The organism is Pseudomonas sp. Irchel s3h9, from assembly GCF_900187475.1.
Lineage (GTDB): Bacteria > Pseudomonadota > Gammaproteobacteria > Pseudomonadales > Pseudomonadaceae > Aquipseudomonas > Aquipseudomonas neuropathica.
Genome location: NZ_FYDH01000019.1, coordinates 1 through 115,343, shown reverse-complemented (window position 1 = coordinate 115,343; position 115,343 = coordinate 1). Strand labels below are relative to the sequence as shown.

At 58.8% G+C, this 115,343-nt stretch carries 93 protein-coding genes, 2 tRNA genes and 6 pseudogenes (1 of these 101 running past the window's edge); 53 read left to right on the top strand and 48 right to left on the bottom strand.

Features of this window, described 5'->3' with window-relative positions; genetic code table 11:
* On the top strand, window positions 1-1,201 hold the 3' portion of the coding sequence (locus tag CKW26_RS26420) for a phenylacetate--CoA ligase family protein (protein ID WP_095050743.1). Its footprint begins 101 nt before the window's first position; only the last 1,201 of its 1,302 coding nucleotides appear in the window; the start codon falls outside the window, past its left edge; it ends in the stop codon at window positions 1,199-1,201.
* Window positions 1,189-2,103 (top strand): GNAT family N-acetyltransferase, encoded by a 915-nt coding sequence (locus CKW26_RS26415; RefSeq protein WP_095050742.1) that lies wholly within the window; start codon window positions 1,189-1,191, stop codon window positions 2,101-2,103. The genes CKW26_RS26420 and CKW26_RS26415 overlap by 13 nt, the downstream gene beginning before the upstream one ends.
* 70 nt (window positions 2,104-2,173) lie before the next feature.
* Here the strand turns inward: CKW26_RS26415 and CKW26_RS26410 are convergent, their stop codons facing one another.
* On the bottom strand, window positions 2,174-2,701 hold the full coding sequence (locus CKW26_RS26410; RefSeq protein WP_007918129.1) for a hypothetical protein: 528 nt from the start codon (window positions 2,699-2,701) through the stop codon (window positions 2,174-2,176).
* A gap of 383 nt (window positions 2,702-3,084) precedes the next feature.
* Here CKW26_RS26410 and CKW26_RS30605 point away from each other — a divergent pair.
* From CKW26_RS30605 to CKW26_RS26335, 16 genes and pseudogenes are all read left to right on the top strand, one after another.
* Window positions 3,085-4,215: pseudogene (locus CKW26_RS30605) on the top strand (cache domain-containing protein); the annotation flags it as partial.
* Window positions 4,216-4,548: 333 nt separating this feature from the next.
* Window positions 4,549-5,076 (top strand): annotated as a pseudogene (locus tag CKW26_RS30600) (methyl-accepting chemotaxis protein); the annotation flags it as partial.
* Between the two features lie 237 nt (window positions 5,077-5,313).
* Window positions 5,314-5,760: a DUF411 domain-containing protein gene (locus CKW26_RS26400; RefSeq protein WP_095050740.1), complete on the top strand. Its 447-nt coding sequence runs from the start codon at window positions 5,314-5,316 to the stop codon at window positions 5,758-5,760.
* The gene (locus CKW26_RS26395; RefSeq protein ID WP_095050760.1) at window positions 5,760-6,194 is read left to right on the top strand and encodes a YqaA family protein; all 435 of its coding nucleotides are present in this window, start codon (window positions 5,760-5,762) and stop codon (window positions 6,192-6,194) included. The genes CKW26_RS26400 and CKW26_RS26395 overlap by 1 nt, the downstream gene beginning before the upstream one ends.
* Window positions 6,195-6,281: 87 nt before the next feature.
* Complete coding sequence (locus CKW26_RS26390; RefSeq protein WP_095050739.1) at window positions 6,282-7,331, top strand: alpha/beta fold hydrolase; 1,050 nt, start codon at window positions 6,282-6,284, stop codon at window positions 7,329-7,331.
* A 13-nt stretch (window positions 7,332-7,344) separates the two neighbouring features.
* On the top strand, window positions 7,345-8,298 hold the full coding sequence (locus tag CKW26_RS26385) for a D-2-hydroxyacid dehydrogenase family protein (RefSeq protein ID WP_095050738.1): 954 nt from the start codon (window positions 7,345-7,347) through the stop codon (window positions 8,296-8,298).
* 583 nt (window positions 8,299-8,881) lie between these two features.
* On the top strand, window positions 8,882-10,468 hold the full coding sequence (gene glgA, locus CKW26_RS26380; protein ID WP_095050737.1) for a glycogen synthase GlgA: 1,587 nt from the start codon (window positions 8,882-8,884) through the stop codon (window positions 10,466-10,468).
* A gap of 18 nt (window positions 10,469-10,486) precedes the next feature.
* Complete coding sequence (gene treZ, locus CKW26_RS26375; RefSeq protein ID WP_095050736.1) at window positions 10,487-12,289, top strand: malto-oligosyltrehalose trehalohydrolase; 1,803 nt, start codon at window positions 10,487-10,489, stop codon at window positions 12,287-12,289.
* The gene (gene malQ, locus CKW26_RS26370; protein WP_095050735.1) at window positions 12,286-14,364 is read left to right on the top strand and encodes a 4-alpha-glucanotransferase; all 2,079 of its coding nucleotides are present in this window, start codon (window positions 12,286-12,288) and stop codon (window positions 14,362-14,364) included. The genes treZ and malQ overlap by 4 nt, the downstream gene beginning before the upstream one ends.
* Complete coding sequence (locus tag CKW26_RS26365) at window positions 14,361-17,129, top strand: malto-oligosyltrehalose synthase (RefSeq protein WP_095050734.1); 2,769 nt, start codon at window positions 14,361-14,363, stop codon at window positions 17,127-17,129. Before malQ ends, CKW26_RS26365 begins: the two co-directional genes overlap by 4 nt.
* Before the next feature lie 27 nt (window positions 17,130-17,156).
* Entirely contained in the window at window positions 17,157-17,471 is a 315-nt protein-coding gene (locus tag CKW26_RS26360) for a DUF2934 domain-containing protein (RefSeq protein ID WP_095050733.1), read from the top strand.
* A gap of 224 nt (window positions 17,472-17,695) precedes the next feature.
* Window positions 17,696-19,855: a glycogen debranching protein GlgX gene (glgX, locus tag CKW26_RS26355; RefSeq protein WP_095050732.1), complete on the top strand. Its 2,160-nt coding sequence runs from the start codon at window positions 17,696-17,698 to the stop codon at window positions 19,853-19,855.
* A gap of 1 nt (window position 19,856) precedes the next feature.
* Entirely contained in the window at window positions 19,857-20,855 is a 999-nt protein-coding gene (locus CKW26_RS26350) for an acyl-CoA dehydrogenase family protein (RefSeq protein ID WP_095050731.1), read from the top strand.
* Window positions 20,852-21,610 (top strand): PIG-L deacetylase family protein, encoded by a 759-nt coding sequence (locus CKW26_RS26345; protein WP_095050730.1) that lies wholly within the window; start codon window positions 20,852-20,854, stop codon window positions 21,608-21,610. The genes CKW26_RS26350 and CKW26_RS26345 overlap by 4 nt, the downstream gene beginning before the upstream one ends.
* Window positions 21,607-22,206: an SAM-dependent methyltransferase gene (locus CKW26_RS26340; protein WP_095050729.1), complete on the top strand. Its 600-nt coding sequence runs from the start codon at window positions 21,607-21,609 to the stop codon at window positions 22,204-22,206. The genes CKW26_RS26345 and CKW26_RS26340 overlap by 4 nt, the downstream gene beginning before the upstream one ends.
* Complete coding sequence (locus CKW26_RS26335; RefSeq protein WP_095050728.1) at window positions 22,203-22,889, top strand: glycosyltransferase family 2 protein; 687 nt, start codon at window positions 22,203-22,205, stop codon at window positions 22,887-22,889. The genes CKW26_RS26340 and CKW26_RS26335 overlap by 4 nt, the downstream gene beginning before the upstream one ends.
* Before the next feature lie 9 nt (window positions 22,890-22,898).
* On the opposite strand, the gene CKW26_RS30000 is transcribed toward CKW26_RS26335, so the two are convergent.
* Window positions 22,899-23,042 carry a hypothetical protein gene (locus CKW26_RS30000; protein ID WP_156685515.1) on the bottom strand — a complete coding sequence of 48 codons (144 nt, stop codon included), beginning with the start codon at window positions 23,040-23,042 and terminating at the stop codon, window positions 22,899-22,901.
* A 3-nt stretch (window positions 23,043-23,045) separates the two neighbouring features.
* Between CKW26_RS30000 and CKW26_RS26330 the strand changes: the two genes are divergently transcribed.
* The 4 genes and pseudogenes from CKW26_RS26330 to CKW26_RS26315 all read left to right on the top strand — a co-directional run bounded on the left by CKW26_RS26330 (window position 23,046) and on the right by CKW26_RS26315 (window position 28,881).
* Window positions 23,046-23,804, top strand: a complete 759-nt coding sequence (locus CKW26_RS26330) for a PIG-L deacetylase family protein (protein ID WP_095050759.1) — start codon at window positions 23,046-23,048, stop codon at window positions 23,802-23,804.
* A gap of 194 nt (window positions 23,805-23,998) precedes the next feature.
* Window positions 23,999-24,781, top strand: a complete 783-nt coding sequence (locus CKW26_RS26325; protein WP_095050727.1) for an endonuclease/exonuclease/phosphatase family protein — start codon at window positions 23,999-24,001, stop codon at window positions 24,779-24,781.
* A 193-nt stretch (window positions 24,782-24,974) separates the two neighbouring features.
* A pseudogene (locus tag CKW26_RS26320) lies at window positions 24,975-27,492 on the top strand (autotransporter outer membrane beta-barrel domain-containing protein).
* 321 nt (window positions 27,493-27,813) lie between these two features.
* Window positions 27,814-28,881, top strand: coding sequence for an autotransporter outer membrane beta-barrel domain-containing protein (locus CKW26_RS26315; protein WP_095050726.1), 1,068 nt, complete (start codon window positions 27,814-27,816; stop codon window positions 28,879-28,881).
* A gap of 124 nt (window positions 28,882-29,005) precedes the next feature.
* Here CKW26_RS26315 and glgB read toward each other — a convergent pair whose 3' ends face one another.
* The 3 genes from glgB to CKW26_RS26300 form a co-directional block, all read right to left on the bottom strand.
* Window positions 29,006-31,237 carry a 1,4-alpha-glucan branching protein GlgB gene (glgB, locus tag CKW26_RS26310; protein WP_095050725.1) on the bottom strand — a complete coding sequence of 744 codons (2,232 nt, stop codon included), beginning with the start codon at window positions 31,235-31,237 and terminating at the stop codon, window positions 29,006-29,008.
* A 2-nt stretch (window positions 31,238-31,239) separates the two neighbouring features.
* Complete coding sequence (gene treS, locus CKW26_RS26305; RefSeq protein ID WP_095050724.1) at window positions 31,240-34,581, bottom strand: maltose alpha-D-glucosyltransferase; 3,342 nt, start codon at window positions 34,579-34,581, stop codon at window positions 31,240-31,242.
* 147 nt (window positions 34,582-34,728) lie between these two features.
* Complete coding sequence (locus tag CKW26_RS26300) at window positions 34,729-36,726, bottom strand: alpha-1,4-glucan--maltose-1-phosphate maltosyltransferase (RefSeq protein WP_095050723.1); 1,998 nt, start codon at window positions 36,724-36,726, stop codon at window positions 34,729-34,731.
* Between the two features lie 217 nt (window positions 36,727-36,943).
* Here CKW26_RS26300 and CKW26_RS30115 point away from each other — a divergent pair, with 217 nt between their 5' ends.
* Window positions 36,944-37,102, top strand: a complete 159-nt coding sequence (locus CKW26_RS30115) for a hypothetical protein (RefSeq protein ID WP_003224520.1) — start codon at window positions 36,944-36,946, stop codon at window positions 37,100-37,102.
* Window positions 37,103-37,227: 125 nt separating this feature from the next.
* Here the strand turns inward: CKW26_RS30115 and CKW26_RS26295 are convergent, their stop codons facing one another.
* A complete protein-coding gene (locus CKW26_RS26295) occupies window positions 37,228-37,740 on the bottom strand; it encodes an MgtC/SapB family protein (protein WP_095050722.1) in 513 nt (170 codons plus the stop codon).
* A 124-nt stretch (window positions 37,741-37,864) separates the two neighbouring features.
* Here CKW26_RS26295 and CKW26_RS26290 point away from each other — a divergent pair, with 124 nt between their 5' ends.
* From CKW26_RS26290 to mapR, 3 genes are all read left to right on the top strand, one after another.
* Entirely contained in the window at window positions 37,865-38,113 is a 249-nt protein-coding gene (locus CKW26_RS26290) for a DUF3203 family protein (RefSeq protein ID WP_095050721.1), read from the top strand.
* Window positions 38,114-38,308: 195 nt separating this feature from the next.
* Window positions 38,309-39,739 carry a cytochrome c oxidase accessory protein CcoG gene (gene ccoG / locus CKW26_RS26285; RefSeq protein WP_095050720.1) on the top strand — a complete coding sequence of 477 codons (1,431 nt, stop codon included), beginning with the start codon at window positions 38,309-38,311 and terminating at the stop codon, window positions 39,737-39,739.
* Window positions 39,740-40,233: 494 nt separating this feature from the next.
* Window positions 40,234-41,643, top strand: coding sequence for a GntR family transcriptional regulator MpaR (gene mapR / locus CKW26_RS26280; protein WP_007919188.1), 1,410 nt, complete (start codon window positions 40,234-40,236; stop codon window positions 41,641-41,643).
* 149 nt (window positions 41,644-41,792) lie between these two features.
* Here mapR and CKW26_RS26275 read toward each other — a convergent pair whose 3' ends face one another.
* From CKW26_RS26275 to tpx, 7 genes are all read right to left on the bottom strand, one after another.
* Window positions 41,793-42,539 carry an SDR family oxidoreductase gene (locus CKW26_RS26275; protein WP_064587387.1) on the bottom strand — a complete coding sequence of 249 codons (747 nt, stop codon included), beginning with the start codon at window positions 42,537-42,539 and terminating at the stop codon, window positions 41,793-41,795.
* A 178-nt stretch (window positions 42,540-42,717) separates the two neighbouring features.
* Window positions 42,718-44,799: a bifunctional diguanylate cyclase/phosphodiesterase gene (locus tag CKW26_RS26270; RefSeq protein ID WP_095050719.1), complete on the bottom strand. Its 2,082-nt coding sequence runs from the start codon at window positions 44,797-44,799 to the stop codon at window positions 42,718-42,720.
* Between the two features lie 343 nt (window positions 44,800-45,142).
* Window positions 45,143-46,615, bottom strand: a complete 1,473-nt coding sequence (locus CKW26_RS26265; protein WP_095050718.1) for an efflux transporter outer membrane subunit — start codon at window positions 46,613-46,615, stop codon at window positions 45,143-45,145.
* Complete coding sequence (locus tag CKW26_RS26260) at window positions 46,612-49,719, bottom strand: efflux RND transporter permease subunit (RefSeq protein WP_095050717.1); 3,108 nt, start codon at window positions 49,717-49,719, stop codon at window positions 46,612-46,614. The genes CKW26_RS26265 and CKW26_RS26260 overlap by 4 nt, the downstream gene beginning before the upstream one ends.
* 142 nt (window positions 49,720-49,861) lie before the next feature.
* Entirely contained in the window at window positions 49,862-52,963 is a 3,102-nt protein-coding gene (locus CKW26_RS26255) for an MdtB/MuxB family multidrug efflux RND transporter permease subunit (protein ID WP_095050716.1), read from the bottom strand.
* Window positions 52,960-54,264 carry an MdtA/MuxA family multidrug efflux RND transporter periplasmic adaptor subunit gene (locus CKW26_RS26250; RefSeq protein ID WP_095050715.1) on the bottom strand — a complete coding sequence of 435 codons (1,305 nt, stop codon included), beginning with the start codon at window positions 54,262-54,264 and terminating at the stop codon, window positions 52,960-52,962. Before CKW26_RS26250 ends, CKW26_RS26255 begins: the two co-directional genes overlap by 4 nt.
* A 175-nt stretch (window positions 54,265-54,439) precedes the next feature.
* Complete coding sequence (gene tpx / locus CKW26_RS26245; RefSeq protein WP_007914372.1) at window positions 54,440-54,940, bottom strand: thiol peroxidase; 501 nt, start codon at window positions 54,938-54,940, stop codon at window positions 54,440-54,442.
* 343 nt (window positions 54,941-55,283) lie between these two features.
* Between tpx and CKW26_RS26240 the strand changes: the two genes are divergently transcribed.
* Window positions 55,284-55,709: a YciI family protein gene (locus CKW26_RS26240; protein ID WP_095050714.1), complete on the top strand. Its 426-nt coding sequence runs from the start codon at window positions 55,284-55,286 to the stop codon at window positions 55,707-55,709.
* A 253-nt stretch (window positions 55,710-55,962) separates the two neighbouring features.
* On the opposite strand, the gene CKW26_RS26235 is transcribed toward CKW26_RS26240, so the two are convergent.
* Complete coding sequence (locus CKW26_RS26235) at window positions 55,963-56,331, bottom strand: DUF6124 family protein (RefSeq protein WP_095050713.1); 369 nt, start codon at window positions 56,329-56,331, stop codon at window positions 55,963-55,965.
* 645 nt (window positions 56,332-56,976) lie between these two features.
* Here CKW26_RS26235 and CKW26_RS26230 point away from each other — a divergent pair.
* Both CKW26_RS26230 and CKW26_RS26225 read left to right on the top strand, forming a co-directional pair.
* Complete coding sequence (locus CKW26_RS26230; protein ID WP_095050712.1) at window positions 56,977-58,605, top strand: J domain-containing protein; 1,629 nt, start codon at window positions 56,977-56,979, stop codon at window positions 58,603-58,605.
* Window positions 58,602-59,597: a DUF3829 domain-containing protein gene (locus CKW26_RS26225; RefSeq protein ID WP_095050711.1), complete on the top strand. Its 996-nt coding sequence runs from the start codon at window positions 58,602-58,604 to the stop codon at window positions 59,595-59,597. Before CKW26_RS26230 ends, CKW26_RS26225 begins: the two co-directional genes overlap by 4 nt.
* Window positions 59,598-59,646: 49 nt before the next feature.
* On the opposite strand, the gene CKW26_RS26220 is transcribed toward CKW26_RS26225, so the two are convergent.
* The 4 genes from CKW26_RS26220 to CKW26_RS26205 form a co-directional block, all read right to left on the bottom strand.
* Window positions 59,647-60,321 carry a DUF3313 domain-containing protein gene (locus tag CKW26_RS26220; protein WP_077572687.1) on the bottom strand — a complete coding sequence of 225 codons (675 nt, stop codon included), beginning with the start codon at window positions 60,319-60,321 and terminating at the stop codon, window positions 59,647-59,649.
* A gap of 903 nt (window positions 60,322-61,224) precedes the next feature.
* Window positions 61,225-62,199, bottom strand: coding sequence for a hypothetical protein (locus tag CKW26_RS26215; RefSeq protein WP_095050710.1), 975 nt, complete (start codon window positions 62,197-62,199; stop codon window positions 61,225-61,227).
* A gap of 219 nt (window positions 62,200-62,418) precedes the next feature.
* Window positions 62,419-62,898, bottom strand: coding sequence for a DUF934 domain-containing protein (locus CKW26_RS26210; protein ID WP_095050709.1), 480 nt, complete (start codon window positions 62,896-62,898; stop codon window positions 62,419-62,421).
* Entirely contained in the window at window positions 62,895-64,565 is a 1,671-nt protein-coding gene (locus CKW26_RS26205) for a nitrite/sulfite reductase (protein ID WP_095050708.1), read from the bottom strand. Before CKW26_RS26205 ends, CKW26_RS26210 begins: the two co-directional genes overlap by 4 nt.
* 339 nt (window positions 64,566-64,904) lie before the next feature.
* Here CKW26_RS26205 and ccoN point away from each other — a divergent pair, with 339 nt between their 5' ends.
* Window positions 64,905-66,332: a cytochrome-c oxidase, cbb3-type subunit I gene (gene ccoN / locus CKW26_RS26195; protein ID WP_095050758.1), complete on the top strand. Its 1,428-nt coding sequence runs from the start codon at window positions 64,905-64,907 to the stop codon at window positions 66,330-66,332.
* Between the two features lie 18 nt (window positions 66,333-66,350).
* On the top strand, window positions 66,351-66,569 hold the full coding sequence (locus CKW26_RS26190; RefSeq protein WP_095050707.1) for a CcoQ/FixQ family Cbb3-type cytochrome c oxidase assembly chaperone: 219 nt from the start codon (window positions 66,351-66,353) through the stop codon (window positions 66,567-66,569).
* A 409-nt stretch (window positions 66,570-66,978) separates the two neighbouring features.
* Here CKW26_RS26190 and CKW26_RS26185 read toward each other — a convergent pair whose 3' ends face one another.
* Window positions 66,979-67,470, bottom strand: a complete 492-nt coding sequence (locus CKW26_RS26185) for a hypothetical protein (protein ID WP_095050706.1) — start codon at window positions 67,468-67,470, stop codon at window positions 66,979-66,981.
* Window positions 67,471-67,682: 212 nt separating this feature from the next.
* Between CKW26_RS26185 and CKW26_RS26180 the strand changes: the two genes are divergently transcribed.
* Window positions 67,683-68,375, top strand: coding sequence for an aspartate/glutamate racemase family protein (locus CKW26_RS26180; RefSeq protein ID WP_095050705.1), 693 nt, complete (start codon window positions 67,683-67,685; stop codon window positions 68,373-68,375).
* A gap of 1 nt (window position 68,376) precedes the next feature.
* Here the strand turns inward: CKW26_RS26180 and CKW26_RS26175 are convergent, their stop codons facing one another.
* The 14 genes from CKW26_RS26175 to CKW26_RS26105 form a co-directional block, all read right to left on the bottom strand.
* Window positions 68,377-68,895 (bottom strand): GNAT family N-acetyltransferase, encoded by a 519-nt coding sequence (locus CKW26_RS26175; RefSeq protein WP_095050704.1) that lies wholly within the window; start codon window positions 68,893-68,895, stop codon window positions 68,377-68,379.
* Between the two features lie 175 nt (window positions 68,896-69,070).
* Window positions 69,071-70,051, bottom strand: coding sequence for a LysR family transcriptional regulator (locus tag CKW26_RS26170; protein WP_095050703.1), 981 nt, complete (start codon window positions 70,049-70,051; stop codon window positions 69,071-69,073).
* A gap of 186 nt (window positions 70,052-70,237) precedes the next feature.
* Window positions 70,238-71,185 (bottom strand): peptidylprolyl isomerase, encoded by a 948-nt coding sequence (locus CKW26_RS26165; protein WP_095050702.1) that lies wholly within the window; start codon window positions 71,183-71,185, stop codon window positions 70,238-70,240.
* A complete protein-coding gene (locus CKW26_RS26160) occupies window positions 71,182-71,652 on the bottom strand; it encodes a YbjN domain-containing protein (protein ID WP_095050701.1) in 471 nt (156 codons plus the stop codon). Before CKW26_RS26160 ends, CKW26_RS26165 begins: the two co-directional genes overlap by 4 nt.
* Before the next feature lie 17 nt (window positions 71,653-71,669).
* A complete protein-coding gene (locus CKW26_RS26155) occupies window positions 71,670-72,299 on the bottom strand; it encodes a DNA repair protein (RefSeq protein WP_095050700.1) in 630 nt (209 codons plus the stop codon).
* A gap of 17 nt (window positions 72,300-72,316) precedes the next feature.
* Entirely contained in the window at window positions 72,317-74,020 is a 1,704-nt protein-coding gene (locus tag CKW26_RS26150; RefSeq protein WP_095050699.1) for a putative porin, read from the bottom strand.
* Window positions 74,021-74,059: 39 nt separating this feature from the next.
* Complete coding sequence (locus CKW26_RS26145; RefSeq protein ID WP_007915486.1) at window positions 74,060-74,764, bottom strand: energy transducer TonB; 705 nt, start codon at window positions 74,762-74,764, stop codon at window positions 74,060-74,062.
* 3 nt (window positions 74,765-74,767) lie between these two features.
* Entirely contained in the window at window positions 74,768-75,193 is a 426-nt protein-coding gene (locus CKW26_RS26140; RefSeq protein WP_003201710.1) for a biopolymer transporter ExbD, read from the bottom strand.
* 11 nt (window positions 75,194-75,204) lie between these two features.
* Window positions 75,205-77,001 (bottom strand): DUF2341 domain-containing protein, encoded by a 1,797-nt coding sequence (locus CKW26_RS26135; protein WP_095050698.1) that lies wholly within the window; start codon window positions 76,999-77,001, stop codon window positions 75,205-75,207.
* 14 nt (window positions 77,002-77,015) lie between these two features.
* Window positions 77,016-78,614 (bottom strand): ShlB/FhaC/HecB family hemolysin secretion/activation protein, encoded by a 1,599-nt coding sequence (locus CKW26_RS26130; RefSeq protein WP_095050697.1) that lies wholly within the window; start codon window positions 78,612-78,614, stop codon window positions 77,016-77,018.
* 56 nt (window positions 78,615-78,670) lie between these two features.
* Window positions 78,671-79,282: a transposase gene (locus CKW26_RS30595; protein ID WP_080750810.1), complete on the bottom strand. Its 612-nt coding sequence runs from the start codon at window positions 79,280-79,282 to the stop codon at window positions 78,671-78,673.
* Between the two features lie 281 nt (window positions 79,283-79,563).
* On the bottom strand, window positions 79,564-80,772 hold the full coding sequence (locus tag CKW26_RS26115; RefSeq protein ID WP_177409295.1) for a DSD1 family PLP-dependent enzyme: 1,209 nt from the start codon (window positions 80,770-80,772) through the stop codon (window positions 79,564-79,566).
* A gap of 74 nt (window positions 80,773-80,846) precedes the next feature.
* A complete protein-coding gene (locus tag CKW26_RS26110; protein ID WP_176471353.1) occupies window positions 80,847-82,175 on the bottom strand; it encodes a D-arabinono-1,4-lactone oxidase in 1,329 nt (442 codons plus the stop codon).
* A 76-nt stretch (window positions 82,176-82,251) separates the two neighbouring features.
* On the bottom strand, window positions 82,252-82,608 hold the full coding sequence (locus tag CKW26_RS26105; protein ID WP_095050693.1) for a cytochrome c5 family protein: 357 nt from the start codon (window positions 82,606-82,608) through the stop codon (window positions 82,252-82,254).
* A gap of 349 nt (window positions 82,609-82,957) precedes the next feature.
* Here CKW26_RS26105 and CKW26_RS26100 point away from each other — a divergent pair, with 349 nt between their 5' ends.
* The 4 genes from CKW26_RS26100 to CKW26_RS26085 all read left to right on the top strand — a co-directional run bounded on the left by CKW26_RS26100 (window position 82,958) and on the right by CKW26_RS26085 (window position 87,131).
* Window positions 82,958-84,583 (top strand): NADP-dependent glyceraldehyde-3-phosphate dehydrogenase, encoded by a 1,626-nt coding sequence (locus tag CKW26_RS26100; protein ID WP_095050692.1) that lies wholly within the window; start codon window positions 82,958-82,960, stop codon window positions 84,581-84,583.
* Between the two features lie 130 nt (window positions 84,584-84,713).
* Window positions 84,714-85,064: a DUF3302 domain-containing protein gene (locus tag CKW26_RS26095; RefSeq protein ID WP_095050691.1), complete on the top strand. Its 351-nt coding sequence runs from the start codon at window positions 84,714-84,716 to the stop codon at window positions 85,062-85,064.
* 5 nt (window positions 85,065-85,069) lie between these two features.
* Entirely contained in the window at window positions 85,070-86,029 is a 960-nt protein-coding gene (locus CKW26_RS26090; RefSeq protein WP_095050690.1) for an HlyD family secretion protein, read from the top strand.
* A gap of 61 nt (window positions 86,030-86,090) precedes the next feature.
* Complete coding sequence (locus CKW26_RS26085) at window positions 86,091-87,131, top strand: FUSC family protein (RefSeq protein WP_177409294.1); 1,041 nt, start codon at window positions 86,091-86,093, stop codon at window positions 87,129-87,131.
* Window positions 87,132-87,134: 3 nt separating this feature from the next.
* Here CKW26_RS26085 and CKW26_RS26080 read toward each other — a convergent pair whose 3' ends face one another.
* On the bottom strand, window positions 87,135-88,028 hold the full coding sequence (locus tag CKW26_RS26080) for a DMT family transporter (RefSeq protein ID WP_095050689.1): 894 nt from the start codon (window positions 88,026-88,028) through the stop codon (window positions 87,135-87,137).
* Between the two features lie 138 nt (window positions 88,029-88,166).
* Between CKW26_RS26080 and CKW26_RS26075 the strand changes: the two genes are divergently transcribed.
* Window positions 88,167-88,604: an Lrp/AsnC family transcriptional regulator gene (locus CKW26_RS26075; protein WP_064381847.1), complete on the top strand. Its 438-nt coding sequence runs from the start codon at window positions 88,167-88,169 to the stop codon at window positions 88,602-88,604.
* A 57-nt stretch (window positions 88,605-88,661) separates the two neighbouring features.
* A complete protein-coding gene (locus CKW26_RS26070; RefSeq protein WP_095050688.1) occupies window positions 88,662-88,979 on the top strand; it encodes a YceK/YidQ family lipoprotein in 318 nt (105 codons plus the stop codon).
* Between the two features lie 86 nt (window positions 88,980-89,065).
* Here CKW26_RS26070 and CKW26_RS26065 read toward each other — a convergent pair whose 3' ends face one another.
* Entirely contained in the window at window positions 89,066-89,737 is a 672-nt protein-coding gene (locus CKW26_RS26065; protein WP_007915443.1) for a Bax inhibitor-1/YccA family protein, read from the bottom strand.
* 122 nt (window positions 89,738-89,859) lie between these two features.
* Here CKW26_RS26065 and CKW26_RS26060 point away from each other — a divergent pair.
* A tRNA-Ser gene (locus CKW26_RS26060) sits at window positions 89,860-89,947 on the top strand.
* 186 nt (window positions 89,948-90,133) lie between these two features.
* Window positions 90,134-90,361 carry a hypothetical protein gene (locus CKW26_RS26055; protein WP_095050687.1) on the top strand — a complete coding sequence of 76 codons (228 nt, stop codon included), beginning with the start codon at window positions 90,134-90,136 and terminating at the stop codon, window positions 90,359-90,361.
* Between the two features lie 33 nt (window positions 90,362-90,394).
* On the opposite strand, the gene CKW26_RS26050 is transcribed toward CKW26_RS26055, so the two are convergent.
* On the bottom strand, window positions 90,395-90,664 hold the full coding sequence (locus CKW26_RS26050; protein WP_095050686.1) for a hypothetical protein: 270 nt from the start codon (window positions 90,662-90,664) through the stop codon (window positions 90,395-90,397).
* A 342-nt stretch (window positions 90,665-91,006) separates the two neighbouring features.
* On the opposite strand from CKW26_RS26050, the gene CKW26_RS30110 reads away from it, so the two are divergent.
* Window positions 91,007-91,201 carry a hypothetical protein gene (locus CKW26_RS30110; protein WP_177409293.1) on the top strand — a complete coding sequence of 65 codons (195 nt, stop codon included), beginning with the start codon at window positions 91,007-91,009 and terminating at the stop codon, window positions 91,199-91,201.
* A 193-nt stretch (window positions 91,202-91,394) separates the two neighbouring features.
* Here the strand turns inward: CKW26_RS30110 and CKW26_RS26040 are convergent, their stop codons facing one another.
* Entirely contained in the window at window positions 91,395-91,745 is a 351-nt protein-coding gene (locus CKW26_RS26040; protein WP_095050685.1) for a hypothetical protein, read from the bottom strand.
* 113 nt (window positions 91,746-91,858) lie between these two features.
* On the opposite strand from CKW26_RS26040, the pseudogene CKW26_RS26035 reads away from it, so the two are divergent.
* The 3 genes and pseudogenes from CKW26_RS26035 to CKW26_RS26025 all read left to right on the top strand — a co-directional run.
* Window positions 91,859-92,443: pseudogene (locus CKW26_RS26035) on the top strand (RecT family recombinase); the annotation flags it as partial.
* Between the two features lie 56 nt (window positions 92,444-92,499).
* Window positions 92,500-93,672 (top strand): annotated as a pseudogene (locus tag CKW26_RS26030) (Heme peroxidase); the annotation flags it as partial.
* Window positions 93,673-94,002: 330 nt separating this feature from the next.
* Window positions 94,003-94,203, top strand: a complete 201-nt coding sequence (locus CKW26_RS26025) for a hypothetical protein (RefSeq protein WP_256579966.1) — start codon at window positions 94,003-94,005, stop codon at window positions 94,201-94,203.
* A 123-nt stretch (window positions 94,204-94,326) separates the two neighbouring features.
* On the opposite strand, the gene CKW26_RS26020 is transcribed toward CKW26_RS26025, so the two are convergent.
* From CKW26_RS26020 to CKW26_RS26010, 3 genes are all read right to left on the bottom strand, one after another.
* Window positions 94,327-95,127: a putative phage abortive infection protein gene (locus CKW26_RS26020; RefSeq protein WP_177409292.1), complete on the bottom strand. Its 801-nt coding sequence runs from the start codon at window positions 95,125-95,127 to the stop codon at window positions 94,327-94,329.
* Between the two features lie 101 nt (window positions 95,128-95,228).
* Window positions 95,229-95,783 (bottom strand): hypothetical protein, encoded by a 555-nt coding sequence (locus CKW26_RS26015; RefSeq protein WP_095050683.1) that lies wholly within the window; start codon window positions 95,781-95,783, stop codon window positions 95,229-95,231.
* Window positions 95,784-95,890: 107 nt separating this feature from the next.
* Complete coding sequence (locus tag CKW26_RS26010; RefSeq protein ID WP_095050682.1) at window positions 95,891-96,541, bottom strand: hypothetical protein; 651 nt, start codon at window positions 96,539-96,541, stop codon at window positions 95,891-95,893.
* 51 nt (window positions 96,542-96,592) lie between these two features.
* Between CKW26_RS26010 and CKW26_RS26005 the strand changes: the two genes are divergently transcribed.
* Window positions 96,593-96,934 carry a hypothetical protein gene (locus CKW26_RS26005; RefSeq protein WP_177409291.1) on the top strand — a complete coding sequence of 114 codons (342 nt, stop codon included), beginning with the start codon at window positions 96,593-96,595 and terminating at the stop codon, window positions 96,932-96,934.
* Here the strand turns inward: CKW26_RS26005 and CKW26_RS26000 are convergent.
* Window positions 96,918-103,346: an ATP-binding protein gene (locus CKW26_RS26000; RefSeq protein WP_095050681.1), complete on the bottom strand. Its 6,429-nt coding sequence runs from the start codon at window positions 103,344-103,346 to the stop codon at window positions 96,918-96,920. The two genes, CKW26_RS26005 and CKW26_RS26000, sit on opposite strands and share 17 nt — an antisense overlap.
* Before the next feature lie 1,251 nt (window positions 103,347-104,597).
* On the opposite strand from CKW26_RS26000, the gene CKW26_RS25990 reads away from it, so the two are divergent.
* Window positions 104,598-104,927 carry a hypothetical protein gene (locus CKW26_RS25990; RefSeq protein ID WP_095050679.1) on the top strand — a complete coding sequence of 110 codons (330 nt, stop codon included), beginning with the start codon at window positions 104,598-104,600 and terminating at the stop codon, window positions 104,925-104,927.
* A 233-nt stretch (window positions 104,928-105,160) separates the two neighbouring features.
* Here the strand turns inward: CKW26_RS25990 and CKW26_RS30590 are convergent, their stop codons facing one another.
* Both CKW26_RS30590 and CKW26_RS29870 read right to left on the bottom strand, forming a co-directional pair.
* The gene (locus tag CKW26_RS30590; RefSeq protein ID WP_093433088.1) at window positions 105,161-105,400 is read right to left on the bottom strand and encodes a YceK/YidQ family lipoprotein; all 240 of its coding nucleotides are present in this window, start codon (window positions 105,398-105,400) and stop codon (window positions 105,161-105,163) included.
* A gap of 89 nt (window positions 105,401-105,489) precedes the next feature.
* Window positions 105,490-105,654 (bottom strand): annotated as a pseudogene (locus tag CKW26_RS29870) (phosphate-starvation-inducible PsiE family protein); the annotation flags it as partial.
* A 264-nt stretch (window positions 105,655-105,918) separates the two neighbouring features.
* Here CKW26_RS29870 and CKW26_RS25975 point away from each other — a divergent pair.
* The 3 genes from CKW26_RS25975 (at window position 105,919) to CKW26_RS30105 (ending at window position 107,553) form a co-directional block, all read left to right on the top strand.
* Entirely contained in the window at window positions 105,919-107,130 is a 1,212-nt protein-coding gene (locus CKW26_RS25975; RefSeq protein WP_095050678.1) for an MFS transporter, read from the top strand.
* Complete coding sequence (locus tag CKW26_RS25970; protein WP_095050677.1) at window positions 107,105-107,314, top strand: hypothetical protein; 210 nt, start codon at window positions 107,105-107,107, stop codon at window positions 107,312-107,314. The genes CKW26_RS25975 and CKW26_RS25970 overlap by 26 nt, the downstream gene beginning before the upstream one ends.
* A gap of 68 nt (window positions 107,315-107,382) precedes the next feature.
* The gene (locus CKW26_RS30105; protein ID WP_177409290.1) at window positions 107,383-107,553 is read left to right on the top strand and encodes a hypothetical protein; all 171 of its coding nucleotides are present in this window, start codon (window positions 107,383-107,385) and stop codon (window positions 107,551-107,553) included.
* Window positions 107,554-107,555: 2 nt separating this feature from the next.
* On the opposite strand, the gene CKW26_RS25965 is transcribed toward CKW26_RS30105, so the two are convergent.
* Both CKW26_RS25965 and CKW26_RS25960 read right to left on the bottom strand, forming a co-directional pair.
* Complete coding sequence (locus tag CKW26_RS25965; protein ID WP_095050676.1) at window positions 107,556-107,969, bottom strand: cupin domain-containing protein; 414 nt, start codon at window positions 107,967-107,969, stop codon at window positions 107,556-107,558.
* Window positions 107,970-108,092: 123 nt separating this feature from the next.
* Window positions 108,093-108,992: a transcriptional regulator GcvA gene (locus CKW26_RS25960; protein ID WP_095050675.1), complete on the bottom strand. Its 900-nt coding sequence runs from the start codon at window positions 108,990-108,992 to the stop codon at window positions 108,093-108,095.
* 107 nt (window positions 108,993-109,099) lie between these two features.
* Between CKW26_RS25960 and gstA the strand changes: the two genes are divergently transcribed.
* The 3 genes from gstA (at window position 109,100) to CKW26_RS25945 (ending at window position 112,371) form a co-directional block, all read left to right on the top strand.
* Window positions 109,100-109,711, top strand: a complete 612-nt coding sequence (gene gstA, locus CKW26_RS25955; RefSeq protein ID WP_095050674.1) for a glutathione transferase GstA — start codon at window positions 109,100-109,102, stop codon at window positions 109,709-109,711.
* Window positions 109,712-109,797: 86 nt separating this feature from the next.
* On the top strand, window positions 109,798-110,178 hold the full coding sequence (locus tag CKW26_RS25950) for a RidA family protein (protein ID WP_095050673.1): 381 nt from the start codon (window positions 109,798-109,800) through the stop codon (window positions 110,176-110,178).
* A gap of 204 nt (window positions 110,179-110,382) precedes the next feature.
* Window positions 110,383-112,371: a U32 family peptidase gene (locus CKW26_RS25945; RefSeq protein ID WP_095050672.1), complete on the top strand. Its 1,989-nt coding sequence runs from the start codon at window positions 110,383-110,385 to the stop codon at window positions 112,369-112,371.
* 113 nt (window positions 112,372-112,484) lie between these two features.
* Here the strand turns inward: CKW26_RS25945 and CKW26_RS25940 are convergent.
* Window positions 112,485-112,559 (bottom strand) — tRNA-Gln (locus CKW26_RS25940).
* Window positions 112,560-112,878: 319 nt separating this feature from the next.
* Here CKW26_RS25940 and CKW26_RS25935 point away from each other — a divergent pair.
* Window positions 112,879-113,907: an alpha/beta fold hydrolase gene (locus CKW26_RS25935; protein ID WP_095050671.1), complete on the top strand. Its 1,029-nt coding sequence runs from the start codon at window positions 112,879-112,881 to the stop codon at window positions 113,905-113,907.
* A gap of 54 nt (window positions 113,908-113,961) precedes the next feature.
* On the opposite strand, the gene CKW26_RS25930 is transcribed toward CKW26_RS25935, so the two are convergent.
* A complete protein-coding gene (locus CKW26_RS25930; protein ID WP_095050670.1) occupies window positions 113,962-114,318 on the bottom strand; it encodes a DUF6124 family protein in 357 nt (118 codons plus the stop codon).
* Between the two features lie 119 nt (window positions 114,319-114,437).
* Entirely contained in the window at window positions 114,438-114,803 is a 366-nt protein-coding gene (locus CKW26_RS25925) for a DUF6124 family protein (RefSeq protein ID WP_095050669.1), read from the bottom strand.
* Between the last annotated feature and the right edge of the window lie 540 nt (window positions 114,804-115,343).

Genomic DNA, 115,343 nt, shown 5'->3' with positions numbered 1-115,343 from the left:
CCTGGATGAACTTCCGGTAATTGATCCACAACAATACTGGGCAAGTAGCGAAAACCTGGAACAATGGCCGGTACTGACCTCAACGGTCGAACGCGCCCTGGTATTCAAGACCGGTGGAACAACCAGCGCCGGTAAACTTTCAGTATTTACCCGCGAAGAATGGCAGACACTTGTGCGGGACTTCGGCAGCCATCTCGCCGGTCAACTCAATCCCGGCGACCGGGTGGCGAACCTGTTTTTCGTCGGCGACCTGTACGCCAGTTTCATTTTTATCCACGACGCCCTGGCGCACGAACCGGCGGGTGTTACCGAATACCCGTTTACCGGCGACGTCGACCCTGCGGTGCTGGCCGACTCGATCCGCCAACACCGGATCAATGTGCTGGCCGGCGTACCCGCACAATTGCTGACATTCGCCGGCGTGCTGGAGCGTCAGGCGCGAACCCTGGGCGAAGTCGAGACAATCCTTTACGGCGGAGAAAGCCTGTTCACCGGACAATTGCAGGCGTTGCACCGGGTGTTTCCCAACGCGCGGATTGCCTCTATCGGTTACGCCAGTGTCGACGCCGGTTTCATCGGTGCCGCAAGCCGCGATTGCGCACTCGGCGAGCATCGGATGCTGGCCAGCCACAGCGTGCTGGAAATCGTCGATGAACACACCGGTGAAGTGATCGAAGAATGCGACCGAACCGGGCGACTGCTGATCACCAACCTCACCCGCCGACTGATGCCGCTGATCCGCTACCCCGTGGGTGATCTCGCTTGCTGGCGAGAGCCGGCTACCGCGTCGATGCGCAAGTTCGCCTTGAAGGGCCGCAGCGCCAGCAGTCAGCGGGTGCGCGTGAGCAGCCTGACTCTGTTGATCGAAGACATTGCCGCAATCGTCGCACGCATCACCGCCAGCGACGACTGGCAACTGGTCATCAGCCAATCGGCCAACGTCGATATCGTATGCCTGAAATGGCTACCCGACACGCTGACGGCCGAGACCGCTGACGCCAACACGACCTTGCAGCGTGCACTGATCGAGCAATACCCGCTGATCATGCAACTCTGCGCTGAGCGCTTGATCGAGTTGCAGATTACCCATTGCACACCCGATGAACTCGCTCGCCATCCGCGTTCCGGCAAGCGCCAACGCGTCGTCGATCTGCGTGTCTACGCCACGCCCGGACCGGAGCAACGTCCATGGACAACTTGACGCTGCGCAGTTATCGCCGATCCGACGCCAGGGCGATCAGCCATCTGTTTCGGGAAATCTATGGTGACCACTACGTGCAGCCGCACGTGTATTTGCCGTTGATGATCAATCAGAACCATGGCGAGGGTCGCTGGCATTCGCTGGTGGCGGAATCCGGGAAAAAAATCCTCGGCCACGCCACGTTGTGCAGAAACGCGGGATCGCCTACGGCGGAACTGGCGTTGAGCGTGGTCCATCCGTCAACACGCGGGCAGAACATCGCGACGCAGTTGGGCATGCGGCTGTTGATCCATGCCCAGGCACTTGGTTGCCACGGCGTGACCATCAAACAGGTGACGCAGCATCTCTACACCCAACGCATGGCTGACCGACTCGGTTTTTGCAGCACCGGGTTGTTGCTTGACTACGTACCCTCACCGTTTGGCGAGCCACTGCCGGAGTCCATCGTCATCGGCTACACCCCTGTGGAAGGCTATCGCCGCCCGCTCCCGGCATTGTCCTGGCCGCAAAGCTGTCACGATTTCATGGCGCATTTGTGCGGCGTATACGGAACACACGACAAAGAAGCGCGTTGGGTGGGAGAGCCGATGCAGGTTGAACAATGCTCAGGACGTTATGACGTGGTGCTGAAAAAACTCGACGCCGGCTTGCTTCAACAGCTACGACGACTGCCCGAACACTGGATGATCTCGATCAGGCTAAGGCTGGCAACAGGCTTCGCCAATGCCGTGGATAGCCTGTCGGCAATGGGCTTCGTCTTCACCGGGATTGCCCCGAATGAACGGGGCGCTGGATGGTTGGCTTTGTTTCATCGAGGCTATCGCGCGCGATCGCTGGAGCTGCGCTGCCCACACCTGCAACGACTGCATGATCAGGCTCAACAACGCGTCGCAGCACGCTGAAGCGAGGCGTTGCCGGGTTTTTGCACATCAACCAGCCCGTTCAAGCGTTGAGCGGGCTAAACGGTCAGCCTCAAGCTTTGGCTTTGACACCTTCATCGACCGGTTTCGCGGCGTTGCCTTCACCGTAGGTCTTGAGGTTCTGCAGGACATAGATCGCTTTCTTGAACTCGGGAATCAGACTCTGGCCGTAAGCGTTGCCATTGAGGCCATTATTCTGAATGGCGTCGAGCTGGGTCGCGAAATACTCCAGGGCGTTGAATTTGGCATCGATATCTTTGGTCACGCCAAAACGGTCGAACTTGTCACCGGCGTTCTTCAAGGTAAACGACGTGATCTCGGAGATCAGGCCGCGGCTGCGCAGCATCTCGCTCAGATTTCCCAATTGCTTTACCGAAACATTCGCAGGATCAAAGCCCTTGATGGCCTTGCGCATGCCCTGCTTGTCCATTTCAGCGGTATTCAGCGCGGTGGGATTGGTACCGACCTTGGTCAGCATCTGCTGCACTTTGATGCTCTGGGCCACTTGTTTTTTCGCGCCGGTGTTACGAACCATAACGCCTGCCTTGCTCTCCCAGCCGCCGACAATACCGATCGTCATGAAAAGACTCCCTGTGAAATGAACATAAAAAGTATCCGTATTGAACGGCAATAATGGACGCGAGTATCGGCGGGCGAATTGATGGCACCAACCTATTTCTGCACATTTTTACAATTCTTGTACATTCTCGATACAAAAGCCAATTAGCCCGTAACGACTGCCCCGAAGCTGTCATGGCAATGCAATGAAATTTGCTTTTTCGAGCGCTAATAGGCACTGATCAGCCGCTATGTATCAGCCATGGTACTGACCAGTCATCGGCACGCGCATTTTTTAGGACGCGAGTACCTAAAGCTTCCAGGCACCACGACGATACGCTGTAGATACCCGCACTGTTCTATCCCCGCCCCCTAATAAGAAACGCTGCTCAAGGACCGGTCTCCATGCCCGCATTCCGCACTATTCAGGCTCGCTACACGCTGTTTCTGGTTCTGTTCATCCTGCTGTTGTCGGTGTTGACCGTGGTCGGCATCAGCCAACTGGTCGCCCCCAAGTTGCGTCACACCGAAGAACAGGTGGTACTCAACCGCATCGCCGAAGTCGCCGAGCAGATTCAGGGCGAGTTGAACAAAGTGCAGGCGCAACAGCGCAGCATCACCCAGACCATCCCGCTGCTCGACAGCACCGCCATCGACGCGGTGCTGCCAGGTCTGGTCGATCAATACGGCGAGCTCAAAGTATTCGGCGGCGGGATCTGGCCTCTGCCGGGGCAACGTGAAGCCGGGCGCAACAAATTCAGTACGTTCTGGCACCGCGATGCCTCGGGCAAACTCGCCGTCAACACGTTCTGGAACAGCGACGCGGCGCCCAACTATTACGACCAGAGCTGGTACAAAGGCGGCATGGCCACACCACGCGGTCAATGCGCCTGGGCGGCGGCGTATAAAGACGACGCCAGCGCCGAGCCGCGCACCAACTGCGCCATGGCCATCCAGAAAAACGGCAACGCGTGGGGCGTGTCGACGATTGACGTCACCCTCGGCTTCTTCAACGATCTGGTGGCGCGCAAGGAAAAAGACCTCAACGCCGAGATGCTGATCGTTGAAGCCGACGGCAAGATCATCAGTAACAGCTCGCGCATCAGTGGCCCGATCGTGCTGAAGAACATCAGCGAACTGGCCGGCACGTCGACTTTCGCCAGCCAAGTCAAAGCCGGGCTGCAAAGCCGCGATCAGGCGCAGCGCATCGAGTTCGATAACAACGGCGAAGCCAGCACGTTCTTCATGCGGCCGATTGAAGGCACGCCGTGGTTCCTCGCCACGGCGCTGCCGACGAAAATGCTCACCGCCCAGCGTGATGACGTCCTCAGCACCTTGAGCCTGTTGCAGATTCCACTGGTGATCCTGCTGGTGCTGTTGCAGGTCTACGCGATTCGTCAGTTGGTGCAACGCATGAAAGCCTTGAAAGCCAATATCGATTTGCTGTCCAGCGGCGATGCTGACCTGACCCGGCGCATCACCATTCGCGCCGAAGATGAACTTGGCGCCATCGGTCACTCGGTGAACACCTTTATTGCCTACCTGCAAAACATGATCGGTGAAGTCACCCAGGCTACCGGCGCCATGGCCTCCAGCCTCGACAACCTGCAACGCACCTCGGCACACACCAGCCAGATTCTGTTGCGTCATGCTTCGGAAACCGATCAGACCGTTACCGCCATCACCGAAATGAGTTCGACGGCAGAAAGCGTTGCGCAGAACGCCGCCGAAACCGCCGCGTTTACCCAGCGCGCCAATGAAAACGCCGACCGTTCGCGGGTGGTGGTGGGCGAAGCGACCAACAGCGTGGTCGCGTTGATCGATGAAGTGGCCAGTGCCACACACAAAGTTGAAAACATGCAGCAGGACGCCCAGCGGATCACCGAAATTCTCGGGGTGATCGGCGCGATTGCCGGGCAGACCAACCTGTTGGCGCTCAACGCGGCCATCGAAGCGGCACGCGCCGGTGAACAGGGCCGTGGTTTTGCCGTGGTTGCCGATGAAGTGCGTGCCCTCGCCGCGCGCACCCAGGCCAGCACCTCGGAAATCAACGAGATGTTGACGCGTCTGACTCAGGGCGTGAGCTCGTCGGTCAGCGCCATGGAAAACACCCAGGCCAGTTGTCAGTCCGCCGCCGACGCGACCGCACGGGTCAACTCCGGTCTGGATGAAATGGCCGGTTCGGTCAGCCACATCAACAGCCTCAGCACCCAGATCGCCACCGCCGCCGAGCAGCAAAGCGCCGTGACCGAAGAAATCAACCGCAGCATGGTGCAGATCCGCCACATGGTCGATGAGCTGGTGCAGAGTGGCAAAGCCAGCGAACTCAACACTCACCAGTTGCTTGAAGCCAACAGCCGGGTGAGCGCGATCATGGGGCGTTTCAAAGTGCGCTGATCGAAGCTCCCATAAGGGTTCTCTGCCCAACAGATAATCCTTGTGGGAGCGAGCCTGCTCGCGAAAGCGATCTTTCAGTCCCCGCTTCAGTGTTTGAACTACCGCATTCGCGAGCAGGCTCGCTCCCACAGGTTGGTGCTGCGTTTTGCAACAACTGGAAACATTGCGTTGATGCCCGGCGGCAAAAACCGGTCAAAATGCGTGCTTTCCGATTGTCACCCGAGCCGAGAATCCGTTATGCGAACCCACCTGCGTCTGCTCGCCCTGAGCGCCCTGTTCATCTCCGCAATGGCCCAGGCCGCCGACCTGATTCCGATCGAAGTCCATCGCGATGCCAATTGCGGCTGCTGCAAAAAATGGATCAGCCACCTCGAAGCCAATGGCTTCAAAGTCGAAGATCACGTCGAAAACGACATGAGCAGCTTCAAGCAGCAACATGGCGTACCGCCGCGTCTGGCCTCGTGCCACACCGCGATCATCAACGGCAAATTCGTCGAAGGCCATGTGCCCGCGGAACAGGTTCTGGCCCTGAGCAAGCGTGACGATCTGCTCGGCGTCGCCGCACCGGGCATGCCAATGGGCTCGCCGGGCATGGAAATGGACGGCATGAGTGATGCTTATCAGATTATCGGCCTGAAGAAAGACGGGGCTGACGTGGTCGTGGCGGATTACCCGGCCCATTGATCATCGCGGCGTACGGCGGCCTGTTTCTCGCCGCTTTCGGCGCGGCGACCTTGTTGCCGCTGCAATCCGAGGCGTTACTGGTCGGCCTGATCGTCAGCGAGCGTTACTGGCTGTGGGGGCTGCTGGCGGTGGCGACACTGGGCAATGTACTCGGCTCGCTGGTCAACTGGTGGCTGGGGCGCGGGATCGAGCGCTTTCAGGATCGGCGGTGGTTTCCGGTCAGCCCCGCGCACATGGCCAAAGCGCGCAAACACTATGAGCGCTACGGTCACTGGTCGTTGCTGCTGAGCTGGTTGCCGATCATTGGCGACCCCCTGACACTGATTGCCGGTGTCATGCGCGAACCACTCGGGCGCTTTCTGTTGATCGTCACCCTGGCCAAAGGTGCACGTTACGGCGTGCTGGCCCTGCTGACGCTGGGGTGGCTGGGTTGAACGTTCGGGCGCGGGCATTGCCTGTGTTTAACGTCGGCGTAATCCGCTCGTTCCAGCATCGGCCGATTTCAAACGGAGTTTGACCTTATGTCTGTCATGTTTTCCCGTTGGCTTCCCTCCCTGCTCCTCTGCGCCGCCCTGCCCCTGTCGGCGCAGGCTGCGACGTCAAGCGAAGCGACGCCGGAAGGCCCGGCCTATGGCCCGGAACTGCAAGGCTTCGATTATCCCTACACCCTTAAACACTTTGCCTTTCAGTCACAGGGCGAATCCCTGCAGATGGGTTACATGGACGTCGCCGCTCACGGCAAGGCCAACGGCCGCACTGTGGTGCTGATGCACGGCAAGAACTTTTGCGCAGCCACCTGGGACAGTTCGATCAAGGCCTTGAGCGAGGCCGGTTACCGGGTGGTCGCACCGGACCAGATCGGCTTTTGCACCTCCAGCAAACCCGACAACTATCAATACAGCTTTCAGCAACTGGCGACCAACACTCAGCAGTTGCTCAAAGCGCTGGGCATTCAAAAAGCCACGCTGCTCGGTCATTCCACCGGCGGCATGCTCGCCACGCGTTATGCCTTGCTGTTCCCCGAGCAGGTCGAGCAACTGGCGCTGGTCAACCCGATCGGCCTGGAAGACTGGAAAGCCCTCGGCGTGCCCTATCGCACCGTGGATCAGTGGTATCAGCGTGAGCTGAAAGTCACTGCCCAAGGCATCCGTGATTACGAACGCACCACTTACTACGACGGCCGCTGGAAACCGGAATTCGACCGTTGGGTAGACATGCTCGCCGGCCTGAGCAAAGGCCCGGGCAAGACTCAGGTCGCGTGGAACTCAGCGCTGATCTACGACATGATTTTCACCCAGCCGGTGTATTACGAGTTCAAGGACCTGAAGATGCCGACCCTGCTGCTGATCGGCACCTCCGACACCACGGCCATCGGCAAAGACCTCGCGCCGCCTGAGGTGAAAGCGAAAATCGGCCATTACGACGTACTCGGCAAACAAGTGGCCAAGCTGATCCCGCAGTCGACGCTGGTGGAGTTTCCCGGCATGGGCCACGCGCCACAAATGGAAGAACCGGCACAGTTCCACAAGGCCTTGCTCGGCTGGCTGAATACAACCAATCCCGTTCGTTGATGAGGTAAGGCTGATGGCGGTGCAGATTGCAGTGATCGATGACTGGCAGGACGTGGCCCGCGACGTGGTCGACTGGTCGGTGCTCGATAGCCTCGGTGAGGTGACGTTCGAGCACGATTACCCGGCGGACAATGCCACACTGGCCGAGCGACTGGGCCGCTATCAGGTGATCTGCGTGATGCGCGAGCGCACGCGCTTCGATGAGGATTTGCTCAAGCGTTTGCCTCATCTGAAGTTGCTGGTCACCGGCGGCATGCGCAACGCAGCGCTGGATATGCAAGCGGCCGCCAGGCTGGGGATCAAGGTTTGCGGCACCGACAGTTACAAGCATGCCGCGCCGGAATTGACCTGGGCGCTGATCATGGCGGCCACGCGCAATCTGGTGAACGAAGCCAATGCCCTGCGCGACGGTCACTGGCAGCAAGGGCTGGGCGGCGATCTGCATGGCAAGACCCTCGGGATTTTGGGTCTTGGCAGCATCGGCCAGCGCGTCGCGCAGTTTGGCCAGGTGTTCGGCATGCGGGTGATTGCCTGGAGCGAAAACCTCACCGCCGAACGCGCTGAACAGGCTGGCGTGACGTACGTGAGCAAACAGGCATTGTTCGAACAGTCCGATGTGTTATCGGTGCATCTGGTGCTCAGCGAGCGCAGTCGCGGGCTGGTCGATGCGCAGGCACTAGGCTGGATGAAGCCGACGGCCCTGCTGGTCAACACCGCCCGCGGGCCGATTGTCGATGAGGCGGCGCTGATCAAGGCGTTGCAGAAACAGCAGATCGCCGGGGCGGCGCTGGACGTGTTCGAACAGGAACCGCTGCCCGCGATGCACCCGTTTCGAACGCTGGACAATGTACTGGCGACGCCGCATGTCGGGTATGTCAGCCGGCAGAACTATGAGCAGTTCTTTTCGCAGATGATCGAGGATATTCAGGCTTGGGTGGCTGGTCATCCAATCCGTGCGCTAAATTAACCCCCACTGTAGGAGCTGCCGAAGGCTGCGATCTTTTGATCTTCGCTTTTAAATGCAAAATCAAAAGATCGCAGCCTTCGGCAGCTCCTACAGGTGTTGTCTGTGGTCAGCCGATCAACTAACTGCCCGCACCACAACAGTGCAACCGCACTTCCCGCTAGCACAGAATCGTGACCGATCAGTCACCGTTTTAGCCCTCCCTCGCAGAAAAACCTGCACTTCGTCGGTGCGTTCCCCCCTCAAAAGCACGGTCGGCGTGGCCTGCCAACCGATTGTCGAACAATTTACCCATTTGCTCCGCCCCGCTCTAGGATCTGGCCTAGACTGACTTTCGCGGGGTAAAACCGACCGGTCACATCGCGGAAAAAAAGTCGAAACTTTTGCGCGCGGCGGCTGGTCATCTGAAAGACAGGGCCATAGCGACTGGTGCAATCCTTGCAACGGCCCGTTCACCCATTCTGCTTGCGCGTGTTGGGTAGCGTTTGCTCACCGATGCGTGGCGCGTTTGCGCCCGGCCACAGGACTTGGCCATGGACATCGCTTGTTCAAGACAAGAATCAGATCAACGAGACGGGAGATTCATATGATCAGTGCGGCATTGGAAATTCAGGGAGAGCGTGCTCAGCAGGCGGTTGGTGAATCGAGCACCATCAGTGTTCCTGGCAGCCGACAGATCAACATCCCCGGCACAAAAACGCTGACTCCGGTAGCGAGCCAGAACCCCAACAAGAAAAAAGTGTTGTTCGTCACCTCGGAAATCGCCGATCTGGTCAAGACCGGTGGTCTGGGTGACGTCTCCGCTGCCCTGCCCCGGGCCATGGCCCATCTGCACGACGTGCGCGTGTTGATCCCCGGTTACCCGCAGGTGATGCACAGCGAAAATCCGATCCATATCATCGGCGAACTGGGTGGCCACGCAGCGCTGCCACCATGCAAGATCGGGCGCATGGACATGCCGGACGGTCTGGTCATCTATGTACTGATCTGCCCCGAACTCTACGAGCGCGAAGGTTCGCCCTACGGCGCCAACAACGGCCGCGACTGGCCGGATAACCACATTCGTTTCGCCCGCCTCGGTCTGGCCGCCGCCGACATCGCCGCCAACCTCGCGCAAATTCACTGGTGCCCGGATCTGGTGCACGCCCATGACTGGCCGGCCGGTCTCGCGCCTGCCTATATGCACTGGCGCGGGCAGCGTACGCCCACCCTGTTCACCATTCACAACCTCGCCTATCAAGGCGTGACCAGCCTCGGCTCCTGCCCGGAGCTGGGGATTCCAGCCCATGCCCTGCAACAGGAAGGCATGGAGTTCTACGGCAAAATGTCGTTCCTCAAGGCCGGCATGGCGTATTCAAGCCATATCACCACGGTCAGCGCCACTTATGCGCAGGAAATCACCACCCCGGATTTCGGCTGTGGCCTCGACGGCTTTCTCGCCGCCAAGACCCAGCAAGGTTTGCTCAGCGGCATCCCCAACGGCATCGATGAGAGCTGGGACGCTGCGACCGATCCGCACCTGTTTGCACCGTTTGCAATTGGCGACTGGGAAGGCAAAGCGATCAACGCCGCGCACGTGCGTGAGCTGTTCGGCCTCAACGATTCCACCGGACCGCTGTTCGCTGTGGTGTCGCGACTGGTCTACCAGAAAGGTCTGGACCTGACGATAGCGGTATCCGAATACATCGTGCAGAACGGAGGCCAGATCGCAATCATCGGTCGCGGCGAACCGGAAGAAGAACAAGCCATGCGCGAACTGGCGCTGCGCTTTCCTGGGCAGATCGGTGTGCGCATCGGCTTCAATGAAACCGACGCCCGGCGCATGTTCGCCGGCAGCGATTTCCTGCTGATGCCTTCGCGTTACGAGCCTTGCGGTTTGAGTCAGATGTACGCCCAGCGCTTCGGCTCGCTGCCGGTGGCGCGCAATACCGGCGGTCTGGCCGACACCATTGAAAACGGCGTCACCGGTTTCCTCTTCGATGAGTCCACCGCTGAAAGCTATCAAGAGGCCCTGAGCCGCGCGTTCAAGGTATTCGCCTTCCCCGAACTGCTCAACGCCATGCGTTGCCGCGCAATGGCTGCGCCGTTCAACTGGTGCAAAGCGGTTGAACCGTACGCCGAACTCTACGAACAACTGGTCGCCAAGGCGCTGGGTAAAGCTCACCACAAATAACCAGGGAGGTTCACCACGATGCCGTTACGGTCTACTGAAACCTGGCCCCACGGCGCGATCATGCTAGACGCCGAACACACGCAATTTGCGCTATGGGCGCCGGATGCGTTTTACGTGAGTGTCGAACTTGAAAACGGCCAGTCGCTGCCGATGCTGCCTCAGGCAGAGGGCTGGTTTGTGATCAAGGCCCGCTGTCCGGCGGGCACCCGCTACCGCTACAACATCGACGGCGAACTGGAGGTGCCTGACCCGGCCTCCAGAGCCCAGGATGGCGACCTCGACCGCCAGAGTGTGGTGGTCGATCCTCTGGCTTATCAATGGCGACACACGGCCTGGCACGGTCGGCCATGGAGCGAAGCAGTGATCTACGAGTTGCACGTCGGTGCGCTCGGTGGTTTCGCGGAAGTCGAACAACATCTGGCGCGCCTTGCAGGCCTGGGCGTCACCGCCATCGAACTGATGCCGCTGGCGCAGTTTCCCGGCGAGCGCAATTGGGGCTACGACGGTGTTTTGCCCTTCGCCCCGCAAGCCTCCTACGGTACGCCGGAACAACTCAAACACCTGATCGACAGCGCCCACGGCCATGGTCTGGCAGTAATTCTCGACGTGGTCTACAACCACTTCGGGCCGGACGGCAATTACCTGCACCGTTACGCCAAAGGCTTTTTTCGCGAAGACAAGCACACGCCGTGGGGCGCGGCGATCGATTTTCGTCGCAGCGAAGTGCGCGAGTTCTTCATCGAAAACGCGCTGATGTGGCTGCTCGAATACCGTTTCGACGGCCTGCGCCTCGACGCCGTGCATGCCATTGAGGATCCGGATTTTCTCAGCGAAATGGCCCGACGTATCCGCGCGCAGATCGATCCCAGTCGGCATGTCTGGCTGACCGTGGAAAACGAACTCAACCAGTCGAGCCTGCTGGAATACGACTACGACGCGCAGTGGAACGACGACGGCCATAACGCCCTGCACGTCCTGCTCACTGGCGAAACCGATGCGTATTACGCCGACTACGCCGCACAACCCACCGAACAATTGGTGCGCTGCCTCAGTCAGGGTTTTGTTTTCCAGGGCCACATCACCCGCCATGGCGAACCACGCGGCGAACCCAGCGAACACCTGCCCTCCACGGCGTTCGTGCTGTTCCTGCAAAACCACGATCAGATCGGCAACCGTGCGTTCGGCGAGCGCCTGCATCACCTGGCCGATCCGCGTGCCGTGCAGGCAGCGACCGTGTTGTTACTGCTGTCGCCGATGATTCCGCTGATGTTCATGGGCGATGAGTTCGCCGCCGAGCAGCCGTTCCTGTTTTTCACCAGTCATCACGGTGAACTGGCCAAGTTGGTGCGCGAGGGCCGCCGCAATGAATTCGCCGCGTTCAGTGCCTTCACCGATCCGCACAAACGCGAGCAGATTCCCGACCCGAACGCCGAAAAAACCTTTCACGCCTCACAGCCCAGGTTGATCGGCAATGGCAGCGTGAAACAGCAGGAAACCCTCACGCTGTACCAGAAGCTGCTGCAATTTCGCCATCAATACATCATTCCACATCTGTCCGGCACGCAAGCGCTCGGCGCCCATATGCTCGGTTATGGCGCGGTCAGTGCGCGCTGGCGTCTGGGCAATGGCAGCGAGCTGCGAATTGACCTGAACCTCAGCGACACGCCAGTGGTCAACCCTCCACAGACCGAGGCCGTGTGGTTGTTTCAACAGCCATCCAGCGTCGATCTATCGGAATCGGGCGAACTGCCCGCGTATTGCGCGCTTGTCAGCCTCACGGCCGCAACCCCTTTGCAACCTCTGGATGGAGAGCGCCTATGAGCGATGCGCAACTGGAAATACTTGCAAGCCGCGCCGGCCTTGCCGTCGACTGGATCGACGCCAACGGCCGCCCGCAAAAAGTCGCCCCGGCGGTGCTGCGCAATGTTCTGATCGGACTCGGCCACCCCGCCAGCACCGCGCAGGAAATCGACGCCAGCCTGCTGGAACTGCAAGCTGCCCAACAAGACCGGCACTTGCCGCCGCTGCTGACCAGCGATGTCGGCGTCGGCCTCGATCTGGGTCGGTATTTCGCCCCGCAAACCCCGTGCGAAATCCACCTTGAAGACGGCTCGCGGCTGGACCTGAAACTGGACTCTGAAGCGGTACTGCCGGGACTGATTCCGGTCGGCTATCAACAGGTGCACATCGGCGATCAATACTTCACCTTGGCCGTGGCGCCTGAGCGTTGCTTCAGTGTCGGCGATGCGGTGGATAATCCGATTCCGCGTGTTTGGGGTCTGAGTGCGCAACTGTATTCGCTGCGCCGCCCCGGCGACGGCGGCTTCGGTGACACCCAAGCGTTGGAGGATCTGGTCCGCGTGGCCGGTGAACGCGGCGCCGATGCGCTGGCAATCAGCCCATTGCACGCCATGTTCAGCGCCGATACCGGGCGCTACAGTCCTTATTCGCCGTCCAGTCGTCTGTTCCTCAATCCCCTGTACGCCGCCCCCGGCGCGATTCTCGGTGAGCGCGCTTTGCGCGATGCGATCGACGCAACCGGCCTGGCCGAGCAGTTTGCGCAACTGGAAGACCTGACCCTGATCGACTGGCCAAGCGCCGCCGACGCCAAGCAAAAACTCTTGCAAGCGTTGTACGAAGGTTTCATCGCCGGTGACCACCCACTGCACCCGGACTTCGGCAGTTTCCGCCATGCCGGTGGCGAAGCACTGGAAAACCACTGCCGTTTCGAAGCGATTCAGGAAATGCGCGCCGCCCGTGGTGAAAACCTCGACTGGCGGCAATGGCCGGAACACTGGCACGACCCACGCGGCGCAGCGCTCGAAGCGTTTGCCGAGGAATATGCCGAACGCATCGGCTACTTCGCTTTTTGCCAATGGCTGATCCACCGTTGCCTGGAGCGCGCGCAAACCGCTGCACGCAGCGCCGGCATGGGCATTGGCCTGATCGCCGATCTGGCGGTGGGTGCCGATGGCGCCGGGAGCCAGGCCTGGAGTTTCCAGGATGAATTGCTCGCGTCGCTGACCGTGGGTGCGCCGCCGGACATTCTCAATCGCTCGGGCCAGGGCTGGGGCATTTCCGCATTCTCGCCGGAAGGTCTGATTCGCAATGGCTTTCGTGCCTTCATCGACATGCTGCGCGCCAACTTCGCCCATGCCGGCGGCTTGCGCATTGACCATGTGATGGGCCTGCAACGCTTGTGGGTGATCCCCAACGGCGCGGCGCCGGCCGATGGCGCGTACCTGTATTACCCGGTCGATGACTTGCTGCGATTGCTGACCCTCGAATCCCATCGCCACCAGGCCATCGTCCTCGGTGAAGACCTCGGCACGGTGCCAGATGGCCTGCGTGAAAAGCTCATCGCCCGCTCCATGCTCGGCATGCGCGTGCTGCTGTTCGAGCAGGACAACACCTTTTTCAAACCGATTCTCGACTGGCCGGACAACGCCTTGGCAACCACCAGCACCCACGATCTGCCAACGCTCAACGGCTGGTGGCATGGTCGTGATATCGACTGGAACGCACGCTTGGGTTTTGTCGATGCCAACGGTGAAATCGAATGGCGTCATCACCGCCAGCGTGAGCGCGAAGGCCTGCGCAACGCGTTGAGCCAGGACCCGCAAAACTTTCGCGAGGAATCCCACGAGGCCGATCAAGTGGTCGATGCCGCTGTGCGTTTCCTCGGCCACACCCGCGCGCCGTTGGTGCTGTTGCCGCTGGAAGATGCGCTGGGCATCAATGAACAGGCGAATCTGCCCGGCACCATCGACACCCATCCGAACTGGTCACGGCGTTTGCCCGGCACCAGTGAAGCGCTGCTCGATGGCGCGGATGCGGCGCGACGTCTGGAACTGCTCGCTTGCGCGCGCCTGCAGGCTGCCGAGCGTGACCAATGAACCAAACGCTCATCCAGCCCCTGCGTGCGACATTGCGCCTGCAATTTCATAAAGGTTTTACCCTCGAACACGCGGTGCCATTGGTGCCGTACTTCGCCCGGCTCGGCATCAGCCATATTTATGCCTCGCCGCTGCTCGCAGCGCGGGCCGGTTCGATGCACGGCTACGACGTGGTGGACCCGACCCAGGTCAACCCGGAACTTGGCGGCGAGCCGGCGTTACGGCGCTTGGTCAGCACGTTGCGCGAACACAACATGGGCCTGATCCTCGACATCGTCTCCAACCACATGGCGGTCGGTGGCAGCGACAACCCGTGGTGGCTTGATCTGCTGGAATGGGGACGGCTGAGTCCTTATGGAGAGTTCTTCGACATTCAATGGCATTCGCCGGACCCACTGATGGAAGGCCAGTTGCTGCTGCCGTTCCTCGGCAGCGATTACGGCGTAGCCTTGCAGGAAGGCACGCTGAAACTGCACTTCAATGCGCAGACCGGCAGTTTCCATGTCGAGCACTACGACCATAACTTCCCGGTGTGCCCGAATGATTACCCTGAGCTGCTGAAATCCACGGATGCACTGAAGCCGTTGGCCGATCGCTTCGGCGCCCTCAGCTATCAGACCGATGCCCATTCACTGGCGATGCCGCTGAAAGAACAACTGCGGCAACAGGCGACAGACCCGCAGATCCTCGAAGCGATCCAGAACAACCTGCAGCACTACGACTCGACCACCGAAGACGGCTTCCACAAACTGCATGAGTTGCTCGAACGTCAAAGCTATCGCCTGGCGAGTTGGCGCACGGCGGCTGACGACATCAACTGGCGGCGCTTTTTCGACATCAACGAACTCGGCGGGCTGCGCGTTGAGCGCCCGGCAGTGTTCGAAGCCACCCACGGCAAGATCTTCCAGTTGATTGCCGAAGGGCTGGTCGACGGTTTGCGCATCGACCACATCGACGGTCTCGCCGACCCGCGCGGTTACTGCCGAAAACTGCGCCGCCGGGTTGATCTGCTGGCGCCGGGCAGGCATCTGCCGATCTACGTCGAGAAGATCCTCGGCGCCGGCGAAACCCTGCACCGCGACTGGGCGGTGGATGGCACCACCGGTTATGAATTCATGAATCAGCTGTCGCTGCTGCAACACGACCCGGACGGCGAATTTGTGCTCGGTGACCTCTGGCAACGGCGTACCGAACGTCCGGCCGCGTTCATCGAGGAAGCGCAACTGGCGCGCCAGCAGATCCTCAACGGCTCGCTCGCCAGCGATTGCGAAAGCGTCGCCCAGGCGCTGCTGCAAGTCGCCCGCGATGACCTGATGACCCGCGACCTGACCCTCGGGGCGATCCGCCGAGTGCTGCAAGCGTTGATCGTGCACTTCCCGGTGTATCGCACGTACATCAGCGCCATGGGCCGCTCCGCGCAGGATGAAAAGTTCTTCCAGCAGGCCATGGACGGCGCGCGACAGAGCCTCGGTGAAGGCGACTGGCCGGTGCTCGACTGCGTTGCCGCCTGGCTTGGCGGTACGCCATGGCGGCGTAAACCGCGCGGGCGTTCGCGCAAGATTCTCAAGCATGCCTGCGTACGCTTTCAGCAACTGACCTCACCGGCAGCGGCCAAAGCCGTGGAAGACACCGCGCTGTATCGCTCCGCCGTGCTGCTGTCGCGCAATGACGTCGGCTACAACACCGAACAGTTCAGCGCTCCGCTCAGCGACTTTCATGCGGTCAATCAACAACGGCTGAGTGAATTCCCCGACAACTTGCTGGCCACCGCGACCCACGATCACAAACGTGGTGAAGACACCCGCGCACGTCTGGCCGTACTCAGTGAACGCAGCCATTGGTACGCCGAGCAGATCGAGCTGTGGCGCGCCCTCGCCCGTCCGGTGCGGGTGGATGATCAGATGCCATCGAGCGGCGATGAGCTGATTCTCTATCAAGCGTTGCTGGGCAGTTGGCCGCTGCAACTGCGTGACGACGACCAGGCGGGTTTCGCCGATTACGCCAAGCGCATCTGGCAATGGCAACAGAAAGCCCTGCGTGAAGCCAAGCTGCAAAGCAGTTGGAGCGCACCGAGCGAAAGCTACGAAAACGCCGCGCAAGCGTTCACCGAAAAACTCCTCACCGGTGAGGAAGGCGAACTGCTGCGCGCCGCGCTGAGCAAGACCGTCAACAGCATCGCCGCCGCCGGCGCGCTCAATGGCTTGGCGCAAACCTTGCTGCGCATGACCGTGCCGGGTGTGCCCGATTTGTATCAGGGCAATGAGTTCTGGGACTTCAGCCTGGTCGATCCGGACAACCGCCGGCCGGTGGATTACGCCGCTCGCGAACACGCTTTGCAGGAGCCATTGCCACCTGTGGAGTTGCTGGCGAACTGGCGTGACGGGCGTATCAAGCAAGCCTTGATTGCCCAAGTGCTGAACCTGCGCGTGGAGTATGCCGAGCTGTTCCGCCGGGGCAGCTACCAGGCCCTGGAGGTGCTCGGCAGTCAGGCGCACAACGTGCTCGCGTTTGCCCGTGAGCACGCCGGCAAGCAGGCCATCGTGATCGTGCCGGTCCGTTGCGCGACCCTGCTGGAAAACGGTGCTGTACCTCAGGTCGATGCGCTGCGCTGGGGCGATACGCGAGTGGTTTTACCGTTCGCCGCCTCTGCGACAAACCTGAAGGGACTTTTTTCAAGCAGCGCAGTCACAAAAAACAGGGAGCTGAATATCAGCGACGCGCTGGGGGATGTCCCGGTCAATCTCTTTATCCAACACTTAACGTAAGCATCAGTTCAGTTCAGGAGCATTGCGATGAGTACCGACGATAAACGCATCCGCGAATTCGCCTATCAAATCTGGGAATCGGAAGGTAAGCCCGAGGGGCATGAAGAACGCCACTGGGAAATGGCGCGCAAGCTCGCCGAAGCGGAAGCGCTGGCACCGAAGAAACCGCCGAAAGCCACCGGCAGCAAACCGGCTCGCAAGACAGCCGAGGCCAAGGCCCCGGCCGCCAAGCCGAAACCACCGGCCAAAGCCAAACCGGCCAGCGCCGCCAAAGTGATTCCCCCGGGCGAAAAGCCTGCCGAGAAAAAGCCTCGGGCGCCGCGAAAGCCTTCGGCGATCTGACGCTTTAACGACGATTGAACTGAATGGCCGTGTGGCGGGTTCGCTCGCCACCGAGGGCTCACTCGCCCTGAAGAAACCCACCAATCCCCTGTAGGAGTGAGCCTGCTCGCGATAGCTATCTGACATTCAACATTGATGTCGCCTGATAGACCGCTATCGCGAGCAGGCTCACTCCTACAGGGGGATGTGTAAGCCCAGAAATTACCCGTTTTGCAGGAGCAATCATGACCCGTCCAAAGAATACCGAACCCACCGCGCACGCCGAGCCGTCGAGAATCCGTGAAGGCCTGCCCTTCCCGCTCGGTGCGACCTGGGATGGTCTGGGGGTGAACTTTGCTCTGTTTTCCGCCAACGCCACCAAGGTCGAACTGTGCATCTTCGACGATGCCGGCGAAGTTGAACTCGAACGCATCGAACTGCCGGAATACACCGACGAGATCTACCACGGCTACCTGCCTGATGCGCACCCGGGGCTGATCTACGGTTACCGCGTCTACGGCCCGTATGACCCGGCCAACGGCCACCGCTTCAACCACAACAAATTACTCATCGATCCGTACGCCAAGCAACTGGTCGGTCAACTGAAATGGTCGGAAGCGTTGTTCGGCTACACCATCGGCCACCCCGACGCCGACCTCAGTTTCGATGAGCGCGACAGCGCGCCCTTCGTGCCCAAGTGCAAAGTCATCGACCCGGCGCACACCTGGGGCAACGACCAACGCGTCAGCGTGCCGTGGGACAAAACCATCATTTATGAAACCCACGTGCGCGGCATCAGCATGCGTCACCCTTCGGTACCGGAGAACGTACGCGGCACCTTTGCCGGGCTGATGGTCGACGACGTGCTCGAACACATTCGCAAGCTCGGCGTGTCTACCGTCGAATTGCTGCCGATTCATGCCTTCGTCAATGACCAGCATCTGCTGCACAAAGGCATGACCAATTACTGGGGTTACAACAGCATCGCGTTCTTCGCCCCGGACCCGCGCTACCTGGCCAGCGGCAAGATTGCCGAATTCAAGGAGATGGTCGCGCACCTGCACGAAGCCAACCTCGAAGTGATCCTCGACGTGGTCTATAACCACACCGCCGAGGGCAACGAGCAAGGCCCGACCCTGTCGATGCGCGGCATCGACAACGCCTCGTACTATCGCTTGATGCCCGACGACAAGCGCTACTACATCAATGATTCCGGCACCGGCAACACCCTCGACCTGAGCCACCCGTGCGTGCTGCAAATGGTCACCGACTCGCTGCGTTACTGGGCCAGCGAGATGCACGTCGACGGTTTCCGTTTCGACCTGGCGACGATTCTCGGCCGCTACCACGACGGTTTCGACGAGCGTCACAGCTTCCTCGTTGCTTGCCGTCAGGACCCGGTGCTGCGTCAGGTGAAGATGATCGCCGAGCCATGGGACTGTGGCCCCGGTGGTTATCAGGTCGGCAACTTCCCGCCGGGCTGGGTCGAGTGGAACGACAAGTTCCGCGACACCGTGCGCGCGTTCTGGAAAGGCGACGACGGCCAGGTTGCCGATTTCGCCAGCCGCATGACTGCCTCCGGTGAGATGTTCAACCAGCGCGGGCGGCGGCCGTACTCCTCGGTGAACTTCATCACCGCGCACGACGGTTTCACTCTCAACGACCTGGTCTCTTACAACGACAAGCACAACGAAGCCAACGACGAAAACAATCAGGACGGCAGCAACAACAATCTGTCGTGGAACCATGGCGTCGAAGGCCCGACCGACGATCCTGAAATCAATGCCCTGCGCCATCGGCAGATGCGCAATTTCTTCGCCACCCTGCTGCTCGCCCAAGGCACGCCGATGATCGTCGCCGGTGATGAGTTCGCCCGCACTCAGGACGGCAACAACAACGCCTATTGCCAGGACAGCGAGATCGGTTGGGTCAACTGGGACCTGAGCGAGGACGGCAAGGCATTGCTGAAATTCGTCAAGCGCCTGATCAAGCTGCGCCTGGCTTATCCGATCCTGCGTCGCGGCCGCTTCCTGGTTGGCGAATACAACGAGGACATCGGCGTCAAGGACATCACCTGGCTGGCGCCGGATGCCACCGAGATGACCACCGAGCATTGGCACGATGCGCACAACCGCTGCCTGGGCATGTTGCTCGACGGCCGCGCGCAGGAAACCGGGATTCGCCGCAAGGGTGCGGATGCGACGCTGCTGCTGGTGGTCAACGCCCATCATGACATCGTCAATTTCACCCTGCCGGAAGTACCGGAAGGCAGTTTCTGGACCTGCATGATCGACACCAATCAGCCGTCGATCCGTGGTCAGGAACGCTTCGATTTCGGCCACGAATACTCGGTCACCGGGCGCTCGCTGCTGCTGTTCGAACTGCAACGTGATGAAGAAGACTGATATGGACCTGCACCGTTATCTGAGCCGACGACCAACGGATTATCCGCACACCGCAGCCCTCGGCGGGTGCCTGCGGGCGCTGGTCGAGGCCGGGCTGGATCGTCTGCCGTTACCGGGCAGTGGCCGCACGCTGGAGCGCTTTCAGCAGTTGGCGGAAGTCGGCGGGCATGACCTGGGTCTGTGCAAACTGTTTGAAGGCCACACCGACGCGCTGGCGATCATTGAACAACTCGGCGGCTCACCTACGCCGGGCAGCACTTGGGGCATGTGGGCAGCGGAGCCACCGCAAGCACGAGTCAAAGTCAGCCCAGTCGGGCACATGGTCGCGCTGCATGGACGCAAGGCATGGTGCTCCGGCGCCGCCGTGCTCAGCCACGCCTTGCTCACCGCCTGGGATGGCGACGATCAGCAGCAACTGGTCGCCGTCGCCCTCGACCAACCGGGCGTCACCGTCACCGAGCAAGGCTGGCAAGCGGTGGGCATGGCGGCTACTGGCAGCGTCGAGGTGCTGTTCGACGGTGCCGAAGCGCAGGCCATTGGCAATCCCGGCGACTATCTGCAACGCCCGGGTTTCTGGCAGGGCGGGATCGGTATTGCCGCGTGCTGGTACGGCGCCGCACGGCAAATCGCCGACGCGTTGCGCATCCAGTGTGAGCAACGCCCGGAACCGCACGCTCTCGCCCATCTCGGCGCGGTCGATAGCGCCTTGCAGGCCGCGGCGGATGTGTTGCGCTTCAGCGCCTTGCACATCGATGCGCACCCGGAAGACAACGCCGAATTACTCGCCCGTCGTGCCCGCGCGGTGGTCGAGCAGTCGGCTGAACAGGTGATGCGTGAGGTCGGGCGCGCCCTCGGTGCCGGGCCGTTTTGCAAGGATCGCCACTTTGCCCGGCTCAGCGCTGATCTGCCGGTGTTCCTGCGCCAGAGTCATGCCGAACGGGATCTGGCCGCGCTCGGGCAAATGGTGGCCGGGCACTCCGCGGAGGCATGGGCGCTATGAAAACCAATCCGATTGTCGGCCAGGGCACCAGCCTGCACCAATGGCAGGCTTCGCGGCATCTGGCGGAACTGGATAGCATCGACATCCTCAGTCTGGTGCCTCCGGGCGCGCGGGCGGTGATTGTCGCGCCGCACCCGGACGACGAAGTGCTCGGTTGTGGCGGTTTGCTGCAATTGCTCGCTGAGGCCGGTCGGCCTTTGCAACTGATGTCGGTCACCGACGGCAGCGCCAGTCATCCCGGTTCAAGTCGCTGGCCGGTGGAACGTCTGAGCGTGGTGCGCCCGCAGGAATCGGCCGAAGCGCTGCGTCGTCTCGGTCTGCCGATGCATCGGGTGAAGTGGCTGCGCGGTGGCTTCAGCGACACCCAGGTGGCGGCTCAGGAAGCGGAGCTGGTCGATTTCATCGAACGTCATCTGCGTCCCGACGACGTGCTCTTTACCACGTGGAGCGAGGACGGACATTGCGACCACGAAGCCGTCGGCCGCGCCAGTGTCGAGGCTGCCCGTCGCGTCGGTGCGACTTGCCATGAACTGCCGGTGTGGACCTGGCACTGGGCAACTCCGGAAGACGCCTTCGTACCGTGGCAACGCGCACGCAAGATTCTTCTGACGCCGGCGCAAGTCGCGCGCAAACGCCACGCGGTGCACGCTTTCGCCAGTCAACTGGAAGGCGATCCTGACGCCGGACTCGGTCCGGTGCTCGCACCGTATGTGCTCGATCGCCTCTTACAGCCCTTCGAAGTGGTGTTTCTATGAGTGTCGAGGATCGCTATTTCGACGGTTTGTTCGCCGGCAACGATGACCCATGGGCGTTCCGTGAGCGCTGGTACGAGCAGCGCAAACGCGCGATCACCCTCGCCGCCCTGCCGCGTCCGCACTACCGGGCAATCTTCGAACCGGGTTGCGCCAACGGCGAGTTGAGCGCCGAACTGGCCGCGCGTTGCGATCGGTTGTTGTGCTGTGACACGGCCAGTGCGGCAGTGACTCTGGCGCGCACGCGGTTGAGCGTGTTCGACCACGCCGAAGTGCGGCAAAACCGTCTTCCGGGCGACTGGCCGGAGGAAAAATTCGACCTGATCGTATTTAGCGAGATCGGCTACTACCTGGATAGTCAGGATCTGACAGAAGTGATCCGTCGAGCCAGTGATTGCCTGACTGCCGACGGCCAGTTCCTCGCCTGTCACTGGCGTCCGCCCATTGACGGCTGCCCGCTGAATGCGCGGCAGGTTCACGACCTGATTCACGAAAAACTGCATCTGCCCCGTCTGGTCTTGCATCAGGAAGCGGACTTCATCCTTGAGGTGTGGAGCCGCGAACCGCGCTCGGTGGCGGCACTGGAGGGCTTGCGATGATCGGCATTCTGATCCCGGCGCACAATGAGGAAGACTTGCTCGACGACTGCCTGAGCGCGGCCATGCGCGCCAGCCGCCACGGTTTGCTGGCCGGTGAAAAGGTTGAAGTGTTGGTGGTGCTCGACAGCTGCACCGACCGCTCGGCGCAGATTGTCAGTCGCTATCCGGTGCTGAGCCTGCACATCGACGCACGCAATGTTGGCCAGGCCCGGGCGGCCGGCGCGCAGCTATTGCTAGAGCGCGGCGCGCGCTGGATCTCTTGCTCGGACGCCGACAGCCGCGTGGCCGACGACTGGCTGGTGGCGCAACTGGGGTTGGGCGCGGACGCGGTATGCGGTACCGTCACGGTCGAACGCTGGCACGAGTCGTTCGATGAAGCGGCGCAAATCCGCTATCACCGGCATTACCATGCCAGCGATGGCCATCGGCATATCCACGGCGCCAATCTGGGCATCGCCGCCGACGCCTATCGCTGGGCCGGGGGCTTTAAACCGCTGGCCTGCGACGAAGATGTGCAATTGGTGCGGGAGCTGGAACTCGACGGCGCGAACATCGCCTGGAGCCATCGCCCGCAAGTGCTCACCAGCGCGAGGTTCGACAGCCGTGCGCGCGGTGGCTTTGGTGACTATCTGCGAAACCTGGCACAGATGGAGCAAAAAAAAGCGGATCAGATTGATCTGTGACGCGACGAACTACGCTTCATGAGCAATACTCTGCTGCGCGGCAATCCAGGGTTCGGAGCGTCGCTGGGCAATCAACCAGCCTTCACGGGTCGGCGGCGTCTGGCAATCACCGCCAAACGCACGACTGAGGGCGAAACAACACAAGGACGTCACACCATGAAACCGTTAACCCTCAGCGACAGCAGTTCGTCGGCGCAAATCTGGAACAGCGCCCCGCAACTGGACAACATTCCGGTCATCAATACTTTAAGTCTGGTACCCGCCGGCGCCCGCGCCGTGGTCATCGCGCCGCATCCGGGCGATGAAGTGGTCACCTGTGGCGGTCTGCTGCAATTACTCTCCAGCCTCGGTCATCCGTTGCAATTGCTCTCGATCACCGATGGCAGCGCCAGCCACCCGGGTTCGCGGCAATGGTCGGAAAAACGCCTGAGCGTGTTCCGCCCGCAGGAAAGCGTCGAGGCCCTGCGCCGTCTCGGCTTGCCAATGCACAGCCTGAAATGGGTGCGCGGTGGTTTCACTGACAACGCTCTGTGCGAACAGCAAGCGCAAGTGACCGAATTCATCAGCCGCTACCTGCGCCCAGGCGATGTGGTGTTCAGCACCTGGCGCGGCGATGGCAACGACGACCATGAAGCTGTGGGTCGGGCCAGCGCGCATGCAGCGGAACAAGCCGGGGCGACCTTCCACGATGTACCAGTCTGGGCCTGGCACTGGCCCGAGCGCGACCAGCAACTGATCCCTTGGGAACGCGCGCGCAAACTGCGCCTCGACACCTGGACCGTCGCGCGCAAGAGCCACGCCACCCATGCTTACGCCAGTCAGCTCAAGGGTGAACCGGCGATTGGTATTGCACCGATGCTGCCGCCGGTGATTCTCGAAAGAATGCGCCTGCCCTACGAAATCGTGTTTGTCTGACGCCGTTTCGGGTGGGAGCGAGCCTGCTCGCGAAAGCGGTGGTTCTACCAACTTATGTATTGGATTTACCGACGCCTTCGCGAGCAGGCTCGCTCCCACAGGAATTGGGTTGTCATCAACCATGATTTGCAAGGAACTGCCGCACCTCGCCATCAGTCGCATGAATAAGCGGCCCGCAATCCAGAGGAGTGAACGTGTCCAGCGAACCCAAGCGTCATGTTGCCGACGCGCCTGTCATTCATCGTCTTAGGGTGCTGACGGTCAACACCCACAAAGGCTTCACCGCGCTTAACAGGCGATTCATCCTGCCGGAGCTGCGCGAAGCGGTGCGCAGCACCTCGGCCGATCTGGTGTTTCTGCAAGAAGTGGTGGGTGAACACGAACGGCATTCGAACCGTTACAACGAATGGCCACAAACCTCGCAATACGAATTTCTCGCCGACAGCATGTGGAGCGATTTCGCCTACGGGCGCAATGCCGTCTACCCCGACGGCCACCATGGCAATGCCCTGCTGTCGAAATACCCGATCCGTGAATACCGCAACCTCGACGTGTCGATCACCGGCCCCGAGCGCCGTGGACTGTTGCACTGTGTGCTCGACGTCCCGGGTCACACCGAGGTCCACGCAATCTGCGTGCACCTGAGTCTGCTCGAAAGCCACCGGCAATTACAGCTGCAACTGCTCTGTCAATTGCTCGAATCGCTGCCCGACGATGCCCCGGTGATCATCGCCGGCGACTTCAACGACTGGCAGTTACAGGGCAACGCCGCCCTCGCCCGTCGTGACTACCTGCACGAAGCGTTCGAGCGCCACCATGGGCGCCCGGCCAAGACCTACCCGGCGCGGTTTCCATTGCTGCGACTGGACCGGATCTACCTGCGCAATGCCAGTAGTCATGACCCGCAGATCCTCGGCAACAAGCCGTGGACGCATCTGTCCGATCACCTGCCGCTCGCGGTAGAGGTGCATCTGTAAGCGCATTTCTGACAAGACCGTCCGTCAGCCATGCTTGAACCGCGAGGAAATTCATCTACACCTAAAAAAGCTCAAGGAGTAGCGCATTCAATCCGTTAGATCATGGACTTGATGTAAGGCATCAACTGTAAACGATGCCTAGACCATGACACGCTCAGGGATGAATTCCCCGAATTTGCCGTAGGGAATGACCATGCCGCGCTACTCCACGCACTTGCTGACATTACCGCACGCCTTGCTCCTGCCTGCTTCCTTGCTGATTTTGACCAGCCACCCCGTTTCAGCGGCCTGCACGCTCGTGCCCGGGCCGGGCAATGACAATTTCACCTGTGACAGCGGTACCAGCGGTTCGCTGACGGATCTCGCCGGCAACAACAGCCTGACATTCGCCGCTAACGGCAGCGGTCAGATCAATGGCAGCGTGACCTTCGGCGCTGGAGCCGACCGGGTCGAAATCAACTCCGGCGTGATTACCGGCGCGGTCAATCAGGGCAACGGTATCGATGACTTTGTCATGACGGGCGGCTCAATTGGCTCGTTGGCTCAAGGCGACAGCCGCGATACGTTCTTGATGAACGGGGGCATCATCGTCGGCGCCTTTGAGGATGGCGACGTCGCGCGCATGACGGGCGGCACCATCGGCCGCGTGGACATGAAACTCGATAACAATATTTTTGACCTGTCGGGCGGGCAGATTATTGGCAATCTGGTCACCGGTTTCGGCACTGACACCATTATCGTTTCCGGTGGCCGCATCGGCGGCAACATTAGTGTCAGCGGCGGCAACGACAGCATCACGGTGAGCGGTGAGCGGTGGGGAAATCGTCGGCGAGGTTCGCGCCAGCGTGGGTGATGACCGTTTGCTGTGGGATGGCGGCGGCATTATCCGTTCGACGATCCTCATGGACGTCGGCAATGACACCGTCACCCTGCGCAATCTCGACGATAATATTCTTGCGCTGACGCCCAGCGTTAATGGCGGCGTCGGTAGCGATACCCTGTCACTGGATAACACCCGCACGGCCCTGCCCGCGAGCTTCATCAATTGGGAAGCGGTGAGCCTGGTTAATGGCTCGCAACTCGATCTGGGGTCGTCAGGACTGGTGCTGGGGGACGCCGGCACCGGCAGTGGCGTGTTGAACATCGATACCCGCAGCACATTGTTTGCCACACAAGGTACGGTGGCATCGGCGGTGGCGGGTCAGCCAGTGACGCTGAATAACGCGGGGATCATCGATTTGACCCGCAATAACAGCCGCACTGACGATACGCTGACCGTACAGGGCAACTACGTCGGTAACAGCGGCCAGTTACGCTTGCAAAGCTTGGTCGGTGGCGATGATTCACCGAGTGACAAACTGGTGGTCAACGATGGCAGCTTAAGCGGCGGCACGGTGATCACGGTCAGCAACCTCGGCGGACTAGGCGGCCTGACCGAGGTGAACGGCATCCAACTGGTGCAGGCGCAAGGCAGCACGCTGAGCAGCAATAACGCCTTCACCCTCAATGGCCCGGTGTCGGCCGGAGCTTACGATTACTATCTGTTCAAAGGAGGTGTCACTGCCGGCACGGAAAACAGCTGGTATCTGCGCTCCGCCATCGTTGCGCCGCAGCTGGTGAGCGCTCCCAACCCCGATCCAACGCAGCCGCCCATCCTGGTGCCGGTGGTCGCTACCCCCGTAGCGGCGGCGACGCCGGCCGGGAGCCCGCCGTTGCCGGTATTGCCCGCAGCCGTTGCGGGAGCCGAACCGATCCCTTTGTATCGCCAGGAAGTCCCGACTTGGTCGGTGTTGCCGCCCGCTGCCGCGCAACTGACGCTTAACGCCCTGGGCACCTTTCATGACCGTCATGGCGATCAACGCCTGCTCGCGGAAACCGGTGCATTCGGCGCCGGATGGGGCCGTGTCTATGGTAAAAATCTCGAGCAGACCTGGGCCGGCACGGTCACGCCGCGACTGGATGGCTCGCTCAATGGCTTTCAGGTCGGCAACGATCTGTACAGCTCGCAGACGTCCGGCAGCCTGAATCAGCGCTTGGGTTTCTTTGTCGGTCACAGCCGCTTGCAAGGTGATGTCGACGGTTTCAACGAAGGCTTTCAGCACAACAGCGCCGGCAAGATCAAACTCGAGGGCGACAGCTATGGCCTGTACTGGACGCTGACGGCGCCCACCGGCGGGTACCTCGATACCGTGGTAATGGGCACTCGCTTCGACGGAGACAACCATTCCGATCGCGGGGTAAAACTGGACAATCGCGGGCACGCCCTGACGTTGTCCACCGAGGCCGGTTACCCGTTGCCGATCAATGACACCTGGGTGATCGAGCCGCAGGCGCAGCTCATCCATCAGAAAATCTCCCTCGACAGCCAGAACGACGGTATTTCACGCGTCTCGTTTGATTCCGACGGCGCCTGGACCGCTCGCCTCGGCGCACGCCTCAAAGGTCGATATCAGGTCAGCGGCCTTCCTGTCGAACCGTACCTGCGCGCCAATGTGTGGCATACGTTTTCCGCTACTGACTCGGTCACGTTTGGCGACAACGATGTGATTTCCAGCGAACGGAAATCCTCGACAGCGGACATCGGCCTGGGCGTAGTGTTGACCCTTGATCGCGCGGTCAGTGTGTACGCCAGTACCGATTACACCAGCAATATTGACAGCAATGACGTGCGCGGCGTGGTGGGCAACCTGGGCATTCGCCTCAGTTGGTAGACCTTCCGTCGACAATTTAAACTCTCTACCTTGCGGCTCTCAATGCGTTCTTCCATACAAACAACCACTTAGTTATGTGCAGAAAAACAAACGCTTGCAAAGCCTGTTTTGCCACTACCGCTCATCGTTCAATTTCTTGACGGCGGCGCGCGACTCTTCTTATCTCTACCTTACTACCCCCGGAATCACTACCGGGACGAGCCTTCGGACACTCGCGAAATCGAGCGGCCACGGTTCGCCCCGCTCCATTCGGTCGCCCCTCGTTCGGGGTAGGAGAGACGCCACATTGAGATGCCGCATGCGCCTGCAAGGTAGACCTCCATGAGAACTTCAATCACCCCACACGAGATCAAAATCACTTTCTGCACAGTGTCGAGTTCTATCTTGCTGTGCTCATCCATGGAGGCGCAGGCCGGTCCTGCGGCGGATGAAACGACCCCGTGGTACCGCGCGGATGTGCCCGTGATGACGTTGCCCGCCACCGTCATCACCCCCGGCTCACAACGCTTCAGCCCACGGCCCGATCTGCAGGGCATACGCTTGATTACCGAAGACCTCGCACCGTCGGCCTGGGACGAGTTGTACGGTAGAAGCGCCCGTCAGGCGCAAACCGATGTGCTGTCGTCAGGCTACGCAATGCCCGGCAGCGGCGACTTCAAAGGGCCAGCCGTGTTGACCGTACAAGGTGGCGGGCATACCCAGACCATCGGCTTGATCGGCGGCGTCAATCAGATTCAAGCCAATGGCAACGGGGTGCTCACTAGTCGCGCCTTGGCCGATCCGAACACTGACACCCTCAATCTACAAGGCCAGAGCCTCGGGGCCTACTACAGCCTCACTGGTGCGCAAGGCTGGCACGTTGATCTGTCGGCCAGCGGTGGCCGGGTCAGAGGTTTCAGTCGCAACGGCCAAGGCGCCCGGCAAGCCACCGAAGGCAGCGCCATGACCTTCTCGGTCGAAGGCGGTTTTCCGATTGGCTTGAGCGACAACTGGGTGGTCGAACCGCAGGCGCAATTGATCAATCAACGCATCACCCTCGACACGCCGTACGCCGGCTCGGGCAATGCGTCCTCCACCGATCTGACCGCCTGGAGCGGCCGCGTCGGTGCCCGTTTGAAAGGCAGTTACGATTTGAATGGTCTGCCGCTCGAACCCTATGTGCGCACCAACCTGTGGCACACCGTTTATACCGGCAGCACGGTGACGCTGGATCAGGTCGACAAGATCAGCAGCAGCCGCAAGTCATCCACCGTTGAGTTGGGACTGGGGCTGGTGGCGCGGGTAACGCCTGTGGTGAGTCTGTATGTCAGTGCCGATTACAGCAGTGATGTCGATGACAATGATTTGAACGGGATCATTGGCAGCCTTGGGGTGCGGATGCGCTGGTGAGCGTTGAGCCGGATTTTGGAGGTGTCTGAACTGGCGCCTTCGCGAGCAGGCTCGCTCCCACATTTGGAATGTATTTCCCCTGTGGGAGCGAGCCTGCTCGCGATGGCAGCGACGCGGTCTCGGATCAGCCCTCTGGCTTGAGGATCAACACCGCCAACGGCGGCAGATTCAGCTCCAGCGACAACGACTGGCCATGACTCGGCACTTCCTCGGTAAACGCCCCGCCGCCATTGCCGTAATTGGAACCGGCATAGGTGTCGGCATCGCTATTGAGCAATTCAGTCCAGCGCCCGGCAAACGGCACACCCACGCGATACGCCTGACGCGGCACCGGCGTGAAGTTGGCCACCACCAGCACCGGTTTACCTTCCTTGCTCCAACGCAGCCAGGCATAAACGCTGTTGATCGCATCGTCACCGATCAACCACTGGAAACCCTGCGGCGCGTCGTCCTGATCGTGCAGCGCCGGCTCTTCGCGATACAGCCGATTGAGATCGCCGACCAGTTTCTGCACGCCCTTGTGCTCAGAATACTGCAGCAGATACCAATCCAGTTGCTGATCGTGATTCCACTCGCGCCACTGGCCAAACTCGCAGCCCATGAACAACAGCTTCTTGCCCGGGTGCGTCCACATAAAACTCAGATACGCGCGCAGGTTGGCGAATTTTTGCCAGCGATCGCCGGGCATCTTGTCGATCAGCGAGTGCTTGCCGTGCACCACTTCATCGTGGGAAATCGGCAGGATGAAACGCTCGGACCAGGCGTAGACCAGACCAAAACTCAACTCATTGTGATGATGCGCGCGGTACACCGGATCCTGCTGAATGTAATGCAGCGAATCGTGCATCCAACCCATGTTCCATTTGTAGGCAAAACCGAGACCGCCCTGCTGCGTACTTTGGCTGACACCCGGCCACGCGGTTGATTCTTCAGCGATCACCAGTGCGCCCGGCGCTTCCAGTTCGACCACGTCGTTCAAATGCCGCAAGAAGTCGATGGCCTCCAGATTTTCCCGGCCGCCATGGCGGTTCGGCACCCATTCGCCAGCCTTGCGCGAATAGTCGCGATAGAGCATCGAGGCCACCGCATCGACGCGCAGGCCGTCGACATGGAAATGCTTCAACCAGTGCAACCCCGAAGCGAGCATGTAGCCATGTACTTCGGTGCGGCCGAGGTTGTAGATCAGCGTGTCCCAATCCTGATGAAAACCTTCCAGCGGGTTGCCGTATTCGTACAGCGCGGTGCCGTCGAACTGGGCGAGACCATGAGTATCGGTTGGGAAATGCGCCGGCACCCAGTCGAGAATCACGCCGATCTCGGCCCGGTGGCAGGCGTCGACGAATTCAGCGAACTGCGCCGGCGAGCCGTACCGCGCACTCGGGGCGAATTGCGAGAGCAGTTGATAACCCCAGGACCCACCAAACGGGTGCTCCATGATCGGCATCAGTTCGATGTGAGTGAAACCCAGTTCCTTGACGTAGGGAATCAAGCGTTCGGCGAGTTCCGGCCAGGTGTACTGGCGGGCGACTTCACCGAGATCATCCAGTTCGCACTGCCACGAACCGGCGTGCAGTTCGTAAATCGACAGCGGCGCGGAATGCTTCTGGCGGTCACGGCGGCTGCTCATCCACTCCTGATCCTGCCAATCGATCTGCAGTGGCTCAGCGACTTTCGAGGCGGTGTCCGGCGGCAGACTGGTGGCCAGCGCCATCGGGTCAGCCTTGAGCGGCAGGATCCCGTGAGCGCCAAGAATTTCATATTTGTACAGCTCGCCTGCTTGCAGGCGCGGGATGAACAATTCCCAGACCCCGGACGGATGCCGCAAGCGCATCGGATGGCGGCGGCCGTCCCAGACGTTGAAATCCCCCACTACGGATACGCGCCGGGCATTCGGCGCCCACACGGCAAAACGCACACCGTCGACGCCATCAACGGTTTTCAATTGCGCGCCGAGACAGGCGCTGAGATCACGGTGATTGCCTTCGGCGAACAGATACAAATCCATTTCACCGAGTAGCTGGCCAAAGCTATAAGGATCCTCTGCAACCTGTTCGCCGCCGGCCCAGCGCGTGCGCAACTGATACGGCCGCGCCTGATCGAAATGGCCGACAAACAGCCCCGGCGTTTCGGTTTGCTCCAGCGGACCGCGTTCTTCACCGCTGTCCTTGTCCAGCACCACGACACTCAGCGCTCCGGGCAGATAAGCACGAATGAACTGCCCGCCAGCGCCATCGCCGTGCGGGCCGAGAATGGAAAAAGGGTCGTGATGTTCAGCGCGGACCAAGGCATCAATATCTTTCGCCGAGGGCAGCAATGTTTCTTTAACCGCACCCTGTTCCTTGTTCGAGAAACTCATGACTACTCTCCACCAAGATCGGAAAAGGGTTTAAGCCCCGTCAATAACCCATACAAACCGTGCAACGGCACGGGCAGCCACGTGGGGCGATTTTCGGCTTCATAGGCCACTTCATAGGCCGCCTTCTCCAGGCCGAACAACGCCAGCGCGGCGTCGGCACCTTCAGGATCTTGCCAGGCATGATCAAGACTAGCTGCCGCGCGGCGATATGCCTGAACAAATGCCTCGCGGGCCTCACGCAGATAGCGCTCGGCGACTAGACGCCGCGCCGTTTCAGACTCGGCGCTGTGGTCAACGTTGTGCACGTTGATGGTCATTGCGGCCGCATAATCGAAGGAGCGCAGCACGCCGCTGACATCCTTGTACGGACTGTGTTTGCCACGACGCTCGCCCAGTGGCCGCGCCGGTTCACCCTCGAAGTCGATCAGGTAGGCATCGCCCTTGATCACCAGCACCTGACCCAAATGCAGATCGCCGTGGACGCGAATGCGCAAACCGCCGACGGCTTTTTTCGCCAGATCCTGCACGTGCGTGAGGATGGTTTTCTTCTCGTCGATCAGGCGTTTGACCAGTTTCTGATCCGCCGCATTGAGTTCGCCCTGATGCTGCTTGAGCAGTTTCAGCGCGTGTTCGACCTGCGCCACAACATCCTTGCCGGTGGCCTGCATGTCCTTGGCCGTCGACACCTGTGGGGCGAAGTCGGCATTGTCGGTGGGCGCGGCGAGCACCTTGTGCATCTCGCCCAGACGCTGACCGAGCATGCCAGCAAAATCCTTCAGCTCACTAAGGGCGTTGTAATGCTGTTCCTGTTCGGACATGGCATCGGCCAGCTCATCGCGCAGCGCCCGTTCAAGGTTGTTCTGCGTCCATTCCCAGGCGTCGCCCTGATTGCTCAGATAGCCTTGGGCGATCATCAGCAGATTGTCTTCGCCCTTGGCATCGCGGCGAATCACCGAGCCGAGCAGCGGAGAGATATTGGCAAATCCAGCCTCGGTCAGGTAAGCGCTCATCTCCAGTTCCGGGTGTACGCCAGAAGCGACTTTGCGTATCAGCTTAAGTACCAGGCTATTGCCGATCACCACCGAACTGTTTGATTGCTCGGCAGACAGATAACGCACTTCCGACTCGGCACTGAGGCCAAGCGTTTCCAGATGCGGCGTCGGTGCAAAGCGGATTTCGCCTTCGCTCGACTCCAGCACGGCGTTGTTCTGCATGCCTTGCAGCACCGCACGAATAAACGTTTCAAGGCTGAACGCGTCAGTAATCAAGCCGACCTGTCGCACTCGGCGTACACGGGACAAGGCCAATTGCTGCGGCAACGCCGGGCCGACCTGATCTTCGGAAATAAAACCGAACGGCAACTGATAACGACTGGTCTGCCCGCCGCTGGTGACTTCAATTTCGCTGAGCAGCACCGGATGCTGCGCATCGCCGAAACGCACGCCGTAGGCCAGATGCACCTTGTCGATGGCCGCGTCCTTGCCGGCGAACCAGCGGCGATTCTGCAGCCAGCTCGGCAGGATGCTTTGCTCCAGCGTCGTGCGCGACGGCGCTTCGAGCAATTCTTCCATGCGTTTTTTCAGCACTAGGGTGGTGAAGTCCGGCAGGCTTTGCGCCGGCTCCACGTGCCAGCTCGGCATCTGATTTTCCGCAGCCAGTGCAAACCAGTAGAAACCGTACGGCGCTAACGTCAGAAGAAAATTCAACTGGCCGATCGGCGGGAAGGCGTTACCGCCGAGCATCTCCACCGGCACCATGCCGACGTAGGCCGACAGGTCCAGCTCCACTGCTTGCGCACTGCGCGAAACGTTGGCCACGCAGAGAATGACTTCGTGTTTGCCATCGGCATCGGTGAATTCACGGGTGTAGGCCAACACGCGACGGTTGTTCGGCGAGAGCATTTTCAACGTGCCACGGCCGAACGCCTTGGACTGTTTGCGCACAGCGAGCAAGCGTCGGGTCCAGTTGAGCAGCGAATGCGGATCGCCGGACTGGGTTTCGACGTTGACCGACAGATAGCCGTATTGCGGGTCCATGATCGGCGGTAGCACCAGGCTGGCCGGATCGGCACGGGAGAAGCCGCCGTTGCGGTCGATCGACCACTGCATCGGCGTACGCACACCATCGCGGTCGCCAAGGTAGATGTTGTCGCCCATGCCGATCTCGTCGCCGTAATACAGGGTCGGCGTGCCCGGCATCGACAGCAGCAGGCTGTTGAGCAATTCGATGCGGCGGCGATCACGCTCCATCAACGGCGCCAGGCGACGGCGAATGCCGAGGTTGATCCGCGCGCGACGGTCAGCAGCGTAGTAATTCCATAGATAGTCACGTTCTTTATCGGTGACCATTTCCAGGGTCAGCTCATCGTGGTTGCGCAGGAAAATCGCCCACTGGCAGTTGGCAGGAATTTCCGGGGTCTGGCGCAGAATATCGGTGATCGGGAAGCGATCCTCCTGAGCCAGCGCCATGTACATGCGCGGCATCAACGGGAAGTGAAACGCCATGTGGCATTCATCACCGTTAAGGCCCGCCGCATCGGTATCACCGAAGTACAGCTGAGTGTCTTCGGGCCATTGGTTGGCCTCGGCGAGTAGCATGCGATCGGGGTAATTGGCGTCGATCTCGGCGCGGATCTGCTTGAGGACGTCGTGGGTTTCCGGCAGGTTTTCGTTATTGGTGCCGTCACGCTCGATCAGGTACGGAATCGCGTCGAGGCGCAGGCCGTCGATGCCCATGTCCAACCAGTAGCGCATCACCGAGAGCACGGCTTTCATCACTTGCGGATTGTCGAAATTCAGATCCGGTTGGTGCGAATAGAAACGGTGCCAGAAGTACTGGCCGGCGACCGGGTCCCAGGTCCAGTTGGATTTTTCCGTATCGAGGAAAATGATCCGCGTGCCGTCGTATTTCTGATCGTCATCCGACCACACGTAAAAGTCCCGCGCCGCCGAGCCGGGCTTGGCCTTGCGCGCACGCTGGAACCACGGGTGCTGGTCGGAGGTGTGGTTGATGACCAGTTCGGTGATCACCCGCAAGCCACGCTTGTGCGCCTCGGCGATAAAGCGCTTGGCGTCGGCCATGGTCCCGTAATCGCTGTGCACGCCACGGTATTCGGCAATGTCATAGCCATCGTCGCGACGTGGCGAGGGATAGAACGGCAACAGCCAGATGGTGTTTACGCCGAGGTCAGCGATGTAATCGAGTTTGGCGATCAGGCCGGGAAAGTCGCCGATCCCGTCATTGTTGGAGTCGAAAAACGATTTGACGTGAACTTGATAGATCACCGCGTCCTTGTACCAGAGCGGGTCTTTGATAAAGGTGGCTGCCTTGGGTTTCTTCGCCATGTGAAACTCCTGCTGAATGCTTTAAAAGCGCCCCACGATGATCGTTCCCCCGCTCCGCGTGGGAATGCCGCCATGGACGCTCTGCGTCAGTTTCTGGGACGCGGAGCGTCCCGGGATGCGTTCCCACGCAGAGCGTGGGAACGATCATTACGTAGCGGTAATTCGCCAGATGCCGAATGGCTGGTACGCCGGGTCGATGCGCATGAACTGATACTTGCCGTGCCAGTCCCAGCGATGCCCGTTCATCAAGTCTTCGCCATGGGTCGTCGCATCGTCGGGCAGGCCCATTTCCCACAGCGGCAGTTCGAAATTCGCCTCCTGCACGTTGTGCGGATCAAGGCTGACCGCGACCAGAATGAAGTTGCTGCCGTCAAAGCTGCGCTTGCCGAAATACAGAATGTTGTCGTTCCAGGCGTTGTAGACCTTCAGACCCAAATGCGTGTGCAGCGCCGGGTTCTGCCGGCGGATGCGGTTTAGCTGGGCGATCTCGGCAATGATGTTGCCCGGCGCGGTGAAGTCGCGGACGCGGATCTCGTACTTCTCCGAGTCGAGGTATTCCTCTTTGCCCGGCACCGGTGCCGACTCGCACAACTCGAACCCCGAATACATGCCCCACAAGCCTGAACCCATGGTCGCCAGCGCCGCACGGATCAGAAAACCCGCGCGCCCGGATTCGTGCAGGAATGCCGGGTTGATGTCCGGCGTGTTAACAAAGAAATTCGGCCGGTAGCATTCGCGCCACGGCGATTCATTCAGCTCAGTGAAATACGTCGCCAGCTCAGCCTTGCTGTTGCGCCAGGTGAAATAGGTGTAGCTCTGCGTGTAACCGACCTTGCCCAGCCGCGCCATCATCGCCGGCGTGGTGAACGCTTCGGCGAGGAAGATCACTTCCGGGTACAACGCGCGAACATCGGCGATCAACCATTGCCAGAACGGCAGTGGTTTGGTGTGCGGATTGTCGACGCGAAAGATCTTCACGCCCTCTTCGACCCAGCCAATAACGATGTCGCGCAACTCGACCCACAGGCTCGGAATGGCGTCCGGCGCATAGAAGTCGACGTTGACGATGTCCTGATATTTCTTCGGCGGATTCTCCGCGTATTTGATCGTGCCGTCCGGGCGCCAGTTGAACCAGCCCGGATGCTGCTTGAGCCACGGGTGATCCTGGGAACACTGAATGGCGAAGTCGAGGGCGATTTCCAGACCGTGATCGGCGGCGGCAGCGACCAGTCGACGGAAGTCCTCGCGAGTGCCGAGTTGCGAGTGAATGGCTTCGTGGCCGCCCTCCTCGCTACCGATGGCATAAGGGCTGCCGGGATCATCGGGGCCGGCGGTCAGGGAATTGTTGCGCCCCTTGCGATGGGCGCGGCCAATCGGGTGGATCGGCGTGAAATAGAGCACGTCGAAGCCCATGTCCTGAATCATTGGCAAACGCGCGTGCACATCGTTAAAAGTGCCATGACGGTGGGGATCGTCGGTGATCGAGCGCGGAAACAGTTCGTACCAACTGGCAAATTCGGCCAGTTCGCGTTCGACGTCTACCGGGAATTCCGGACTGACGCTCAGGTAGGCACGGTGATCGGCCTCAGCCATCAACTGCGCACTGCGCGAGTGCAGGAACAGCGCGACCTGCTCGGTTTCGAGCAGCCCGGACAATTCATGGTGCAACGCGGCGAGCTGTTCGCTGAGCTGACCTTCGCTGCGCTCGGCGGCCTGTTGCACCATGCTCCGGCCTTCCTGCAACTCCAGCGACACCGGTACAGCAGCATTGTGTTTCTTCTCCAGTTCATACTGAAAACTGGCGAATTGGTCGATCCACGCCTCGATGCAATAGAGGAAGCGCCCTTGGTGTTCAGGGCGGAACTGGCCTTGCCAGCCGTTATTGCCCTGATCGGTCATGACCTCGCTTTGCCAGGTGTCTTCGCCTTCCTCGCGCCAGCGGATGCGCACCGCGAGTTTGTCGTGACCGTCGGCAAACACCTTGCTGGTGACCACCACCTCACGGCCGGCAATCGACTTCACGGCGAACTGCCCGCCATCGAGGGTCGGCATGGTGTTTTCGATGGCAATGCGCGGCAGCAGCAACGCCTGCGACAGCGGCATGTGCGGGTTGTAGCTCAGTTCAGAAGGTCTTTCAGCAGTCATTGAGCATCTCTCCTTAACGCCCCAAGGACGCTCTTGTGCCGGATCAGTGTTCACAACGAAGCGCCTGCCCCGAAATGAACTCACTTAGGTTCCGAGCGACCGGCGCCGGGAAAAGTTCAGATGAAATTGCCGTGTCAGAAAAGCGGATCGAATTGCGTGCAGGGTGGTCAATCCACTTAAGCACTTCTCACGCCATGTGCCACACGGAGGTCATCAGATGAATATCCCGATCCCGGCCGAAACGCCCGATCCGAACATCGACAAACCCACGCTGCCCGAGACCGAGCCGCAGCCAATTCCCGAGCAGGAACCACCCGGCACCACGCCACCGCCGAAAGAAGAACCACCAACGACGATGCCACCAGTCATCGTCTAACTGATCATTCCCACGCTCCGCGTGGGAATGCAGCCCCGGACGCTCCGCGTCCCAAAGCGGACGCGGAGCGTCCATTGAGGCATTCCCACGCAGAGCGTGGGAACGATCAACGTGGCAACGATCAGTCAGTGATCATCAGTCTTCTCCTCTTCTTTTTCGAAGAGTTTTACGATGCGCGGCATCACGCTGAAAATCCCCAGCGCCAAAAAGGTACTGAGCAGCGCCGTCGCTTCCCGGCCCAACCCGGTCGCCACACCAATGGCCGCCGTCATCCACAGCCCGGCAGCGGTGGTCAGGCCTTTGACATGGCCTTCATCGCCTTCCTTGTTTTTCAGAATAGTCCCGGCACCGAGAAAGCCGATCCCGGCAATCACCCCTTGCACCACGCGACTCATCGCATCCGATTCCGCCCCCGACGTCTGCGGCACCAGCACAAACAGCGCGGCCCCGAGCGCCACCAACATATGCGTGCGCACCCCGGCAGCCTTGCCCTTGTGCTCGCGTTCAAAACCGAGAATGCCGCCCAGAATGGCGGCCATCAGCAGGCGCACGGTGATGCGCGTCAATTGCGACGCATCCGCGACGTCGGCGAATTCCGCCTGCAGGGTTTGCCACACTTCATGCCACCACGCGTTCATCGTGCAGTCCTTGTTATTGGGTCTATAGAGGATGGACAGCGACGACCATTAATCAGTTGCGCAGAACGATCAGCGCAGCGTGCGCCCTAACATTTCAGACACCCCTGAAAAAAGGACTGCCCTCATGCCCGTTCGAATCGATCAATCCAACCCCGAACAGAAAGTGTGTTTTTTCACCGTTGAACATGGCGAGGAAATTCGCATTTGCGACACCCTGGAAGTCATGACGGATAGCGAAAAATCCATGTCATTCGTGGAAATAGAAGGCCGGCGCGTTTACATCAGCGAAAAAGAAGCCGATGCCTTGACCGTTGCCGGTGCCAAGGACGGTCGCAAACACCTGAAAGCCGACGACAGTGATTCGGTGATTTGACTGACCCTGATCAACACCCCGCGCAAACGTCTGCGATAGGCGTTTGCGCCTTTGTCTGCGGGCTGCTTCAAGTTGTCGCAGGCGTTGCGCAGAATCGCATCTGATCCGCTTTTTATTGAAATAGCTGAGTCTGTTATGCAAACAGATCGACGCTCATAGTGCTCTGGCCTGATGGAGGCTGATGAGCGAATAACCATGAGCGAACAAATCCCCGTCCGAACCGTAGAAGCATCTCCAACTATCAAAAGTGTGCCCGCACGCCCAATGAAGGCGACGGCCAAGTCCAGCGACAACCAGATCCACACCCGCAGCTTCACCGGCCTGTTCCGCACCTTGCGCATGAGCGGCGCGGGATTTCTGTTCGTGCTGTTTTTCGGCACCGTGTGGCTGAACTGGGGCGGACGTCAGGCGGTGCTCTGGGATCTTTCCGAAAGCAAATTCCACATCTTTGGCGCGACGTTCTGGCCGCAGGATTTCATCCTGCTTTCCGCGCTGTTGATCATTGCCGCGTTCGGCCTGTTCGCCATCACCGTGTTCGCCGGCCGGGTCTGGTGCGGTTACACCTGCCCGCAAAGTTCGTGGACGTGGATTTTCATGTGGTGCGAGAAGATCACCGAAGGCGAACGCAACCAGCGCATCAAACTGCAAGCCGCGCCGTGGAGCCTGAACAAATTGGCCCGACGCGCGGCCAAGCACACCCTGTGGCTGGCGATCAGCGTGCTGACCGGCCTGACCTTCGTCGGTTACTTCACGCCGATCCGGCCACTGGCCGAAGAACTGCTGACCCTGCAAATTGGCGGCGTCAGTCTGTTCTGGGTGCTGTTTTTCACCGCCGCCACCTACATCAACGCCGGTTGGCTGCGTGAAGCGGTGTGCATGCACATGTGCCCGTATGCGCGGTTCCAGAGCGTGATGTTCGACAAGGACACCCTGGCGATTTCCTACGACGTGGCCCGTGGCGAAAACCGTGGCCCGCGCAAACGCGACGTGAAACCGCTCGAGGCCGGCCTGGGTGATTGCATCGACTGCCAGTTGTGCGTACAGGTCTGCCCGACCGGCATCGACATCCGCGATGGCCTGCAGATGGAATGTATCGGCTGCGCGGCGTGCATCGACGCCTGCGATTCGATCATGGACAAAATGAACTACCCGCGCGGTTTGATCCGCTACAGTTCCGAGCGCGAATTGCAGGGTGGCAAGACTCACCTGCTGCGTCCGCGTTTGATCGGTTACACCGTGGTGCTGGTGGCGATGATCGGCGCATTGGCATTGGCGCTGGTCGAGCGGCCGATGGTCTCGCTGGACGTGACCAAGGATCGCGGGTTGTTCCGCGAGAATGGTCAGGGCCAGATCGAAAACATCTACACCCTCAAAGTCATCAACAAGACCCAGCAGCGCCAGGACTACAACCTGAGCCTGGTGGATGGCGACGGCTTCCAGTTGCAGGGCAAGACTGAACTGAGCCTGGCCCCGGGGGAAATTGTCGATGTGCCGGTGTCGGTGGCGATGACCACGGAACGCCCGGCCAGCAGCTCGCAGACCTTGAGTTTCAAGATTGTCGACAGCGATGAGCCTGAGGTTTACAGCGTGGCGAAGAGCAGGTTTGTTGCGCCGATGAATCGCTGAGCCGTTAGAATCCGCTCCCTCACCCCAGCCCTCTCCCGGAGGGAGAGGGAGCCGACCGAGGTGTCTGTCGCTATACATCGACCTGACAGACCGAGTCGATTATGGATTCAGCAAAGCACTTTCAGGCCGAGTCGATTACGGACTTAGCAAAGCACATCAAGCCGAGTCGATTACGGATTTAGCAAAGCACTTTTCAGGCTGAGTCGATTACGGACTTAGCAAAGCACATCAAGCCGAGTCGATTACGGATTTAGCAAAGCACTTTTCAGGCTGAGTCGATTATGGATTCAGCAAAGCACTTTTCAGGCTGAGTCGATTGTGGATTTAGCAAAGCACTTTTCAGGCTGAGTCGATTGTGGATTCAGCAAAGCACTTTCAGGTCGGTGTAGTTCGCAAGCATCCCCCAATCAGTCCCCTCTCCCTCTGGGAGAGGGCTAGGGTGAGGGGCAGTTCCCCTGACACACCTCATCATCAACCAGCACCAAGGCTCCTCGATGAAACGCTACGAAAAATTCGCCGACGACATCGCTGAACTGATCCGCTCCGGCGTCCTTGGCCCCGGCCAGCGCGTGCCCTCGGTGCGTTACGCCAGCCAGACCTACGGGGTCAGCCCGTCCACGGTGTTCCAGGCCTATTACCTGCTCGAACGCCGTGGCCTGATCCGCGCCCGGCCGCGCTCCGGCTATTTCGTCAACACCCATGCACCGAGCCCGTTCTCGGAGCCGGTGATCAGCAGCCACGTCAACGATTCCACCGAAGTCGACGTCAGCGAACTGGTGTTCTCGGTCCTCGATTCGATCAAGGACCCGAGTACCGTGCCGTTCGGTTCGGCGTTCCCCAGCCCGACCCTGTTCCCGTTGCAGCGCCTGTCGCGTTCGCTGGCCAGCGCGGCCCGCGAGATGGACCCGCGCATGGTCGTCACCGACATGTCGCCGGGCAATCCGCAACTGCGCCGGCAGATAGCCCTGCGCTACATGGTCGGCGGCCTGATGCTGCCGATGGAAGAGCTGCTGATCACCAACGGCGCCCTTGAAGCGTTGAACCTGTGCCTGCAAGCCGTCACCGAACCGGGCGATCTGGTGGCCATCGAAGCCCCGGCGTTCTACGCCAGCCTGCAAGTGCTCGAACGGCTGAAACTCAAAGCCGTGGAAATTCCCGTGCACCCGCGCGATGGCATTGACCTCGGCGTACTTGCGCAAACCCTCGAACGCCATCCGATCAAGGCCTGCTGGTGCATGACCAGTTTCCAGAACCCGATGGGCGCAACCATGCCCGAGGCGAAGAAACAGGAACTGGTCGAACTGCTGCGCCGCCATCAGGTGCCGCTGATCGAAGACGACGTGTACGCCGAACTCTATTACGGCCAACAAGCACCGAAACCGGCCAAGGCGTTCGACACGGAAGGTCTGGTGATGCACTGCGGTTCATTCGCCAAAAGCCTCGCCCCCGGCTACCGCATCGGCTGGGTCGCTGCCGGGCGCTACGCGCAGAAGATCGAACGACTGAAACTGATGACCTCACTGTGTGCGTCGATGCCAGCGCAAGCGGCGATTGCCGACTACCTGCAACACGGCGGTTATGACCGGCACCTGCGCAAACTGCGTTACGCACTGGAAGAACAGCAGAGCGCGATGCTCGCGGCGATTGCCCGCTACTTCCCGGCGCAGACGCGGGTCAGCCAACCGGCGGGCGGCTATTTTCTGTGGCTGGAACTGCCACCGCAAATGGATTCGCTGAAGTTGTTTCAGATGGCACTGGCGCAGGGGATCAGCATTGCGCCGGGGCCGATCTTTTCGCCGACGCAGCGCTTCAGGAATTGTATTCGGTTGAACTATGGCAGCCCTTGGACCGAGGATTCGGAAAAGGCCATGGAGACATTGGGGCGGATTGTGCGGTCGTTCTGAAAGATTGTTGCTGACTGCACTGGCCCCATCGCTGGCAAGCCAGCTCCCACAGTGTTCTATGTCACCGCGTATGTTGTGTACGACACAGAAACCTGTGGGAGCTGGCTTGCCAGCGATGGGGCCGGATCAGGCAACACAAATCCCAACGATCAGCGCCCGCCACCCAAATCAACAAATGTCCCGGTCGCATAAGAAGCCTTATCCGACAACAACCAGACAATCGCCTCCGCCACTTCATCCGGGCGCCCGCCACGGGCCATCGGAATCGCCGACTCGAGCTTGCTGACCCGATCCGGATCGCCGCTCAAGGCGTGGAAATCGGTATAGATGTAACCCGGGCGCACCGCGTTGACGCGAATCCCCTCGCCCGCCACTTCTTTGGACAAGCCAATGGTGAAGGTGTCGAGCGCACCTTTGGAGGCCGCGTAATCGACGTATTCGTTTGGCGAACCGAGACGCGCGGCCACCGACGACACGTTGACGATGCTGCCACCCTGCCCGCCGTGCTTGGGCGACATGCGCAGGATCGCGTGTTTGGCGCAGAGAATCGGCGCCAGGACATTGGTTTTCATGATTTTGAGGATGCGGAATTCGGACATTTCGTCGACCCGCGATTTGTGTCCGACAGTGCCGGCGTTGTTCACCAGCGCGGTGACCCGGCCCAACTCGGTGTCGACCCGATGGAACAATGCGATCACTTCGTCTTCGATGCTGACGTCGGCACGCACGGCGATGGCCTGGGCGCCCAATGCGCGAACTTGCTCGAGCACGCTTTGCGCAGCTTGCTCATCCGACTGATAGTTGATGCATATCCGATAACCTTGCTCGGCAGCCAACAGCGCCGTAGCGGCGCCAATCCCGCGCCCGCCACCGGTGATCACAATGACTTTATCCATGCTGGCCTTTCCCCCAAATGCACACGTAACAGTCGGGGGGAAGAATAACCGCCATTGGCGGGTTTTGCATGAGGTCTGTTGTGTCGGGCCGGACGCCTTCGCGAGCAGGCTCGCCCACAGGGGTGTGCATTCCAAATGTGGGAGTGAGCTTGCTCGCGAAGAACGACAACGCGGTCGATCAGACCGCCGCTGACTGCTCACTGCGCGCAATATCCTGCATGAATTTTTCCGCCGGCATCGGATGCCCGAGCAGATAACCCTGCAACGAATCACAGCCCAGTTCAGTCAGAAACGCCTGCTGCACACCGGTCTCGACACCTTCAGCGACAATGCGCAAACCCAGTGCCTGCCCCAACGCGACAATCGCCGAGACAATCGCCGCATCATCGCTGTCATGCTCCAGATCGCGCACAAAACCGCGATCAATCTTCAGCTCATTGGCCGGCAACCGCTTGAGGTACATCAGGCTGGAATAACCGGTGCCGAAGTCATCGATCGACAGGTCGACGCCCATGTCCGACAGTTCCTGCAACACCATCATGCTCGCATCGGCATCGCTCATCGCTGTGGTTTCGGTGATTTCCAGGGTCAGGCTGTTGGCCGGCAAGTGGTGAGTAGCCAACGCCTTGGCCACGCTGCGCACCAGTCCCGTGTGGCAGAACTGCAACGCCGACAGATTCACCGCGATACGCCAATCGGTGTAACCGAGCACGTACCATTCGCGCATCTGGCGGCAGGCTTCGTTGAGCACCCAGTCGCCGATCGGGATGATCAGCCCGGATTTTTCGGCCAGGTCAATGAACTTGTCCGGCATCAGCATGCCGTGAATCGGGTGTTGCCAGCGCAACAGCGCTTCAGCCCCGACCGGGCGGCCGTTGGCGGCGTCGAACTTGGGTTGGTAATGCAAGCTGAACTGGCTGTGTTCCAGCGCCGCGCGCAGGTCCTGCAACAACTGCAACTGCTTGCGCGCGTTGTTGTTCATCGACGCATCGAAAAAGCTGTAACCGTTTTTGCCGCCGCCCTTGGCGTGGTACATCGCCGCGTCGGCGTTCATTAGCAATTCCTGCGCGGTCTGGCCATTGCCCGGGTACAGGGCGATGCCGACGCTAGCGGAGATCTGCAAGTCATGCTCGGCAACGCGGAATGATTGTGCGATCAGACCGACCTGACGCGCCGCCAGTCCCAGCGCATCATTGGGTTCGCTGAGGCGCACCAGTAACACGAATTCATCGCCACCGATCCGCGCCAGCGTGTCGAGGCTGCGCAAGTCTTCACGCAGACGCACGCCGACTTCGCGCAACAACTGATCACCCATGTGATGACCGAACGCATCATTAACCGGTTTGAAGCCGTCCAGATCGATGAACATCAAGGCAAAGCAGCCGCCCTGCTCGTTGACCTTTTTCATCGCCTGATTGATCCGGTCGTCGAGCAACATGCGATTCGGCAGGCCGGTCAGGGTGTCGTGCAAGGCCAACTGCGTGAGTTCACGGTTGGCGACGGTCAACGAATGCGCCAGATCGGCAGTGCGCGCTTCAAGCCGTGCGTCGAGGATCGAGGTGAGCAAGGCAATCGACAGCACCGCCAGCGTGGTGATCAGCACCAGGCTGTCGAGGCCGTTGCCCTTCAAACCGCTGACGGTGGCACCGCAGAAACTGCCGTCTGGAAATTGCGCGGCGGCCATGCCGGTGTAGTGCATACCGACAATGGCGATACCCATGATGACCGCTGCGCCGCCGCGAATCAGGCGCACATACGGCGAGTGCTTACGCAGGCGAAAGGCAATCCACAGCGCCGCTGCCGACGCGCCGACCGCAATCAGCAACGAAGCGCCGAACAGCGTCGGGTCGTAGTCGATCCCCGGCGTCATGCGCATCGCCGCCATGCCGGTGTAATGCATGGCACTGATCCCGGCGCCCATGATCAGCGCACCGAAGGCCAGTTGCAGAACCGGCAGTTTCGGCTGGCTGACCAGCCACAAGGCGAACCCGCAGGACAACACGGCAATCAACAGTGAGAGCGCGGTCAGGGTGATGTCGTAGCCAAGGTCGATCGGCAGTTTAAAGGCAAGCATGCCAATGAAATGCATCGACCAGACGCCGATGCCCATGGCAAACGCACCGCCGGCAGTCCAGAAATGCACCGCGCGGCCCTTGGCCGTGGCAATGCGACCGGTGAGGTCGAGCGCAGTGTAGGAAGCAAGAATCGCCACGCACAACGAAATAAAAACCAGGGTGGAGGAATAACTACCGATGAGCATGGGATTTCTCGTGGCCACCCAACGCGGACTGCGTCCATTCTCGGTCGGGCAAATGCGGCGATTGTACTGATTGCACAGAAGAACGCACTGACAAAGTGAGCAATTGGCCATCAAGCCGATGAAACGCTTGCTTGATTGTTCGGTAAGGCTCTGGAGTGGGCCTTTCTGCAGCTTGCGCAACTCACTGTGGGAGCGAGCCTGCTCGCGAATAGGCGCGTTGATCGTTCCCACGCTCCGCGTGGGAATGCAGCCCGGGACGCTCCGCGTCCCTTCAAAGCCAAACGCGGAGCGTCCGTTGAGGCATTCCCACGCAGAGCGTGGGAACGATCAGTGAAGCCAGCCTTCAGCGGGTGTTATCACTTACATCCAGTTGCCCATCCCAACCGCCGCCCAGCGCTGCGATGAGTTGCACGCTGGCAATCAAGCGGCTTTGCAGAATGTTCAGCACATTGCGCTCATTGCTCAACGCTGTCGCTTGCACCACCACCACATCGATATAGGCAATCAACCCGGCCTTATACTGGTTTTCCGTCAGGCGCAGGGAGTCGCGGGCCGCATCGAGGGCTTCCTGGCGCACCGCCGCTTCGTCTTCGTACACCTTGAGTTGCACCAGGTAGTTTTCCACCTCGCGGAAACCGTCGAGCACAGTCTGGCGGTACTTGGCCACGGTCTGGTCGTACACCGCTTCGGTGCGGTCGACTTCTGCCGAACGAATGCCACCGTCAAACAGCGGCAGCGCCAGTTTTGGCCCCACCGACCAGAAGCGGTTCGGCAGGCTGACCAGGTTCTGCGAGGTACTGCTGCTGTAACCGCCGCTCAGACTCAGGCTCAGGTCCGGGTAATACGCCGCTTTGGCCACGCCGATATTGGCGTTGGCGGCAATCACCGAACGCTCTGCCGAAGCGATGTCCGGACGCCGCTCAAGCAACTGCGAGGGCAGGCTCAACGGCACCTGCGGCAGCTTTGGAATGGTCTGTACTTCGGCAATGTTGAAGTCCGCCGGCGCCTGCCCGGTCAGCACGGCAATGGCGTTTTCGAACTGCGCGCGCTGCCAGATCAGGTCGACCAGATCAGCCTGGGTGCTTTTCAGTTGCGTCTGCGCCTGCGCCACTGCATCACGCCCGGAAACCCCGGCGCGGTACTGATTCTGGGTCATTTTCAGCGAACGTTCGTAAGCGGCAACCGTGGCTTCGAGCAGGCGTTTTTGCTGATCGATCACGCGCAGTTGCAGGTAGTTCTGCACCAACTCCGACTGCTGGCTCAGGCGCATGGCGGCCAGATCGGCAAAACTGGCCTGAGCACTGGCCTCATCGGCTTCCAGACCACGGCGCAATTTGCCCCAGACATCGGCTTCCCAACTGACGCCAAGTTCGGCGTTATAGGTGTCGCGGATGCCACTGGAGGAACTGCTCAGGCTCGAACTGCTGCTGCCGGTGCCCTGACTGGAGCGGGTCTTGCCCAGGCTCAAGTCTACTTTGGGATAAAACGCGCCACGGGCACTGCGCACCAAGGCCTGAGCCTGGCGGTACTGGGCTTCCGACTGCGCGACGGTCTGGTTGGAATTGTTGAGTTTTTCGATCAGCCCGTTTAGCTGCTGATCGCCATACAACTCCCACCACGCACCACGGGCCAGCGAGTCGCTCGGGTTGGCCTGGGTCCAGCCCGCGGCTTCCTTATACTGGGAGATTTCGGCCGTCTGCGGGCGTTGATAGTCCGGGCCGACGGCGCAGGCACTGAGCATCGCCACGCACAGTGACAGGCTCAGCAAGCGCGAGCCCCGAACAGTGGCCAGATTGATAAGCGAACGGTCAGTCATAGCGGAGTTTCCAGAGCGGCGTCAGTACGCACGCCACGCCATTTGTTGAAACGGTGGCGCAGCTTGTCGAGATAGAGGTAAACCACAGGCGTGGTGTAAAGCGTCAGCACCTGACTGAAGATCAGCCCGCCGATGATGGTGAGGCCCAGCGGCTGGCGCATTTCCGCGCCCTCGGCCCGGCCGAGCAGCAATGGCAAGGCACCGAGAATCGCCGCCAGCGTAGTCATCAGGATCGGTCGTAGCCGTTGCAGACAGGCGCTGCGGATCGATTCCAGCGGGGTAAGGCCCTGATGCCGTTCCAGTTGCAGCGCAAGGTCGATCATCAGAATGGCGTTTTTCTTCACCACGCCAATCAGCAGGAACAGCCCGAGCAGCGAGATCAGGCTGAACTCGCCGCCCAGCGCATAGATCGACAGCAACGCACCGACACCGGCCGACGGCAGGGTCGACAGAATCGTCAGCGGATGGATGTAGCTTTCATACAGCACGCCCAGCACCAGATACACCGCCAGCAACGCGCCGAGAATCATGAACGGCTGGCTCTTCTGCGTCGCGGCGAAGGCGTCGGCAGTGCCGGCCATTTTCGCGATGACATCTTCCGGCAGGCCGAGCTTGGCAATCGCCCGCTCGATCGCGGCACTGCCCTGCTCCACCGTCACGCCTTCGGCCATGTCGAAGGAAATGTCTTCGGAGGCGAACTGGCCTTCGTGGCTGACGCGGTCGTCTTCCAGGCTGTTTTCGTAATGAGCGAACGTCGACAGCGGCACCCGCGCACCGTCAGCGGTGATCACCTGCACTTGCTTGAGCGTCACCGGATCCTGGGCGTATTTCGGATTGACCTCCATCACCACCTGATACTGGTTGAGGCTGTCGTAGATCGTCGAGATCTGCCGCTGGCTGTAGGCGTTGTTCAGCACCGCCGTGACCATGTTCATGTCGACACCGAGGCGTTTGGCCTGGTCGCGGTCAACAATCAGCGTCACTTGTTGCGCCCCGGCGCCTTCTCGGGCATCAATGGCGGTCAGTTCGGGCAGGGCTCGCAATGCCGCGACCACTTTCGGGAACCATTTACGCAACTCGCCGAGGTCGGCGCTTTGCAGGATGTAGCTGTATTGCGAACTGGTCTGCTCGCGACCGCCGCCAAATTGCAGATCCTGGTCGGCCATCAGCATCAACTGCGCACCGGGCACTTTGGGCATTTCCTTACGCAGACGCTCGATGACTTTCTGTGCCGACAGTTGCCGCTCCTTGATCGGTTTTAGACGCACAATCATGAACGCGTTGTTGGTGCCGTTGCTGCCGCCAATGAACCCGGCGACGCTTTCCACTGCTTCGTCCTTGAGCACCGCGCGGCGGAAGATTTCCATTTTCGGCTGCATCACGCTGAACGACAGGCCGTCGTCGCCGCGCACAAAACCGATCAACTGGCCGGTGTCCTGCTGCGGCATGAATGTTTTCGGCACCACTACGTACAGCGCGACGTTGACGCCGACGGTGATCAGCAGGCTGAGCAACGTCAAGCGGCGGTGACGCAACACCCAATCGAGGCTGGTGGCGTACTTGCCGACCATCCAGTCGTTGGTGCGGCGGCTCCAGCGTTGCAGGCGATTTTCCTGCCCCGGCGTGTGCGGCTTGAGCCAACGGGCGCAAAGCATCGGCGTCAACGTCAGCGAAACCACCAGCGATACGACGATGGCCGCCGCCAGGGTGATGGAAAATTCGCGAAACAGACTCTCGACAATCCCGCCCATAAACAGGATCGAGAGGAACACTGCGACCAGCGAAACGTTCATCGACAGCAAGGTAAAACCGACTTCCTTGGCCCCGAGGTACGCGGCCTGCATCGGTTTGACGCCTTCGTCGATGTGCCGCGAGATGTTCTCCAGCACCACGATGGCGTCGTCCACCACCAATCCTGTAGCGAGGATCAGCGCCATGAGCGAGAGGTTGTTCAGCGAGAAACCGTAGAGGTACATCACCGCAAAGGTGCCAACCAGCGACACCGGCACGGCCAGTGTCGGAATCAGCGAGGCGCGGAAGTTACCGAGGAACAGGAATACCACCAGAATCACCAGCGCCACGGCAATCAGCAAGGTCATCTCGGCTTCATGCAGCGTCGCCTTGATCACCGGCGAGCGGTCCATGGCAAGATTCAGCTTTACGCTGGCCGGCAACACCGCTTGCAAAGCCGGCAGTTGCGCCTTGATCTCGTTGACCGTCTCGATGATGTTGGCGCCAGCCTGGCGGTTGATCACCAGCAGCACCGCCGCGTCATCGTTGAAGAAGCCGCTGTTGTAGCGGTCTTCAACGCCGTCGCTGACCTTGGCCACGTCCTTGAGGCGCAGCGCGGCGCCGTCGGCGTAGTGGATGATCAGTGACTCGTAATCCTTGGCTTTCTCCAACTGGTCATTGGCCTGGATCTGCCACAGGCGTTGACCGTCCTCGACCGAACCCTTCGGCCGGCGTACGTTGGCATCGGCGATGGTCTTGCGCACATCGTCGAGCGCTACACCGTACTGGTTCAGCGCCTGCGGTTCGAGCTCGATGCGCACCGCCGGCAGCGAACTGCCGCCGATCTGCACTTCACCGACGCCCTGCACTTGCGACAGGCTCTGGGACAGAATGGTCGAGGCCAGATCGTAGAGCTGGCCTTTTTCCAGCACATCGGAAGTCAGCGACAGCACCATGATCGGTGCCTGCGATGGGTTGACCTTCTTGTAGGTCGGCATACTGCGCATGCCGCTTGGCAACAGATTGCGCGAAGCGTTGATCGCCGCCTGCACTTCCCGCGCGGCACCGTTGATGTCGCGGTCGAGATCAAATTGCAGAATGACCCGGGTCGAACCCTGACTGGAGCGGCTGCTCATGGTGTTGACGCCGGCGATTGCGCCGAAGGAACGCTCCAGCGGTGTGGCCACGGTGGACGCCATGACCTCCGGGCTCGCGCCGGGAAGGCTCGCCTGCACGACGATCACCGGGAAATCCATTTGCGGCAGTGGCGAAACCGGCAGCAGGCCGAAGCTGACACCGCCGAGCAGCATGATCGCCAGGCTCAGCAGCATCGTCGCGACCGGGCGCTTGATGAAAGGACCGGAGAGGTTCATTGACCGCGATCCCCAACGTCACACCAATCCCCTGTAGGAGTGAGCCTGCTTGCGATAGCGGTGTGTCTGTTTACATTGATGTTGCAGGTGCCGGCCTCATCGCGAGCAGGCTCACTCCTACAGGGGTTATGTGTTCGGACAGTCATACCGACACCTCTTCGGCATCCGCATTAGTCTTGCCAAAGCGCCGGCCGAGGCGGTCGAAATACAGGTAGATCACTGGCGTGGTGAACAGCGTCAGCACCTGGCTGACCAGCAAACCGCCGACCATCACCAGACCCAGCGGCTGACGCAATTCAGCACCTGAGCCCGTGGCGAGCATCAACGGCACCGCACCAAACAGCGCCGCCAGCGTGGTCATCAGAATCGGCCGGAAGCGCAACAGCGCCGCCTGATAGATCGCCTGTTCCGGCGCCATGCCTTGCGTGCGCTCAGCATCGAGGGCGAAGTCGATCATCATGATCGCGTTTTTCTTGACGATACCGATCAGCAAGATGATGCCGATGATCGCGATCATGCCCAGATCATTGCCGCTGAGCAGCAACGCCAGCAAAGCACCGACGGCCGCCGACGGCAAGGTCGAGAGAATGGTGATCGGGTGAATGTAGCTCTCGTACAGCACGCCCAGCACGATGTACATGGTCACCACCGCCGCCAGAATCAGCAGCAAGGTGCTCGACAGCGAAGCCTGGAACGCTTCGGCCGCGCCCTGGAACTGGGTCTGCACGCCGACCGGCATGCCGATGTCCTTCTGCACCTGTTCAATGATGTCGACCGCATGCCCCAGCGCCACACCGGGCGCGAGGTTGAACGACATCATTACCGCCGGGAACTGGCCAATATGGGTGATCGCCAGTTGCGCCTGACGCTCCTCGATATGAGCCAGACTCGACAGGCGTACCTGCGCGTCATCGGTGGTCTTGACGTGAATCTGGTCCAGCGCCTGCGGGCCGATCTTCTCTCCGGCCTGGGCTTGCAGCACCACGCGGTACTGGCTCGCCTGGGTGTAAATGGTCGAGATCTGCCGCTGGCCAAAAGCGTCATAGAGCGCATCGGTGATGTTCGCCACCGAAACACCAAGGCGTGAGGCGGCATCGCGATCGATCACCAGATAAACCTGCAGGCCCTTGTCCTGCAAATCACTGGCAACGTCAGTCAGTTCCGGCCGCTGGGCTAGCGCTTCGACCAGTCGCCCGCTCCACTGGCTGAGCAGTTCGGAATCCGGCGAGGACATGCTGAACTGATACTGGGTCCGGCTGACACGGTCTTCGATGGTCAGGTCCTGCACCGGCTGCATGAACAGGCGGATGCCGACCAGTTTGTCCAATTGCGGTTGCAGGCGCGCAATCACTTCAGTGGCGCTTAGATCGCGATCGCCATGGGGCTTGAGGTTGATCAGCAAGCGGCCGCTGTTGAGCGTGGCGTTATCGCCGTCGACACCGATGTAGGACGACAGGCTCTGCACCGCCGGATCTTCAAGAATGATTTTCGCCAGTTGCTGCTGACGCTCGCCCATCGCCGCGAAGGAAATCGATTGCGGCGCTTCGGAGATGCCCTGAATCACCCCGGTGTCCTGCACCGGGAAGAAGCCCTTCGGCACCACCATGTAAAGAAACACGGTCAACGCCAGTGTGCCGATAGCCACCAGCAAGGTCAGCGGCTGGTGCTTGAGCACCCAGCGCAGCATCCGACCGTACTCGGCGATCATCCAGTCGATGACAGCGCCGCTGGCACGGTAGAAACGGCCTTGCTCGTGTTCTTCAGGTTCACGCTTGAGCAGACGCGCGCACATCATCGGCGTCAGGGTCAGCGAGACCACCAGCGAAATCAGGATCGCCACGGCCAGGGTGATGGCGAACTCGCGGAACAGCCGCCCGACCACGTCGGCCATGAACAACAGCGGAATCAATACTGCGATCAGCGATAGGGTCAGGGAAATCAGGGTGAAACCAATTTGCTTGGCACCTTTGAGCGCGGCCTGCATCGGGCTGTCGCCCTCTTCGATGAAACGCGCAATGTTCTCGAGCATGACGATGGCGTCGTCGACCACAAAACCGGTGGCAATGGTCAGCGCCATCAAGGTCAGGTTGTTGACCGAGAAGCCGGCCAGATACATCACGCCGAAAGTGCCGATCAGCGACAGAGGCACGGCCACCGACGGAATGATCGTGGCACTGGCGCGCCGCAGGAACAGAAACGTCACCATCACCACCAGGGCGATGGCGATCAGCAATTCGTGTTGCACGTCAGTGACCGAGGCGCGGATGGTCTGCGTGCGGTCGGTCAGCACCGTCACTTCGAGGCCGGCCGGCAGGTTGTCGGTGATGCTCGGCAGCAGCGCCTTGATGCGGTCGACCACTTCAATGACGTTGGCACCCGGCTGACGCTGGATGTTCAGCAATACCGCCTGATTCTGGTTGGCCCACGCAGCGAGACGTTCGTTCTCGGCGCCATCGACAATTTCCGCCACGTCCTTGAGCCGCAACGGCGCGCCGTTCTTGTAGGCGAGGATCAGGTTGGCGTAATCCTTGGGCGAGGTCAGTTGGTCGTTGGCGTCGAGCATCGACACCCGCGTCGGGCCGTCAAAGTTGCCCTTCGGCTGGTTGACGTTGGAAGCACTGATCAAGGTGCGCACGTCCGCCAGGTTCAAGCTGTTGGCCGCCAACGCTTCCGGGTTGACCTTGATGCGCACGGCCTGACGCTGGCCGCCGGCAATGCTGACCATGCCGACGCCGCTGATCTGGGCGATTTTCTGCGCCATGCGCGTATCGACCAGGTCATTGAGCTTGGGCAGCAGCATGGTTTTCGAGGTAATCGCCAGGGTCAGGACCGGGGTGTCCGCCGGGTTGACCTTGTTGTACACCGGCGGTGCCGGCAAATCGGTGGGCAGCAGATTTGTCGCGGCGTTGATCGCGGCTTGCACCTGCTGTTCGGCGACGTCCATGTTGATGTCGAGGCTGAAACGCAGGGTCAGCACCGACGCACCGCCGGAACTGGTCGAGGCCATTTGCGTCAAGCCCGGCATCTGCCCGAACTGCCGCTCGAGCGGTGCAGTCACGGCACTGGTCATCACGTCCGGGCTGGCGCCGGGATACAAGGTCATGACACGGATGGTCGGGTAATCAACCTGTGGCAGCGCCGACACCGGCAGCAGGCGGTAAGCGATCAGGCCGGCCAGAACAATGGCCAGCATGCTCAGGGTGGTGGCTACCGGTCGGAGGATGAACAGCCGCGAAATGTTCATGCGCCCTTCTTGGCCTTGTCGGTGACAGCAGCGTCAGTCGGGGTGGCGGCAGATTTGCCTTGCAGGTGTTCGGTCGGGGTGGTCGGCACTTGATTGCTGTCGTTGACCACTTCCACTTCACTGCCCTCCTTCAGACGGTCAGTACCTTCCAGCACCACGCGGTCGCCGGCAGCCAGGCCTTCGGTGACCACGGTGTTTTCGCCATCACTGGCGCCGATCTTCAATTGGCGAATGGTGACTTTCTTGTCGCCATCCAGTGCATAGACGAAGGTGCCGTTGGTGCCGAACTGGATGGCCGCCGACGGTGCCAGCACCACGCCTTTCAGCGTGTCAGCGAGCAAGTGAACGTTGACGAACTGGTTGGGGAACAGCGCCTGATCACGGTTATCGTAGCGGGCCTTGAACTTCAAGGTGCCGGTGGCAACGTCGATCTGGTTGTCGAGGCTTTGCAGAACGCCGGTGGCTTGCAGTTTGCTGTCGCCGCGGTCCCACGCCTCCGCCGGCAGCTTGGCGCCGCTGCGATAGCGGGCGAGCACGGTTTCCAGGCTGTTTTCCGGCAAGGTGAAAGCCACACTGATCGGTTGCGTCTGGGTGATCACCGCGAGGGACGTGGTGTCGTTGGCGGTCACCAGGTTGCCGACGTCGACCTGGCGCAGGCCGACACGACCGGCAATCGGCGCGCGGATCTTGGTGAATTCGAGATTGAGCTTGGCGTCGTTGACTGCGGCCTGGTTGGTCTTGACCGTGCCCAGATACTGACCGACCAGCGCTTCGGCGGTGTCCAGCGTCTGTTTGGCGATGCTGTCCTCTTTGTACAAACCGCGATAACGCTCGACGTCGACCTGAGCGTTTTTCAGTTGTGCCTGATTCTGCAGCAGAGTGCCTTCGGCTTGCAGCAAGGCGTTCTGGTACGGGCGTGGGTCGATCTCGGCCAACAGGTCACCGGCCTTGACCATCTGCCCTTCTTCGAAATTGATCTTGACCAGCTCGCCGCCCACCCGGCTGCGCACATTGATGGTGTTGAGCGCGGTCACCGTGCCCAGCGCCTTGTAGTACAGCGGGAAGTCGCCAGTAACCGCCGGCGCCACGCGCACCGGAATCGGCCCGGTGCCGCCTCCGAAGCCCGGCCGCATCATCCCCGAACGCCCGGTGTGCCCGGCCGCCTTGTCAGCGCCCTCTTTGTGGGCTGAACCGGCGGGCCAGAATTTCCAGCACAGGACGGCGATCACCAACAAGACCAGCAGGCTGATCAGCCAGCGACGGGAGTTACGAGGGGACGATTGCATGGAGTCATTAACCATTGGGCGCGTGGGCTTCTTTTACGGGAGGCTGAACGATAAGCACTGGTGGGGAATTAGCAAAGCAGCTTTACCGGCAATTTACTTACACCTTACGTTTCAAGGTGTGAGGCAAAACACTGATACACAAATGAAAACGGCCTGGACAGGGCCAGGCCGTTAACAATTGTAAAAGCGCTTACTTGAGAACGGACAGTGCCGCTTCGTAGTTAGGCTCTTCAGCGATTTCCTTGACCAGTTCGCTGTGCAGGACGTTGTCGTTTTCGTCCAGCACCACAACGGCGCGAGCGGTCAGGCCTTTCAGCGGGCCGTCGGCGATGGCTACGCCGTAGTTCTCGATGAACTCGGCACCGCGCAGGGTCGACAGGTTTTGGACGTTTTCCAGACCTTCGGCGCCGCAGAAACGCGCTTGGGCGAACGGCAGGTCAGCCGAGATGCACAGCACCACGGTGTTGGCGATGTCGTTGGCCTGAGCGTTGAACTTGCGCACGGAAGTGGCGCAGGTCGGGGTGTCGACGCTTGGGAAGATGTTCAGCACTTTGCGCTTGCCGGCGAAGTCTTTCAGGGTGACGTCGGACAGATTGCCGGCAACCAGAGAAAAGGCTGGCGCCTTGGAACCGGCTTGTGGCAACTGGCCGTTGACTTGAACCGGATTGCCTTTAAGGGTGACTTGAGCCATGACTTGAGTCCTTCTGATGTTTTGATTGGAAAGCATGCAAGAGGCCGAAGTTAACCACGAAATGGTCCGACGACCTATGCCCTGTTTGGAAATTGTTGGGTGCCTGCGCGAAAAATTGTATACAAAACCACAACCATCCCCCTGTAGGAGTGAGCCTGCTCGCGATAGCGGTGTGTCATATACGCAAATGTTGAATGACACATCGCTATCGCGAGCAGGCTCACTCCTACAATTAGATCTGCGGTGTGAAAAATTCTCCGCACTTTTACCAGAGACCCTGTCGATTCAAGTGTGGCCCGTTCGACTAAGCAATGAATCCCACCAAACTCACGGAGTAACCGCCATGCGCTTCATGATCCTTGTAAAAGCCAGCGTCGACTCGGAAGCCGGCATCATGCCCAGCGAAGAGCTGATCACCGCGATGGGCAACTTCAACGAAGAACTGGTCAAGGCCGGCATCCTGATCGATTGCGATGGCCTGCACCCGAGTAGCAAAGGTGCTCGCGTGCATTTCTCCGGTGACAAACGCACGGTCATCGACGGGCCGTTCATCGAAACCAAAGAACTGGTGGCCGGCTACTGGATCTGGGAAGTGAAATCAAAAGAAGAAGCCATCGAATGGGTCAAGCGCTGCCCCAACCCAATGTCAGGCGATTCTGATATTGAAATCCGCCAGATATTTTCTGCAGAAGACTTCGGCGCTGAGTTCACTCCTGAAGCGCGGGAACAGGAAGAGCGTGTCCGCGAACAGGCCAAGAAAAACAGCTAAACCGGATATCACATGTCGGAGCTGCCGAAGGCTGCGATCTTTTGATCTCAAAAAGCAAAGTCAAAAGATCACAGCCTCATTTCATTCGACAGCTACAGAATCGATCACTCGGGCATAGAGCGGATCTTGATCGTTCCCACGCTCTGCGTGGGAATGCCTCAAGGGACGCTCTGCGTTCCAGCTTGCGAATTTGACGCAGAGCGTCAAGGGCTGCATTCCTTTGCTGCGCGTGGGAACGATCATTCAAGAGCGATCAGTTCTTGAGTTCGACGTGATCCAAGGCTTGATTCACAGCAAGTTCCCCCAGCATGACAACCTGTGCGATCCCCAATGCAGTCTTGCGCTGCGAGGTTTCCAGCGAGGCGGCGAAATTCATCAGCATTTCGCTGGCCGAGCCGAGGGTTTCGCTGGCGTTGGCGAGCAGGGATTCAGTGTTGTACCTGGGATTGGCGAGGTACATGGGTTCCGGCTCGTTGGCGCTGGACATGATATGGGCGCTGGGGTTGAGGTAGAAATCGAGCGCGCGGTCGGCGGCTTCGTGAAGTTTTTTACTGTCGACTGAGGCGTAGGGGGATGTGGTGTCGGCGTCTGATTCTGGGGGGTTGGGTGTTGGCTTTTTCATGGTGTTTTCTCTATCCGAACGGTGGAGCTGGTCCATTCGGCTTCCGGTCGAATGGGTGGCAGCTGTACGCAGGCTGGAAACCCGGGGGACAGAGAAACCCGGACGACCCGAAGGTCCCCCACGCACAGCCGCCATAACTAAGTACGCACCAAAAAAGGTGCGCAAGCATACGTCATGAACGGTGCTGTTGCGTTCAGTTTTCCCCCGGGGTTTCCAGTCCCGGTCGCTGATTTGGCAGCGACGAACACAGGCTAGAGACCCGACGTCCGACGGACAACCTGAAAACCTTGTGGGAACGTTCCCCAAATTCCAAACAACGCTTAAACATCCCGAATTGAAATACGCATATGTAGGAGCAGCCGAAGGCTCAAGCCGCGATCGGACGAACCTTTGATTTTGCATTTAAAAAACACGATCAAAAGATCGCAACCTCGTGTCACTCGCCAGCTCCTGTCGCCAGTGCGCCGTCCGCTTGCAGGGTCAGTTGGCGGGTGATGCCCGGCAACGGCGGCAACCCGTACTGCCGCTGGTTTGTCGGCCAATAAGCAACAGCTGAGGACTTTTCCACGCGAAACAGGTAGGGTGCGCAAAATCAAAGTGCCATCACTGGACCGCGTCGCAGGTTTTCATGGAGTTGTACACGCAATGAGTTGCTGGACCGTCCTTGGCCTTACGGCCGACGCCGATACGCGCAGTATCAAACGCCAATACGCTGCCCTGCTCAAACAGACCCGCCCGGACGAAGACGCCGAGGGCTTCCAGCGCCTGCGTGACGCCTATGAGCAAGCCCTGAATTACAAGGAATGGGCGCAGGCCAGCGAGGACCACGGGGCTGATGAAGACGCCTGGGATTTGACCGGTCTGACCGTAGTCGAAGTCGATGCCTTGCAGCAGGCGACGCGCTCGCTGGCCGACACCAGCCTTGCACAATTGCAACAGCGCCATGCCCTCGCCGTTGAGCAGGGTTGCGCGCATATCCTCGAAGAGACCCTGCTGCAGCATTGCATCGAGCACCCGGATACATCGGCGCCGATGGTCGATTGGGCGGTGCAGACGTATCACTGGTTCAGTGCCTGGCAGCGGCTGGAACTGGACGAGGAATCCATCGAACATTTGCTCGATCACCAGCGGGAACGCATGACTCGACCGCTGCGTGATGCCCTCGAACGTGAGGACAGTGCGGCCTTTTTGCAGGCCTACGCACAGTGCGCGCAATACCTCTGGCTCGACGCTGAAGTGCACCGGCAGTGGTTCAACCTGTTCCTCAGTCGATTGCTACTGGACTGCGAATACTGGTCTTCCGCTATTTTCGAGCAGGTTTGTGCGGGCCAGGGCTGGCATTCCGGCCCGGCCAACCGTTGCCCGAAAGATGAATGGAAACGTCTGGTCGCGCGCCATGAGGCTCCGATTTTTATCGCGCAACAGCGTCAACTCGCCGAAGAGCCGCCCGCCACCGCCGAACACCGCGCCGCCCGCCTGCTGCTCGGTACTGGCCCGTTCAGCCAGCGTCGAGCATTGGCCCGGCGCCTGCGTGAGAAAGATTGGGAGCATTGCCGACATTTGAGTTCGGCGCTGTATGCCAATCATCCGAAGGTCTGCGCGGAATTGCCCGGTGGCACCGCGTTTTTCTGGCGCGACTGGGAACTGAAACGCGGCGAATGGCCGACCTACGTTGGCGTGGTGCTGGCCTGCCTGATCGGTGCATTTACTCATTTCATCCCGCTGGGGCTGCGCGTCACCGGGCTGATCAATATCGTCATGACCTCAACAATCGTGTTTGGCGTGATCGCTGCGGGCATCAACTGGCTGACGCACGAACTGGCGCACACCCATTGGCTGCTGGATGACCGCCTCAGCGCGCGGTTGTGGCCGGGTTTTGCCAAGGACGCTGCGCCGTTCGGCGTACTGCGCGATCTGATTCCCTGCGCATTGATGGTGGCCGGGCTCAGCTGGTTTTTCGGCCCCATCGCTGGCGTCGTTTATGCGGCCACGCTGGCCAGCGTGGGTTTGATTCGTCGCCGTCAGGTCAAGCCACACACGTCCTGGGAAAAGACCAACCTGCCGGTGAAAATCGGCCTGACGCTACTCGGCGTTGTCACCCTGGTGCTGGTACTGGGTGTGTTCAAAGTGGCCGCCAGCCAAGGCACGGTCAATCGCAATCAGGGCCTGCAACCCTGGGCGGAGCGTTTGTGTAGCCGGTTGCCGGCGAGTTCTTTCGATTGCGGCGCCCCGGCCACCCGCGAGCAGTGGTATCCCGCGGAGGCAAGGCCATGACGTCGAGATTCATGTTTGTCAGCGGCGTAGTGGTCGTTCTGGTGGTGATGGGGCTGTCGAGCGCGACCCGACCGTTCCTGAAGCTCGACCTGTGGCTTGATCAGCGCGACTCAGTGGTGACCGCACAGGCCAATGCGTTGAGTCCGATCATTGCATGCGTCAACCGTGTCGATGTGCACTGGCGCAACGCCTACGACAAATTCGAGCGTCCGCGACCAGCAGGTAATGCATTCGATAGTTATCTTGCTGAGGCTCGGGATTTCGACAACACGGATGCGTACACCGTGCAGAACATCCAAAAGGATCTCTGCCTCAGTCATATCAACGAAAAACTCGAACTCTTGGCCTATCAGCCAGTGCTTTCGCAAAAAGTCCGTGACTACGCGCAAGCACTGCAGGGCGCGGCGGTGATCTTTACGCCGGAGCGACTCGACAGAAGTGCGAACTTTTATGCCACGCCGCTCGCCCGGTTGTCACAGGGCTCGGAGCAAATCCAGGCCGCCAGCAATGCCTACATCAACGCATCGACAGCCTTGCGAGAGGAACTGCTGCCACTTGATGTGGCACAGCGCTCCGAGCAGCTCAAGCTGCTGGAAGCGCGGGTGGGCAGGGAGATTCATTGGTCTCTGCTGGCGTACATGATGCAAGCCCGGGAGACATTGGAGCTGCTCGAAGACGGGATGAAACACCGCACCCTGACCCCGCAAGCCGTGGCCGATACCACCGCCGATCTGCAACAGGCGTGGAATCGTCGCGCGCCCTTCATCGCTCTTCGCGAGGGTGGATTTCGAAACAAGGACGATGACGCGCGGGAGCTGTGGCGGCACATCAGTGCGCCAGCGCAAAGCTATCTCGACGCGCTGAACACCCTGCATAAGGACTGGCAGAACCACGCCGAACCGCAACGCTTGAGCGACGATTACTACGCCGTCACCCATGGCTACGACGCCCTACTCAGCCAATACAACCGCCAGGCACGCGCCAATTTCTGAGGGTGTGCACAGGCCGGACGGTCCTCGCGGACAATCCGGCCTCGTGCGCTTACTTGGCTTTCTTGAGCTTCAGATACGACTGACGCAGGTCTGAGGCCCAGCCATCAATGACGGGTTTGACGTCATTGGTGCTCATTGCCTGCGAATCATTTTCCAGTGGCTTGCCGGTGCCTTTGCGCACCACTTGCGCGACGACCTTGTTATTCGCGCCATCGAGGAACACCGCTTCGGTGGCCAACGTAGTTTCCTGATCACGAATACCGCTGGCGGTGCTGACCGCAGCGGCGACCAACGCAATCGGAATTACCTCGTAAGCATGCAGGCCTTCGGTGGAGCTGCTCACGGCGGTGATTGCCGCACGCACCACAATCACGCCCGGGCCAGGACCGGTGGCCAACGGCAAGTCTTTGCCGATCTCACGCTTGAGCGCCTGATCGTAGTAGGAAGTGATGCCATTGAGGGTTTGCTGGGAGATTTTCGCGGTCGGTTGCGGTTTCGGGTAGAGCTGAGTCGGCTCGATGTACACACTGGTGAATTTCCTGACGTCGACCTTCGGATCGATCCAGCGCATCACCTCGGCACCGGACGGGGATTTGGCCTCCTTGAGCTGGCTGTAGTCTTTGAGGAATCCTGAGTACTCTTTCGGGTCGACGGTTTTGCTGGAACAACCTACCACTGCGAGGGTGGCAAAACACAGTGTGCCCATCATCACTGCTAGCTTCATGCTGTAACTCCTGTCAGAAGGCCGAAAACTTTGCCCGGGGGAATTACAGGTATAGCTAAAACTTCAGTAATTGCGATTGCACAGCACAATATTCACGCAAGGCTGCGCGGAGGATCACAAGCGTCATTTGAAAGACGTCGAGCATCCGGCAACGCTGCATCGAGCTCTTGGCCATTGGTGAGCTTCAAGAATCCGCTGCACTGGAACAAGCTGAGCTAGAACGCCCGCAAGTGCTGTTGCAGGGGTGGAAGAAGATGAACATGGGCGATCCGGCGCTTAAGTGACCGGCTGGAAATTGTCTTCCCTCACCCTAGCCCTCTCCCAGAGGGAGAGGGGACCGATTGGGGGATATTCAAGAGTTCCGCCGACTTGAGCGAGTGCCTTTGAATCCATAATCGACTCGGTCTTTCACGTCGGTGCAGGACGCCAGACAACTCGGTCAGTCCCCTCTTTCAGAGGTAAATAGAGGGGACCGATTCGGGATGATTCGAGAGATACACCGACGTGACCGGTTGGCTTTGAATCCATAATCGACTCGGTCTTCCACGTCGGTGCAGGACGCCAGACACCTCGGTCAGTCCCCTCTTTCAGAGGTAAATAGAGGGGACCGATTCGGGATGATTCGAGAGATACACCGACGTGACCGATTGGCTTTGAATCCATAATCGACTCGGTCTTTCACGTCGGTGCAGGACGCCAGACACCTCGGTCAGTCCCCTCTTTCAGAGGTAGATAGAGGGGACGATTGGGGGAGATTCGAGAGATACACCGACGTGACCGATTGGCTTTGAATCCATAATCGACTCGGTCTTCCACGTCGGTGCAGGACGCCAGACACCTCGGTCAGTCCCCTCTCCCTCCGGGAGAGGGTTAGGGTGAGGGGCTTTTCAGGGGTTCACCCCGTTACCAGGACGAAGTCTCACCACTGCGCAACGCCATCTCCCGCCGACTGTTGATGTGCATCGCCTTGATCAGCGACACCGTGCCCACCAGCAAAATCGCCGCCCCCAACAGGAAGTCGATGTTGTACAGCTGGAAGTCCTGCACCGGCCCGATCAGCAGCACCCGCACGATCGCGGCGCCCAACAGCGTGGCAAGGAAGTCGATCCCCGGTTCATTGCGGTAAAACACCAGCAGTAACGGCAGGCACAACACCAACAGCAGCAACAACACCACCACCTTGAACGAACCTTTGCGCTCGACGCTGAAGGCACATTCGTGCGGCCCGTACGCCTTGTAATCCTCGTCGCGGATCATCGAGGTTTTCTCGTTGATGTAGTCGACGCGGTTGTACTTCTGGATCGGCGTGAAGGTGTTGGACATCTCCATCAACGTGGTGATGTTCTTGAAGCGCAGATCAATGCGCTCGCTGCCCTTGAGGTAATAAAGCACCGGTTTATAGCCGTAGCGATAAGTGTCGAAGGGGAATTCGGTGACCTGACCCTGGACACCGATCGGCCGTGGTTCGAGTTCGGCGTAGGCACTTTTATTGGTGGCGGAAAGGTTGCGGCTCAGCGGCTGCACCTTGACCTGCTCAAGGAAGATCGGCGTGACGCCGTAGGACCATTGCAACGGTTCCAGACGCAGACGCAGTTCGTTGCGGCTGAGGTCGTAACGGTTGAAGGTGCGTTCCGAAACCACCAGGGAACCGCTGAGCATGAACTCGCCGCGCAGGTTGTTGGTGACGCGCAAGGTCAGTTGGTCCTTGCCCAGCAACGCCGCTTCCGTGGATGGCGGCGTGCCGCACCACGCGGTGCTTTCGCCGACACCGCCGAGTTGGCCGTCGCGGTTTTCCTTGAATACATAAAAGTAACTGGCCCACAGCGTCACCATTAACAGCAACGCTGTGAGGCCGAGGATTTTTTTGCCCGGACTCACTGATCAGACTCCCTTCTTCGGTTCCATCGTCCAGCCGAAAACCCGCTGGCGACGGCGACTCTACCAAAAGGCCACCACTCACCCAAGGGAAAATGCCCGATTCAGGAGGTTTCTAGGGGTTTCCCCGGTGTACTTCGAAGAACAAAAGATCGCAGCCTGCGGCAGCTCCTACACGGGATCCACTGTAGGAGCTGCCGCAGGCTGCGATCTTTTCAAGCGTCAGCGCCGTCGGAACAACGGACGTGGTTCGATGACTGAGCGGCCGTAGAGCACGCTCATTCCGGCCAATCCTTTCAGCGCATCCTCAGCCGATTTGTCCTCACGCACCGCGAAACTGTCGAACCCGCACTGGCGCATATGGCTGAGCTGATCACGCAAGACATCGCCAATCGCGCGCAACTCCCCTGCCCAGCCGAACCGGCTGCGCAGCAGATACGCCTGACTGTAAGCACGCCCGTCGCGAAAGTTCGGGAAATCCAGGGCGATCAGTGGCAACGAGGCCAACCACGGCACCAGGCTTTCAACCTCATCGTCCGGGCCAAGCCACACCGCATGAGTCGACGGTGATTCCAACCAGTGCGTCAGCGGCAACATCAGCAAACCTGCAGGCCTTGGCGTCGATGGCTCACGCACTAGCGTCCACGGATCGTCCGTCACTATTCGCGCTACGCCCTGCTCCAGCCGCAACAAATTATTCATACCGCCTCCAGCGTTTTCGGATAAACCCGCTCTTTGAACGGCTCCAGGCCAATCCGCGCGACGGTGTCGACAAACAGTTCCTCGTGCTCGCGATAGCGCACAAACGTACCGATGATCCGCTCGATCACCTGCGGCACTTCCGCAGCACTGAACGACGGGCCGATGACTTTGCCCAACGCGCTGTTTTTGCCCTGGGCGCCGCCGAGGGTGATCTGATACCACTCGCTGCCGTTCTTGTCGACGCCGAGGATGCCGATATTGCCGATGTGATGGTGACCGCAGGCGTTCATGCAGCCAGAGATGTTCAGGCTGATATCGCCGAGATCATGCAGGTAATCGAGGTTGTCGAAGCGTGCCTGAATCGCCTGGGCAATCGGGATCGATTTGGCGTTGGCCAACGCACAGAAATCGCCACCGGGGCAGGCAATGATGTCGGTGAGCAGGCCGACGTTGGCGCTGCCCAGGTCGTGTTTGCACGCCAGTTGCCACAACGCATAGAGGTCGGTTTTCGGCACATCGGGCAAGACGATGTTCTGCTCATGGGCGATGCGAATCTCGCCAAAACCGAAACGCTGCGACCAGTCGGCCACCGCCAGCATCTGCACAGCGGTGACATCCCCCGGCGGCGCCGCCATGCCCGGTTTGGTCGACAGCACCACGCTGGTGTAGCCCGGCACCTTGTGCGGCTGCACGTTGCGCGCGACCCAACGGGCAAACGCCGGGCTTTCGGCCAAGCGCGTGCCGAAGTCCAGATCGGTGTCGGCCAGGGTGTGATAAACCGGCGGCACGAAGGCGCTGGCGACCCGCTGATATTCGGCTTCGGTCAACTGCGCCGGGCCGTCCTTGAGATGCCGCCATTCCTCTTCGACTTCCTTGGCAAACGCCTCAATGCCCAGTGCCTTGACCAGAATCTTGATCCGCGCCTTGTACTTGTTGTCACGTCGACCATGGCGGTTGTACACCCGCAGCACGGCCTCAACGTAGGACAGCAAATGCTGCCACGGCAAGCCTTCGCGGATCTGCAAACCGAGAATCGGCGTGCGCCCCAGACCACCGCCGACGATCACTCGCAGAAGCATCTGCCCATCGCGGCCGGGGTAAAGGTACAGACCGATGTCGTGCATCATGATTGCCGCGCGATCCTGCTTCGCCGAGCAAATGGCGATCTTGAATTTGCGTGGCAGAAACAGGAATTCCGGGTTGATCGTCGACCACTGCCGCAGAATCTCGGCCAATGGGCGCGGGTCGATCAACTCGTCCGCCGCGACCCCGGCGAACGCCTCGGTGGTGATGTTGCGCACGCAGTTGCCGGAGGTCTGGATCGCATGCATGTTGACCTGCGCCAGACGTTCGAGGATATCCGGCACGTCGCTCAGTTCGATCCAGTTGAACTGCATGTTCTGCCGCGTAGTGAAGTGACCGTAACCACGATCGTAATCGCTGGCGATACTCGCCAGCGTGCGCATCTGTTCGGCGCTCAAGGTGCCGTAGGGAATCGCCACGCGCAGCATGTAGGCGTGCTTCTGCATGTACAGGCCGTTTTGCAGACGCAGCGGCAAAAACTCCTCTTCGCTCAATTCCCCGGCCATGAAGCGCTCGACCTGATCGCGAAACTGCGCAACACGCTCGAACACCAGCGCCCGGTCGTAATCATCGTATTGATACATGCCTGCCACCTCATCAGTTATTCCTGTGGGAGCGAGCCTGCTCGCGAATGCGGTGTGTCAGGCAACTGCATTGTTGGCTGACACACCGCATTCGCGAGCAGGCTCGCTCCCACAGTTTTCTTCAGAGCACTATGACGAAGCAGCGCAGCGCGTTACAGATTCACCTGAACTCATAAAAACCATATCAGGGCGCGGCAGAACGCCGCAGTCAGCCCTTTAATCTGATCCGCACAAATCAAAGATTCCTGAGCCTGTTTTGTTTCTGGCGGGGTTTCTACAGTGCAACTCATGCCAGACCGGGTGGCCTGGCAAGACTTTGCAACCGTGGATGAACTGACCATGAGCACAGCAACAATCGGACAGGCTTATAACTACAAGGTCGTCCGCCAATTCGTCATTGCCACAATTTTCTGGGGTGTGGTGGGCATGGCGATGGGCGTGTTGATCGCCTCGCAACTGGTGTGGCCAGAGATGAATCTGGACCTGCCGTGGACCACCTTCGGCCGACTGCGACCGCTGCACACCAGCCTGGTGATTTTCGGTTTCGCCGGCAGCGCGCAATTCGCCGCCAGCTACTACGCAGTGCAGCGCACCTGCCAGGTGCGGCTGTATTCAGACAAACTCGCCGCGTTCACCTTCTGGGGCTGGCAATCGGTGATTGTGGTCATGCTGATCACCCTGCCGCTGGGGTACACCACCACCAAGGAATACGCCGAGATCGAATTCTCCGGCGCGGTGTGGATGGCTGTCGTCTGGGTCGCTTACGCCATTGTGTTTTTCACCACCGTGGTGCAGCGCAAGACCAAACACATCTACGTCGGCAACTGGTTTTTTGGTGCGTTCATCCTGGTGATCGCCATGTTGCACGTGGTCAATCACCTGTCGATTCCGGTGGACTGGTTCAAGTCGTATCCGGTGTATTCCGGCGCCACCGATGCGATGGTGCAGTGGTGGTACGGGCACAACGCGGTGGGTTTCTTCCTGACCACCGGGTTCCTCGGCATGATGTATTACTTCGTGCCGAAACAGGTCAATCGGCCGGTGTATTCGTACCGGTTGTCGATTGTGCATTTCTGGGCGCTGATCACCCTGTACATCTGGGCCGGGCCGCACCATTTGCATTACACCGCGCTGCCGGACTGGGCGCAGTCGCTGGGCATGGCCATGTCACTGATCCTGCTGGCGCCGAGCTGGGGCGGGATGATCAACGGCATGATGACCTTGTCCGGCGCCTGGCATAAGTTGCGCACCGACCCGATCCTGCGCTTCCTCGTGCTGTCGCTGGCGTTCTACGGCATGTCGACCTTCGAAGGGCCGATGATGGCGATCAAAACCGTCAACGCCCTCTCCCACTACACCGACTGGACAATCGGCCACGTTCACGCCGGCGCGTTGGGCTGGGTGGCGATGATCACCTTCGGTGCGACTTATCACATGGTGCCCAAAGTGTTTGGCCGCGAGCAGATGTACAGCACGCCGCTGATCAACCTGCACTTCTGGCTGGCGACCATCGGCACGGTGTTGTACATCGCTTCGATGTGGGTCAACGGCATCACCCAGGGCCTGATGTGGCGGGCGATCAACGAGGACGGCACGCTGACCTATTCATTCGTCGAGGCGCTGCAGGCCAGTCATCCGGGGTTCATCGTGCGCTTTGCTGGCGGGGTGTTCTTCCTTACCGGGATGTTGCTGATGGCCTACAACGTGTGGCGTACGGTGCGGGTGGCCGACGTTGCACTGGCGCGCAGTGAAGCGCAGATCGCCTGAGGCAGGGAGCCGCTCGTGATGGAGATTTTCTTTGATGTGTTGGGCGTGATGTTTCTGTGGCTGGCGGTTGAGTACTGCTTGCGACGGGAGACGGCGGACAGCCTGGATGAAGCGAGTATGGTGCCGTTTGCCGATGATCCGGAGGTGGCGCGGCGGGTGGAGCTGGCTACCGGGAAAACCGTGAAAGCGGTGGCGCCGGAGGTGGCGAAGCCGGGGTGGGTGAATCTTGATATGTGAGGGGTGTCAGTCGGGCAGCCCTCACCCTAGCCCTCTCCCAGAGGGAGAGGGAACTGACCGAGTTGTTTGTTCAGGGCACGTCGACCTGCAATATCTAAGGTGAATGCAATCTCACAAACAATGAAGATCGGCTCCCTCTCCCCCTGGGGGAGAGGGAACTGACCGAGTTGTTTGTTCGGGTTACGCCGACTTGAAATATCTAAGGTGAATGCAATCTCAAAAACAACGAAGATCGGCTCCCTTTCCCCCTCGCCCCCTGAGGTAGAGGGAACTGACCGAGTTGATTATTCGAGTTACGTCGGCCTGAAAAATCCAAGGTGAATGCAATCTCATAAACAACGAAGATCGGCTCCCTTTCCCCCTCGCCCCCTTGGGGGAGAGGGCTGGGGTGAGGGGGTAGCTCTTGATCTTAACTACGATCGCGAGGAATCAGGCTCTGCAACTGCTGGGCGAGGAAGTTGGCGTCAAAGGCAAACGTATCCGGATCCTTCAGCCCATTAGTCTTGCGCCACTGCCACGTGCCGTCCGGCAATCCCACCAGCGAAATGCTGCCATACCGCGCCGCCGTCAGCCCCATCACCGCAAGCGAAATCTGCCCCGCGCTGCCCATCACATCCGGCACGAACTCCACCGGTTTGCCGGCAATCACGATGCTCAGTTTCTCGGTCTTGAAGGTCGATGTTTCCACCGGTGTACTCGGCCCGAACGCGACATAGGCCTCGCGACTCACCTCCAGCAGATTCGGCGCCTGCACCGGCTCCAGCCATTGCTGAATATCGGCGAACAGCGCGGTAATCCGCGTGGCCCAAGCAGCCGATTGCGTCTCGAACAGTTGCTTCTTGTGCGCTTCGCTCTCGGCGTAATGACGAAGCATCTCGCCCAGTTGCTGTACATCGTCCATAGCGGTGTTCCTCGGAAAGGACCTGCAATACTCGATAGTGGCAGATACCAGCCGCTACGTACGATTAAGCTGCAGCAAGCCCGACGCAGCACCATGACACTTGGGTGAAACTTCAGCAGTACAGTCACTTGCTGCTGGCATCGAAGCATGAAGAAAAGGAAACTCCGGGCAGACCTGAACGCTCGACACTGTCATTTGCCTGAGGACATCCAATGCGCACCATCGGCCTGATCGGCGGCATGAGCTGGGAATCCAGCGCCGAATACTATCGACTCATTAATCAGCAAGTCCGGGATCGTCTCGGCCCGTTGCGCTCCGCGCAGTTGCTGATGCACAGCGTCGATTTCGGCCCTGTCGAACAGGCCCAGCACGCCGGGCGCTGGGACGATGCGGCGGCAATTCTGGTCGATGCTGCGCGCAGGCTGGAAGCGGGAGGCGCGGAATGTGTGGTGCTGTGTACCAACACCATGCACAAGGTCGCCGAGCAGATTCAGGCGGCGATCAGCATTCCGTTCCTGCACATTGCCGAACCGGCCGCGCAGGCTGCCCAGGACATTGATGCGCGCACCGTCGGTTTGCTAGGCACGGCGTTCACCATGGAACAGGACTTTCTCAAGCAACGTCTGGTCGCCAAGGGTTTGACCGTATTGGTGCCGGACGAAACAGAGCGTAAGGATGTGCACCGGATCATCTACGACGAACTTTGCGTCGGCGTGATCAATGAACAGTCGCGACAAATCTATCAGCGGGTGATCGAATCCCTCACCGCGCGTGGCGCGCAGGCGATCATCCTCGGCTGCACGGAAATTGGCATGTTGATCAAACCCGAACACAGCGCCCTGCCCCTGCTCGACACCACCGAACTGCATGCGCAGTCGGCGGTGGCGTTCGCGCTGGGCGCCTGACTCAGGTTTTCGGGCGAGTGCGCAGGCGGGCCATGCTCAGGGTGTCGACCCATTGCCCGTCGCGCACCGCGTAATCGCGGAACAGGCCTTCGTCCTCGAAACCGAACTTGCGGTAGAGGCCGATGGCCGCTTCGTTGTCGGCATAGACCGTGAGTTCGACACGGTGCAGATTCATCCAGTTGTCGGCAACCTCCAGCGCCGCCGCCAACAGCGTCGAGCCCACGCCTTTGCCCTGCCACGCCACCGCAACGCCCATACCGAAACTGCCAGCGTGCGCCCGACGCATCCGCGAATACGCCTCCAGCCCGAGGTTGCCGATCACCACGCCCTGATGCAGCGCAACCAGCTTCACCGCCCGTTCGTTGTCCGCCAGCAGGCGCTGGCGCCAGACCTCAACGGACTGAAACGGCATCTGCAGCACCTGCCGCGCCACGGCCGGGTCGTTGTAGAGCGCAGTGATACCCTCGATGTGGGATTCGTTGAAGCGTTCGAGGTGGATGGCGGGGTTGTGGTCTGGCATGGCGGATCCTTCCTGGATCGATGAGTGGCCGTCCACTCTAAACCGCTGAACACCTCATCTGCCATAGGTGAACACTTGTAGGAGTGAGCCTGCTCGCGAAAGCGGTGTGTCAGTCAACATTGATCAATCTGACACACCGCTTTCGCGAGCAGGCTCACTCCTACAGAGGAATGCATCAGGGCTGGAACCATTCGTGACGTTCATTGAAGGTGTGGTGGATGAGGTCGGTTAGGGTCTGCACTTCGGCCACATTCTGCGAATCGGCATTGACCGCCAGCCATGCCTGCAATTGCATCGGCTCTTTAAACAACCCCGGCAGCGCGATCAGGCCCCTATCAAACCGGCTCATGTACGCCGGCAACAACCCGATGCAAGCGCTGCAACGAATCATCTCCAGCATCAACTCATAAGACTGCATCTGCACCACCCCGGCCAACCGCTGTTCAACCAACTCATTCCACGGACGAAAACTGTCGATTTGCCGATCATGCTGCCATTGCACCAGCATGAAGTCGGCGAGGTCGTCGGGGGTGTCCGGGCGGGCGGTGACGCGGGAGTAGCGTTTGGCGATGTGTGGCAGGTAGTCGAGGCGTGCCAGCGCTTGCGGCTCGCTGGTGGCGAAGGTCGGTCCGGGGTGTGGGGTTGCGCCGTGGGCGAGCCAGAGAACGATGTCGGCGCTGACGGCACGCAGGGACAACTCGCTGTCCAGCGCGATGATTTCCAGGCGTACGCTGGCGTTGCGCCGCAGCAGCGCGATGAGGTCGCGGCCGAGGATGTCGTGGAGGATCGATTCGGCGACGGCGAGGCGGATCAATGGTTGCTCGATCACCGGCAGTTTGCGTTCGTTGGCCAGCGCTATGAGTTTGGCCTGTAGCTGTTGGCCTTCGCGAGTGAGGCTCAAGGCGCTGCCCTGAAAGCTGAACAGGGTGTGTTGCAGTTCTTGCTCAAGCTGGGCCAGTTGTTTGCGCAACAAGGTTGCGCGCACGTTGAGGCTGCGCGCGGCTTGCATGAAGCAACCGCAGCGGGCGCTGACGAGGAAGTATTGCGCGACTTCGCTGTCAATGGTCGCAGCATGTGCGAGCCACGGTTCGCTGTGGTCGTGCGGCCAGTGGTAATCGTGGTTGCCCTGTCGTCCTGCGGGTTCGGTGAATGACATCGATGACTCCCTGTCGATCTTTGTATTTTGCTGGCTTCCAGCACTTTTAACTATTTCTGAACCCAGTGGAGATCCTGTGGGAGCTGGCTTGCCAGCGATGAGGCCGGAAGATCCAACATCATGGGTGACTGATAAGCCGCCATCGCTGGCAAGCCAGCTCCCACAGGTCACTCAGTGAAGGTGAAATCAGTGTTTTTCCTCCAGGACTTTATTGAGCTCGGCGCCGTCGATGCTCAGCGTGGCGGTGTTGAGCATGCCGTCCAGATAGGCTTGGGCAATCTGTTCCTGGCGTTGCGCCCGCAAGGCCTGGGTCAGTTGATCGCGCAGTTCGTCGAGGGTCGCCAGACGCGCCGGTTGTTGCTCGGTGAGTTTGATCACGTGGAACCCGGCGGCGCTCTGGACGGGATCAGAAACCGCGCCAACCTTGAGCCGCGCCACTGCACCACGCACCTCCGGGACCAGTTGCGGCAACGGTTGCAGGCCCGTATCGCCGCCGCGTTCAGCGGTGACACGATCCTGTGAATACTGAGTGGCCAGTGCGGCAAATTCCGCCGGCGTTGCCTGAGCTTTCTTGCTCAATTCAAGCGCCTGCTTGCGCACCGACTCAAGATTCTGCGGATCATTCACCCCAAGGAAAATCTGACTGACCCGATACAACGCCGGCGTCTGCCAATTCGCCTTGCCTGAGTCATAAGCCTGCTGCAACTCAGCCGCACTCGGATAATCCGCCGGCACCTCACTGACCGAACGCAAGTAATCACGGAACACGATCTGCTCAGTCGCTGCCCGGGTCTGCCGCGCAACCTCGGGACGCTGCGCCCAACCCTGCGCATCAGCCTGCTCCAGCACCGCTTTCTCGGCCAGACGCGTGCGAATCCACCGTTCCAGCGCCTCACGATTACCGCGCAATTGTTCGCGGGTTTCCGGCGGAACTGTAGCCAGCAACGCCTGAAGTTCCGCAGGGGTTACCTGCTGATTACCCAACCGCGCCACCGCCGGCCCCGTTGCAACCGCCGTCACCGACGACGATTGCTGGGCGGCGACCGGGTCACTGCCCGGCCGCACCACCAGCGCCACGGCCACCACCAACAGCGCCACTGCAGCAGCGCTGATCACCATGGCAGGCTTTTTCACAGCGCGACTTCCTCTTGCTCGGCGACAGCCACTTTCGCGGTGGATGCTTGCGCAGCTTGAGTGAAATCACGCAGATAAACGATAAATTCCTGCAACAGGCGATCCCACAATTCCAGGTTGCCGCGCAGGTGATCGTTGCTCACGCCCGCTGCCACGACCACATCCATTTCCATCACCAGAAACTCGCCCTGCAACGACAAACGCGCAAAACGACGGCTCGCGTTCCACTGCTCGGCCACACCCTGTGGCAACTCACCCTGCACCCGCAGCGCACAGCTGAAAGTGAAATCGACGTAACTGCCCTGCTCCACCGCCGGATTGCCGAATCGCACGGCGTAACCAATGCCCTGACTGGCGCTGAGCAACTGAACAATACCGTTCTGCTCGGTTTCGTTGACGCGATAACCCGCAGCTTGCAGGACTTCGGTCAGAGATTTTGGCGATACGTGGCTGATCAATTGAGTCATTACTTCTTCCTTGTCTATCAGTGCGTGAGCGCGGCTTGCGGCGCGTCGAATTGAGTCTTGTAGAGGTCGTCGCCAAACCCCTGGGCCAGTTCATCGAACTTGACCCGGGCGCTGCCCGCGAAGGGCTGGCGGATCTTCATCACCTCGGCCACGTCGATGTTTTCGTAGGCAGTGAGGATCTGCTTGGCGACGCCGTACATCTGCTGATTCTTGACTGAACATTGCTGCACTTGTGTGTCACGTTCAGCCAATTGCGCTTGAAGCTTAGACCGTTCTGCTTCTTTGGCACGGGCCAGCACCAGCAACTCGTCATAGGCCTTTTTGAACTTGCCGGTCTGCTCGGCACTGGCCGCTACTTGTGCCTGCGCCTGGCTGTGCAGGCTCTGCTGCTGCCCGGCCAGTTGCTCGGCGACGCCTTTGGCCTTGGCCAGCTCAGCGCTCAATTGCTTGATTTGCGCCTGCGCAGCCTTGACCTCGTTCTGCGCCGCCAGTTGCGCGGCGCTGGCCTGGGCCTGCTGACTTTGCAGGGCCTGCAACTGTTGCGTGGTGCTGCGCAATTGCGTGCGCAGGCGCTCTTCCATGCCTTCGGCATTCACCCCGGTGGCAATCAACAGCCCGAGCCCGAGCAACACAAATCGCGTTTTCATAACCCTCTCCCGGCGCCTTAGAAGCGCGTGTTGATCTCAAGCTGCAAGACGTCGATGTCGAACGGCGCGCCGTACACCGCTTCGGTACTCATCCAGCGACCGGTCGCGTAAACGTTCTTCGCCAGACCGTAGTTGCCGCCGATGAAATAACCCTTGGCGTTGGTGCCGCCGAGGTGGAACGACGAGTCGTTGAAGCCATCCGGCAAGGCATCCGGCTGGATGTACTTGTAGCCAGCGAACATGTTCCAGTCGCCCTGCTTTTTCAGGTCCAGCGCGCTGCCGAGGGTGAACTGCACCATCCACGCATTGGCGCCGCTTTCAATGTCGCCGTTGCTGTCGAGGTTGTTGACGATCTGCCCGGCCGAGCGCTTGCGCATGTCGCCTTCGTCGTAGGCGAGGTTGTGGATGTAGTTGCCCTGGCTGCGCAGTTTGAAATCTTCTGGCAGGTCAGCATCCCAGACCATGTTCAGATCAAGCAGGTTGAATTCCGAAGCGAGGCCAACAAACTGCGGCTGCGGCGTGGTGGTCGGGTTGAGCGGGTTCGGCGTGATGTCGCGCAGCAGGAACACGCTGTTGCCCTTCTGCATGAACGCTGCGCGGCTGCCATCGCTGTCGCAACCTGGCGCGCCGGCCCACGGTTCGCAAGGGCTGGAGCGCTGGCCTTGAATGTCGTCGAAGCGGTAGTACGCCAGTGCGCCTTTCAAGCGGTTGTTGCTGTTGATCGCCCACTTGGCGCCGATCTGCGCGCCGTACAGCCACTTGTTGTCGCTCTCTTCCTTGTCAAAGCCGTTGCTGCTGGCGGTGTCGTTGGTGTAGTCCACCGGGAACGCACCGACGGTGCCGAACACACCCCAATCGCGGTTGAGCTTGTGGTCGAAAATCGCTGCCACGCCGTCGAAATTCAAATCGTTGGAATAGAGCATGTCGGTGGACATGAACGGGTTGGCAAAGCGCCCGCCGGTAAGGGTCAATTCATCCGTAGGCTTCCAGTTGAGGTAGCCCTGATCGAGCCAGATGTCCTTCTTGGCGAAACCGCCGCCGAGGTTTTGCGTGGTCGACACCGGGTTGTTGTCCGAACCGGTGCCGATACGAATACCGGCGGTCCATTGCGGCGAGATCTCCGCTTTCATGCCCAGTCGCGCACGAATGCGGAATTGGTTGGTGCGGTCTTCGCGGGTGTTGAGCAGCGGCGGCAGATTGGTGCTGCTGTTCGGGTTAACGTCGTACGGGCCATTGTTGTTGAGCTTGGCGAAGTCGACGATCTCGTTGCTGTTGCTGTCCGAGTAGTAGCGCGATTCGTTGCGCAAGCGAATGTCGCCGTCGAAACTGATGCGCGCAGCCCATTCCGGGAAGCTGTTGGGCGCGGCCCAGTTTTCCTGTTTGGCGGTGGCCATGACTTCGGCTTTGACCTGGTCGCGGATCTGGTCGCGCACCGCTGCCGGCACGTATTGCACTCGGACGTCGCCCGGCGCAGCGACCGGCCCGGCCGCGACTGCGGTGGATGCGGCGGCCTGTTTGGCCTGGGCCGCTTCGTTCTGCGCCTGAGCGATCAGCGCGTCGGCCTTGTCCTGTTTCAGAATGCCCTGCTCGACCAGCAAGCGGATCAGATTGATCGTGGCGTTCTCCGAGGGCGCAGGCGCAGGCGCTGCCACGGCCTGACCGACCAGGGTCGCAATGACCATGCCGACCGCCAGGGACAATCGATTCACGTTGGAAATCATCTGCACACAACTCCTTTTGGCAAAGCGTAAATAAGTGAATTAACCCGGACGCCGCCCTTGCAGGGACAGGCGCACAGGCAAAGTGATGGAGGCCGGTGGCCGTTCGCTCAGCGCCGGGGCACCGCGCAGCGCCGCCAGCACCTGGGTATCGATTTCGGGATTGCCGCTGGACTTGATCAGCTCGACCCGGGTGATCTCGCCAACGCTGCTCAGCCAGACATCGGCCTGCAGCGAGAACGCGAGGTTGCGCAGCTCAGGGTTCTCACGGAGCAAACGCTGGAAGGTGAACGCCAGAAACTGGCTGTACGTCCCCGTGCCCAGACGCCCGCCGCCGGTCCCGGCCATGCCGCCGCCCTTGCCCGCGCCAATGTTGAAAGCGTCGTTACCGGACTGCGCATCGCCGTCCATTTGCATCGGATTGGCCAGATCGTCCGCCGGTGATGGCGGTGCTTCTTCCTCGGGCTTGACCTCTTCCGGTTCCGGCGTTGGCTCGGGCTCGACGACTTTTTCTTCGACCGGGGTTTCCGGCTCCGGCGGTTTTTCTGGCGGCGGTGGTGGCGGAGGTGGCAACGGAATGATCGTTGGCACCTTCGGCGCTTCGCGGCGGATGCCGCTCATGTCGTTGGCCCACTGCCACAGAAACCACGCAGCGAGCGCGCCGATCAGCAAGCCGGCGCCCCACTTCGCGTAACGCAGCGCTGGCTTTTTCACCGGCAGCGGCTCGATCGGGAGTTGTGCGGTCATGACTCAGCCCTGACTCGGTTTGCCGGTCACAAGACCGACCTGGGACAGTTCGAGCCGGCGCAACAGATCCAGCACTTCGATGACTTTCTGGTATTGCACCGTGGCGTCGCCGCGCACGATCACCGGGAAATCCGGGCTCTGCGCTTTCTCGATGCGCAGGCGCTCTTCCAGTTCGGCCAGCGTCACCGGGTAGGCATCGAGGAACACCTGGCCGCCGTCGTTAACCGAGATCGCCTTGGTCTTGGCCTCGGACAGTGACACCGAAGCGCTGGCCTTGGGCAGGTTGATCTGGATCCCGGAGACCTGCGCGGTGGCGGTGAGGATGAACATCACCAGCACCACCATCAGCACGTCGACCAGGGGCGTGATGTTGATGCTGTCCACCGCGGCATCGTCATCATCGTCGTGGGAGGCATTTACAGACGCCATGTCAGTGCTCCTCAGGCCGGTACGGAGTGGTTGGCGTGATGGCCGCGATGCGACGCTTCACTGAACTGGCTCTCGCCGTGCATCTCCGCCAGACGGGTGATGAACTCGTCGACGAACACGCGCATGTCGGCGCTGACTTCCTTGTTGCGGGTGATCAGGCGGTTGTAGCCAAACAACGCCGGGATCGCGACGAACAGGCCCATGGCGGTGGCGAGCAAAGCAGCAGCCATACCGGGAGCGATAGCGTTGATGTTGACGTCGCCGGCCATCGCCGTGCCGAGGAACACCACCATGATCCCCAGCACGGTGCCGAGCAGGCCGATGTACGGGCCGCCGGCGATGGCGTTGGACAGGGTCGAGAGTTTCGAACTCAGTTGCTGGTTTTCGCGGGTGCGCACGCCGTCCATGGAGCAACGAATGGCTTCGATGGTGGCCGCTGACACCGACGAGGTATCGGCGCCCTGCTCGCGACGGGTGCGGATCTCTTTCACCGCTACCAGATACAGACGCCACAGCGACGAATGCTGCAGACGTTGGGCGAGTTGCGCGTCGTCGGCGAACATCTCCAGACGCGTGCCGACTTTGGCGAACTGCACGCGGAAATCTTCGTTGGCGGCAGTGACACGGCTGAGGCTGCGGTTCTTGCGCAGCATGATGATCCACGACTGGAACATCATCAGCACCAGCACGGCGATGATCACCCAGGCGTCGATGGGCACGGCGTTGAGCAGGAAACCGAGGCTGCCGAAACCGAAACCGGACTGTTCTTCGTCGACACCGTAAGCCACCAGTTTCGACTCGGCACCTTGCGAGGTGGCATCGGCCAGCAACAGCGCTGCCGGACGTGACACTTTCGACAGGCGCAATTCATCGATAGCGCCCACGAACGGCTGGAACGGGCCTTCGTGCACGTCAGCGCCGATGGCCATGACCGAATTGAAGGCCGGCATCGCCTGGGCAAGCGTGGCAGCTTCGCGACCATTGATGAACAGGGTCACTTTGGAACCTTCAGCAGTCAGCGCAACGTGCTGCCATTGGCCCGGATTCAGCGCTTGCGTGGCGACGGCGCGTTGGCCATCGATCTCCACAAACGGCACGCCTTGGTTTGCTCCGATCAATAGACTGTTGGCGCCTTCGCGACGGGCGAGAATCAGTTGCTCGCCACTGGCCTGATCAAGTCGCAGCCAGGCACTGAAGGTGAATGCGCTACCAGCGTTGTGTTGCAGCGAAGGACTTGCCGGCAGCAGCAACGGCTGGCCGCTGAACTGCAAGGCGCGCCCTACTACACCGTCAATCGCCGCGCCGGTCGCGCTTTGTGCGGTATTGCCGTAGGCCGTGGTGTCTTTGGCCGGGGTGCCGGTGGCGCCGTCGAAGTGATACAGCGCGGTGTAATTCGGGTCAAAGGTCAGCTGGCCGTTGCCGGTCGCCGGGGCCTTCTGATTGCCGTAGTACATCCAGATGTCCTGGCGCTGACCGCCCTCGACATTCGGTACATCGACCCAGATCAGCGCCATGCCCATCAGCGCATCAAAACTTTCGACCTGGTGGTTGAGCACGGTTTTGTCATCGGCGGCGACAAAGCGCAGGTCCGCGCCGTCCTCTTTCACCCCATCGAAGGTGAAGTTGCCGGTGTGCAGGCGCACCAGCAGCGCAGTGCGGCCAAGAGCCTGATTGATCGCCGCACCTTGCGGCGTGGTGTCGACGGCGATCTGTTTGCGGTAGTGCCAGTCGTCCTGCCACCAGGCCTGAGCCGTGGCCGGGAGCACGAAGCCCAGGCAGATCAACAACGAAAGGAAGAGGCGCTGCATGAACGTGCTCCTTGTCAGAAAGTGGCTTGAAGGTTGAAGTGCAGGCGCGATTCCTGCTTCGAGGTGTTCGGCCCTTCGAGTAACGGATAGCCCCAGTCGAGGCTGCCGGACAGCCATTTGCTCAGACTGGCGCGAGTGCCGAGGCCGACGCTGGCCAGGGCGTAATTGGCGTCCTGATCCGGCAGTTCGTCGCGCAGGTAAAGTTGTGCGCCTTCGGCAAAGGCATAGAAGCGCCAGTCCTGCATCCACGTGCCGGCGTACTTGGCCAGCGACGGCGTGCGCAGTTCCTGGCTGAGCAGCAAGCCGTCATCACCGGTGCGTTCGGCGGCCAGATAGCCGCGCACCGAAGTCGCGCCACCGGCGGAGAATTGTTCATTGGAAACCAGTGGCCCCGAGGCCAACTGGAAAGCGGCTTTGCTCGCGCTCTGCCAGTCGCTGTCGAAGGTCCAGGTGTAGTTCGTGTCGCCCTTGAGCACGGCAAAACTCGGTTTGGCGCGGTAGCGTTTGTAGTCGAAGTCTTCGTCGGAACTGCCGTAGCCGAAAATGCTACGAGTGGCGGCTACCAGGCTCAGACCGAGGCCGAGCTGGCTCTTCTCGGTGTAGCGATAGCCGTTGTAGGCGAAGGTGAACGGCGCATATTGCAACGGGACTTTGTCGCTCTCACCGGACAGGGTCAGGCGTTCGTCGAAGTCCTTGAAGTCGATGCCGGCCGACAGCGAGTTCGACCAGTTGCCGCTGGAGGGCAGCGTATAAATCGCCGAGACGCCATAGGAATGGCCCTTGCCGAGCACGTTGCTGCCACCGATGGTGGCGACGTTGCTGTCGGACTGGTAACCGGAGAACTGCACGCTCCAGCGATCCGTCAGCGGCGCGGTATACGAACCCGACCAGACCTTGGCGTTGTCGGTTTCCTGCGGCGCGGTAAAGTAAGTCAGGTTGATGCTGTGGCCGAGTTGCCAGAGGTTGTTGTAACCGAGGCTAGTGACCGTGCGCAGCTTCTCGGTGTCGGCGCTGTAATCGTTGTTGAGGCCAACACTAGCGGTCCAAGGGTTCTGGTCTTCGACCTGCAAATCGACGTCCATGGTGCCGGGGCGCTGACCTTCGCGCACCAGCGGCATCACCTGTCGGCCCGGGGTTTTGTTGAGCTGTGCGAGTTCGCCCTGAACCTTGGCGAAGTCCGGTACCTCGCCTTCTTTCAGCGCCGGGACGTCGTCGCGAATATCCAGCGGCGAATAGTGTTTGGCGCCGACCACACGCACCCGGCCGACCTTGGTTTCGCTGACTTGCAAGTAGACGATGCCGTCGGCCACCGCTTGCTCCGGCAGCTCGACGAACACCGATTGATAGCCACGCTCCTGATAGGCCTTCTGCAAGGCGTCCCGCGCGCCTTCGATATCCGTGAGGGCTTTTTGCGGGCCGAGAAACGGGTACACCGCCTCTTCGATCGCCCGTGCATCGAGCACGGTGTTGCCGCGCACGAAGTATTCGTTGACGTCGACCAGACGCTGCGCCGCCGCGTTGTTGGCGGCCTCCTCGGCCAATGCCGGCTGCGCGCCCGCCGTCACCAGCAGCCAGCCCCACAGCGCCAGCCGTGACTTGAAAATCGGTTCCACACTACCCCCTGAATTCGCGATGACCTGTTGGCGTTTCGAACGCCGCGTGTATGGCGTCAATTGCTGGCTGTCGAGGCGCAGGCGTGTTTGCCCAGCCACGTGTGCAAAAGCGCGAAGTTCAGCGAGAACTCGGGCATTTGCAGCAACGCGCCGCAGAACACTTCGCCGATGATTTTTTGAATGAGCAGCACCGCGCGCGGCTCATTGAGCAACGTGGCGATGTCGCGACTGAGGGCGTTGAAGCTCCAGACTTTCTGGTTCAGGCCCAGGCCAACGAACCAGCGGAACAACAGGTTGTAATTGAGCTGTTCATACAGTTGCTGCTCGCTGGGCACCGAATACAGCAGTTGCAGAAGCAGAATGTGCATGACCGTTTGCGCGGGGATCAGCATGCCCGGCTCGGCATTGAGGTCGTGCAGGAGGTCGCGGTGGGCGTCGAGCAAGTCGTCGATCTGCGGGCGCAGCAACACCAGCGAATGGCCCGGCGGAATGTAGCTCGACACCTCTTTCAAGGCGCCCTGCCAGTCATCCTGCGAGACAATCCAGACCCACGGCGCGCCGTAGCGATACACCGAAACCGGCTTCTTGCGCGCGGCTTCGACGATCTTCGACAGGCGTTGATCGAGTTCCTGCATGCCCACTTTCGAGTAGCGTTCCATAGTCCCCATTGCCTCACTCCCGGCGTCCCGCCTCGGCTTGTGAAAAGCGCCCCGTTGGGCCCCTCAAGCGCGTTACATAGGCATGACCGGACTGGCGATGTGCTACCGAACTTTTGTCATAAAAGCTTCATTACAGAATTTGGCAATGAGATAGGACATACATCGAGAACCCTGTGGGAGCTGGCTTGCCAGCGATAGCGGTCTGTCAGCGAAGTAAAGGGTTGCTGACATGACGCCATCGCTGGCAAGCCAGCTCCCACAGGGTTTTGCAGTGTTTGGGTGATTTGGGGTTAGGTGTAGACCGGCCAAGTGTCGACTATTTTGCCGCCGCGCACGGCGAGCAGGTCGCCGAATTGCAGGAGCACGGCTTCGGTCTGGGTCGGGCGCAGGAAGACTTGATCTTCGATGGTCAGCCCCACGGCGTTGGAGCCATTGACCATCTCTTGATTTGAGCTGCGTCCGTAGACGCTGTTGCTCTGTAAACCCTGGGGCGATTCGAACTCGGCCATCCAGTTACCGCCGTAGATGAAATAGGTCTGGCGCTGATTCTGATCCCACCACGACAACAGCTTCGACTTGTCATCCAGTGCCGGAATATTCACCGCGCCTGTGCTTTTCAAGACTGGCGTGGCGATGTAGGTCGCGGGCACATGCTCGGCCAGCGAAGGCAAATCATAGTGCGTCGGTTTGAGCATCGCCGTGCCCACGGAAACCTCGGTACTCAGTTTCTCGTTTTCGTGAATGCGATAACTCGGGCTGCCGGCGGTATTCAGGCACAAACCGTCGTGCCACAACGCCGGGAACTGCTGCCGGGTGAAATCGACGCAACGCTGATAAATCACCATGACCTTGGCGAACAATTCCTCCGGTGAGCCGAGTATTCCCGGTACACCCATGCCCACAAACGGGTCATAGCCCATGAACCCGGCGAATTCCAGATGCTGCGGGTTGGCGCTGATCAGCGTGAGCATCTGCCCAAGGACATTCACATCACTGACCCCGCCACGATGCAGGCCGACATCCAGCTCGATGTTGATGCGCATCCGTGTGCCCAAACCCTGCGCCAGCGCGAGGTATTGCTGCAATCGCTCTGGCCCGTCGAGCAGCCATTGCAATTGCTTCGCCGGATCGAAAGAGCCTTTGTGGGATTGATAAAACAGCTCGGCCGAGCGTACCGGCAATGGCTTGCCGAGCAAAATGTCGGACTGCGGAAACACCTGTGCATCGTGATTGAGGAACGGCTGATGGAACGACATCAGCTTTTGTGTTCCGGCCCGTTGCCCGATGTAGCTCAACAGTCCCGGTGACGGCAGCGACTTTTCCACCAGCCGCAGGTGTTTGCCGCCGCGTTTGATCGACTGCATCACCACATCAATGTTGTGATCGAGGCGATCCAGATCGATCAGCAGCACCGGGCGCATAGGCCCCTTTTCCTTCAATTCCTTGTTCAGCGCCCGGAAGTATTCGCTGTACGGCGCTCCGCGATCGCCCGGCCGCAGCCACGCGCCAACGCCGACCAACAAAGCACCGCCACCCAACGTGCCGAGCAGAAAATTGCGCCGATTGACCGCCATCAGCTCACCCCCAATATCGACGCCAGATGCGCATTGAGAAACCGTCCACTCGGATCCAGCGCCTGACGCACGTCGACAAATTCACGCCAGCGCGGATACAGCGGTTGCAGGTTCTTCGCGTTGAGCGAGTGCAACTTGCCCCAATGCGGCCGGCCGTTGTACTTCCAGAAGATCGGCTCGACCGCCGCGAAGAAGTTGTGATGATCCATCTGATAATGCTGGTGTACCGAGATCGAACAGCTGTCGCGGCCCTCGAACATACTCAGCGGAATGTCGTCAGCCTTGACGTAGCGGTACTCGATGGGAAACCAAGTGCGCAGGTCCTTATCCTGAATCAGCTTGAGGATTTCGCGCAGGCAGGCCGGTCCGTGTTCGGCAGGCACTGAATACTCCATTTCGTTGAAACGCACGGTGCGCACATTGGCGTAGATGTCGAAGGAGTCGCCGACGCGGTCATCGAAACTGGCCAGATGGCGCAGGCTGTTGAGCAGCGTGCGGCGCAGGTCGGGAAAGTCGCTGCCGTATTTGTCGATCTTCTCGATCAGGGTGACGAACTCGTTGCCGCCCTCTTCTTCCGGGCTGATCGGCGGCGTCGCCGGGTCGTCGGTTTCGTTGAGGGCGATGGACAAGGCGTAGTCGGAATGCGTGACGACGAGCATTTCCCAGTGCTGGTTTTCACGGGTGTTCTTGTCGAGGTCTTCGAGCAGTTCCTCGGTCTTGGCGATCCACTGGCGTTCGCGTAGGCGGTATGCCTGGCGGTTTTGCAGACGGATTTTAGTGGCGACACCGAGCGCACCGAGGGAGACGCGGGCGGCGTTGAATACTTCGGGGTGGCGCTGGCTGTCGCAGTCGAGCACCTCGCCATTGGCCGTGACCAATTGCAGTCCGCAGACGTGGGCCGAGTAGGATTGGAAGTTTTTCCCTGTGCCGTGGGTCGAGGTGGCAATGGCCCCGGCCAGGGTCTGGTAATCGATATCGGCCATGTTCTGCAGGGCTTGGCCGATGTCTTTCAGTGGCTGGCCCATGCGCGACATGGGCGTGCCGGCGGCGAATTCGGCTTGCAGGGTTTTCGCATCGTGATCGAGCAGACCGCTGAAATAGCTCAGCGACAACAGCGTGCCGTCGGTGGGCACCAGCGCGCTGAAGGAATGCGCCGAGCCGACCGGGCGAATCTTGCCTTGCGCTTGTTTGATGACGGCTGTCAGTTCATCGAGATTTTTCGGCGCCAGCCGCGCCGCCGGCAAGCAACTCTGCCCGCCCGACCAGTTGCGCCACGGAATCAGCCGTGGCGCGCGCAGCAATTGACCCAACGCCGGATGACTCGCCAACGCACTGAACGCGCCGACGATGCTTGCCCGTTGCAACAACTGACGCCGTGTCAGATCCATCGTCATGCCGGGCACCTTATTGTGGGAGCGGCTGGTCGGCCATGAAGCCGATCAGTTGCAGGAATTGCTCTTCCGAACATTCGACGCACTGGCCCATCGGCGGCATGCCGTTATAGCCGTTGATGGCGTGGTCGAGCAGCGTGTCGGTGCCTTGCTGGATGCGCGGTTCCCAGGCTTTGTGATCACCGGTGAGCGGTGCGTTGGCGGCGGGATTGGCGTGGCAGAGCTGGCAGCTGTTGGCGTAGATCTGCGCCAGTGCCGGGTCGTTGGGCATGGCGTTGTTGGGGATGGTGACCGGGGGTTTGGGGTCTTCGCCGCAGCCAGACAACGCCATGGCCAACGCCAGCATTAAAGTCCGTCGAATTGCCCGCATAGCGACCTCGCTTATTGTTGTGAACACACCTTACGGCAGCGCCTGCAACGGGTTGAGGGCATTGCAGGCCAGAGAGGGGGGCAAACGGGGCCAGCTCTCCCCCCGATGATCGTTCCCACGCTCTGCGTGGGAATGCCTCAAGGGACGCTCCGCGTTCCAATGGGACGCAGAGCGTCCCGGGCTGCGTTCCCACGCGGAGCGTGGGAACGATCATCAAGCCTGTCCGCTCTGCTGTGCGCCTTTGCGTGACATTCGGGTGACATTTGCGGGTTTAAATTCCGGCGCATTCAGGCGTATAACCTGTGAAGGCTTTTTGATCTGCATACGGACATCAACACGGGGTAGCGACATGACCACAGCAAACATCCTTGGCAACCTGTTCCCTTCTGTCAGCGACATCCCGGAAAAATACCGCCTCGACGCTCAGGTCGAGCAACGCGAATACCTGGTCGACGGCCAGTTGCGCCGCTGGGACGGCCCGCTCGCCACCGTGCGCAGCCCGGTCTATCTGAAAGGCGATAACGGCGACGAACAAGTCATCCTCGGCAGCACGCCGCTGCTGGACGCCGACACCGCGCTCACCGCCCTCGACGCTGCCGTGCGCGCCTACGACCGGGGCCAGGGCCTGTGGCCGACCATGCGCGTGGCCGAACGCATCCAGCACGTCGAAGCCTTCCTCGGCCGCATGCGTCAGCAACGTGACGCAGTGGTGAAACTGCTGATGTGGGAAATCGGCAAGAACCTCAAGGACTCGGAAAAAGAGTTCGACCGCACCTGCGACTACATCGTCGACACCATCAATGCGCTCAAGGAACTCGACCGCCGCTCCAGCCGTTTCGAGCTGGAACAGGACACCCTAGGGCAGATTCGCCGCGTGCCGCTCGGCGTCGCCCTGTGCATGGGCCCTTACAACTATCCGCTGAACGAAACCTTCACCACGCTGATCCCGGCGCTGATCATGGGCAACACCGTGGTGTTCAAACCGGCCAAGCTCGGCGTGTTGCTGATCCGCCCGTTGCTCGAAGCCTTCCGCGACAGCTTTCCCACCGGCGTCATCAACGTGATTTACGGCAGTGGCCGCGAAACCGTCAGCGCGCTGATGGCCAGCGGCAAGATCGACATCTTCGCCTTCATCGGCACCAACAAAGCCGCCAGCGACCTGAAAAAACTCCACCCAAAACCACACCGTTTGCGCGCCGCGCTGGGTCTGGATGCGAAGAACCCGGGCATCGTCCTGCCGGAAGTCGATCTCGACAACGCCGTCAGCGAAGCGGTCACCGGTTCACTGTCGTTCAACGGTCAGCGCTGCACCGCGCTGAAAATCCTCTTCGTGCACGAGGATGTGGTCGATAGCTTTATCGAAAAATTCAACGCCAAACTGGCCACTCTGAAACCGGGCATGCCATGGGACAGCGGCGTGTCGCTGACGCCGCTGCCGGAGTCGGGCAAGGTCGATTATCTGCATGGTTTGGTGGCCGACGCACGCGCCAAGGGTGCCGAAGTGGTCAACCCCAACGGCGGCGAATCCCGCGAGTCGTTCTTCTACCCGGCAGTGCTGTATCCGGTGAATCCGCAGATGCGCGTCTATCAGGAAGAACAGTTCGGCCCGGTGGTGCCGATTGTGCCGTACCGCCATCTCGATACCGTGATCGACTACGTGCTGGAGTCGGACTTCGGCCAGCAGTTGAGCATCTTCGGCACCAACCCGGTGGCGGTCGGTCGTCTGGTTGACACCTTCGCCAACCAGGTCGGGCGGATCAACCTCAACGCGCAATGCCAGCGCGGGCCGGACACTTACCCGTTCAATGGCCGCAAGAATTCGGCGGAAGGTACGCTCTCGGTACACGATGCGTTGCGGGTGTTCTCGATCCGTACGCTGGTGGCGACCAAGTTCCAGGACAGCAACAAGGATCTGATCAGCGAGATCATTCGCGGGCGTGATTCGAGCTTCCTGACCACCGACTACATCTTTTGATCAACTGTCACGCGGATCGTGAATAAGCAAAAAGGCGACGGCAACCGCTTCTGATCCAAAGTCGCCAAGCGCCCGGCAAATCAGTGGCTACACTGATGCCAGCACTGTGCTGGATGCCGGGAGCTTGACCATGCTGGATTACTTTGCGCTAGGGGTTTTGGTGTTTGCCGGGCTCGTACTGTTTTACGGGATCATCGTGTTGCACGACATCCCCTATGAGATTGCCGTTCATCGTAACCACCCGCATCAGGATGCGATCCATGCCACTGGCTGGGTCAGTCTGTTCACGCTGCATGCGCTTTGGCCCTTCCTGTGGATCTGGGCGATGGCCTATCGAGAAGATCGCGGCTGGGGCTTCGGTGACGGTAAATCCGTGCAAAACCATGTCGTTCGCCTGGAGCAACAGGTGGTCGAACTGCAAGGACGCCTCGAACGACTCGAAGCGCTGAATGCCACTGCTCCCAACAACCGGGAGGGCTGAACACCATGGATCTGCTCCTTATCCTGACTTACGCCGCGATTTGCGTCGCAGTGTTCAAGATCTTCCGTATCCCGCTGAACAAATGGACGGTGCCCACCGCCGTACTGGGCGGCATCCTGATGATCGGCGCCTTGATTTTCACCATGAACTACAACCATCCCTACTCTGAGGTGGCGCGCACTTACTTCGTTTCCGTGCCGGTCATCCCCATCGTCAGCGGCCAGGTGATCGACGTGCCGGTGAAGGGTAACGAGCCGCTGGAAAAAGGCGACGTGCTGTTTCGCATCGACCCCACGCCGTTTGCCAACCGGGTGAAATCCCTCAAGGCGCAATTGATCGCAGCCAAAGGCGATCGCTACCGGATCACTGAACTGATCCGGCGCAACTTCGGCACCCAGCGTGAATTGGATGCGGCCATCTCCCGCACCGATGATCTGCAGGCGCAGCTGGACAACGCCCAGTTCGAGCTGGACAACACCACCGTCCGCGCACCGAGCAAAGGGTTCGTTACCCATGTCTCGTTACGGCCGGGGATGATGGCGAGCAAGTTGCCGCTGCGTCCATCGATGGTGTTCATTCCAGAAGAGGGCCAATACTTTGCCGCGTGGATGCGCCAGAACAGCCTGTTGCGCCTGACCGTCGGCGATGAAGCAGAAGTCGCGTTCGATGGCATTCCCGGCAAGGTTTTCGCCGGCCGGGTGAAAAACGTCATCGGGGTGATTGCCGAAGGTCAGGTACAACCTTCCGGCACCCTGATCGGCTACACCGGCTCGCCGCCGGCCGGGCGTGTGCCAGTGATCATCGAAATCACCGATCCGGCCTTCGCCCAGTACAGCAAGCTGATGCCGGGCGGTGCTTACGGGCAGGCCGCGTTGTACAGTCAGCACTTCCATCACATTGGCACGATGCGCAAAATCCTCCTGCGTATGGCAGCATGGATGAATTACATTTTTCCTTTCCATTGACCTGAAGTCCAATCACGAGAGGCCCGCACTGAGTACTTACAGCACCCATCGACTTCCGCCCTTGCTGCGCCGTGTCCTGCGTCCGTTGCTTGATCCTTATCGACGTTACCGGCACGCGCGGCTGATCCATGCGGTGCGCGTTGCCCTCGGCTTGCTGGCGACAATCCTGCTGACCACCGGCATCAATCTGCCCCACGGTGAATGGGCCTCGGTGACCATGCTGGTGGTGATCGGCGGTTTACAGCACCACGGCAACATCGGCAAAAAAGCCGCCGAACGCGCCACCGGCACCTTGATCGGCGCCGGCGTCGGTTTGTTGCTGGTGGCGCAGCAGGCGTGGCTCGGCATGCCGTGGCTGACGTATTTTGCGATGGCGGTGGTCTGCGGTTTCTTCTCTTACCACGCGATTGGCAAAGGGGGTTATACCGCCCTGCTCTCAGCGATCACCGTGTTCATTGTCGCCGGGCATGGTGACAATCCGATCACCGACGGCTTGTGGCGCGGCGTCGACATTCTGATCGGCATCGCCCTCGCCCTGGCCTTCTCTTTTGCCCTGCCGCTGTACGCGGTGTACTCGTGGCGCTACAACCTCGCCGATGCCCTGCGTGATTGCGCCACGGTGTATGGACGCATCATCAGCGGCCAACCGGTCAGCGCCGATGAGCATTTGAAACTTATGGGCCGACTCGGCGCGGTGATGGTGCAATTGCGCTCGCTGATGCCGTCGGTGTCCAAGGAAGTGAAGGTGTCCATGACCGAACTCGATGCGATCCAGCGCAACTTGCGCATGTGCATCAGCACGCTGGAGATCCTTGGCAACACGCGACCGGATGCCAACGACCCAGAAGCCATGGCGCATCTGCAATCAGCGCTGAAGGCCGAGCACCGGCAGATTCGCGTGCAACTGATCGGCATGGCCCGGGCGCTGAAAACCGGCGCTTCGCAACGCCTGGACAAGCCGCTCGAGTTGCCGGAAGCCAACCTCGATGCGCCGGTTTACAGCACGCTGGATGGCTACCGACTGTTGACCCGGCAACTGGCAGCGAACATCGGCGAGATGCGCCAGCGCCTGGCGAAAACCGCGCCGCGCTGGAACATTTGAAGGTTACTGCGCGGCCAGTCGCCGCGCTTTCAGCCCCCAACCTTGCTGCATGCCGGCGGCGGCCAACAGGATCGCCGCGACACCGACCCACTGCAGGGTTTCCAGACGATGGCCGAACGCGAACCAGTCGACGAAGATCGCCGCGATCGGGTAGATGAACGACAGTGCACCGGTCAATGCGGTCGGCAATTTCTGGATCGCGCCGTACAGCAACACATACATCAGACCGGTGTGGACGATGCCCAATGTGACCAGGCTGGCCCAGGCACTCGGCTCATGCGGCAACGCGCTGAAATGCGCAAATGGCGCCAGCAACAGCCCCCCGGTGCAGACTTGAATCAACGCAATCAGATGCGGTGGCGTGCCGGTCAGGCGCTTGATGATCAACGCGGCAATCGCATAGAGAAACGCCGCGCCCAAAGCCAGTGCAATGCCCAGCAGATAGTCGTTACCGCTGCCGCCCTGCGTGCCATGGGCACTGACAATCGCCAACATGCCCATGAACGAAATCGCCAGCCAGAACAGCTTTTGCAAGGTGATTTTCTCGCCAAGAAACAGCGCCGCCAAACCGACCAGCATGAATGGCTGCACGTTGTACACTGCCGTACCGATGGCAATTGAGGCCTTTGAGTAAGAGGCAAACAACAGCACCCAGTTACCGACAATCGCCATCCCGCTCAGCACCGCGAGCAGGAATGTGCTGCGGGTCAGAATGCCCGGGTGCAGAAAGCCGAAAGCGGCACAGATCAGCAGCAAGGTGCCGGCACCGAACACGCAACGCCAGAACACCACGTCGAACACCGGCTGCCCGGACACCAGCACGAACCAGCCAATTGTCCCGGATATGAGCATGGCGGCAGTCATTTCGAATGAGCCGCGCCGCAGGGTCTTGTCCATCATGAATCTCCTCAACAATTGAACAAAGTATGCCAAGGCATCCCGGCGGCGCTCCAGAGCAAAAATCAGGCTAAACTCGCTATCTGCCTTTTTTATCGCGGGTGGTTTTCATCAATCGCCTAATGCTGGAGTTTTTTCATGACTGACGATATTGACCAGATCCTCATCGGCGCATTGATGGAGGATTCGCGGCGTTCGCTCAAGGCCTTGGCACAAATCAGCGGGTTGTCGTCGCCAAGCGTGGCTGAACGGTTGCGGCGCCTGGAAGAACGCGGTGTGCTCAAGGGCTACACCGTCGAGATCGATCCGAAGTGTTTTGGTTACCAATTGCAGGCCATCGTCCGGGTGCGACCACTGCCGGGACAGTTGCAGGAGGTGGAGCGGCAGATCCTGTCGATTCCCGAATTCACCGAGTGCGACAAGGTGACGGGCGAGGATTGTTTTATCGCGCGCTTGCATGTGCGCTCAATGGAACAGCTGGACACCCTGCTCGACCGACTCAATACGCTGGCTGAAACCAACACGGCAATCGTCAAGAAAACCCCGGTCAAGCGCCGCTTGCCACCGATGGCGTAAGTGCTTTTCCTGCACTTTTGGCTTAGATTAGGGTTTTTCCGGCGAGGGATTGGCGGTATGAAAGTTAAGGCAATGATGCTGATGGCATTAGTGTTGAGTGGTTGCGGGACAGTGCAGACGGTCGTGCGCGACGACCAGGTTGCCATAGACGATTTGAAATCGAACAAATCCTATTGCGGGGCGGTACCACGGATCTACAGCGGCGTGATGTATGACTTCTGCAGTCTGCATGCACCGATAGACGAAGGTAACAAGTACAACGCAGCCCTGCCCGGCTGGGCTATTGATGCCGTGGCTTCCGGGGTGCTCGACACCTTGTTGCTGCCCTACACCATCTACAAGCAGCAGGCCGACGGCAGCATCATTATCAATTGATCGACGGATTGTCCGCGTCCACCTCCTTTCTCACAGGCAACAAAAAACCCGCCTAAGCGGGTTTTTTGTTTACGTCATTACAACGATCAGTCGTCGCGGCTCATGATGCCGAAGATCTGCAACAGGCTGATGAACAGGTTGTAGATCGATACATACAGGCTGATGGTCGCCATGATGTAGTTACGCTCGCCGCCGTGGATGATGGCGCTGGTCTGGAACAGGATGCACACGGACGAGAACAGCACGAAACCTGCGCTGATCGCCAGTTGCAGGCCGCTGACCTGGAAGAAGAAGCTTGCCAGCGTTGCACCCAGCAACACGAAGAAACCAGCGGTGATGAAACCACCGAGGAAGCTCATGTCCTTGCGGGTGATCAGCACGTAGGCCGACAGACCACCGAACACCAGCGCGGTCATCGCGAACGCCGAGCTGACCACTTCAGCGCCGCCCTGCATGCCCAGGTAACGGTTGAGGATCGGGCCGAGCAGGAAACCCATGAAACCGGTCAGCGCAAAAGCGGACACCAGGCCCCACGCGGAATCACGCAGCTTGTTGGTGAGGAAGAACAGCCCGTAGAAGCCGATCAGCACCACGAAAATATTCGGGTAGCCAACACGCATCTGCTGAGCGACGAAAGCCATGACTCCGCTGAATGCGAGGGTCAGAGCCAGTAGGCCGTAAGTGTTGCGCAGGACGCGGCTAACCTCTAGCTGCTCAGCCTGCACGCTGTTATTAACTGCGTAATCCTGTTCGCGCATGGCGACACTCCTGTTGGTTTGAAACGTTCAGTCGCAAAGATCATAACAGACGCTCTGTAACAAGCCATGCAGAGAGTTTGACAGTGTGTTTCATTCAGGTATTATGGCGCCCGCAACGCAACGGAGGTGTGGCCGAGTGGTTTAAGGCAACGGTCTTGAAAACCGTCGACTGTAACAGGTCCATGAGTTCGAATCCCATCGCCTCCGCCATATTTGGTACCGACAAAGCCCTGATTATTCAGGGCTTTGTCGTTTCTGGGGTTTGAGATTTCCGCCGCGCTAGCTGAAGCGTTACAGAACTCTCTGCTCTCTCTTCTCCGGCGTCCTGCCAAACGTAAAACACTCTACATTTATCCCGGTGCTACGCTGCTCCTTTAGCTGCTAAGGGAACACAAAATGCCCAACTCAGACCTGCTATCTTCCCTGCTCTTCAAGATCAACGAAAACCAACTCGCCCTCGAGGCCGTCATCATGGAGTTATCGAATTGGGCGGAGCAGCGCGGGGCGGCCGATGTAACCGAGAATGTGCGCGGCGCCCTCTGGGCGATCGACAAAAACGAAGAGTTCATCAAGATGACGCTCGCGGTTTTGATGACGCCCGACAGACCGCTATTGGGCCAATAGCAGTCATCTTGGCTCAGCATTATCTGGAATGAATCAGGTTTCGATATCAAATCTGCTCAATAGCGCGGCGCCGTCAGTGACACCTAAAATTTGATCGATCGCAGCGATTTTTTGGGATGCGCCATCAAGCGCAAAGTCAGCATTGGTGTAAACAGCCTCCGCCTCGTTATGAAGTGCATAGGCAATATGTGCCGCCACACGAACATTCGTCGGGGCGTCTACAACGCTACCCAGATAACCAACAAGTAAAATCTTGATCTCCAGCAATGCGAGGGCGAGTAGTCTGTTTTGGTCAGTCTGCATATCGGGATCCTGGATATTGCAACGCAGGTTTCGAAACGAATTTCGCGAGGTTATATAAAACGTCGTATATGCAAAAGCAAAAGCCCGCTCCGAACCGAAACGTTTCGCTTATGACAGGCTGCTTCTGGCCGAAAGCAGCCCTATCCCTACTGTTCGTCGCCTCCCCCTCGGCCACCTGCCGAGACTCGACTAGCGTGCATGCATACAGAATTTTTACAGCGAAACCCGCAGCATGACTTTCGATCAAGCGAAACCTCTCCGACTCCAGCGATGGCGAACAACTCTCGATGACCAAGACTTCCGCATGCAAAACTTAGAGGGACATCGGGAACCCTCCACGAGATGACAGCCACGCTCCGCGATGAGGGCCTGATCGATCAGATTGAGCAGTACGACACGAATGAGATGGCCGACGCGGCTTATTGGCATGCCATCGAGGAGTTCCAAAACTCGCCAAGCCAATACCGTGGCACGTCGAGCTATGACGTCGTTCGTATCGACAACGGAGAACTGCTAACTGCCCGACCCTCTCTGTGAGCGCGCATCGGGGTGTGATCTGAAGCTAATACTCGGGCAGCAGATGAGCCAACCGGTCGCTTCTATGGCTCCCCCTTTTGCCGAATGCCGATTGAGCCCCGGCCAGATTACACCCCGATGCGGACCAAGCTGCCGCCTATAACTGCCATCATGCGTCAGGTATGGATCACAGCAAAGTGAGCAAGAGAGGCAATTACTTCGCAGTAATGAATCCACCACAGAGACTGTCCAGCAAACTCTGGCCGCCTGTGGAATTGAAGAATTCAATCGACTGCTTCACCTCCATGTCGTACATAGGGTTTGTAGCAACCTCACGGATATGTTTCGCCATCTCGTCATTTATGTCCGCTTTCTGTTCTGTCAGGAACTTTTCTAAAGTGATACCTGCTTCTGGATGCTTTTTTGCGCATGCCTGCGTGGATGCGACAGCTATAACCGCAGTGTTGTGGTCCACGACAACGTCGCTGGCAGCAGAAGCTGGAACGACATAAGCGAAGGCAATTATCGCGATGACCGTACCAGTGCGAATTTTACTTAGGAACATTTAGATCTCCAGATCTCAAGTACTCGGCATTAACGCCAAGACATATCGGCCATGCTCGCTGGTTCCTTGAGCAATTTAGCTGCGCCCCTCCGACACAACCCGAATGCACTCCCCTCACCACCTGCGCACTGGTGCTGGATCGACTTCATTACGAGTGGCACGGCGCCTGGGAAAAAGTGATCGGCAAATTCACCATCAAGAACGGCGACAAAGGCGAGTACCGAGTACCGGGCTGGAAGCTTGAAGACGAGCAAGGGCTGGGCGTGAAGGTCTGGGTGACCTTCCGCGGCGAAGACGAGCCGCGAGTCCTTGAGTTGCTACTGGCCCAGGCACGCACTCGAAACAGCACCCTCTGGGCTGACGATCCTCGCCAGCAACTGGCGTACCTCGCCACCAAGCGCTGGTCGCGACTCTATTGCCCGGACGTGATCCTCGGCGTGTATAGCCCGGACGCGCTGGAAGAAACCGCGCCGACCATTCGCAACGTATCGCCAGCGCGCGGCGCGGCACCGGTAGAACTCTCGCCCTACCCCGACGAAAAGCTCACAGAGAATTTGCCCAAATGGCAAACCGCAGTCGACGCCGGACGCTCCGCCCCTGATCACCTGATCGCAACCGTCAGCAGCAAATTCACCCTGAGCGAAGAGCAGATCGCCAGGATCAAAGCGCTTGCGCCAATTGAAGGGGGCCAAGAATGAAAATCCACAATGTCGCTCAGGGCTCCGAAGCCTGGCATGCACTCCGCGCCAACTACTTCACTGCCTCAGAAGGCACTGAAGAAAACTTCTTTTCGATGGAATACACACCAGCCGCGACACTCGTAGCAGGCTGGAAGCAGTTCCAAGCTGACCTACTGGACTTCACTCCCTCCGAGGTGGTGCCGGAGGCCGTCGACAAAACGCCGGAATCCTTGCCAGCGCTGCGCATCGAAGTTACCGGCATGGTCACCGCCAGCAACCTGGAGCAATTCAAAGCTCACTCCCTCGCTGTCTTCGGCTCGATCAACACCGTGCTGGAAACGGATCAGCACTTCGCCGACGCAGAAAAAACGGTCAAATGGTATGGCGATGTCGAGGAGCGCCTGGAAGCAGCCAAGCAGCACGCGCTGAGCCAAACCGAAAGCATCGACGCACTGTTCCGTACCATCGACGAGATCAGCGCCGAGGCTCGCGCCAAGCGTCTGATGCTCGACAAGCCGTTGAAAGCCCGCAAGCTCAGCATCCGTGAAGACATCGTCATGGATGCAGCGAAGTCGCTGCAGGTCCACATCGACCAGATCAGCGCTTCACTCGGCGGCAAAGCGCGCATGCCAGCGGTGCCTGCAGATTTCGCCGGAGCCATTAAAGGCAAGAAGACGATCAGCAGACTGCGTGACTCTGCCGATTCCGAACTGGCCCGGGCAAAGATTGCCGCCAGCCAGGTCGGCGACAGCATCCGGAGCAACTTGGCCACCCTGGACGAGCTCGCAGCCGACTACATGTTCCTGTTTAAAGACGTTCAGCAGCCGGCGATGAAGGCAAACGACGACTTGGTCGCGCTGATCAAGGTGCGAATATCCGAACACCAGAAGGCCGAGGAGTAGAAAGCGGAAGCGCAGCGTGAACAGATCCTTCAGGAAGAGCTGAAGCGATTCGAGGACGAGGCGAAAGCCAACGCACCGGTTGAGCCTGCAACAGTCGCAAGCCCGGCGCCAGTGAAGGCCGCCGCGCCGGTTCAGTCTGCGTCGAAGCCTGCGACCACAACCGTAGTGCCGGTGAGCCTGCAAGCTGAGGTGTTCGATTTGGAAGCGCTAATCCACGCCGTCGCTGGCGGCCATGCCCCTATCTCGGTTCTGACCGTGGATTGGGAGAAACTCGACGCGATGGTCGTGGCCCAGGGCGACAAGTTCAGCATGGCCGGCGTGAGGCTGGTCAAGGTGGCAGCGTGATCTGCCTCAAGCCTTGGTCGATTGAGTGAACATCCAGCCTAAAAAAATCGCCATGACAATCGGCTGAATCAGATCTGTGGTAGGTGCCATGCCAGACCAGACTCTCAGACCTGAAACTACGAAAGCCACCACGGCGGCGATGACACCCAGTCCGGAAATCCAGCGAAAATACCTTGGAAACATTGTGTAACTCCCTTATGAAGGGGCGGAATCGTAATCGCATTTAGCCATCACTTCAATCTACGTTATCGAGGCGAGTCACGGACTGTTGAAGCTTAAAGTTACTGAACTGGCTGGACTTGCCAGCCAGCGGAATTGAAGTTGTAGGCCATGGCCAAGAATCTAACCGAGCGCAAACGCGACCAGCGCGAACGGGACAAGATGGTCCAGGCGGAAAAAGAGGCCGCTCTGTTGTCACGTCAGATTGTCACGAAGCTTTATCACAGCGATGACGCGGCGCTAAAGCTGGTCATGGCCAGGACCGAGATCGGTGAAACAGGCCCTGATTTCGCGCTTCATTCGCGGCGCTGACCGTATGACTGACGAGCAATTGGCGAATCACATTCGCATTGAGTGACATGCCGCCGTGACATGCCCATAACCCACCCTACTCGCTGCATCCGGTAACCGGAGGGCGGCGCTTACCCAAGCAAACTATCTAACCTCATAGAGGTTTAGCGCAACTTTGTTGCTACCCAATGTAGCTCTGTCGGCATGCACCACATGCATTTTGTTTAATAGCAATTCGACATCCAAATTATCAAACAAGGCGTACTCAATTGCGAAACGATTAAATTTACGCCCCTTCTCGCTTAAGCAATTATAGAAAATGAATACGAGCTCGTGATCCGACAATAAAGATCGCACAACGGCCCCTAGATGCTTCTTTTGTGTAGCTTCCACATCATCGATAAATCTGAATAACGAATACAGGCTTCTAAAATACAGACCGAGATCGCCCTGATGGGACTTTAAGACCTTTTTATATGCTTCAAGGCCCCGCACTATATCAGGCTTATCCTTGAACTCTATAAACATCTCACTGTACCTAGTCTGCAATTTATTTCGCCAATCCCGGAAACAATCTCGCCCCTGAATTGTATGTGCATTCTCACCCTTTCGATGCAAATCAAAACCTTGGACAACCTGTTGCTGCAGTGTAAGCATATTGTAAAATTGGGATTCTGTTTGCTGTTTCGCATTTTGAGCTTGGTTCGCTTCCAAATCTTTTCGCTGAAAGTAAAGTGTAATTAGAACTCCAGAGAATGCCAGGCCAGAAAAAAGAGCATTTAGGGTTCCAAAAGCATCACCAAAAGTTCCACTTCGAACGCCCTTTAATTCAGCAATCTCTTCCGACAACCCATATCCCGAAAACAAAAAATAGTAATATCCAAAATACGCAGCGAATACTGCAGCGACCCCAACAGTGATAACTACCCCTGCTTTAATCTTCATTTTTAATAGCCTGCCCATTGTTGACCCGGCTCCATGCCGGTTAACCGTAATACCCCAACCAAAACCAAATTGCCACCACCGGTGACGGAGGGCGGGTGTTGTTACCCATGAATTTCTTCTGCGGTTGGCCGCGGCGCACCAGTAGAGGCCGCTGCCTCACACGACGACATGGCGATATTGAGGTGATCTTTGATCTCAGAAAGCATTACAACCCATCGTTTGTAGTGTTTTTTATGCTGAGAAGCGTCGCTCCAAGTGTGGTGGCAAATCATCACGCTGGCATCAGCAGAAAAACTCTGAATGAGTCCTAGCGCCCTCGCCGTTCTCTTTGCAGCATGGCTTTTCAAATGAAGCAACGGGTACAGATCGTCAATAGAAATAGCTTTAGCCATGACATCAAACTCTTGTATGGCTCTGAGAATATTAACGTACCCATCAACCGGCTCTCCATCATCGAAACAGAACCAGGCGAATAGATAGGAGGCTTTACTTTCAAGCTCCGTGATAGGACTTAGCATTTTTGCCGCGACCAGTTCTGAACGATCCTTGTCTGCCCTGCGATTTACCCAGGACGTATGCCCGGAGACCCCCAAAGCAACAGCAACGGCGGCTAGTGTGCCAAGAGCTGACAACATATCCCACGGCGAATCCGCCATTCGAATCTCCTCGATCCGGCTCCATGCCGGGCCGAACACAAATAACCAAATTCTGCGATCACGCCAGGTTCAACGCGTCATCGTTAACCCTTGATGCACCATAAAGATTAGGCCACCAACTTAGCCTTCAACATTGCTTCGAGGCTAGTTAATGCACTTTGCACTTCATCGCCAAACTCGTCAACCTCACCCAATCTACTTCTTAAAACCGTGCGTCTATCACCTAAGAACCCCTCGTAGTCCTGCCGATCTTCGTCGCTCTCTTCTGGATCCATGGCCATTAACTTTATAGCTATGTAATCTTCATACTCATCCTTTAGCATTTCAACATATCTAATGCTTTGAACAATACCTTGTCCCCAAAGCGCCTCAGCTTCAAACATGGACGCTGAGAGCGCAGCGAATTCTTTGTTGAAGACGTCTATCCTGCGTTGAAACCCTAGCTTTTGACGCTTGAATCGATCAATAGGATCACCGCCGAATGCAGGCCCCCCACTTTCTCGAAACTCATGAGGATATATCGCTGGCCTCCTAGCGTAAAAAAAAGCTTTTTTAAACCTATAAGACTCTACAAGCATCCTTCTCGAAAGCTCGTGATCATTATTCCCTCTGATTTGGCGCCTCCATGTTTTTAGGCCGTTCAAACCTACATAGCTCGCGACAATTACTCCAAGCGCAGTAAATACTGTCCCTACAATGGAGAACACGTCCTTAGTCAGAGACCAATCCGCCTCAGTAATTGCCAAACAAAAACTCATTTTGCTCCTCCTCCCCCCTTCCACATCGCAATATACCTGCGAGGATCCCCTATGTCCGCACAACAGATCGACGAAAAGAAACTAGAGCGCGCGATTCGCAAGATCAAGCTGAGCGACGTCGGCGAAGTCGAGTCGCAATTCTACCGGGCCGAACGCCTGCCGACGTGGGAGCGGAACCTGAGCGGAGCAGTTGCCCACGTTTTCGGGTGCACCTCTTTGTACGGTCGGCAGTACTGCAGTGAAAAGGATCGAATCATCGCCCGCACTTCCTTCGTGGGGGTGACACCTGCACAGCACATCGCGCTGTATGCGTTTTCAAACGTGAACGGCGTAGTTATAGGTCTACCTTGTCCCATCTGTTCCACCACTGATCATCTCAATAGTTTTGTTTAGAAGCCTCTTTCGCCTCCCACAGCCTTAGGGCGCCTTCCTCATTTCTTATTCCAACGAGGACAGACGTAACCCCAGTTGAAGTGTCGTAGCTGCGCGACGATTTGTACTTCCGAAGCGTCACTGTAAAAACAAGTCGCAGGTGGAGACTGGACAATGTCGAAGCAAGCCAATCGGAGCAGGCCCATAAAATTTCACCATCATCATGATGGTGAAATTGCCTTTGATCGGGGTCGGGTGCCCACTTGCCCCAAACCTGGCTTCTCAAAGCGACACACCCATCTGTCGTTTGCCATTCGCCACTATGAGGCTCATTAATCAACGCTAGTGTTTTTGTGAGTTCGACTCCAAGACGCGGTCTCCCTCCTGCCCCCCGAGCAGCGATTTCGTCACCCTCATCGATACCTAGACTGTAGATTTCCGGTACCCATACTAACGGAGCGAAAGGGTTCTCCAAGCGACGACGGTGATCGTAATACCCATCATCCCAAAACTCCGGCAGCCAAAGGTCATGACTAGACCTCTTGGCAAATGCCATACAGCGTCCCAACGAACCCTTACGCTCGGTTAGCGCCGAGGTGATCGTAACCGTCACCCCATCGGGCGATGACCAGCGCCCATATAGTGGGAAAAGCCCGTTGCTAATGCTTTCCACAAACCCCAGTTTTTGCATGATCGTTGCCTGGCTCTGCAATACTTCTTGCTGACCGATTCTTTTACCTAACAGATCTTCTTTTGCTTGCAGAGGAACAGGATCTTTCCGGTCAGATAGCCACGAACCATCATCGAACGTAACGTCGTAACGGTCGCGCCATTTCAGCCAAGGTGACACTACTTCCGTTTCATAGCTCCGAACGACTACGGGCAGAGCTTTTGAAAAGTTCGTGGCTACGTTGAGTAATGCATGTCTTTGAACATGCTCTCGGTAGTATTCGAAGCGATCACCTCGGTCCCAATCGTACCGCTCATGGCCGGGAAAATAATCCATGGAAGTAGCGTCCGGCCAAAGACGGGTAATCTCATCCGCAATCGCATCCTCAACCGTTGCTTGCGCAAGATTGAAAAGTGCTGCGAGATCTCTGATCTCATGCTTCGTAAACTCGTAACCGAAGCTAAAATCCGACACTGTACTTGCAGCAGGCGGGTAGACATCGGTAGTAATAATGCCATGTGGAGGTTGATTGATTTCTACGAGCAGCGCTTCCAAATCAGCATCTCGCGCACCTTCAATGTTGATATTTGCTAGACATCTCGCGATATGGACTTTGTCTATGACGTGCAGGTTGTTCCGCTTTGCTAAAGCGTCTAGATTAGGCTTTACAAACTGCATCGCCTGCCCGTGATGCAGCGCAGCTCGCGCCAAGCCCATAAGTAACCATTGCTGGGAGTTTTGGAAAGATAGACACCGCTCTGTAGATCCCAGAGCGGCGATTGCTCTCTGGTCAAACCCATCAAGTAAGCGAGAAAGCTCATCATTTAGCCCAAGCTCGAAAAGTGTATTTAAACTTCGGGCAACCTTCCAACGGACGTACCCGTCTTCATTACCAAGAAGATGCCAGATGACATCAGAGAGAATTTCCTCCTCGCCTGCCACAATTGCTTGCTCTGGTCGGAGTGGTCCCTCTCCGATTTCGTCAGCAATGCGAGCGGTAGGGCCAGATAGTAAACGCTCCAACGCGTTGAGGCCGGCATGATCTACTGTAACTTCACATAGAGCCGTAGCGAGCTGCAGCCAATCATCACCGTCAAGATCAACCCCATCCGCTGCCACCTTCCGGAGGACGAGTTGTAACACAAAGCGCTTGTCACTACAGAAGTCTGAAAGCTTACGGATGTCACGCGCAATATCAGAGAACTGATCTTCAAAAAGCTCGGAACTCTTACTCTCAAAAAGTCGTTCAACAAGTTTTTTTGCGTCAGATAAGAGGTGTTTGGATGAACTAATCCATACGGTAAAGCACTCGACTAGTATTTCCAGTGATCGAGTAAACCCAATCTCGGCAGCGTCGCAGACTGCAATCAAAAAAGCCAAACGACTTGCATAAGGGCACGTGGTCCGCAAGCCGATAATGAAGCGCTCCCGAGCTCCGAAAGGTAGTCTGTTGTCCGATGAAATCGCTTTAAGAGTATTATCGATGGAAGCTGACGAGGAAGAGTCGCATTCGTAAACTAACTTTGCTATTAGGTTTTCAATCTCTTCTTCACTTGGAATTTTCATTATTTGATCAGACAAAATTTCCGGCGACGAATTGCCGCGAGCATTGAACTCATCCTGCTTACGTTTAGCATATGTCCTGAGCAGCTCGATCTGTTCTCGCTCTTCGACGGTGACTACGTTTGGGTACTGATCCCCAGTTTCGAGGAAGCTTTCCCAAAGTGAAGGCCACCCACCGAACGGGTACTCATTAATCAGTTTTTTGATGACCGCTTGAAAGATCCGGCGCTGATCCTTAGTTCCCGAAAGTTTCAGTAGATCTGCAACACCCTCACCGGTGCGCCAATCCCACCAACCGTGATCTTCACAAATCGTAAAAATATAGGCGGCACGGCGCGGGTCGAGATGTCCGTTCTTAGCAAGAAAGCACGCAAGCTGCGGTAGTCCGTAGGACAGATCAGCAACATCTTGATCATGCCAACGCACTAGTTTCGCTATTGCCGGAAACCCAATGGATTGGGCTGCAGCTCGTGCAAACAACGTCCACCCAAACTTTCTTGGTTCATTCCGAATTAAGGTCTGGCAAAGGTTCATGAGGCGCTGGCCTAGCTCGGGCTTTAGAAAACCGCCTTGCTGGACACTCGCGAAATGAAGCAATGAATAGATTTGATCATAGCTCTCGCCACCAAACTGGTCTAACTCGGCTAAACCTTGTCGATAATACTCTCTGGCCTCGTCGATACTCATACGAATAATAGAGGCGGCGAGCTTCACGTGGGATATACCACGCTGTCCAATATCGTCATCTTGGCGAATCTGGTCCGCCACATGCTGCGCAAATTTTCCAGCGAGTTCATGAAGAGATGACCGCTGAGCCATCTGAGCCAACACATTAATTTTCTGCTGTACAGTAAAACTTCCAGAGGAAATTAAACTGAGCAGCGTCGTAATTTCTTCCGTAGATATTTCTTGTGCATGGGCCAAAATAATATGTGCACAACCGAGACCAACAGTGCGAACAAGTGAGTCAGCAGCCGTTTCAGCCCGCCAGTGAATATTTGACCGGGTGTGCTTACGCCACGCACCCAGGAGGTGAGAAAAAGTAGACCCGGAGAGGCATTTGCGGGAAAGGATAGCGTCCTCGATTGGCGAGGTCAGTTCGCACGCAAGTAAAATGCCTTTGCAAATGTCCTCACACTCCCGGTCACTGAATTTTGCCTTTTGCTGCTTACTGCCGCCCTTCTTACTAGAGCCGTTGGCGGCAGGCTCTCGAAGCCCCTTCAGAAATTTGAGCAGATCCGTCTGATTAACTGCAGCCTTTGCTTGGTTAGTTATCTTAACGTTCTGGGGGAGCAGATCATGACATGCAACACGTCGACCAGCGGACCAAGCGCGAACACAGGCCCAGAGTATTGCCCCCCAAGCGTTAGAGTGTCCGAAACGCTCGCTATAGTCGTAACTCGACGGGCGAGAAATCGGAGCGTTGCTGATGATGGCTAAAGCCGCCGCTCGCGAGCTGTAGAGTAGTGCGATTAATGCGGCATTAGTGTCGCTATGGCTCCCTTTTGGCTCAGTCGAGAAGTCCCTCTCTTCATCACCTTCAGGCGCCGCGGAAGTAGCAATTAACCTTGCAAGTGCCTTTACGTGTAGCCTACTAAGTAAGTGAGATCGTGAAAGGAACTGCAGCTTGAGGGTACGCGATGTACACTCACGACTTGCAGCGAATGACGAAAAATCTGCGAATATCGTCGTTCCGTTTGCCAAATCGTACAACTCTAAAAGTCGTAAAAGCTCGTCACTTACAGAAAGTGAAAAACGAGTATTCCAATTTGCGAGATTACTATCCACAAGGTGGAACTGATTATCGGCGACACGCTGGAATAGCACAGCCGCATAATCGTCGATACTAGGTCCCGGAAGGTCTCGATTTGCATCATCACGCGGCTGCGCGTTATACCATTTGATCCAGCGGACTGTGCTCTCACATTGGATTTGCGCTTCCTCAATGTTACCCGCGATCAAATGCGCGACCGTTAGCCGAGAACCTCGACCGCCACGCCATCCCGAGCGATCAGCAGCAAGCCGCCGATAGGAGTCAGGGTCACCGAGTACAATTGCAAGAGCTGGCGAGCTCAGTATGAATCCATCCCCTCGCATGTTGGCAGTTTCGACTTGCCCTAGTCGCATGCTGAGACCCAACACTCGATCTAGATCATCTTGCACAACCGCCAATCGAAAGGCCGCATGAAGCCTCGCAAGTGTGAGTCTTCGACGACCGAACTCTGACTGCACCGTCGTAGGAAAGCTCGTTGAATCGGCAAGAGCAAATGCTCGGTCGCTATCTTTAATGACCACTAGAAAATGCGGCAGCGCTTCAGCGGCGTAGGCCGATGTCGACTGGGAAGAAAGAAGGCGGTCTGCAATGGCTCTTTGAGCCTCCAATCGAGAGGAATATGTCTCCCGTATAAATGTTTCCGTAGGTTCGTCCCTGAAGATTGCACCATGCAATGAGATTTCGAGCATTGGGGTCAAATCAGATGCGGCGGTACTCACCTGAACCACAGACCACCCGAGCGCATTTGCCAGTTCTTCGAGTGGAATTGGTGGAGGAAGCAGCGATAAGGCGACGAAGAACTCGATTACATCCGTATCCGACCAACCCGCGATGTGAAGTTCCGAGAAGATTTTGGTACAGCGCTGGGCAATTATTTCGGGGACCGAGATGAGTGCAGCCGAAACATCACAGACGACATTTACCCCCCACGTTTGAACGAGATAATCGAGAACACGCGCATTCCGGCCGGATCGAGTCAGGGCAGTGGCTATCTCTACACCAGAAGCGTTTGGCTTACGAACATCTAGAAATTCTCGAGCCTCCGAATCGGTGAATGGTCCCAGTTCGATCTCGTCCACCTTAGAGCGGCCAATGACCGTATCCTTACGATGGGTACGCGACGTAAGCAACAGCTTTACTCCGTCGATCCGCTCCTCATTCATGGCCGAAAGTAGACGCTTCGGAAAGGAGTCCTCGTGTCGATAATCGGCTTCGAGCTGGGCGTTATCCGATGCGTCGATAATAATAAGAAGGCCAAGTTTCTTTGATTGATCTCGGATTGCCGCAGCAGCTTGTGCAAACCGCTTACAGGCCGACTTAGTTATTTTAATACTGTCATTGCCTCCTGGCAGCATCGGATCACATAGTGTGCGAGAAGCCAATTCGTTGACGATCTGCACCAAGCCGATTCTCGGAAGGTGCCGGGCTTGATTATCCGAGCGATACGAGCCGCCACCGAAACAGTCAAAAACGACAACCTCGAACTCGTTCTCCATCCTTTCAGCAAGGCTTCGTGCAAATACCGTTTTGCCCACTCCACCCTCCGCGTGGACGACGACAGGCAACTCTGACGTCTTGATCAGATTACTCGCCATAAAGAGCTCTGCTCGTTCGACGATGGCCCCTACGTCGATAAAACGAGGAGCTGCTGGGAACAGATCCTCCGGCTCACAATCAAGCGAATCCAAGATGTCCTCGCGCCGGATCAGATTCTTACCTTGACCACTAGGTCCTGCTTTCTTTAAGACCAGATCCTGAAGTCCGTATAGCCGCAGTCGCGCATCCGAGTCTGAGCCTGCCGACCAGTCAGTAAGTGTTCGCTTGAGTAGGTTGTCTTGGCCCGCGAGGCTTTTCTCTCCGGCTCGGAAAACTATCCTTGAGAACAAGCGGCTTACGTCAGTTAAGCCGCGATTAGCACACCACTTCCTGAGATTACGAGCTTGGACGGCTGAATTAGAGTCTGAAGGCGTCGTGCCTTTTATGAGCGCAGCGATCGCCTCCCAAAGATTTTCTGTGAACTCTGAGTTTGTTACGAAAACGAAAGAAACTTTTCTATCAACATCACAGCCTGAAAATTCTTTCTCGTAGCCTAGAATCGTGTCGCAAAATTTCTCGATTGTTTTTTTTAAGTATGCTGCTGTGACGGCATCTTCACGAATCTTGTATTTGAACTGAACCGTCTCTAGTCGCTCACAGGTCTGAAAGTTGTCTCCGCTCCCGTAGTAGAGGACAAGGTCTGCAACCTCCTCCGCTTGCTTTCCGGGACTCGCTGTTTCTGTAGAAGAAATACCCTCTACGGCAATCGCAAATAGAGCGTCGTTGGGAAAAATCAACTGCAAAGCTCTCCTCGCTGCCCATCGCTCGTGGAAGGCGTGACCAGCGCGAGAAGCGCGGACGGTATCGATATCAGATGCAATACTCGACATTTTTCTGTGGTGTCCTTTTTCCCAACAGTGAATTTCAACGACCTCATCTGAGCGGAGTGTGGCTGATACGTCAAGCCAAAGCCTGCAGGGGAAGTGCTCAACCGACTACGTCGCAATCTGCCATCAACACCCCGAGACTTCAATCGCTCACTGTGGAGCGTTTATGTAGCGAATGGCGCATCCAAAATCCTCCAACTCCAAGGAATTTAAGTGAGTAAATGTTCAGCGAATACGAGCCAATACCGTCTTTCAGGTATATCGAATTAACAGAAAACAACGGAAAAATCGTTTCCGCAACTGTGATTTAGGCCCTTTAATTTAGCGGCTGGCAGAGGGCAGACTCCGTTAACCATGCGGAAGCCAAATCTCGATAAGATGTTGATATCATTATATTATTTGTCGGACTTGAAAACCGTCGACTGTAACAGGTCCATGAGTTCGAATCCCATCGCCTCCGCCATATTTGGTACCGACAAAGCCCTGATTATTCAGGGCTTTGTCGTTTCTGGCATTCAGAAGTCTTGCTCCTCTTTTTATGGAGCGTTTCCGCATTTTCCCGGTTATTGCCGCATCCCTGCCTTGGCGACACTACTACGTTTGGGCGAATCGAATCACTCGAAGCAGAGCGCGTTGATTGCATTGACTTTGGTCAACAGGCAGCTTTCGGGCAGAAGCGGACATCGCCCAAACGACGCCCTCAGACCCAAAAAGGGTTTCTCTTAAAAATGCCGATAGGCTTATGTACTTGCTATCAGTGAAAATCCAGGCGAAAGGACATGGCAATTTCTAAAGGTGATTTCATAAAACTGATCAGCGTTGATCAATCAAAGGTAGTTTTCACTGATTGGATTAGCTCTCGAGAGGCGGCACCGGGAGATATCGCGTTGGTGGAGGAAGTTTCTTTCGCAGAGGATGGGCGGATCGTTCGCCTTCTGTGCGAGGACCGTCCAGGTTTTCTAGAGTGGCGAACGTGCCTTTATGAGGCAGGGTTGATCTATGAGGTCCTTCTCGGCCCCACTGACGTCGCCACTTAACTCTTTGCATCAGACAATTGTTGCTCGCCACCACGAACTGCTTATTGCCTATCGAGATCGAGCATCAGGTTCGGACGGAAAGCGAACCCGACCCGTTAAGCCCGTTCGATTGACTCCCAGTCAGATTGCCTGGTTGTCATATGCTTACTCAAACGGTTGAATTCGTGGCTGGATGGGCTATTGCTTAACCCCATATCACATGGATTGGAGCAAGCGCATGGAACAGGGAATGAGGGCCGCCGCGCTGACCGGCCTGGTGTTGTTCCTTTTACACTGTCTCGTCACGCAGATTCGCCGAGTTCGGAAATGGAGGCTGGACGTTCAAGCGGACTTTGAAGCAGCGCTACAACGCCTGAACATCGAGAGCTATGATTTCCTTGCAAATCGGAACACACCGCCCGGCATGCGCAGACCGCCCGATGTCTATCGAATTCTGCGCGATCAGCAAGGTCGCTACTTCTTATACCTGCACTCGGGCGCAAACCCTGGCGTTTTCCACGCACTTACAGAGGAGCGTGCACTTTTGGCTGCAAAGCTGAATGGCTAACCTGGCATTCGCCTGTGGCAGACCTACACCCATCCAAGACTCTCAATTGCTGATGCCACTAGACATCAAATAGGTTTGCTCATCTATACCCCTGGCCAGTGAATGGATGTCTGCTATGGGTCAGAAACAACATATTTCGAACGGCAGTTTCTGACCGTTTTCTGCCTGTCACTCAGCCGAATGCAGGTTGAGCCACGGACAGAGCAAACCTGAACACTAACACCACCCCCAGTTTAGAAATTGCAGCTGTATTGATATTCGAAGGGAAAAAAGACAGTGTCGACCACTAGAGAAAATGGCGCGTCGATCAGTAAAAAGGGAATCAGTTTTCCTTTGGACGTGCCCACCAACCACCAGTCAAACCGAATGCCGATGTAGGGGCAACGGTGCTTGTCATAATCCATACGCATGGCGGTTGCCATACACCCACTCAGGCTGGCAGTCAGCACCAGTAGAATCGCCTTTCGAACCACTTAACTTCCTTTTTACTTCTTTGCGCAGACCTGCATAGACGCTGTTGCGCAATGTTAGTCACCCTCTCTGCGACACCACTGCTATCTATTTATTCCCGATCAACCGTTGAATCGCCACTCTGTTTGCCGAGAAGCCAGCACACGATGCCAAGCACCAGTGTCGCGAAGCCCAGCGCGGCAATTATAGTGGCGGGTGTAGTCATCGAATCCAGAATCACGAATTTTCGACTGAGCGCCAACAGCGCGATCAGCAGAAACGATTATCTGCTCGAACCGCTCATAAGCATGAATGAGTGTCCATTGCACCCGGAAAAATTTAAAAGAAGCGTCTTGTTCTGGTAGCCCGCGCTTGGTCATGGACGAATCCTCCAGTTCATGGCCATGGAACCGGCGCCATGGCCCACAACGGGCGAGATAATGACGGTTCTAGCCATTTCAAGAACCACCAGTATCTTCTATCCCGGAACGTGCTGCATCCAGTAGGTGATGCCAGACCGTCGACATAAAGGAGCTTCATTTTGCGCAAGGACTACCTGGCCTTTTTCACCTCGCTGTTTCTGTCGCGGCTGGCGGATCAGATCCTGCTGTTCATCGTGCCATTGGTGGTATTCCAGACCACCAACAGCGCCTCCTGGGCAGGTCTGGCGTTTTTCGTCGAATCGCTGCCGCGGTTTCTCGCGTTTCCGCTGTGCGGAGCCTTGTGTGACAAGTTTTCGCCCATCCGCATCCTGCACATCAGCCAGGTTTACCGGGCCCTGCTGTGCCTGATCGCGGTGGCAATGTTTGCCCTCTTCGGCGGTATCGCCTGGGTCGTCGTGCTGTCGGCGCTATGTGGCGTGCTGACCACCCAGGGCATCATGGCCCGCGAGGTGCTGATGCCACACATTTTCCAACACTACAGCTACACCAAGACCTTGTCCTATTCGCAGATCGCCGATCAGACCGGGCTGGTTCTCGGGCCACTGGTGGCTGCGCTTTTGTTGGAAATCTGGGCCTGGCATTGGGTGGTGCTGTGGGTCGCCGGGCTCTTCCTGCTGGCGGACCTGAGCATGCTGGTCTGGCAACGCCTCAGCCGTATCACTCTGGAAGTGTTCGAGCAGCATCAAGACATCTGGCTGCAACCGCTGCGTATCGCTTTCGGGCATATACGTGAACTGCCGGAGCTGAAAAAAATCATTCTGCTGGCCGTCGGGGTCAACCTGATCGTCGGCGTCACTCTGGCGACGTCAGCGGCGATGGTGATCGGCGAGTACAGCGCCGGCAAAGATGCGTATGCCGGACTGCAGGCTGCCGGCGCGGTCACCACCATCGTGATTCTATTCTTCCTCGCCCGGGTTGAAATCCCGCAGCGGTTACTGGGCGGGCTCGCTTACTCGATGATCGCCGCTGGCGCCCTCATCAGTGCACTGAGTCCGAATCTGGCCGGCTATGTGGTGGGTTTCCTGCTGATCGTCGGCTTCGACAAGATGTTCAACATCTACATGCGCAGCATCCGCCAGCGGGTGATTCCGGCCAAGGATTTCGGCAAAACCGTGGGCGTGATCACCTTGCTCAATAACCTCTCGCAACCCTTGGCGGGTTTGCTGGTGGCGCTGCTGGCCACAAGCCTGGGCACACAAGGAGTGATCCTGATTCTGGCCTTGCTGACTATGCTGTTGGGCGCCGCAGCGGTATGGTGGTTTGCCGTCATCAGAGGAACCCTGAATGCCGAAGAAACCACCGGCCCCTGAACACAAAACCACCGCCGCAGACATCGAGCGTTCGATCCAGGCGTTGAACAAAATGGCCGAGCGCCTCTGGGGCGAAGGTCGAGAGGCCGAGGCCAAAGCCCTGCTCGATGCGCTCGATGCGTTGAACCGGGCGCTGGACAGAATCAGGATTGGCGAGAGTCGTCGGATTGTGACGCTTCATTAAGAAGCCGTGCCTAGAACCAATGTTATGAATCAGCTGTGCCCAATTGGCCGGGCCAAGGATGAAGACAGATGCGCGCGATAAAAACCTTCTTCGGCATTTTGTTGCTGCTATTCGGTTTCGACTTCACCTACGAAAAACCCCGCCGAGTCTTCACGGCGGGGTTTGTACGATTTTGCATGGTGGTCGCTTTTGCAGAATTGCTGATACTGCATATGATTTATAACGGCCCGGCGCGTTAGCTCTACGGCTTGAGAATCAGCAACGGCTCGCCCTTTTTAACGATGTAAGTCGCCAGCTCCGAACCTTTGTCCTGACCGACATTGCGCGCCACATGCGCTACGCCTTCAGGAATGAACAGCGAATCCCCCGCCTTCAACGTCACCGGCGCCCTGCCCTCCAGTTGATATTCGAACGTGCCGCTGATCACGTAAGCGACCTCGACACCCGGGTGTGCATGCCTAGGCGAAGTCACGCCCGGTTCGAAATCGACTCGCGCCTGAATCACTTCGCGCTCGGCAGCACCGAGGTCCTCGCGCACCAGATCGGTCCGGCTCAACCCTTGTTGCCAGCTCTTGGCTGGCGCGTCAGCCGCGTGGGCGACGCCGATGATTGAAGCGAGTAGCGCAGCGCTGGCCAGTAACAATGGACGATGCATGATGTTGCCCTCTCAAACGCAGTGGTGGTGTGACCGCTACTTTGGGAGTCGCGTGTATGGCTGATGTGTCGTAAACCCCGGGTTTATTGTTCGCGTGTGTCTGCGCGGCAACTTGATACACGCTTATACAAAAGTGTCTTTGCCCGGTGACAGTGCCAACAGCCATGTCCTGAACGCCACGATCTTCTTCGATTGCGCCGTTTCATGGGGCGCTACCAGATAGAAACCCAGTTCATCTTGCAAGCGCAGATCGAACGGAGCCACCAGACGCCCGGCCCGCAAATCATCCTCGACATAGGTTGAACGGCCAATGCACACACCCTGCCCGTCAACCGCTGCCTGTACCGCCATCATCGCCAGGTCAAAGGTCAGGCGCGGGCCTTCTGCAAGTTGCGCCGGCTGGCCCTCGGCACGCAACCAGGCGCTCCAGTCACCGGCCGTCGCGCCACTGACTTGCAGCAATGCGTGATTGGCCAGGTCTGCGGGCGTTCGCAACGTTTTCGCCAATGCCGGACTGCATACCGGGAAAATATCATCGGACATCAGAAAATCGCCACACAACCCCTTCCAGTCGCCGCGCCCATAACGGATCGCCGCATCAATCGTGCCCTTGCGAAAGTCGACCAGCTCAGTGGCCGCACTGATTCGCACATCAATAGCGGGAAACACCTGCTGAAAGGACGGCAAACGCGGCAACAGCCACTTCGATGCAAACGACACCAGCGTACTGATCGTCAGCACGCTTTTATCGCGAGACGCGAGCAACTGCTCAGTCGAATACCGCAGTTCATGAAACGCTGCACGCACACCCGGCAAATAGGCGTGCCCGTCCTCGCTCAGCACCAACCCCTCGTTGAGCCGCAAAAACAGTGGCCCGCCCAGCTCGGCTTCGAGTCGGCGAATCTGGTGACTGACAGCGGTCTGGGTGACATTGAGTTCTTCGGCAGCCTTGGTGAAGCTCATGTGCCTGGCGACCGCTTCAAAGGCGCGCAAGCCATTCAGCGAGGGAAGTCGGACCGTCATGGTTCTGAGTGCTCATGAGATTTTGTCATACGCTAGCACCGTAAATGACCTTTGCGAAAGCCGCTTCGGCAATGGAATCTGGCGCTCTCTCTCAGCAAGGAAGTGCCATGAAACTGTATTTTGCGCCCATGACCTGTTCGCTTTCCCCGCACATTGTGCTGCGAGAACTGGGTTTGCCGTTCGAACTGGTTCGCGTCAACAACCAGAGTAAACGCACCGCCGATGGCCATGACTTTCGCGAGATCAATCCGAAGGGCTACGTTGCAGCGCTGGTTCTGGATAACGGCGAGGTACTGACGGAAGGGCCGGCGATCCTGCAGTTTCTGGTCGATCAGGTGCCCGGCAACACGCTGGCGCCACCCTTGGGTTTATGGGAGCGCACGCGCTTGCAGGAACATCTGAACTTCATCAGTACGGAAATTCACGGGGGCAGTGCACCGCTGTTCAATGCGCAGATCCCGGAATCGGTCAAAACGATTTTCCGCCACACACTGTTCAAGCGCCTCGACTACCTGAATCATCAACTGTCGGCTCGGGACTATCTGATGAGCAGATTCGGCGTCGCCGATGCTTATCTGTTCACCGTGCTGAAGTGGCTGCCGACCTTTGCCATCGACATACAGGACTGGCCGGCACTTGCCAGCTACATGCAGCGCATCGGCGCCCGCCCCTGCGTTCTTGCAGCCATCGCGGCGGAAGCCGCAACGCAGCCGGTCTGACCGGCCTCTGTTGCCACGGAGCGGGCCATGTCGACGCTGTATCTGTAAACTGCGGCCATCTTCACTCGCTCAATCAAAGGATCAGCATGGCTAACCAAGACATCACCTTCACTCCCGATCCGGACGCCGACTCGATTTCCTCGGACGTCGCTACGTTCAACGGCATCATGGTTTCCACCCAGATTCCAACCCGTGCCGACGGCAGTCTGGAACTGGGCGATATCACCGCGCAAAGCGAATGCACCCTGCAAGCGCTGAAGGTTGCACTGGAGCGCGCCGGCAGCTCGATGGATCGAGTGATGCACCTGACCATTTACCTCACCGACATGGCTGATCGCGCCGCGTTCAACGAGGTTTACAAGCGTTTCTTCGCCAAGCCTTGGCCGGTGCGTGCGGCAGTAGGTGTGGCGTCGCTGGCCGTTGAAGGCATGCGCGTGGAAGTCACTGCGATGGCGGCCAAGGCCTGACACATCACCCCAGCCCCTGTAGGAGCTGTCGAGTGAAACGAGGTTGCGATCTTTTGATCTGAGCTTCAAGATCAAAAGATCGCAGCGTGCCGCAGCTCCTACAGGTCCGGAGTGGAAGTTCACCATCGGGCAGCACAGGCGTGCCGGGCGCGCATTTCACGGGTAGAATGCGCGCCTAACCGTGACAGCCTGACTAAAAAAACTATGTCCTTGCCCAAGCATCACCTGGAATTGCTCAGCCCTGCCCGCGATGTCGCCATCGCCCGTGAGGCGATCCTGCACGGCGCCGACGCCGTGTACATCGGCGGCCCGAGCTTCGGCGCGCGCCACAACGCCTGCAACGAAGTCAGCGAAATCGCCGAGCTGGTGGAATTCGCCCGCAAGTATCACGCGCGAATTTTCACCACCATCAACACCATCCTGCACGACAACGAACTGGAGCCGGCCCGCAAGCTGATCCATCAGTTGTACGACGCTGGTGTCGATGCGCTGATCGTTCAGGATCTGGGCGTGATGGAGCTGGACATTCCGCCGATCGAACTGCACGCCTCGACCCAGACCGACATCCGCACCCTTGAGCGGGCGAAGTTCCTCGATCAGGCCGGTTTCTCGCAACTGGTATTGGCCCGCGAGCTGAACCTGCAGGAAATCCGCGCCATCGCCGACGAAACCGACGCCGCCATCGAGTTCTTCATCCATGGCGCGTTGTGCGTGGCCTTCTCCGGCCAGTGCAACATCTCCCACGCGCATACCGGGCGCAGCGCCAACCGTGGCGACTGCTCGCAAGCCTGCCGTTTGCCGTACACCCTCAAAGATGAAAAGGGTGGCGTGATCGCCTACGAAAAACACCTGCTGTCGATGAAAGACAACAACCAGAGCGCCAACATCCGCGCCCTGGTTGAAGCCGGTGTGCGCTCGTTCAAGATCGAAGGTCGCTACAAGGACATGGGCTATGTGAAGAACATCACCGCCTATTACCGCCAGCGCCTCGACGACGTGCTCGAAGACCGCCCGGACCTGGCCCGCGCCTCCAGCGGTCGCACCGCACACTTCTTCCTGCCTGACCCGGAAAAAACCTTTCACCGTGGCAGCACCGACTACTTCGTCACCGATCGCAAGATCGACATCGGCGCGTTCGACTCGCCGACCTTCACCGGTCTGCCGGTTGGCACCGTCGAGAAAGTCGGCAAGCGCGACATGCAGGTCGTGACTCACGAGCCGCTGTCCAACGGCGATGGTTTGAACGTGCTGGTCAAACGCGAAGTGGTCGGTTTCCGCGCCAACATCGCTGAAGCCAAAGGCGAGTTCGAAGAAGACGGCGAGAAGCGCTACCGCTACCGCGTCGAGCCGAACGAGATGCCCGAAGGTCTGTACAAGCTGCGCCCGAACCACCCGTTGAATCGCAACCTCGATCACAACTGGCAACAGGCACTGCAGAAGACCTCTTCAGAGCGTCGCGTGGCCCTGAGCTGGGTCGCACGCCTGCGTGAAGAGCAGCTGGAAGTCACCGCCACCAGTGAAGAAGGCATCAGCGCCAGCGTCACCCTCGCCGGTCCGTTCGGCGTGGCCAACAAGCCTGAGCAAGCGCTGGAGCAATTGCGCGATCTGCTCGGCCAGCTCGGCACCACGCAGTACCACGCCACCGACATCAAACTGGATGCGCCACAGGCGTTCTTCATCCCTAACTCGCAGCTCAAAGCCCTGCGCCGTGAAGTGATCGAGAACCTGACCGCTGCCCGTGTCGCCGCTCATCCGCGTGGCGGCCGTAAAGCCGAAACCAGCCCGCCGCCGGTGTATCCGGATTCGCACCTGACCTTCCTCGCCAACGTTTACAACCAAAAGGCGCGCGACTTCTACCACCGTCACGGCGTGAAGCTGATCGACGCCGCGTACGAGGCTCACGAAGAACCGGGCGAAGTGCCGGTGATGATCACCAAGCACTGCCTGCGTTTCTCCTTCAACCTGTGCCCGAAACAGGCCAAAGGCGTGACCGGCGTACGCACCAAAGTCGCACCGATGCAGTTGATCCACGGTGATGAAGTGCTGACGCTGAAGTTCGATTGCAAGCCGTGCGAAATGCACATCATCGGCAAGATGAAAGGCCACATCCTCAACCTGCCGCAACCGGGCAGCGTGGTCGGCCACATCAGCCCCGAAGACCTGATGAAAACCATCCAGCGCGCACCGCACTGAGTGGATGACGTGCGCGGTGCTTCGGCGCCGCGCACGCCTGCCCTGCACCACCGGGCCAAATCGCAGGCATAAAAAAACGCCAACTTCTTGCGAAGTTGGCGTTTTTTCGAATATGGCAGGGGCGGCTGGATTCGAACCAACGCATGGCAGGATCAAAACCTGCTGCCTTACCGCTTGGCGACGCCCCTACTGCTCTTTCCAGCTACTTCGTTAGGTTCGCTGTGAGAACGGGGCGCAATTTACCAAGGTTTTTTGGCTTTGGGAAGCGCGAAGTGAAATATTTTTTGTTTTAAAACAGCGACTTATTATTTTGGCCTGAATCAGGTCCAGGGGGAGTCGGTTTCGCCGCCGTGTATCACACTGTGTACGAACCCCACCGCGACACATCGACTTTCAACAAAGCCGTTCTTCGACACAGGCCAGATACGTCTCCGCGCTCAAATGCACTCAAGGTTTCAGGTGTTCATTCAGAACCCTTGGCCAAAGGCTCGCAAAGGAGACGTCACCATGAAGATGGCACTGCACACCCGCAAAACTGCATTCGGCTTGTCGATTCTGGCTGTGGCGCTGCTCGGCGCTTTTGGCAGCGCTCAGGCGCAAACCACTGAACCGGCCGCCGTCAGCTATTCCGCGTCCTCGCCCTTCGGCCCGCTCAAACATGTGAAGGCCGGCGTGCTCGACGTCGCCTACGCCGAAACCGGCCCCGCGAATGGCCCGGTGGTGATCCTGTTGCACGGCTGGCCCTACGACATTCACAGCTACGACGAAGTCGCGCCGCTGCTCGCGGCCAAGGGTTATCGGGTGTTGATGCCGTATGCGCGCGGTTATGGCGATACGCAGTTCCTCTCCAAAGACACCTTGCGCAATGGTCAACCAGCGGCGCTGGCCAGTGACGTCATCGACTTCATGGACGCGTTGAAAATCAAGCAAGCGGTGCTTGGCGGCTATGACTGGGGCGCGCGTTCGGCGGACATCGTTTCGGCACTGTGGCCGGAACGCGTGAAGGCATTAGTTTCGGTCAGCGGTTATCTGATCGGTAATCAGGCCGCTGGGCAAAACCCGCTGCCGCCCAAGGCTGAATTGCAGTGGTGGTACCAGTTCTACTTTGCGACGGACCGTGGCCGTGCCGGGTATGAGAAGAACACCCACGACTTCGCCAAGCTGATCTGGCAACTGGCCTCGCCGCAATGGAAATTCGACGACGCCACGTTCGACCGCAGCGCCAAGGCGCTGGAGAACCCCGATCATGTCGATATCACGGTGTTTAACTACCGCTGGCGTCTGGGCCTGGTTAAGGGCGAAGCGAAATACGCAGCGCTGGAGCAGAAACTCGCCACCGCGCCGTCGATCAACGTGCCGACCATTACCCTTGAAGGCGACGCCAACGGTGCGCCGCACCCGGCGCCGGAGGATTACGCCAAGCGCTTTACCGGCAAGTATCAGTTCCGCTTGATCAATGGCGGGATCGGGCACAACTTGCCGCAGGAAGATCCGCAGGCGTTTGCCAAGGCTGTGATTGATGCGGATCACCTGTAGAAACAAAAAAGCAGTCAGCCGCAATGGCTGACTGCTGATCCTTAACGTGTGCAACTACTCGGTTGGCACAACCAGATCCAACGCTTTATTGACTGCCAACTCCCCCAACATGACCACTTGCGCAATGCCCAGCAGGGTATGGCGGTTCGATCCCTCTAGCACGCCGGCAAAATTGCCGAGCATCACCGAGGCGGACGCCAACGACCCGCAAGCATTGGTCAGCAACGACTCGGTGTCTGCTTGCGGGTTGGCCATGAACAGAGCGTTGGGCGTATAGGGTTCGGCCATAATTGCGGCGGGCAACAGGTAATGGTCGAGCGCACGCTCTGCCGCTTCGTGCAGCTTTCTTGAATTGGGCGAGGCGTACGGCGATACCAGGTCAGTGACCTGTGGTTCGGGTGGCTGGGACATCAGCTGAAACTCCAGACAAGAACCGCTACAGGTTCTTTGATAGAAGGCGTGAAGCGCCGCGATTGCGGACGCTTCCGTGCAAATGAGGGCGCGAGCGCCCTCATCCATCTGCATCGCAACTAGTGCGGCAAGCGCTGGTTATCCAGAACTCGGCCGACCACTAATTCACTGAGCATGATCACCTGTTGCAGGATCAGCATCTTTTTGCGCTGTGAAGGGTCAATTGAATCGGCGAGATCGCGGGCCATGTCAGTGGCTGAGGACAAGGTTTCAGTGGCTTCGACGAGCAGGGTTTCGTTATCCACTGTGGGGTCGATGAGGTAGATCTTGCCGGTTTTGCGGGTGGGTATTGAAGTCTTCAGCGCGGAGGGATTGAGGTAGAAGTTGATCGCACGGTCGGTGGCCTCTTTGATGTTTTGAGGTTCGAGCGCGGCGTCGTAGGGGATTGGATCGGTTTCTGGCGGGTTTGGCGTAATTTTGAACATAGCTGGCACTCCATCTTTAAAGATTGAATAGCCGTCACTTTCGCTACCAAACGAAGGGTGGCGGCCACGAGTGGGTTGGTAGACCGGTCAAGATAGAGAGAACCCCGGCGCCCCCGAAAAGGCCCCACGCATGGCCACCATATAAGACTGAGCCTCAAAAAAGAGACTTCAATAAGGTGACGCGGTACAACTATCAAGAAAACGGGCTACCAAACCCGATCACTGTTTTGCAGTGACAGGGAAACGATACAGCCCGCCTCAAGGCGCGTAAGCCGGCGGATTCTGGCGTACGCGTAGGTAACGGCGCAAGGTGTTGTAGCCGTTATGGCGTAACAGTGCGTGTAAGTTAAACGTGTGTGGGTGCTGGTGTTTAAAAGCCCCTCACCCTAGCCCTCTCCCAGAGGGAGAGGGGACCGACCTGATCTGGTCAAACGATACTGGACACGGTTATAGGGTTTTACCCTTTTTCATGCCGCCAGGGCCTCCATGTCCACCGGAGTTCGGTAGCCATTGTGACTGTGCAGCCTGATCCGATTGTAA

Excerpts from the sequence above, each read along its gene's own strand:
- CKW26_RS26415 (WP_095050742.1), top strand. The coding sequence starts at position 1,189 with ATGGACAACTTGACGCTGCGCAGTTATCGCCGATCCGACGCCAGGGCG.
- CKW26_RS26410 (WP_007918129.1), bottom strand. The coding sequence starts at position 2,701 with ATGACGATCGGTATTGTCGGCGGCTGGGAGAGCAAGGCAGGCGTTATG.
- CKW26_RS26400 (WP_095050740.1), top strand. The coding sequence starts at position 5,314 with ATGCGAACCCACCTGCGTCTGCTCGCCCTGAGCGCCCTGTTCATCTCC.
- CKW26_RS26390 (WP_095050739.1), top strand. The coding sequence starts at position 6,282 with ATGTCTGTCATGTTTTCCCGTTGGCTTCCCTCCCTGCTCCTCTGCGCC.
- CKW26_RS26385 (WP_095050738.1), top strand. The coding sequence starts at position 7,345 with ATGGCGGTGCAGATTGCAGTGATCGATGACTGGCAGGACGTGGCCCGC.
- glgA (WP_095050737.1), top strand. The coding sequence starts at position 8,882 with ATGATCAGTGCGGCATTGGAAATTCAGGGAGAGCGTGCTCAGCAGGCG.
- treZ (WP_095050736.1), top strand. The coding sequence starts at position 10,487 with ATGCCGTTACGGTCTACTGAAACCTGGCCCCACGGCGCGATCATGCTA.
- malQ (WP_095050735.1), top strand. The coding sequence starts at position 12,286 with ATGAGCGATGCGCAACTGGAAATACTTGCAAGCCGCGCCGGCCTTGCC.
- CKW26_RS26365 (WP_095050734.1), top strand. The coding sequence starts at position 14,361 with ATGAACCAAACGCTCATCCAGCCCCTGCGTGCGACATTGCGCCTGCAA.
- CKW26_RS26360 (WP_095050733.1), top strand. The coding sequence starts at position 17,157 with ATGAGTACCGACGATAAACGCATCCGCGAATTCGCCTATCAAATCTGG.
- glgX (WP_095050732.1), top strand. The coding sequence starts at position 17,696 with ATGACCCGTCCAAAGAATACCGAACCCACCGCGCACGCCGAGCCGTCG.
- CKW26_RS26350 (WP_095050731.1), top strand. The coding sequence starts at position 19,857 with ATGGACCTGCACCGTTATCTGAGCCGACGACCAACGGATTATCCGCAC.
- CKW26_RS26345 (WP_095050730.1), top strand. The coding sequence starts at position 20,852 with ATGAAAACCAATCCGATTGTCGGCCAGGGCACCAGCCTGCACCAATGG.
- CKW26_RS26340 (WP_095050729.1), top strand. The coding sequence starts at position 21,607 with ATGAGTGTCGAGGATCGCTATTTCGACGGTTTGTTCGCCGGCAACGAT.
- CKW26_RS26335 (WP_095050728.1), top strand. The coding sequence starts at position 22,203 with ATGATCGGCATTCTGATCCCGGCGCACAATGAGGAAGACTTGCTCGAC.
- CKW26_RS26330 (WP_095050759.1), top strand. The coding sequence starts at position 23,046 with ATGAAACCGTTAACCCTCAGCGACAGCAGTTCGTCGGCGCAAATCTGG.
- CKW26_RS26315 (WP_095050726.1), top strand. The coding sequence starts at position 27,814 with ATGAGAACTTCAATCACCCCACACGAGATCAAAATCACTTTCTGCACA.
- glgB (WP_095050725.1), bottom strand. The coding sequence starts at position 31,237 with ATGAGTTTCTCGAACAAGGAACAGGGTGCGGTTAAAGAAACATTGCTG.
- treS (WP_095050724.1), bottom strand. The coding sequence starts at position 34,581 with ATGGCGAAGAAACCCAAGGCAGCCACCTTTATCAAAGACCCGCTCTGG.
- CKW26_RS26300 (WP_095050723.1), bottom strand. The coding sequence starts at position 36,726 with ATGACTGCTGAAAGACCTTCTGAACTGAGCTACAACCCGCACATGCCG.
- CKW26_RS30115 (WP_003224520.1), top strand. The coding sequence starts at position 36,944 with ATGAATATCCCGATCCCGGCCGAAACGCCCGATCCGAACATCGACAAA.
- CKW26_RS26295 (WP_095050722.1), bottom strand. The coding sequence starts at position 37,740 with ATGAACGCGTGGTGGCATGAAGTGTGGCAAACCCTGCAGGCGGAATTC.
- CKW26_RS26290 (WP_095050721.1), top strand. The coding sequence starts at position 37,865 with ATGCCCGTTCGAATCGATCAATCCAACCCCGAACAGAAAGTGTGTTTT.
- ccoG (WP_095050720.1), top strand. The coding sequence starts at position 38,309 with ATGAGCGAACAAATCCCCGTCCGAACCGTAGAAGCATCTCCAACTATC.
- mapR (WP_007919188.1), top strand. The coding sequence starts at position 40,234 with ATGAAACGCTACGAAAAATTCGCCGACGACATCGCTGAACTGATCCGC.
- CKW26_RS26275 (WP_064587387.1), bottom strand. The coding sequence starts at position 42,539 with ATGGATAAAGTCATTGTGATCACCGGTGGCGGGCGCGGGATTGGCGCC.
- CKW26_RS26270 (WP_095050719.1), bottom strand. The coding sequence starts at position 44,799 with ATGCTCATCGGTAGTTATTCCTCCACCCTGGTTTTTATTTCGTTGTGC.
- CKW26_RS26265 (WP_095050718.1), bottom strand. The coding sequence starts at position 46,615 with ATGACTGACCGTTCGCTTATCAATCTGGCCACTGTTCGGGGCTCGCGC.
- CKW26_RS26260 (WP_095050717.1), bottom strand. The coding sequence starts at position 49,719 with ATGAACCTCTCCGGTCCTTTCATCAAGCGCCCGGTCGCGACGATGCTG.
- CKW26_RS26255 (WP_095050716.1), bottom strand. The coding sequence starts at position 52,963 with ATGAACATTTCGCGGCTGTTCATCCTCCGACCGGTAGCCACCACCCTG.
- CKW26_RS26250 (WP_095050715.1), bottom strand. The coding sequence starts at position 54,264 with ATGGTTAATGACTCCATGCAATCGTCCCCTCGTAACTCCCGTCGCTGG.
- tpx (WP_007914372.1), bottom strand. The coding sequence starts at position 54,940 with ATGGCTCAAGTCACCCTTAAAGGCAATCCGGTTCAAGTCAACGGCCAG.
- CKW26_RS26240 (WP_095050714.1), top strand. The coding sequence starts at position 55,284 with ATGCGCTTCATGATCCTTGTAAAAGCCAGCGTCGACTCGGAAGCCGGC.
- CKW26_RS26235 (WP_095050713.1), bottom strand. The coding sequence starts at position 56,331 with ATGAAAAAGCCAACACCCAACCCCCCAGAATCAGACGCCGACACCACA.
- CKW26_RS26230 (WP_095050712.1), top strand. The coding sequence starts at position 56,977 with ATGAGTTGCTGGACCGTCCTTGGCCTTACGGCCGACGCCGATACGCGC.
- CKW26_RS26225 (WP_095050711.1), top strand. The coding sequence starts at position 58,602 with ATGACGTCGAGATTCATGTTTGTCAGCGGCGTAGTGGTCGTTCTGGTG.
- CKW26_RS26220 (WP_077572687.1), bottom strand. The coding sequence starts at position 60,321 with ATGAAGCTAGCAGTGATGATGGGCACACTGTGTTTTGCCACCCTCGCA.
- CKW26_RS26210 (WP_095050709.1), bottom strand. The coding sequence starts at position 62,898 with ATGAATAATTTGTTGCGGCTGGAGCAGGGCGTAGCGCGAATAGTGACG.
- CKW26_RS26205 (WP_095050708.1), bottom strand. The coding sequence starts at position 64,565 with ATGTATCAATACGATGATTACGACCGGGCGCTGGTGTTCGAGCGTGTT.
- ccoN (WP_095050758.1), top strand. The coding sequence starts at position 64,905 with ATGAGCACAGCAACAATCGGACAGGCTTATAACTACAAGGTCGTCCGC.
- CKW26_RS26190 (WP_095050707.1), top strand. The coding sequence starts at position 66,351 with ATGGAGATTTTCTTTGATGTGTTGGGCGTGATGTTTCTGTGGCTGGCG.
- CKW26_RS26185 (WP_095050706.1), bottom strand. The coding sequence starts at position 67,470 with ATGGACGATGTACAGCAACTGGGCGAGATGCTTCGTCATTACGCCGAG.
- CKW26_RS26180 (WP_095050705.1), top strand. The coding sequence starts at position 67,683 with ATGCGCACCATCGGCCTGATCGGCGGCATGAGCTGGGAATCCAGCGCC.
- CKW26_RS26175 (WP_095050704.1), bottom strand. The coding sequence starts at position 68,895 with ATGCCAGACCACAACCCCGCCATCCACCTCGAACGCTTCAACGAATCC.
- CKW26_RS26170 (WP_095050703.1), bottom strand. The coding sequence starts at position 70,051 with ATGTCATTCACCGAACCCGCAGGACGACAGGGCAACCACGATTACCAC.
- CKW26_RS26160 (WP_095050701.1), bottom strand. The coding sequence starts at position 71,652 with ATGACTCAATTGATCAGCCACGTATCGCCAAAATCTCTGACCGAAGTC.
- CKW26_RS26155 (WP_095050700.1), bottom strand. The coding sequence starts at position 72,299 with ATGAAAACGCGATTTGTGTTGCTCGGGCTCGGGCTGTTGATTGCCACC.
- CKW26_RS26150 (WP_095050699.1), bottom strand. The coding sequence starts at position 74,020 with ATGATTTCCAACGTGAATCGATTGTCCCTGGCGGTCGGCATGGTCATT.
- CKW26_RS26145 (WP_007915486.1), bottom strand. The coding sequence starts at position 74,764 with ATGACCGCACAACTCCCGATCGAGCCGCTGCCGGTGAAAAAGCCAGCG.
- CKW26_RS26140 (WP_003201710.1), bottom strand. The coding sequence starts at position 75,193 with ATGGCGTCTGTAAATGCCTCCCACGACGATGATGACGATGCCGCGGTG.
- CKW26_RS26135 (WP_095050698.1), bottom strand. The coding sequence starts at position 77,001 with ATGCAGCGCCTCTTCCTTTCGTTGTTGATCTGCCTGGGCTTCGTGCTC.
- CKW26_RS30595 (WP_080750810.1), bottom strand. The coding sequence starts at position 79,282 with ATGGGGACTATGGAACGCTACTCGAAAGTGGGCATGCAGGAACTCGAT.
- CKW26_RS26105 (WP_095050693.1), bottom strand. The coding sequence starts at position 82,608 with ATGCGGGCAATTCGACGGACTTTAATGCTGGCGTTGGCCATGGCGTTG.
- CKW26_RS26100 (WP_095050692.1), top strand. The coding sequence starts at position 82,958 with ATGACCACAGCAAACATCCTTGGCAACCTGTTCCCTTCTGTCAGCGAC.
- CKW26_RS26095 (WP_095050691.1), top strand. The coding sequence starts at position 84,714 with ATGCTGGATTACTTTGCGCTAGGGGTTTTGGTGTTTGCCGGGCTCGTA.
- CKW26_RS26090 (WP_095050690.1), top strand. The coding sequence starts at position 85,070 with ATGGATCTGCTCCTTATCCTGACTTACGCCGCGATTTGCGTCGCAGTG.
- CKW26_RS26080 (WP_095050689.1), bottom strand. The coding sequence starts at position 88,028 with ATGGACAAGACCCTGCGGCGCGGCTCATTCGAAATGACTGCCGCCATG.
- CKW26_RS26075 (WP_064381847.1), top strand. The coding sequence starts at position 88,167 with ATGACTGACGATATTGACCAGATCCTCATCGGCGCATTGATGGAGGAT.
- CKW26_RS26070 (WP_095050688.1), top strand. The coding sequence starts at position 88,662 with ATGAAAGTTAAGGCAATGATGCTGATGGCATTAGTGTTGAGTGGTTGC.
- CKW26_RS26065 (WP_007915443.1), bottom strand. The coding sequence starts at position 89,737 with ATGCGCGAACAGGATTACGCAGTTAATAACAGCGTGCAGGCTGAGCAG.
- CKW26_RS26055 (WP_095050687.1), top strand. The coding sequence starts at position 90,134 with ATGCCCAACTCAGACCTGCTATCTTCCCTGCTCTTCAAGATCAACGAA.
- CKW26_RS26050 (WP_095050686.1), bottom strand. The coding sequence starts at position 90,664 with ATGCAGACTGACCAAAACAGACTACTCGCCCTCGCATTGCTGGAGATC.
- CKW26_RS30110 (WP_177409293.1), top strand. The coding sequence starts at position 91,007 with ATGACAGCCACGCTCCGCGATGAGGGCCTGATCGATCAGATTGAGCAG.
- CKW26_RS26040 (WP_095050685.1), bottom strand. The coding sequence starts at position 91,745 with ATGTTCCTAAGTAAAATTCGCACTGGTACGGTCATCGCGATAATTGCC.
- CKW26_RS26025 (WP_256579966.1), top strand. The coding sequence starts at position 94,003 with ATGGCCAAGAATCTAACCGAGCGCAAACGCGACCAGCGCGAACGGGAC.
- CKW26_RS26020 (WP_177409292.1), bottom strand. The coding sequence starts at position 95,127 with ATGAAGATTAAAGCAGGGGTAGTTATCACTGTTGGGGTCGCTGCAGTA.
- CKW26_RS26015 (WP_095050683.1), bottom strand. The coding sequence starts at position 95,783 with ATGGCGGATTCGCCGTGGGATATGTTGTCAGCTCTTGGCACACTAGCC.
- CKW26_RS26010 (WP_095050682.1), bottom strand. The coding sequence starts at position 96,541 with ATGAGTTTTTGTTTGGCAATTACTGAGGCGGATTGGTCTCTGACTAAG.
- CKW26_RS26005 (WP_177409291.1), top strand. The coding sequence starts at position 96,593 with ATGTCCGCACAACAGATCGACGAAAAGAAACTAGAGCGCGCGATTCGC.
- CKW26_RS26000 (WP_095050681.1), bottom strand. The coding sequence starts at position 103,346 with ATGTCGAGTATTGCATCTGATATCGATACCGTCCGCGCTTCTCGCGCT.
- CKW26_RS25990 (WP_095050679.1), top strand. The coding sequence starts at position 104,598 with ATGGAACAGGGAATGAGGGCCGCCGCGCTGACCGGCCTGGTGTTGTTC.
- CKW26_RS25970 (WP_095050677.1), top strand. The coding sequence starts at position 107,105 with ATGCCGAAGAAACCACCGGCCCCTGAACACAAAACCACCGCCGCAGAC.
- CKW26_RS30105 (WP_177409290.1), top strand. The coding sequence starts at position 107,383 with ATGCGCGCGATAAAAACCTTCTTCGGCATTTTGTTGCTGCTATTCGGT.
- CKW26_RS25965 (WP_095050676.1), bottom strand. The coding sequence starts at position 107,969 with ATGCATCGTCCATTGTTACTGGCCAGCGCTGCGCTACTCGCTTCAATC.
- CKW26_RS25960 (WP_095050675.1), bottom strand. The coding sequence starts at position 108,992 with ATGACGGTCCGACTTCCCTCGCTGAATGGCTTGCGCGCCTTTGAAGCG.
- gstA (WP_095050674.1), top strand. The coding sequence starts at position 109,100 with ATGAAACTGTATTTTGCGCCCATGACCTGTTCGCTTTCCCCGCACATT.
- CKW26_RS25950 (WP_095050673.1), top strand. The coding sequence starts at position 109,798 with ATGGCTAACCAAGACATCACCTTCACTCCCGATCCGGACGCCGACTCG.
- CKW26_RS25945 (WP_095050672.1), top strand. The coding sequence starts at position 110,383 with ATGTCCTTGCCCAAGCATCACCTGGAATTGCTCAGCCCTGCCCGCGAT.
- CKW26_RS25935 (WP_095050671.1), top strand. The coding sequence starts at position 112,879 with ATGAAGATGGCACTGCACACCCGCAAAACTGCATTCGGCTTGTCGATT.
- CKW26_RS25930 (WP_095050670.1), bottom strand. The coding sequence starts at position 114,318 with ATGTCCCAGCCACCCGAACCACAGGTCACTGACCTGGTATCGCCGTAC.
- CKW26_RS25925 (WP_095050669.1), bottom strand. The coding sequence starts at position 114,803 with ATGTTCAAAATTACGCCAAACCCGCCAGAAACCGATCCAATCCCCTAC.